Below are 81465 nucleotides of genomic sequence, written 5' to 3' on the forward strand. Positions count from 1 at the left end.
TTGAAACAACCGAAAGCCTTATTAAAGAAGGTAAGACAGTCACAGTTTATACAAGACGGGAACGACTAGATTTAGGCGAAGGTAAAAAGGAAGAAGAGCTAAAACTTTCTGTTCAAATTTCAGATGCAGTTACTAGCATTGTTCAACGTCTAAGTATTCGCCCGAACTTCATAATCGCTAAAGGCGGTATTACTTCGAGTGATATTGGTACAAGAGGTTTAGAAGTAAAAAGAGCTACAGTAGCTGGGCAAATCAAGCCAGGTATTCCAGTGTGGCTCACTGGTGAAGAAAGTAAATTTCCAGGAATAGCTTACGTTATTTTCCCAGGAAATGTGGGAGCGGTAACAACGCTAAAAGAGACAGTAGACATGTTGAATAGATAAGGGGAGATTCTAAAGATGATAGTGGATACAAAAAAAATACTAACGGATGCTCAGCGCAATCAATATGCTGTTGCTGCCTTTAATGTATATAGCTTAGAAACAGTCCAAGCAGCGATCAAGGTAGCAGAACAAGAAAATCAGCCTGTCATCATTGCATTAGGAGAAAGATACTTCCCGACAGTTGATGTAGAGGGATTTGCAGCAATGGTTAAAGCGATGGCTGAAAAAGCAACAGTGCCGGTTGCTTTACATCTAGACCATGCCTATGAAAAAGAATCTATTATCCGCGCTATTAGATGTGGTTTCACTTCAGTAATGTTTGATGGTTCTGCACATCCATTCGAGGAAAATGTCCGCCTGACGAAGGAAATAGTTGAAATTGCGCATATGGCAGGTGTATCTGTAGAGGCAGAAATAGGATCTTTAGCCAAAGGAGAATTTTCTGATGAGGAAGAGGGAACGGGAACTTTAACCGATCCAAAGGCTGCCAAAGCGTTTGTGGAAGCTACCGGAGTAGATTTCCTAGCTGCAGCGATTGGTACGGTGCATGGTATGTATAAGGGAGAGCCAAAGATCGATTTACCCTTACTAAAGAGAATCCAGCAAGCAGTAGATCTTCCTTTAGTATTACATGGGGGCTCTGGTACTCCAGAGGCTGTAGTAAAAGAAGCAGTCCAACTTGGTATATGTAAAGTAAACGTCAATACTGAAGTATCGATGGCTGCCGTTTCATTTATGCAAGACTACTTAGCTCCTAAAAATATGGTTCATCTATCAACTGTTATGTCTGAAATGCAACAAGCAATGGAACCAGTAATGACGAAATTTGTTCGTCTATTTGCAAATAAATAAGTTTGTAAACTTCATAAGTAGTACTTTACCTATTTCTAAAATTTTATCTTAATTAAGTTAACCTGAGTACTTTACTGATAAAAAATGACTATTTAACACATGGTTGATTGTAGCGGCAGGCGGCGACTCCGGCGGGATGAGTGAGACAGATGAGACATCACACCCGACGCGTAAGCGACGGTGATGGCTTATCGCTCACCCCGTGGAAAGCGTCCGCTTAGAGCGAAAATCAATTATACTTTATGATTAAAAAGTATGTATTTCTATTTTATATTTCCGTATTATCTTTTTATATAATTCTGACTTTTAAAATTGATTCAAATAAATAGAATTTAAATAACATTTATAGAAATGAGGATTACAATGCCAATAGTATCTATTTGTATAGGGGTTGCCCTATTACTTTTATTAATGATTGTATTCAAGTTGAACGCTTTTATCTCATTGATTTTAGTTGCTTTAGTCGTTGGGATATTAGAAGGTATGACCCCTTTAGAAGCTATGACATCTGTTCAAGGCGGGCTAGGGGGAACACTCGGAAGTCTGACTATGATTATTGTATTTGGAGCAATACTTGGTAAGCTAATGACGGATTCAGGTGGTGCTCAGAAAATAGCCAATACCCTGATAAACTCTTTTGGTAAAAAGAGAGTCCAGCTAGCTGCGGTACTTACAGCTTCTGTAGTGGGAATTGCGTTGTTTTTTGAAACAGGAGTAGTAGTACTGATTCCTTTAGTATTTACAATTGCAACTGCCGCTGGAGTACCAGTCTTATACATTGGTATGCCGGTTATAGCCGCACTAATTACTATGCATGGCTTCGTACCACCACATCCTGGACCAACTGCTGTGGCAAGTGTGTTTGATGCCAATATAGGTAAAACAATGCTATATGGAATTTTAATTGCGATTCCAGCGATTATTCTAGCAGGTCCTTTATACACAAAGTTATTTAAAAAGGATTTTTTAGAGGTAGAGATTCCAAAGGGTTTATTTAATCCTAAAGAGTTCACGGAAGAAGAGATGCCAGGATTTGTTACAAGTATTATTACTTCTCTTATGCCGGTTATTTTAATAGGCTCTCAGGTAGTGGTTGAAATTATTGCACCTGACTCAGCTGTTATGCCGTTCTTTGATTTTATCGGTAATGCAAACGTGGCATTGCTATTGTCAGTAATTTTTGCATTCTTTACATTTGGTATAAACAGAGGCAAAAAGATGAAGGATATAATGCAATCTGTTTCTGATGCAGTTGGTGGGATTGCTATGATTCTTCTAATTATTGCTGCAGGCGGTGCGTTCAAGCAAGTGCTGATTGATAGTCAAATTGATGTGTATATCTCAGATATAATGGCTGGTTCTACTCTTTCACCATTGTTAATGACGTGGTTAATTGCTGCTATCTTAAGGATTTCAGTTGGATCTGCTACAGTTGCTGGTATGACTGCTGCTGGTATAGCAGCGCCTTTAGTTGGTATTACTGGTGTAAGTCCAGAGCTTATGGTATTAGCAGCAGGTGCTGGTAGTGTAACTTTCTCTCATGTAAATGATGCAGGGTTCTGGATTTATAAAGAATACTTTAACCTGTCTATCGGGAAAACGATTAAAACATGGTCTGTAATGGTAACGATTATCTCCTTAGTTGGATTAGCAGGAGTTTTAATATTAAATATGTTTGTTTAAGCATGTTAAAGGTTCTTAAAAAAGTGAAGACAAGCCGATTTTGGCTTGTCTTCACTTTTCTTATTTTATAACCATGAATCGCATTAATTAATAACAGAAGTAATGATATACCCAGTATGATTGTCTCCAGAAATATTAACTTGATCAGTATTTGGTATGTGAGCAACCTCCATGTTTTCAACATACTGGACATAATAAGTAATACCTTTTATTTGTTTTTTATAATGTCGCTTTTCTTTTAAAAATAACAAATATTCCTCCAACGCAAAATTCTTTTTCTCCATCATGACACTATGAGGCAGACCAACATAGCGGAAATGCCAAGGCTCAAAAGCAATGCCCGTAACGTCTACTTTGTTTTTGGGGTAACGTAATATAAAGCCGTAATCAGCAGCATTCTTTGCCAGCCATTCACCTTCTAGCGTTTTCTCCATCGTACCTTGAGTGGATCCAATATCTAAGGAAAGGCCACTTTGATGTTCGCTATATCCAGTAGGAAGTGCATAACTAGCACCATTTTCCTCATAAAGTTGCTGTTGTAGATTTCCGCTACGGTAGGCACTATTGATTTTAAAGTGATGAATACCATCATTAGCAGCTTGTTCAAACATTTTCTGTAAAGGTTCAATGACTTTCTTTTCAAGCAGGTACTCTGAATCTACGACGACATTACTCGCTAGGTTTGATGGGATAACAGCTAAGTTAGTTGGGTCTTGCTGTAGTTTTGTTTCTTTATTGACTAAGATTAGCTCTCCGTTATGGACAGATTCATTATGTAACGGGATTTCCTGCTCTAGAGCTGGAGAATTCTTTAAAAAGAATGGAAAACCAATAATTATCAATACAATGGCCACTAATATTTTTTTCATGTAAACTCTCTCCTTTTCTAATAGTTCCTAGCTTAAGGAAGAGAGTTTAAATAGAAAGTGGGTAAAAGCTTAAATATTTCTTAAATCGAGAGGAAGCGTTACCTCAAAATGAATTCTCTGCTCTCCATTCCAAACATGGATGGACCCATGATGTTTTTCCACTATTGTTTTGGCTATATACAAACCTAGCCCCGTTTGCTTTTTTTGTAAACTTCTCGATTGATCTACTGTATAAAACATATCAAAAAGGTGAGGTAGGTCATCCTCAGAAATTGGTCTACCGTGGTTACTGAGGCGAATCTCGATTGTCTTGCTAGTTTTTTTGGCTATGATTTGTATAGGCTCTGTCAAGTCACCGTACCGTAGGGCATTACTTAATAAATTTTCAAAAACACGTGCTAGTTCCTTTCCATTCCCCATAGTGAATAGATTCGGTTCAATGCTTTCTTCGATTTTGGCATCCCTCTCATCAATGAGGGGATACATTTCATTAATCAATTGAAGAAGTAATTGTTGTATATTAATAGTCGTTTGTTCCGTTGTGTTTAAAGTTAAAGATAAATCTAATTTAGAAATATCAAATAATGTTTCAATGAGCTCCTCTAAATATTGTGATTTATTATAGGCAATTTTTGTGTATTCTTCTATTTGTGCAGGCGTTAAGTTGAGTTGATTTTGCAATAAGTTTAAATAACCAATGACAGAGGTTAATGGTGTCCGTAAATCATGCGCTAAATTGGCAATCAATGTTTCTTTACTACTCTGAGACAATGCTTGTGATTCAATTGCTTGCTTCAATCGGGTACTTGCCTCATTAATATCTTTCGCAATGTATTGGAATTCATCATTGGAGGAAATTTGTGTTTTGTAGGAAAAGTCACCATCTGCTAAATGACGGATGCCTTCAGAAATCTCCTTAAAATATTTTGTGTACGTTCTTGTTAACAAATAGAAAATGATAATGGCCAACGGTATATAAATGACCATGAATACATAGACATCGCCGATTTGTCGCATCAATTGACGGTAATACATATAGGTGTCACCGTAATAAACATTTTTTCGGTAATAAAGCTGCAATAGCTTATAAATGGAAAATGTAATAAATGCTGCAATGAGTAAGCTTTTTATAAACAAATAAATAATGCGCATGCGGAAGCTGTGTATAAATTTATTCATTGATTTTATAGCCTACTCCCCAAACCGTTTCGATGATTTTTTTAGCTTTGTTCGAATCATTTAATTTTTTTCGTAACGTGCGAATATGAACCATGACGGTATTAGCTCCTTCAAAATATTGCTCCTTCCAAACCTTTTCAAAGATTTGCTCAGAACTAAATACTTGGTTAGGGGAGCTTGCTAACAATAATAAAATATCAAATTCCTTAGGGGTTAAATCAACTTTTTCATCATTTACCGTGATGGTTCTTTCACTTGCTTTGATAATGAGATTTTGAAGTTGAATAATATCCTTCGTGTTTGTCTGTTCCGTTTGACTCCACTGAAAGGCTCTTCTTAATTGTGCTTTAACCCGAGCGACTAACTCTAAAGGATTAAAGGGCTTTGTCATATAATCATCTGCGCCGATGACAAGCCCGCTAATTTTATCGAAGTCTGATTGCTTGGCGCTTAAAAAAATGATTGGTGTTTGATGTGTTTGGCGTATTTGTGTAAGCACCTCATGACCATTTAAATGAGGCATCATAATATCTAAAATGACGAGATCAATAGGATTATTCTTAAATATTTCAAGACCTTCAAGGCCATTATGTGCCTGTAAGGTTTTGAATCCTTCGTTTTGCAAATGAATCGAAACAAGTTGGGCAATTTCTGTTTCGTCATCGATAATTAGTATTGTTCTTGTTTTCAAGGTGAAAATGCCTCCATTTCAATATTAATTGTTATAAATATAGGTCAATCTTAGCAAATATAATTATTATAGACGATAAATCTTAAATTTTTCTGAAGTAAAGAGCTTAACATTTATTAGAAGAATTTGTTGCATCAAGCTGTACAGAGTGAGACAGATGAGCCATCACAACCCCACGGAACGCGTCCGGTTAAAATAGAAATCAACCATTTTTTTGTAAACTATTCCTGCAAGAACTTGACTTGTTTTTTTAAAGTAAAATAGTTATTTATTCGATCCATACGATATACTTACAAGTATGAAATTGGTTAGGTTGGTGAAGAGAATGCAAAGATACATAGGAGAAATATTGTTGATTGTTACCGCTATTATTTGGGGGAGCGGATTTGTAGCAAGTGCGGTATCGTTGGAGCACTATACACCCTATCAAATATTGGCCGTGCGTTTTTTAATGGGCGCATTATTATTAAGCGTTTTGTTTTTTAAAAAGTTCAAAAGACTTACAAAGCGTTCTTTGTTAAGCGGAATAGTGCTGGGGGTATTTTTGTATGTTGCATTTGCTTTACAGACGGTGGGGCTTCAATTTACAACTCCGTCCAAAAATGCATTTTTAACCGCTGTAAATGTTGTAATTGTACCTTTTATCGGTTTTTTAATATACAAGCGGAAAATCGATATGTATGAACTAACAGGGGCAATATTAGCAATAGCTGGTGTTGCAGTTCTATCTTTAAAATTGTCTGCCGAGATTAATGTGGGAGATTTGCTAACGCTAGGCTGTGCAGTTGCCTTTGCATTTCATATTTTTTACACTGCTATCTTCGTTCAGAAAGAGGATCCAGTTGTATTAACGATAGTACAAATGGGTACATCGGCTTTAATTGCTTGGATTATTGTATTCTTTAGGGGAGAGACGACTTTTTCTGTTGAAACAGAGGGAGCTCTTTATTTGTTATACTTAGGTGTTTTTTCAACAACGATTGCTTATTTAATGCAGACGGTTGCTCAAAAGTACATAACAGAAACAAAAGCGGCTATTATATTATCAACGGAATCATTCTGGGGTATGGTATTCTCGGTCATCATATTAAGTGAAATATTAACAGTTAAAATGCTTGTGGGAGCGATACTAATACTATTAGCTATTGTTATTTCAGAAACAAAGTTTAACTTATTGAAAAAAAGGCGAACCTCCATATAAGGAACATTTTCAATCTATCTAATAACAGCAAATCATTAAAGTTTAGTAAGAATTTGTGTTATGATATGGATTGATTTTGTTAGGAGGTATTTTGTTTTATGGATTGGTCTATCTTTATCACGTATATTTTTTGGAAGAACCTTAGTATATCTATTGGTATACTATTAGTATTTCTTATTTTGAGGAAAATTTTCTCGAAATATGTATTTAACCTGTTAATCAGGCTAAGCGATAAAACTCCGACCGATACATTGACTAATCTTTTTCGTTCTTTTGAAAAACCTATTCAGTGGATGTTTATTACAGTCGGTATTTATGTAGCAGCTAGCTTCTTTCCACACTTTGATGAAACTAATAAATTCTTCCTGGTGCTTATAAGAGTTTCCTATATTATTCTTATAAGCTGGGGATTGTATAATATGTCATCTGATTCTTCTACTTTCTTCACTAAAATGAGAAATAGATATAACCTCGATATCGATGATATACTCATTCCTTTTCTTTCAAAGGCTTTACGAGTTATTATTGTTGTCATTAGTTTTAGTGTTGTTGCTGAGGAATTTGGTTATAACGTAAGTGGATTTGTAGCAGGACTAGGTTTAGGAGGAGTAGCTATTGCCTTTGCTGCAAAGGATGCTCTTTCTCATCTATTAGGTGGTTTTGTTATTATCACGGAAAAGCCCTTCAGAATAGGGGATTGGATTTTAACTCCTGATGTTGAGGGAACAGTGGAGGATATAACTTTCCGAAGCACAAGAATACGGACCTTTGCACAAGCAGTAGTCACGTTGCCGAATGCGACTATTGCAAATGGTCCTATTACAAACTGGAGTAAAATGGGTAAAAGACAAATTAATTTTAACCTACGAGTATCTCAAGAGACGCCTAAGGAAAAATTAGAGTTAATAGTAAAAGAAATTGAAAAGCTAGTAAGTAAGCATTCAGGAGTTCACCCAGAAACGATTTTCGTAAAATTTGATGCATTTAAAGAAAATGGGTATGATATTTTCTTATATTTCTTTACTAATACAACTGTTTGGGCTGAGTTTTTAAAGGTAAAAGAAGATATTAACTTTAGTATCATGGAAATTTTAGAACGCGAAGGAGTTTCCATTGCCCTTCAAAGTCGAAAAGTTTATGTGGATTCGGAATTAGTTCAGAATGAAACGATGAAAACAGAGGAATAATACATCCGCCAGAGACTATCTCTTGGCGGTTTTTTCTTTATATAATTTTTAATTTTTTGGAATATAGAATAGGTGCATATCCTACCGTCGATGTGTCAATCAAGGCAATTTCTTTTATAAAACCATAAATGGATGTTTGGTTATATGAGCAATGATGCATGGCCTCTAATAGTTTTTCCTTAGTCAAACGATTAGCAATTGTACAATGGGGAATCCAACGACCTGGATTGTATAACGAGTCTTCTTCTTCTTGAATTTTTTTGAAATGTTCGTGATAGTCCATATGAAAATCCATTAATTCTTTAGTAACTAGGGGAGAATAAAAAAGTGCTCCAGAATTAATAAATGACCCAATCGTTTCAAAAGAAATAGTTAATGAAACCTTCTCTTGCAAATATCGATCCATTTCTTTTATATATTGTTCAACATTTAAATTTTTATAGCTGGCAATAGTTATATGTGGTTTTCGGTCTTTGACTTCAGATGCATAGGAAGAGATGTTTTGATCTTTCAAATCATTCCATACCTCAATAATCTGTTGTTCGGTTTCTTCATCAAATAAAGCAATTATTCCATACATAATACACACACCTTTTTATTAGTTTACGCTCATTTCTTAAACGTTCTACTTCTTTTTCTAAATTGTCCAGTCGTTTATGTATTCTATAAAATATTGGTAAGTATACCAATGCCATTATTACCAACAAGCCCAAACCTGTCACTCCTCTCATATAGAGAATTTATTTGCCCAATTATATCATATAGATACTTACTGAAAATCCAAAAGATGTAAAAATTTTAGAGCCAATGAAAAACATTCAAAATCATAATTTCCCTCGTATTCGATGAATTGTATAAACAGATAGTTATTGCGAAAGATAAGAACGAATCATAGCAATTAATGAGAGGAGTGTTTTTATGGAGAGTATTCGCGAGGGATTAATCCCCACAGTATTAGGGACAGCAGTAACTACAACTGGAGTAGCGTTGAGGAACAATAGAAGCATCTCACCATTAATAACGAGTTCAATTATAGGTTTTGGCCTGGCACATATAGTGTTAGGAGCAATCGATTTATTTGAACACCGTCGCTAAGATTCAAATGGAGGAATTCGTTTTTCCTTTCTTATTACCTAGCTTCACATACACAAAATGAAGGAGGTGTTGGTCCATGTCAGTAATATCCCGAATTGCTTTAGCATTAGTCATTATTGGTGCATTAAACTGGGGTTTAATCGGATTCTTTGAGTTTGATTTAGTAGCATCTATCTTCGGTGGACAAACTTCTGCGTTTGCTCGAGTAGTGTACGCACTTGTTGGCTTGAGCGGAATAGCATGTATACCACTTCTGTTTGCACAAGAGGACGAACAAAAAAGTACGAGTTCTTCTAAAGACGGTAATCGTCAAGCATACAGAAATCTAAGCTATGATACGGAATTTGCAGAAGAAGAGGAAATTATTGTTGCAGCAGATCCACAAACTAAAGCTTCGACTGGTAATTCAACAACAAACCCTCAAACGAATTATTATAAAAAAACTTCTAAGAAAAAGAAGAAATAATTCTGTATGAGAACTAGGAAAACTGACGAACGTTTTAACGTTCGTCAGTTTTTTTATATGCAAACAAAAGGATAATAGGAGCAAATAGCGAATATTAAAAGAAAGTAATTTGGCTTATATGGAGGAAAAAGATGAATATTGAGTCATTGAAGATAAATAAAGAAAGCTGGGAAAAATCAGCAAAACGTTTTTATGGAAGAAACCCTCTTCCAGAGTATGGACCAATGGCCCCGCGTGAGGAGCAAATGAATCTTTTTGGAAAAGTAGCAAATCTCAAAGTATTGGATATTGGCTGTGGAAGTGGCCATTCCTTGCTGTATATGGGAGAGAGAGGCGCTGGAGAGCTTTGGGGTATAGATCTATCGGAAAACCAGATTAACGCTGCAAAAACATTGTTAAAGAAACAAGGATTTTTAGTGAGATTATTCCAGTCACCAATGGAAACGAATCCTGGATTGCCACTAAACTATTTTGATGTAGTATATTCTATTTTTGCAATTGGTTGGACTACAGACTTAGATCAAACGTTAGAGAATGTCCATTCCTATTTAAAACCAGGAGGTATTTTTGTTTTTAGCTGGGAGCATCCTTTACATAGTAGAGTGAAACATGAAGAAGGAAGCTTTATTTTCAACAAATCCTATCAAGAGGAAGGTCCGTATGACCATGAATTTTGGGATACTCAAGCAATCATGCAACAATTTAAAGTTAGTACATATATCAATAAGCTTATAAACGCTGGTTTTAAAATCGAAGAAGTTATAGAAGAGGTGTATTCGGAGGAGGAAGATTTACAACGCCATGTGAATAGATGGTACTCATTTGAAAAAGCACAGCTTATACCGACTACTCTCATTATTAAATGTAGTAAATTACAATTCGATGAAGAACTTGAAAAGTAGTAAGTTTAATATATAGAAAGATAGTCTTTCATTCTCAACCTTCTATTATTTATTAATTGAAGCGACAGGCGACTCCAATGTGATGAGTGAGACAGATAAGACATCACCATACAACGCGTATAGCTCCGGTGATGACTTATCGCTCTTCCAGTGAAAGTGTCCGTATATAGTAGTGGAAATTAAGCATGTCTTGTCCCGTCAATGGGAGCGTGCGCTTTTAACTATTTCCAAATAATTTTATATTTGATTGTCAGAAAGGGAACTGAAAAGATTCGCATCTGATGTCTTGCAGTTAGTAAATCACTCTTTTCTTCTAAAAGAAATTGTTCCTCCAGAGGAAGCTTAAAGACATTATTGCCAAAGGCGAGGTAAATTCCAGCATCAGAGGTTGATGCTCTCTTACTAGTTAACAGCAGCTTCCCGTTCTTTTCATGTAATTCCAATATGCCAATCATAGTCGACCAAGGGAGTGGTAAAGCAATATTCATATAGCTTTTGTCGCCTTTTTGGTGTAAGGAATATAAAGCGACAAAGATGACATCCTGCTCAACTTTGCGAATCCAAGCTCTCGTCTTCATTCGACCATCTTCTATAGCTACAATGTTACCTGTCATTTCCATTTGTTTAGAGGAAATCGGTAGATTCAGCTGTTGCATTTTTTTACTAAAGATTTTGTAAATAACTGCAAAAGGCTTAAACCATGTATGCCAACTGACTTCAGAAAACAAACGATAGCGCTGAGTGTTTTCATAAAAGTCGATAATCCTTGAAGGTAGTGCTTTACTGTCCACATATACATTCATATCATCTACTAGGCCACTATAGCTGGAGTTTCCTTTATGGTTGGATAGTATTTTTTCTCCGACATTCCATTTCCCCCTGATATTGCTTACTGGAAAGCTCCAGCCTAAATATCTGGTAGGAGGAGACCAAATAGACCATCCGACGACTCCAATCGCGGCAAAGACCACACAGTTGAAGAATCCGTGAAACTTCAACATGAAGTCAATCGTGACTCCAAATAACCCAAAGGCATTTCCCATTGTATAGAGAAGAGAAAAAATAATAGTAATTCCTAAAGCTCCGAATGATGTCACGACACAACGTTTCTGTAAGCTATTTTTATATGTTGCCTTTAAGGACAAAATTATGAATCCGTAAATTCCAATGATATAAAGAATGACAGAGACAAATTCTATTAAGGTGGAAAAAGTAATGCCAATCGCCACTACCATCGGTGATATTAAAATAATCGTAGTGAGTAGTTTATAGCCAATTGGTTTATATATTCTTCCTAAAAACCCGATGAAAATTGGCAAAAGAAAGGAGGAATAATGAAAGTGGATGCCTGTCAGCCAAGTCAAAATTGGTGAAAATCCTGTATCTAACTCGACTATAGAGGCAAAAAACCAAAGGCCTCCGATAAATAAATACATGAACCCCATATCAATAGCAAACTCTTCTAAGTGGGAAAATCCTCTTTGAACAAAGCGTTTAAATCCATAGGTAGCTACTACAAGAGTAAAAAGTAAATATATAAATGCTAGTAGAATATCAAACTTTGTTTCACCTGTCATTTGTAACAAAGAAACTGCAATAATAGCAGGTATGACTAAAAAATAAATTCTCTGCTCTGTTCTTAAAACTAATCTCAATACAAGTGGTACAAACAAAATTTGTGCCACGGTCAACATTAGAAAATACCATGGAGTTACACTAAAGGTGGCGACAAATAGGAATAAAAATGTATGTAGAATGGCCATCCATTTATAGGTCATCTGCCTGAAACACTCCTTCATACTCAAACAATGTGCCTAGGATAGGATTGGTAATTAAAACATGGATGGAAAACGCATTTAGTTTTTCTAGATAGTTTTCTATCACAAGAACATTCCCTTTTAATAGTTTAGGTAAAGAGACTTCTAGTTTTCCAATAACCAGGCGCTGTTTCCTAGATTCTATTTGCATACTTCCTTCCTCTGTTACAAGGAAAAAAAGTTCAGAGTAGAACAAGCTAGGCTCGCCTAGATAATCCTTTACAAGTCCATTTGGATCTAGGCTCATCAATGCATTAAAATATCTTGTTTTTTTCGGGAAAAAAAATGTTCTTTCCCAGACGACCTGTTGCTCTCCATTTGGACCAATTTGACCTTTGTTTACAATTCGAAATGGTATGTTTTTTCCTTGCTCGGGAAATAAAAACTTCCAGCGAGTAGCTAAAAGAAAGAAGGGGGATAGCCATCTAGGCCCACCCTTTATCTTCGTCATCACTCCTGTAGCCTTAAAGGTTGTATGGGGTGAAATAGTATATCGACTTTTAAGCATAGGATGGAGTCTATGAAATTGTTCTCCTAGCATTTCTTTGTAGATGGACATATTTAAGCTCCTCATCTTGAACGTTTACAGTTTTTTGCTGTAGGTATATCGTTGCTAACGAACAAACCGATAATCGTTAACGCAAACAATGATAGGTTAAACGTTAATGGGTTAAATGGATCTCCGAAAACTGTAGCGTCTCCTATTATTGTAGTAAGCGTGAGTAAAGGAAAAATGATTAACTGGATTTTTAACAATCTTCTTTTATTTTTATATAGTAACCATAGGAGACCAAATACAATTTCTATTACCCCAGCTGTTGCTACTATATTTTGCGCTTCATTGAAGGTAAAGGGAAGCAAGCCTTGGGTCATCGATACTTCTTCAGGGTGCATTAGGATTAGCTTAGGAATTAGACCATGATATACCCACACAAAAAAGAACAAGATGGTGATAATCCAGTGACTGAAAAATCGTATAAACTGTCCAGATGGTGCATCACCCTTTTCTAGCCACCTCTTTAGTACATCGAAGCTAAGTGCTGTTGCCCATCCCATCATTGGTCGAAAAAGCAGCCGATCGATTACTTTTCCTAGTCCTCCAAACCGCACATCATAATCATATTGAGTCAGAAAGGTAATCCCCTGTTTCTCTGGAATGTACTTCCAATAACCCTTACCCTCGCTAATAGGAGAGATCCATTGATCGGTACCGAAATGGAGGGAGGATGTTCGAGAATAATCATTAGCATGAAAGGTACCCACACTTTTTCCCCAACCGGCAACGGCTAATCCAAATCCAATATTCGTTTTATATTCAAACAATTGTGGTTCATCATCTTCTTTAGGTAAATAAGTGATAGAGGAAAAACGCAAATCCCATTGCTCATGTAGTGAGGGATCTTGAGATGTCTCCCATAATCTGTCCATATCTGTGTAAATTGTAGTCTCTACATAAATTGGTTTATTTTTCATATTACCACCTCTCCTTTAGAATATCATAAAGGACTTTGTACGAGGTATATAGAATAGGGATAATATATGGGCTTTTAAGGGGGATCTAGATGACAATAGTACATGAATGGGTTAAGGATTTAGGAGAGCTGAAGTTAATCGGACTTCGCGTATTGTGTCCGGGAGAAGAATTTGGTAAAGAAATCCCAAAAGCTTCTCTAGAGCTAGACCGAAGAATAGGAGAAATTCGACTGGTTAAGAACCCATCAGTCCAAATAGGGGCATTCATAGTAGATGCTCAATCTGAGGAGGAGGATGGTTATTGGGTATGTGTAGAAGTAACGGATTTTGTGAATGTTCCAGAAGATATGATGGCTTTAACAATTCCTCCTCAAAGATATGGATCATATAGACATAGAGGACCGAATCATGAAATATTTAATTCCTATAACGTACTCCATAATAGAATAGAAGAAACAGAATATGAGAGAGCAAAGGAAAAATGGCATTTAGAGATATTTACTAGCTGGAAGGATAGTCACAACTTAGATGTAGAGCTATTAGATACATTGAAATGGAAATGAGGATAGAGGAATGCAACTAATAAATAACCTAACTAATCAATTCAGTTTAGTAGAGGAGCATGTTCAGCATACATATGAATCGGTTTTTGCATCTGGAGCAGCTGCTATCGTCATTTATAAGGATGAAATTGTATTAGAAAAATATTGGGGTACTCAATCGACTAGAACTAATTCCAGAAATATTCAAGCAGATACACAATTCCATGTAGCTTCTGTTCGAAAGAGCTACATAGGTTTCGCGGTAGCATATGCCGTACATCATGGCTATATCGCTTCGATTGATGACGAAGTGACAAAGTATATTGCAAATCTAGAGGAAGAGATTTTTCGTGGAACGACGATTAGACACCTATTGACACACACGCATGGGTTAACTGAGCAGGACGGGAAAATCGTGCGAGAGTTTTTATCCGGGGAAAGCTGGGCATATCGACAGATTAATATTAAATTACTTGCCGAATTAGTAAAAATAACGACGGGGCAAACAGTAGCTGATCTACTAACGCGGCAGGTATTTCAGCCTTTACAGTTAAACGAGACTGGCTGGTATACGGAAATCGGTCCAAAAATCGCCGAAGTAATTAGTGAAACCGGTCAACCAAAAAAAGTAGCTACAAGCAGTGCAGAAGGTGATCAAATCAATATGTTCATTTCAGCAAGAAACCTAGCTTATTGGGGTTACCTTCATCTAAAGCTAGGATTTATAGACGGTGAGCAGGTTATACCAAAAGAAATTATTCAACTATCCACTTCCCTTATAAGTCCAAGTACAATAGATAAGGATCTGCCTCAGCACGGATTCCTTTGGTTTGTGAAGGATTTATTGGCGAAAAAGACGGAGATTGGGGAAATGGTCCCGTGTGGCTCCTATCAAATTTTAGGGTTTACAGGAGTTGCAGTGCTTGTGATACCCGATCGCGATATAGTGGCAGTCCGAATGGTTAATAGCTACGGTTCTCCAGAAAACCATGATTTTCTAGCGGATATAAGGTCCTTTGGCGATAGTGTGATGAAGAGTTTAAAGGAGTGAACAATAAATGATTATTTTTAAGCAATTTGATCATAGCGTGCATACCGCAGAGGAAATGGCTATGCTTTATCAAGCAATATGGAAAAAAGAAGAGGATGACTTTTTCGAACGTATTCAAAGGCATGCAGATTACGAAGGTTTTTTAGGAATTGTAGCTTACAGTGATACAAACGAGTGTGTGGGATTTGCCTATGGCTACAAGTCGGAGAAGGGGCAGTATTACCGTGAGCTTCTAGAAAAGGAGTTTACTTCTGATGAAATAGAAATGTGGTTAAGTGATTGCTTTGAATTTGTAGAGTTAGCGGTTCATCCCTCTTATCGGAAAAATGGTTTCGGTAGGAAAATGGCCGATAAATTGGTAAACAATTCTCATAGGAAAACGTCTATATTGACTACTCAGGTAAGTAATTTAGCCGCTCAGACATTGTATACAAGCTTAGGCTGGGTAGTGGTAAAAGAAAATTTTATTCCTTCTCCAACTGATGAGCTATATGTCATTATGGGGAAAGTGCTAAAAGGAGATAGTTTTGATGAATAATTGGATATATATTTTGTATTTTATTGTGTTAGGAGTTGTTTCATTTTTTACAGGAGAAATTGTTACATTTGTTATGCTAGGGTTTATAATAATCAGTCTCACTAACATCCACAACACTTTAAAAGAAATTTTACACAAGAAGAAAACGGAAGATTATTAAGGTATGATGTGGCTCCTTATAATCATTCCGTTGCTTGGTGTTTGGTGGTTCTTAAATTTAATAGTGTTACTTGAGAAATTGAAGGTAGGAAAAAACTATCAAAATCAAAAATTGTTGGGAGCAGTATGTACATTCTTTTTGTTGCTGTTCCTTATCTATTTCCTAATGGGGAGTGCTTATGTACAGTTTTGAAGCTTTTAGCACGTTTACATTAATGAGACCTGTCTTTATCACGTTTCTACTTTTGTCTGTGATGTTATTTATAATAGTAGTTCTCCCTGTACAAAGAAAATGGTTAACGAGCTTCACTATTTCTAGCATTTCTATTGTTTCTATAGTTGCGTGTGCCCAAATGCTTTATATAGAAGGAATTATAGTAGATGAGCTTAATTTAGGAGGAGATATAGTTTCAACCTTTATGTTCCTCGCTATAACTTTGTTGAGTTTATTAAACCCTATTATTTATTTTGTAAGACAGGGTAAGAGGGGAGAAAAAAGTGCTTGAGCTATACACTTCAACCAATGACTCAAAATCAGGCAAATGTTATTGCCTATAGCTGGCATTATGAGGAACCATATTCCTTTTATGATATGGAGGCTGATAAAGAAGATTTAGAAGAATTTCTAAATCCGATAAGCCGCGGTGATTCTTATTTTGTCGTTTTGGAGCATGATGAAATCATCGGCTTCTTTAGCTTTACTTCCGTATCCCCTGGGGAAATTGATATTGGACTAGGCATGCGTCCAGATTTAACGGGTAGGGGAAGAGGGTTAGATTTTTTGCAAGCAGGCATGCAGTTTGCACTAAATAGATTTCAACCGACAATCATTACTTTATCTGTCGCTGCCTTTAACAAGCGAGCTATAGGTACCTATAAGAAAATAGGCTTTGAAAAGGTTAGTAATTTTTTACAAGATACTAACGGAGGAAGCTATGAATTTGTCAAAATGATTTATAAAACAGCCAAGGAGTAAATCTCTTTGGCTGTTTTGCTGTGGTTTTTCGTTGAAGTCTCACCAGTTAGCTATTATTCTATTTTGAGCTTAAGAATATATAGACCGCTCCATGCAAAAATAATAGAGGCTAGATAAAAGAGAGTACCGATAGTTAAAAAGTCGACAAGATAGCCGGTGGCAATTACGGCTACTGCTGCAGCGATAGAGGTCCAAATATGGTACGTACCAATTTCTTTTCCAGCAGATTCTTTTTTTACATTCCGAGCAAGTACTGTTTTTTCAGAGTTCTTCTGAACAGCGCCTAATATTCCCATAAAAATTTGAAGCATATATACATGCCATATCTCGTAGGCTAATGGGAAAATTAACAAAATAACAGCCATTCCCCATGAATAGAGAATAAGCAAAAGCTTATCACCAATTTTATCTGCAAGTTTACCGACAAATGGATAGGTTAATGCTGCAGTAAGAGCAAATAATCCATAAGCCCAGCCGAACTGAGAATAGCTTCTTCCAACATTGTTTAATAGAAGAACATAAAAAGGAAAGATCATACTGGATGCCATTCCGATGATGCCTTGGTAGAGGATGAATTTTTTGTATTTCATTGGTGGTACTCCTTATAGAACATATTCATAAATTTATTTTCAGGGTCATATTTTTCTTTCATATAAAAAAACTCTTCTGTTCTCGGATAGGCTTCTATTAGTTGTTCCCTTGTTGGGAAATGATAATAGGGTAAATAATAGCTTCCATCATGAGCTAAAGTAATATCAATAATACTTCGAACGACGCGTGTCGTTTCCTGCATACTTTCCTCGTCTGTTCCCTGATTAACCAACAGGACAAGTGCGAACATATCATCCTTTGAGTAGGACATGACAGCCTCTTCGTTTTTCTTCACGTAACGAATAGTAATATTAAGAAGGTTAAAATCTTGTTCATCCTTTAAAATATCTCTCAAATCTTCGATATAGGTGCTAAACTCATCTATTGGTATAAAATATTCCTGTAATACTTCCGTTTTGCTATGGTTATCATACTCCATAAATGCCGACTCAGAGCGCATAACGTTGTTTCTGGAAATATACGTATCCTCTAATTTTTGGTTATACGATTCTTGAGTATTCCAAAATATATTCTTACCCCAGTCATTTATTCGGGAGAGACCCAGGAAAAACTTAGGGATCGCAATTATTGTTTCTCTTTTTAACTTTGAATGGCTTTCCAGTAATGATTGATTGTCTGCTAAGTAGTAATCAGTTACATACATATCCTCTAAAAAATTATTGGGTGCAACAGAAATTCTGGCTAAATGCATTTTGACACGTTTATCCTGTAAAATTTGTTCACGGAAATAGGAGCTGTATTCATCAAAGGCAAAGGAATTGGTACGTATTTGATACAGCTCATCATCCGTTAAATGCAATGTAACGTCCAAAATGATTCCAAATAATCCGTAACCCCCTATAACCAAAGGAAAAAGTTCAGCGTTTTCTTTTCGGCTAACATGAAGAATTTCCCCATCAGCATTCAGTAGTCGGATAGATTCAACTGTATCGATTAAGGAGGTATACTCAATATTCCTTCCATGAACATTTACGCTCAATGAACCTCCAACAGTAAAAATATTCTGAGACTGGCTGACCTTAAGAGAGAGCCCATAGGGATTGATATAGGATTGAATATCTGCCCATGTTACTCCACTTTGAACTGTTATCATTTTGTTTTTTTCATCTAGCTCTAGTATTTTGTTATACCCCTTCATATCTAGTAAAATCCCATTCGGATATAAGGTTTGTCCCCCTTGGCTATGCTGCATACCTGCAATAGAAATAGTTTCTTTATTGTGGCTCGCTTCTTGCACAATTCTTTGAATATCCTCTACTTTCCTAGTAGATTCAATTGACTTCATTTTGACTGGCAATAAACCCCCAGAATCTTCAACGAGTTGGGTAGCTTGTTTTGTTTGAAAAAGTGTGTAAGATGCGACGAACAAAACTATGTAAATGACACTAAAAAGGATACGAGATTTATTAATGATTTTTCTCCTCCTAATATAGATAAAAAAGAGATAGTGCCATTAAGACAATATCCCTTTTGTTGTATTATTTCCCCTTAAAAACAGGCTTTCTTTTTTCGTTAAATGCATTTAATGCCTCTACACGATCCTCGGTTGGAATAGTGACCTCATAAGCCTTACGTTCAATTTGTAAGCCGGTTTGTAAATCTACGTTCATTCCTTTTTTTACGGCAAATTTCGCTTGCTGAAGTGCTACAGGGCCATTTGCAAGGATAAGGGCTGCGAAGCTCTCGGTTTCCTGCTTTAACGTTTCACGACTAGCAACTTTAGTTAAAAGTCCATATGTGAATGCTTCATGTGCTGTTAATCTCTTAGCTGTTAAGATAAGCTCCAGCGCCTTTGACTCTCCAATTAAACGTGGCAAACGCTGTGTCCCACCAGCCCCAGGAATGATGGCCAAGCTTGTTTCCGTTAGTCCCATTAGAATGTCATCTGCTGCAATCCGGAAATCACATGCAAGTGCCAGCTCAGTACCACCTCCAAAAGCATAACCATTTAACATGGCAATGGTTGGCTGTGGCAGGTTTTCAATCATAGAAAATACTTCACCTATTTTATATATATTTCGCTTTACTCGTTGCTCTGTTAATGTTCGACGCTCTTTTAAGTCAGCCCCAACACTAAAGGACTTTTCGCCAGAGCCTGTAAAGATTACTAGTCTAATGTCAGGATTAATGCGAATGGATTCGGCTATTTCACCAAGCTCGCGTAGCATGTCGTAATTGAATGCATTCAATGCCTCGGGTCTATTTAATGTCACATATCCAATATTACCTTGTTGTTCATAAGCAATGGTTTCCATTATATCTCCCCCTAAAATACGATAAGTTCCTCATATCTTAACATATCATTTTATGATTATTCTGTCACTAAAGGAAAAAATAGGTCGTTTTTCCTTACTTTTTTTGATACAATAGTTATAAATTACATTTCTTAGAACAAGAGGAATTAAAATGGATATCTTTATTGCAAGACAGCCAATTTTTAATATAAACGAATCGTTATTCGGTTTTGAATTGTTATATAGAAACAACGAAGACAATTCTTTCCCAGAAGTGGATGCAGATATGGCTACTATTGATGTACTAACGCATTCATTTCTTACTATAGGTATAAATGAGCTTGCAGGTGATAAGCTATGCTTTATCAACTTTACTGAAAATCTTCTCGATAAGGAAGTTTTAAAAAGATTTCCTTCCAACAGAATTGTGGTGGAGATTTTAGAGGACATTATAATTACGCCAAGTATTATACAAAATATTAGACAGATAAAAGCAATGGGCTTTCTCTTGGCATTAGATGATTTTGTACTAAAAAATAATGTTCTTTACTATGAAGAATTATTTAGTATTGTTAACTTCATCAAAATAGACTTTCTTTCTAGCTCAATAGAGGAGCGAAATGCTGTTGAAAAGATTGTTCAAACTAATTATCCTCATATAGTTTTGCTTGCAGAGAAGATTGAAACCCGTATCGATTTCTATGAGGCAAAGGCAGCAGGCTATAAATTGTTTCAAGGCTACTTTTTTGCCAAACCTGAAATCATTAAGTCCACGGAGATTCCAGGTAATATAATGCAGTATTTGAGACTGATTAGTCTTTTGCGCAATGAGGAAGCCACTTTGGATGAAATAGCTATTGAAATTGAACGTGATGTTTCTTTGACCTTTAAGGTGCTTAAATTGATTAATTCATCAGCTATTAAAACTCGCTCCAAGGTTCGCTCGATCAAGCAGGGTGTATTGATGCTCGGGCTTGAGGAAATCAATCATTGGATTCATGTATTAATGCTACGTGAAGCACATAACACACATAACGGAGACGGACTAGCTATTATAGAGGCATCCTTGTTTAGAGCGAAATTTTGTGAGCTGTTAGCGAAAGAAAAGCGTCTACATAATTCCTCTGAATATTTATTGGTAGGGATGTTCTCCTTAATGGATACATTATTGCATAGAGAAATGGAGCAACTAGTAAGAGAATTACCTCTTTCAGATGAAGTAGCAGCGACTCTGTCTGGTACTAAAACAGACCTGACGGCTTTCTTAGACTTAACAATTGCTTATGACGAGGTACGCTGGACTGATATGTTTGATGGTGCTGAGACAATCGGTATTGATTTCTCCTCACTTAATAACTTTTATAAGGAGGCCCGTCGGTGGGCTTCTGAAATAGTTACTCAATAATACTACTGCCAATTTTCGGATTGGCAGTTTTTTTATTGAATTTCTTTTCTTTCCATTGCATTTTCTTTGATAAGTTGTAATATAATAAGAACAAGTGTTCTTAAAAAGAAAGGTGATTAAGATGCCATTAATACCTGAAGAGGCGATTCCTTATTTTGAAAATATGATTTATCTTCCTATGGTATTTACCATCTTGGAAAAGGATCGGACGATTTTTGAAAAGGCTCCCTTCAAATTAAACAGACCATATATAAACATTGTCGAAGAAGCAGTGAAGCAGGTACAAAAAGAGTTAAAAGACACACATATTTACATGAGGAGGCATAGTATGAAAGTGCTCCGAGGAGAAGGAGATGATATGTTCACAGAATATGTATTTTTTCATGGTGGCTACGAGGAGCATCGACGTTATTTGAATGTCCGTCTTCGTAACCGCGTAGAAGAACTACTTACAATGTACTTAACCATTTCCTAATCGATTGGTAATGTTTTTCGAACTGCATGTCTGGAAGTTATAAAACCGTGGTTTAAAAGATGGCTCATTCTTTTAAGAAAATGGGTACTTAAAATATTGGAATAGGCAATCTGACGGCTGATAGTATTCGTAGAAACAGGAACATCAATTGTGTCACCGTTCGGTAAGACGATAGTAGAGCCTTTTTGAGTAGGGTAGAATGCTTCAATTGCTTGAAAGGAAAACCAGATATTTAAATCAGATTTAGGAGAAAGGATAGGAAGCAAAATACAAGGTGAACCATAGTCATGCGCAAGTACAATTGGAAGCTTAAAGTAGTTACCAATGGTTTCTCGAGACAAATTTACAGCATGTTGAAAGGAAGAACCGTAGAAAGCACAGGAGTAGCGAACAATTTCATATGGCTTTTTACTTACAATGAAAGACTCGCCAGAAAAATTAATAACTTTCGTGTAAACTTTGTTATTTACTACTAAAGGTTGAAGGGACGCTGTTTCAAAGGAAATAAGATGGGATTTATTCTCATATTTTTTTGCCAGAAAATTTCACTCCTTAGTATAATATAATTTAAATTATAGCTAAATTTGGAAATAAATCAAGTTAATATATCTAATTATTAAAATATTTTATGTTTACTATATAATCTAAATTTTCTTAAAATGATTGCAAGTAGCCTTTAGCTTTTATATAATATAAAAAAGGCATCGGGGTGATTATAATGGACAAACAATATTCATATACAGATTTTATGAAAGCAATGGGACAAACAGGAAAAGAAAGCTCCGCAGAAAAATTGTTAAACGAAATTTATCTTGATATGTTTTTAAATGTTGTCCACCGGGAGCAAAGGAGTTATCGATTACTAGAGTTGATAGATGAGGCGTTGGATCGTAAGGACAGAAAAGCATTTAACGAATATACAAATGTTTTGCTCCAACTAAAGAGTTAAACAAAAGCCGCTTATGCAGAGCGGCTTTTTTTTATTTATGTAGTTGAATTTAAAAATGAGTTAATTTCATAAATAGAGCTTTGCCATTTAAAATGAACAAGTTTCACTTAGTTGTTTGGATGATGGTCATCGCGCAGAATGCGGAAATCAATGTAGGCAGTAAGATTCATCGTTTAAAACGATTTCTTCAAATAAATGGATTTCAATTTTTCTAAGATAGTAAGTGCTTCTTATAGACACAAAAATAAAAATTATTCCTTTACTCTTTGCCAAATTAGAATCTAATGTAGCTTTTTCTTGAAAAGAGGGTAGTAATACAAGGAGTAATATTTTATTCAAACGTTGCTACATCAATAGTCCAACATACTCAAAATAAAAAGTTTTAAAACGTATGTTCGTTTTAATAGTGTTAGAAAAATGATTATGTTACACTAAATTTATTAAGCACACGGGAGGCAAACATATGGAACAAATCTTTGATTTACAATCTCCGTATGAGCCGGCAGGGGATCAAGTAGAAGCGATTAAAGAACTAGTTAAAGGAGTAAAGAAAGGTAAAAAGCATCAAACATTACTAGGGGCCACAGGTACCGGTAAGACCTTTACTATTTCTAATGTAATTCAACAAATCAATAAGCCAACCCTTGTAATGGCCCATAACAAAACACTGGCGGGACAACTATATAGTGAGTTCAAGGAATTCTTTCCTAACAATGCAGTAGAATACTTTGTTAGTTATTATGACTACTTTCAACCAGAGGCATACGTACCACAAACAGATACTTATATAGAGAAAGATTCAAGTATAAATGAAGAAATAGATAAATTACGACATTCTGCCACTTCCTCATTATTTGAGCGTAAGGATGTCATTATCATCGCTTCAGTTTCCTGCATATATGGTTTAGGGAATCCCGAAGAATATAGAGAGATGGTTGTGTCTTTAAGAACCGGTATGGAAATCGATAGGAATCAGCTATTAAGAAAGCTTGTAGATGTTCAATATGAACGTAATGATATTAATTTTACTCGTGGAACATTCCGTGTCCGTGGAGATGTAGTGGAGATATTCCCTGCTTCCCGTGATGAGAGATGTCTAAGAGTAGAATTTTTTGGTGATGAAATAGATAGAATTCGTGAAGTAAACGCATTAACAGGAGAAATATTGGGAGAGCGTGACCATGTAGCTATTTTCCCTGCATCCCACTTCGTAACTAGGGAAGAAAAAATGAAAATAGCGATTAACAACATTCGTCAAGAACTAGAAGAACAACTAACCATCCTTCGCAGCGAGGATAAGTTGTTAGAAGCTCAGAGATTGGAGCAACGGACCAATTATGATTTAGAAATGATGGAGGAAATGGGATTCTGCTCTGGAATAGAAAACTATTCTCGTCACTTAACATTAAGGGAAGCAGGAGCGACCCCCTATACATTATTAGATTATTTTCCAGAGGATTTCTTGCTCGTAATAGATGAAAGTCACGTTTCGTTACCTCAGGTTAGAGGAATGTATAATGGGGATCAGGCTCGTAAATCAGTATTAGTGAATTACGGCTTCCGTTTGCCATCAGCTTTAGATAATAGACCTCTAACATTCCAGGAATTTGAGGGACATGTAAAACAAGCAATCTATGTATCAGCAACACCGGGACCATATGAATTGGAGCATACACCAGAAATGGTTGAACAAATTATTCGCCCAACTGGTTTATTGGATCCAGTCATTACCGTAAAACCTATTGAAGGTCAAATAGATGATTTAATCAATGAGATTTATGAAAGAACGGCAAAAAATGAACGAGTACTGATAACTACTTTGACGAAAAAGATGTCCGAGGATTTAACGGATTATTTAAAAGAAATAGGCATTAAGGTGCAATATTTACATTCTGAGGTAAAAACCTTAGAACGAATTGAGATTATTCGAGAGCTTCGATTAGGTACTTATGATGTTTTAATCGGCATTAACCTGTTGAGAGAGGGGTTAGACTTGCCAGAGGTTTCACTAGTTGCTATTTTGGATGCCGATAAGGAAGGATTCCTACGTTCGGAGCGTTCATTGATTCAAACGATTGGTCGAGCAGCCCGAAACTCCAACGGAGAAGTTATTATGTATGCAGATAAAATGACAGATTCCATGAAAAAAGCAATCGATGAAACAAAGCGTCGTCGTACAATTCAAATGGAATATAACGAAAAGCATGGCATTACACCTAAAACAATTGTGAAGAAAATAAGAGAAGTAATTAGAGCCTCTCAAGTGGCTGAAGAAGAGGAAAGCTATGCACAGCAATTAACTAGTGGAAAAGTCTTAACTAAAGAGGAAAAGGGTAAACTACTAGAAAAGCTAGAAAAAGAAATGAAAGATGCTGCAAAGGCGCTTAACTTTGAACGGGCTGCTGAATTACGTGATGCAATTCTGGAGCTCAAGCTGGAAGGATGATGATTGGTGAAAAACCAAGAGATTAATATTCAAGGTGCTCGTACAAATAATTTAAAAGATATAAGTATCAAAATACCAAGAGATAAGCTTGTCGTTATGACAGGTTTATCTGGTTCTGGTAAGTCTTCCTTAGCCTTTGACACTATTTATGCTGAAGGACAACGACGCTATGTAGAATCCTTATCGGCATACGCAAGACAGTTTCTAGGCCAAATGGATAAACCAGACGTTGATTCAATAGAAGGGCTATCACCGGCCATTTCGATTGATCAAAAGACGACAAGTAAAAATCCAAGATCTACAGTAGCAACTGTTACAGAAATTTATGATTATATGCGATTGTTATATGCTCGGGTAGGGAAGCCAATTTGTCCAAACCATGGAATTGAAATATCCTCGCAAACAATTGAGCAAATGGTTGACCGATTAAGCGAGTATCCAGAAAGAACTAAAATGCAGATTCTTGCTCCGATTGTTTCTGGTCGTAAAGGAACTCATGTGAAATTACTAGAGGACATGAAAAAACAAGGATATGTACGCGTTCGCATTAATGGAGATTTAATAGACTTAGATGACGATATAAACTTAGATAAAAATAAAAAACATAATATTGAAGTAGTTATCGACCGAGTTGTATTAAAAGAAGGTATAGCTGCACGATTAAGCGATTCCTTAGAATCTGCGTTGCGACTCGGAGATGGACGAGTTCTAATAGATGTGATGGAACAAGAGGAGCTACTATTTAGCGAGCATCACGCATGTCCAATATGTGGCTTTTCTATTGGCGAGCTAGAGCCGAGAATGTTTTCGTTTAACAGTCCATTTGGTGCGTGTACAGATTGTGATGGGTTAGGCACCAAATTAGAGGTCAATCCAGATTTAGTTGTTCCAGATAAGACATTAACACTGGAAGAGGGAGCCATTGTAGCGTGGCAGCCTACGAGCTCTCAATACTATCCAAAGTTACTAGAGGCAGTGTGTAAGCATTACAAAATAAAAATGAATGTTCCAGTTGAGAAACTACCTATTGATCAGTGGAACAAAATTATGTACGGTTCAGGAAAGGACAAAATTCGTTTCCGTTATCAAAACGAATATGGCCAAGTAAGGGACAATTCGATTCAATTCGAAGGTGTACTTGCAAACATTGAAAGACGTTATAAAGATACGTCCTCTGATTATATTCGAGAGCAAATGGAAAAGTATATGGCAGAGCATGACTGTCCTACTTGTAAGGGTTACCGTTTAAAGGAAGAAACGATGGCAGTGAAAATAGATTCATTGCATATTGGCCAAGTTTCTAGATTTTCGATTGAGGAAGCAAATAAATTTTTCAGTGAACTGAAATTGTCAGAGAAGGACATGCAAATCGCTCGATTAGTTTTAAGAGAAATTGATGAACGACTTAGCTTTCTAGATAATGTGGGACTAAATTATTTGACTCTGAATCGGGCATCTGGGACATTATCTGGAGGAGAGGCTCAACGAATTCGTTTAGCGACTCAAATTGGCTCTCGTCTTACGGGCGTACTTTATATTCTTGATGAACCTTCTATCGGTCTACACCAAAGAGACAATGACCGTTTAGTAGCAACTCTGAAGGATATGCGAGATATAGGAAACACTTTAATCGTTGTAGAACATGATGAAGATACGATGATGGCTGCTGATTATTTGATTGATGTAGGTCCAGGAGCAGGAGTACATGGTGGACAAATAGTAGCTGCCGGAACTCCTGAAGAGGTAATGAAAGATAAAAATTCTCTTACAGGACAATATTTAAGCGGGAAAAAGTTTATCCCTCTTCCTTTAGAAAGAAGAAAACCAGATGGTCGTTTTATTAAGATTAAAGGTGCTAAGGAAAATAACCTGAAAAATGTTAATGTTGATATTCCACTAGGGGTATTTACTGCTGTGACTGGTGTATCTGGCTCTGGGAAAAGTACATTGGTCAACGAAATTCTGTATAAATCATTAGCACACAACATCAACCGAGCTAGATCGTTGCCAGGTGCACATAAAGCAATAGAGGGAATAGAAATGCTAGATAAGGTGATTGATATCGATCAGTCACCAATTGGACGCACACCTCGCTCAAATCCTGCCACTTATACTGGCGTTTTTGATGATATAAGAGATCTATTTGCAACGACTAATGAGGCTAAGATTAGAGGATATAAAAAAGGACGCTTCAGCTTTAATGTAAAAGGTGGACGCTGTGAGGCTTGTCGAGGCGATGGAATTATCAAAATCGAGATGCACTTTTTACCGGATGTTTATGTACCTTGCGAGATATGTCATGGAAAACGCTATAATCGAGAGACACTGGAAGTATTATATAAAGGAAAAAGCATTTCAGACATTTTGAAGATGACAGTAGAAGAAGGGGTTGCTTTCTTTGAAAACCATCCGAAAATCAGTCGTAAAATACAAACCCTTTTTGATGTGGGGCTAGGTTATATGGAACTTGGTCAGCCTGCAACCACTCTTTCTGGTGGAGAAGCGCAACGTGTGAAACTGGCTTCAGAGCTACATAAGCGCTCGAATGGTAAGTCATTTTATATTTTGGATGAGCCAACTACAGGATTACATGTCGATGACATTGCAAGATTACTTATTGTTTTACAGCGCTTAGTTGAAAATGGAGATACTGTTCTAGTCATTGAACATAATTTGGACGTCATTAAAACAGCTGATTACTTAATTGATTTGGGACCAGAGGGTGGCGATAAAGGTGGAACAATCCTAGCATCTGGAACACCAGAAAAAATTGCAGAAGCCAAGAATTCCTATACTGGTAAGTATTTAAAAACTATATTAGAGCGTGATCGTAAAAGAATGGAAGAAGGCATTAACAAAGCAACTACAAAAAGTTAAAAAACTCAAAAAGCTTCAATGAAACTTTTTGACTCATAGAACGTATAACTAATAGGAAGAAATTTGCAATACACTTTTAATTTATGAGGAGGCCTTTCACTATGCAAGAGGAACGTAAACGTATTTTAGATATGGTTGAAAACGGCACGATTACTGCACAGGAAGCACTAGCACTTTTAGAAGAGCTCGGTAAGCAAGCAACAATAGTCACTCCCCAAGTAAATGAACAGAAGTTTGAAGAAAAAGAAAAAGAAAAAACGCATCAAACGAGACAAGGAAATACTGATTTTATCGAAGAACTGAAACGTGATTTTACTATGGTAGGAGATCGCTTCATGCAGTTCATGCAAGGAACTGTAGATAAGATGAAGGATTTCGAGTTTGAAGTTAAATTAAGTGATCCGGTTACGTTTGAAGAAAAATTTGTAAAAGAAGATATACAATTTGAGGATATCGCGATTAATCTTGCAAATGGTAAAGTGGAAATTCATCCATCTGAGGAGCCTTTTACCCACGCAACAGTGAAGGTAAAATCCTTTAAAAATTCTACAGAGGAAGAAGCAAGAACAAGATTCCAAAATGAGTTTATCTTTACTACTGAAGGAAATAAATTACGTGTTTATAGTGATATGAAAACGGTAGCCGTACAAGTAGCACTTTATATACCAGAAAAAGAATATAATCATATTTCTGCGCGTTTGTTTAACGGTGATTTCATTGCGAAAAACCTAGAATCTAAAACCTTTAAGATTAAGACAACAAACGGTAAGGTGGAATTGGAAGATAGTAAGTTCCATAGAGCAGACATAGAAACTGTAAATGGCTCAGTCCAGGTTCAAAATGTTGAAGGTGACACCGTTGAGGTAGAAACGATGAATGGCCGCATTTACGTAGATGGAAAATTGAAGGACATAGAAGGCTCTTCGGTTAGTGGACATGTAATTCTGACAACGAAAGACAAAGAAGCACGTAAAATCGAAGGAACAGCGGTAGCAGGTACTGTTGAAATTTATGTACCTAAAAACGTTTCTTTAAAAGGCGAAACTTCTACACAGTTAGGGCGTATAGATGTGCAGCTTTCTGATGTAACTCAGTTAAACCAATCTGAGCAGCTTCTCAATAAAAAAGTAGGCTTCACAAAAGTAGTAGACTCTGAGGGAGAGCCGTTACGAGTATATGGAGATGCTAAAACAGGATCAGTTTTAGTTAGATATACAACGGAAGCATAATAAACAACTAAGACCAAGTCATTTGTTGACTTGGTCTTTTCTTTATAAAGTCCTTCAAAATTATATAGAGTTGGTTCGCTTAAGAAAGTGCAATAGGTAGGAAAAAGGTAGAAGGGGATGTTCACAAACACCCTTCTACTTTTTTTAGTTTTTATTTTTTACCCAAATCTTTATTCCAGTGGCAATTCCTTGTGCACATTTTAAACGATATTCTTCGGATTGCAGAAGCCTTGCTTCCTCTTTGTTCGTCATAAAACCACATTCCACTAGAACAGCTGGCATGATAGTATCTCGTACAACAGCTAGATCCTTCTGTTTAACCCCCCGATTTTTCCGTTCCACAGAGATACAGAGGGATTCATGAATATGCTTTGCTAGTAAAATAGAATCGGCGGAAGGCTTCAAATACGTGAAGGTTTCTATACCGTTCACTTCATTCCAATTGCTCCCATATGCATTGGCGTGGATGGAAATAAAAGCTTGTACTTTTAATTTGTTCGCAAGGGAAGTTCGCTCTCGTAATGGTACATCGACATCATCAGAATGACTAAAAATAACTACGATTCCGGTGTTATCTAACTCTTTCTTAACTAATCTTGTGACCGCACTGTTAAACTCAAATTCCTTCATCTTACCATCGGGGGTTCTTTTTCCTGCTGTTTCTGGGCCATGACCTGCATCTAATATAATCCTCAATACGCTTCACTCCTTTTAACTAATAAATAGGAAGAGAAAAGATAAATGGATACTAATTCAATGTTTATTCATGCTAAAATAAGAACTAAGTTTATCAGAGGGTAAAAGGAGTGGAAAATGTGTCTCATGTTACGACAAAAGATATACAAGAGAAATTTAATTTGTCCTTAGTTAGCGGACAAGAGGGTATTGGACGACACATTTCTATAAGTGATATTTCAAGACCTGGTATAGAAATGGCTGGTTACTTTATGCACTATCCTTCCGATCGCATTCAGTTAATGGGAAAAACGGAAGTTTCCTTTTTTGAATTACTCAAACCTAAAGAAAGATCTGACCGGATGATGAAGCTTTGTGCACAGGACACACCTGTTATTATTGTTGCTCATGGCATGGAGGTTCCCAGTGAGTTAATTATAGCATCTAACGAGAACTCGGTGCCTGTTCTAACTACTAGCATGCCGACCACTAGATTTTCTAGTATGCTTACGAATTATTTGGAAAGTATGCTAGCACCTACTACTGCTGTTCACGGAGTATTGGTAGATATATATGGTGTAGGTGTATTGATCACTGGAAAAAGCGGTGTAGGTAAAAGTGAGACAGCCCTAGAATTAGTGAAAAGGGGACATCGGTTAGTTGCGGATGATTGCGTGGAAATCAGACAGGAGGGCGAGGACACTTTAGTAGGAAGCGCCCCAAAATTGATTGAGCATCTTTTGGAGATTCGTGGATTAGGTATAATAGATATTATGACACTGTTTGGTGCTAGCGCCATTCGAAGCTATAAACGAATCACTCTTGTAATCGAGCTAGAAATCTGGGATGAAAAGAAAACTTACGACAGACTAGGTCTTGAGGAAGAGAAAATGGAGATTATTAATACTGCAGTGACTAAGCTAACGGTCCCAGTTCGACCAGGTCGAAATTTAGCGGTCATCATAGAAGTTGCTGCCATGAATCACCGATTGAAAAAAATGGGTGTTAATGCAGCAGAGGATTTTGCAAAGCGATTAGACGATGTTATAAACCAAAATGGAGAATTTTAAATAATATATTTGGTTGAGAGGAGCTTTTATGAATATTCTACAGGCAATTGATCCGGTCGCTTTTTCATTAGGACCGCTAGAAGTAAGATGGTACGGTATAATTATTGCATTTGGAATCGTACTTGCATTTATAGTTGGACAGCGTGAAATGGTAAAAAGAGGATTTCATCCGGATTATTTAACCGATTTACTTCTTTGGGCTGTTCCAATCGCTATTATTAGTGCACGTATTTACTACGTAATATTTAAGTGGGATATCTATAGTCAGCACCCAGAGAATATTATTAAAATATGGGAGGGTGGTATAGCGATTCACGGTGCTTTAATAGGATCGTTCTTAACTGCTTACTTCTTTACGAGAAAACGTCGGAGTTCTTTCTGGAAGGTTACAGACATATTGGCACCAAGTATTTTGATTGGTCAGTTAGTTGGCCGTTGGGGTAACTTTATGAACCAGGAAGCACATGGTGGAGAGGTAACGAGAACTTTCTTAGAAAACCTATTCCTTCCAAACTGGATTATAGAGCAAATGTATATTGAGGGAAAATATTATCACCCGACATTCCTTTATGAGTCTATTTGGAACTTGATTGGAGTCATTATTATGCTGTTCCTTCGTAAGGTGAACTTGCGTCGCGGAGAAATGTTCCTCTTCTATTTAACATGGTATTCAGTTGGACGTTTCTTTATCGAGGGAATGCGTACAGATAGTTTATATTTAATAGGTGATTTGCGTACTGCACAGGTTGTATCACTAGTGACTATTGCAGTAGCAATTATTATATTTGTTTATAGAAGAATAATGGTTAAGCCAGTTGTGCGTTATCAAGACAAGTAAGAAAGATGGGATTGGGTATGGAAATGGGGACTCTTAAAAGGGGATTGTCTGCCGGTCTAAAAACAACGTGGACGTTAAGTAAGGTTATCTTTCCAATAACATTAATAGTAGTGATTTTGCAACACACTCCTGTTTTGCCATGGATAATACAATTTATAGAGCCTTTTATGGGGTTAATAGGCTTACGTGGAGAAGCAGCTATTCCACTTGTCCTAGGAAATGCATTAAATCTTTATGCAGGTATAGCAGGAATATTGTCTCTAGAGTTATCCGTGAAGGAAGTATTTATATTAGCAACCATGCTATCGTTCTCCCATAATATCTTTATTGAAACAGGAGTTGCTTTAAAGGTTGGAGTGAAGCTATGGATCGTATTAGTTGTCCGATTCGGACTCGCTATAGTTTCAGCGGTTGTTATTAACCTAGTATGGCAAGGTGGTGGCGAGGTAGCAAAGTATGGGGTAGTTACTGCAACACAAAACATACCGGATGGCTGGTTGGAAATTATTTTACTCGGTCTTCAAAAAGCTACATTTGGTGTTTTGCAGCTTGCTCTAATTGTTATTCCACTTATGGTAATCATCCAATTTTTAAAGGACCGAAATTACTTACAAAAGTTTTCAGATAAACTGGCACCTTTCACCAAAGTAATTGGTGTGCAGCCGAATGCTTCCATGACTCTAGTCGCTGGTCTAGTGATTGGTCTTGCTTATGGAGCAGGAGTAATGATTCAAGCGGTTCAGGAGGACGGAGTAAGTAAGAAGGACGCAACTTTAGCATTCATCTTTTTAGTGGCATGTCACGCCGTTGTAGAGGATACGTTAATTTTTGTTCCATTAGGAATTCCAATTTTACCTCTCTTGCTCATTCGATTGATTACGGCTTTTGTCTTGACGATTATTGTCGCCTATATTTGGCGGAAATCAGAACAGAAAAGAACCAAGGAAGTGCTTACAACATGAACGGAACAACCTATAAAGCGTTGCTTTTTGATCTTGATGGAACGTTGTTAAATACTAATGAGCTCATAATTGAAAGTTTTTTACATATTTTAGGAGATAAATTTCCTGGGAAATATGATAGAGAAAGTGTAATACCTTTTTTAGGGCCATCACTTCGGGAAACCTTTGATGGAATTGATCCAGTGCAAACTGAGTCACTTATTTTGTCATACAGGGCGTGGAATGAGGAACAGCACGATCAAATGGTTACAGCATTCGATGGGGTTGTCGAAACCCTTCAAAAATTAAAGAATCAAGGCTATAAGTTAGCAATCGTTTCTACTAAGAGAAGATCCATGATTGATAGAGGGCTTCGGCTTATTGGATGTCAGTCATTATTTGACACGATCGTGGGATATGAAGACGTATCAAATACTAAGCCTGATCCTGAACCTATTCTGCTTGCCCTAGAACGATTGAATGTTAGTAAGGAAGACGCCCTCATGATTGGTGACAATTTTCATGACATAGTTGGTGGGCAACGAGCTGGGGTAGATACTGCCGCTGTAGCTTGGTCTATAAAGGGTGAGGCATTCTTGGCAACATTTAATCCAACCTATATGCTGCAGCATATCAGTGATTTACTTTCTATAAAAAAAGGACAGCACTTATGAGAAAAACGGAGAGATACCTTGTAAAGGGAGCTAATTCCCTGTGGCATGTGTACGATACGGTACCTTTCTGGAAGGTGATAAAAAATTTTATTTTTATCCAGGCAGCGAGATATTCACCTTTTTTAAGCTGGAAAAACTTTTTTTATCGTACTTTTTTAAGAATGGAAGTTGGAAAGGAAACTTCTTTTGCTTTAATGGTGATGGTAGATGTTATGTTTCCTGAAAGAATTAAAGTAGGAAATAATACGATTATAGGATACAACACAACGATATTGGCACATGAATATTTAATTGATGAATACCGAATTGGCGATGTTATTATCGGAGATCGCGTATTAATAGGCGCTAACTCCACTATTTTACCTGGGATAACAATAGGAAATGACGCTATTATCTCTGCGGCAACACTAGTAAATGCTGACGTGCCAGAGGGCTGCTTCGTAGGAGGCAACCCAATGAGTATTATTTATACGAAGGAACAAATGCTAGAGCGTAATGCAAAGTAAAAAACTATTTAATGTTAGAAAAGAGCTGCACCTCCCCTGTTAGATTTTAACTAACAAGGGGAGGTGTAGTTTTTATATGATAAAAACTACCAACTAATTCTCTCAAGCAAAATACTTGATTAATATTTTTACTGAGATATAATTGACGAGTCAATGATTGATTAGTCAAGAGTTGATTCGTCAAGGGGTAAGGAGGGGAACGATGACTAAATCCTTTAAAGAAATAAAACAAACATTGCTTATGCTTCAAAGTATTGATAGACGAGTAGCGCAAAACTTTGAAAAAAGAACTGGTATTAGTTTCACCAGGTATGAAATGTTACACACATTATTCGAACGAGCACAGCTTTCCCAAATAGAGTTACAGCAAACGTTGAAAATTGATCAAGCAGCAATTACAAGACACTTGAAAATACTGGAAGAGAAGAACTTTGTTGTTCGCAATCGAAATAAGCAAAATAATAGAGAAGTGATTGTAGAGATTACAGATGCCGGTATAAGCACTTTAGAGAACTGTGATTTAGATAAAAATCAATTTATTGATGAATTATTTAATGGATTTACAGATCAAGAGATAAAGCAACTTCAAATATTAGTGAAAAAGTTAATTGATAACACAGAAATGCTAAATAGTTAAAAGGAAAAATACACGACATTCCTTGAAACTTCGAAATAATTCATTTGAAAGGGGTATCTAAGATGCCAAAAACACAAACAACAATCGACCAATTAATCCACGAAAGAAAATCAGTACGTAAATATAAAGAAAATGTCGTTATTCCTCATGAGGAAATACAAACTTTGTTACAAAAAGCGATTACAGCGCCTTCTTCAAGCAATATGCAGCCATGGCGTTTTATAGTAATTGAAGATCAACAGGTAAAAAAAGAGTTACGTGTGATTGCTAATAATCAGGAACAAGTGGAGACTTCATCAGCAATAATAGCTGTACTCGGAGATTTAGAAATGTACAAAAATGCAGAAAAAATATATGACGCTAACTATGAACAAAAATTTATGCCTAGAGAATTAGCTGATTTAATGATAAAAAATTCTCTTGCCTTGTACGGAAACTTACCTCAAGAAACAATGAAAAATATTGTACATTTTGATGCAGGACTTATATCCATGCAAATTATGTTATTAGCTAAAGATATGGGCTACGACACAGTCCCAATGGGTGGCTTTGATAAAGTCAAATTTGCTGAAAAATTTAACTTACTTCCAAATGAAGTACCAATTTTACTTATTGCTATAGGAGAAGCAGCTGCTCCTGCATACGGATCTTCACGCCTTCCTCTTGAACAAATCGTTAGGTATATTTAATAGAAGTATTGGAAAAATAAAATCTAAGAAGTATCTGCTTAATCATTAAGCAGGTACTTTTTTTCTTTTTCAAATATTTGTCGCTGAGTCGAGCAAGCTCTTAGTATCTCTACACTACAAATCAGTCTTCGGAAGTGATTCACAAAGCATTAGTACAAATAATATAAATAGTAGATTGTCCTCCAATCTCAAGCTTTTTATTACTTATTGAATGAAGCTGTAAGCTTGTTCAAAATCCTACTGATTTCGATAACGTTCTGAAGTTGACGAATAGTATGAAATAGTATAAAATTTACTTAATTTATTATATTAGCACTCTAGCATAGTGAAGTATTTAAAATAAGAGGTGAAACCATTGAGTAAAATTCAAATGTTTGAAAAGCCGCTTGGGATGCGAGACTCATTTCCAGAGGTTAATGAGCAAAAAGAATACATAAGATCTATAGCGAGAGAATTTATTCGAAACAAAGGATATGACTTTATCAAAACGCCATCGGTAGAGTATTTTGAAACCATTGGGAAAGCATCTGCAATCGATGAATCCTCATTATTTAAGTTGGTGGACAATCAAGGTGAGATGCTTGTTCTTAGACCTGATATGACAACCCCGATTGCTAGAATTGCAGCATCAAAGCTTTTAAAGGAAAAAAATCCATTACGTTTAGCTTATTATGCTAACGTCTTTCGTGCACAGCAACGTGAAGGCGGAAGACCAGCGGAATTTGAACAGCTGGGCCTAGAGCTGATTGGTGATTTTAGTGCTTATGGAGACAGTGAAATTATCTATACCGCAGTAGAACTCATTAAAGCGTTAGGCGTGGAGAACTTCCAAATTACTATTGGTCATGCTGGAATACTGACAGCAATTCTTTCTAACAATACTAGCAAGCTAGAGCAAGTCGAAACACTTAGACTGCTCCTAGTAGAAAAGAACTTTGTAGGATTTGTACAAATGCTAGATGACTTGAAGCTGACAGACACACAAAAGGAGAATTTGACAAAGCTTGTAGATTATACGCTAGAGTCTAAATCATGGGAAGATTTTAGACAGCTTTTGACAGACGAACAACAGTATTTATTGGATCAGATTGAACAACTAAAGAAGCTTTTAGAAGTACAACTGAGTGATCCTGCTATTTACTCGTTTGATTTTTCATTGGCGAGTCATATGAGCTATTACACAGGTATGTTATTTGAAATTCATGCAGCAGGAAGTGGTTTTCCAATTGGCAATGGGGGAAGATATGACGAGCTATTTAGGCAATTTGAACAAAGCGTGGGAGCTACGGGCTTTGGAATACGGGTTGATCGCTTGTTAGAAGTATTGCCTAAAAAGGCAACTGATGAAAAGCATACGCTTCTTTTATTTGATAAGGGCTCATTCCTGAAGGCTAATGTGCTAGCGGATGCAAGAAGAAATAATGGAGAGCGTGTCACCCTTCAATATAAGGACAGTGTCCATGACATAGAAGCCTATCAAGATAGTTTTCATGAAATAATTAAGGTAGTAGAAGGTGGTTCTGCAAGTGAATGAATTAACGATTGCAATGCCTAAAGGACGTATTTTTGAAGAAGCATATCAATTATTTATCGACGCAGGATTTAACTTACCAGCCGAAATTAGTGATTCTCGTAAGTTGATCGTAGAGGCACCGGATGAGAGGATACAATTTATTCTGGCAAAGCCCATGGATGTTCCAGTTTATGTGGAGCATGGGGTTGCTGACATTGGAATAGCGGGGAAGGACGTTTTGCTAGAGCAGCATCGGGACGTGCATGAACTATTAGATTTGCATATTAGTAACTGCTATATTGCGACAGCAGGCTTGCCGAATACTGTTATGAATGAGATAGCTCCTCGTGTTGCTACTAAATATCCAACGATTGCGACCAATTTTTATAAGGAAAAAGGGGAGCAGGTGGAGATCATTGAACTGAACGGTTCTATTGAGCTAGCTCCAATGATTGGCCTTGCCGATCGTATCGTCGACATTGTATCTACAGGACAAACGTTAAAGGAAAATGGTTTAGTAGAATATGAAAAAATTGTAGATATATCATCTAGGATAATCGTCAATCCGGTAAGCTATCGAGTAAAAAGCGAGCGAATTCGAGCGTTCGTTGCGAAGCTAAATAAAGAACTTCTAAAAAGGTAGGGAATGCCACGATGAAAATAGAAAAGCTTACAGACACCATTTCTTTACAGCGGTCTATGGAACAGGCAAATATCGATCACGTGACAACTGTACATGAGGTGATTTCCGATGTAAAAGAAAACGGAGATCAAGCGTTATTCGCTTATACAGAAAAATGGGATGGGGTAAGGCTTTCAAATTTGAAAGTGTCCGATGAGGAGATGGAAGAGGCATTCCTCAGCTTTGAACCTCAGTTAGTAGAAGATTTAAAGGAAGCGGCAGATAACATTCGGCTGTTTCATGAGAAGCAAATCAGACAAAATATTGACCTTGCTTTAGAAAAAAACTCGTATATTCAATATAGAATTTCACCACTAGATGCTGTTGGATTATACGTTCCTGGAGGAACAGCAGCGTATCCATCCTCTGTTCTCATGAACGCCATTCCAGCACTAGTCGCAGGAGTAAATCGAGTAGTCATCGTATCTCCACCCTCTAAGGACGGGAAGCTACCTGCTTCGGTTTTAGTTGCAGCTAAAATCGCAGGTATTACCGAAATCTATAAGGTAGGAGGAGCCCAAGCGATTGCAGCACTTGCATATGGAACGGAATCCATTAAACCTGTCGATAAAATCACAGGACCTGGTAACAGCTATGTGGCACTTGCGAAAAGAGAAGTGTTTGGCAAGGTAGCTATTGATATGATTGCAGGACCTAGTGAGATTGCTATTATAGCTGATGATACAGCATTTGCCGATGAGGTAGCTGCCGATTTACTAGCACAGGCGGAGCATGATCCATTTGCAAGCTCTGTTTTAATAACCACTAGTGAGCGATTAGCACAAAAGGTTTCAGATGAAGTGGAAAGACAGTTACAACTGCTGCCACGTGAGGAAATTGCTCGAGCATCCATTGAAAACTATGGACGCATCTATTTGGCTGAATCGCTACACCAGGCAGTTAAGGCAACAAATGAATTAGCTCCTGAGCATTTGGAGATTATTACAGAAAATGCAAAAGAGCTAAGCGAGCAAATCAGACATGCTGGGGCTATTTTCATTGGTCGATATAGCAGTGAGCCAGTAGGTGATTATTTTGCAGGAACGAACCACGTACTGCCGACTAATAGTACTGCCCGTTTTTCAAGCGGGTTGAATATAGATGACTTTGTTAAAAAAACAAGCGTAGTTTATTATTCGAAGGAAATGTGGCAGGAGCAATATCCTAAAATCGCTCGCTTGGCTAGACTAGAGCGATTAGAGGGCCATGCACGCTCTGTTGAATCAAGAAGCTGGGAAAAGGGGTTATTAAATGATTAAACAAAGAAACGCTCAAATAGAAAGAATGACAAATGAGACAAAGGTGTATGTAGATATTAACCTAGATGGTGAGGGAAAGGCTGAAATCGAGACAGGCGTTCCTTTTATGGACCATATGCTAGACCTGTTCACTAAACATGGATTGTTTAACGCTACGATAACAGCAAATGGTGACACGCATATTGACGATCACCATACGACAGAGGACATAGGCATTGTTCTCGGCCAAGCAGTAAAAGAGGCATTAGGAGATAAAAAGAGCATCAAACGCTACGGTAATGCATTTGTTCCAATGGATGATGCTTTAGCTCAGGTTGTTATCGATATTTCGAACAGACCTCATTTAGAGTTCAGAGCACAATTTCCGACACAAAAGGTCGGTATGTTTGATACAGAGCTAGTCCATGAGTTTTTATGGAAGTTTGCACTAGAAGCACGTATGAATGTCCATGTAATTGTTCATTACGGGGCAAATACTCACCATATGATTGAAGCAATCTTTAAGGCGCTGGCTCGTGCCATTGACGAAGCTATTACAATAGATGATCGAGTGAAGGGTGTACCTTCCACAAAAGGTCTACTTACATAAAGGAGGTATATCATGAGTTCGATACAAGTGTATCCTGCAATAGATATGAAGGGTGGTAAATGTGTACGCCTTTATCAAGGGGATTATGACCAAGAAACGATTTATGGAGATTCTCCATTTGAGATGGCAAAAAAGTTCGCAAATGAAGGAGCTACATGGATTCATCTGGTTGATTTAGACGGAGCAAAGGATGGAGAAAAGATTCATGCAAATGAGGTCATTCGAATTGCCAATGAACTTCCAGTTAAAGTTCAAATAGGTGGTGGCATACGCTCGAAGGAGGATGTTAGCTACTATTTGGATAACGGTGTAAGCCGTGTCATTATTGGAAGTCTTGCTATTTCACAGCCTGAGCTTGTTGCCGAACTGATCGAGGAGTATGGTGGAGACAGAATTGTCATTGGCTTAGATGCAAAAGATGGTATGGTAGCAACTCATGGTTGGCTAGAAACCTCTGGCAAATCTGCAGTTGAAGTAGGCCAATACTTTGCCTCCAAGGGAGCAAAACATGTCATTTTCACGGATATTGCGACAGATGGAACACTACAGGGCCCAAATTTAAAAGCCAATAAAGAACTTGCCGAAGCTACAGGTTTGTCCATTATTGTTTCAGGTGGCATCAGCTCCTTAGAGGACATTGGAGCAGTTGCCGAGTTGGCTAAAATCTCTAGCGTAAGTGGAGTAATAACAGGAAAAGCGTTATACAATAACCGTTTTACACTATCAGATGCGTTACAAAAAATAAATTAACAAGCAATCCTTGAAGGGGAGTTTTTAACATGGCTACATTGACATTTGATGATAGAGGACTAATACCAGTAATTGTACAGCACGCCATTACAAGAGAGGTTTTAACTCTTGCGTATATGAATGAAGAGGCTTACGAGAAAACGGTTGAGACGAGGGAGGCCTGGTTTTTCAGTCGCAGTAGACAGGAGCTTTGGCACAAGGGAGAAACCTCTGGAAACACACAGCAGGTTGTATCAATTCGAACAGATTGTGATTCAGATGCAATAGTATTAGAGGTGCTACCTAGCGGACCTGCCTGTCATACAGGGGAAGAGACATGCTTTCATATCAGCTTAGAAAAATTCGAAGAACCTTCTGGATATAATGTAGTCACTCATTTGATCAAAACAATAGAAGAGCGTCAACAAACGATGCCAGAGGGAGCCTATACAACTTACCTGTTTGAAAAAGGTGTAGACAAAATATGCAAGAAGGTCGGAGAGGAAGCATCAGAGGTAATTATAGCCTCTAAAAATAACGATGCAGAGGAGCTGAAATGGGAGGCGGCAGACCTCATCTATCACTTGCTTGTTTTATTGCAAAACCAAAATGTAAGCTATTATGATTTATTACAAGTATTGCAAAAAAGACATGAAATGAAATCACATAAAAAATAATACTTTATGATATACTGAGATTATACTGATAAGGGACGTTGTGATAACGTTCCTTATTATTTTTCGGAGGATTATCTTGAATAAAAAAAGAAAAAAGAAAATAGACAAAGAAAATATAATTTCATTCTTGCCGACTGGCGAATATTACTATAAAAAAGCATTAGATGAACTTCAAAAGGATGAGTATCAAAAAGCTCATAAGTATTTAAAAAGAGCATCTGATTTAAGCCCGGATGACCCAATGATTTTACTCCAATACGCCATTTTACAAATGGAATTTGATAAATACGATTATGCTCATGAATTATTAAGAAGTGCCCATGCGCTTGACCCAAACGAAGGAGATATCATATTCTTCTTAGCTGAGGTAAATGCTCATTTGGGAAACTTCATAGAGGCAAATCGCTTTGCCAAAATGTATTTAGAAAAAGAAATAAGCGGAGAATATATGGAGGAAGCGATGGAAATCGTCGACTTTACCGAGCAGGAGGATATCGTATCTCTACAGCTGGATACTCCATCAAGTGAAGCCTTGTTTTTACAGGAAAAGGCGAGACGTTTAATGGAGCAAGGAAAGTTTGAGGAAGCTGTGGAGCTACTTGAATCTATTATTGCTGATCATCCTGATTTCTGGGCTGCCTTTAATAATCTGGCCCTTGCCTATTTTTATATAGGGGAAGAGGAGCAATCGAAGGCTTTACTGCATCAAGTTCTAAGAGAAAACCCAGGGAACATCCATGCGCTATGTAATCTTGCGGTAATTCATTATTATGAAAAAAATACCGAGGAACTAGATGAAATCATCGAATTCCTGTCCAAGATTAATCCATATTTTATCGAGCACCGATACAAATTAGGTGCTACCTTTGCGTTGATTGGTAAATATGAACAAGCCTTCAAATGGCTGAGAAGCTTACAGAGAAAAGGTTTTGAAGCAGACCCTGGATTTTACTTTTGGCTCTCGCACTCTGCATACTTTGCAGGGCATGAGGAAGTTGCCCGCAATGCTTGGAAGGCACTTTTAAAACTTGACCCTGAAAAAGCAGGCTTCGAGCCTTGGCTACCGCAAATGAAGGATTTAGTGGAGCCCGATAGTGATGAACAAAAGAATTTAATATTGGAAAAGCTACAGGATAAACATATTAGTGAACGTATATTTGGATTCTATCTTTTAGGGAAATCTAGACATCGCCAGGAAATTATTGCCCATCCTAAATGGATTGTAGTGGATGAGCTAACTACTATGGAAAAACTGTTTCTGGCAAATTCCTTAGGCCATAAATTTGATGAAAAGTCTCCAGCAGAGAAAGCTTTTTTAAGAGCAATTTCTGCCTCTGACTTACTTTATGACGCTCATAAACCATTAGAACAGTCAGATACCTTCCTGTTCCAAATGTGGTTTGTTTTAGTAGAAAGAGCATTAGAACGTGCTTACGCATTTAAAAATCCACGTGCTTTAGCAGCCGCTACGGAGTATATGTTTGCTTCGTCTCGTATGAAAAACGTGACGAAAAAACAATTTGCCGAGCAATATGGGATTACAACTGCAACACTCACGAAATACGTCAACGAACTCATCCAATTTTTACCTTTTTCTGACTCCTAAGCATATTAGTTGATGAAGGATATAAAATTAGTTAGATTGTTGGTATGTAGTAAGTAGGAGGAATTTAGATGACAACTGAAAAAATATATGACGTAATAATTATAGGTGCCGGTCCAGCAGGCATGACAGCTGCTGTTTACACTTCACGAGCAAACCTTTCCACTTTAATGATTGAGCGTGGAATTCCTGGCGGCCAAATGGCCAACACAGAAGAGGTAGAGAACTACCCAGGGTTTGAAACAATTTTAGGACCTGAGCTTTCCACTAAAATGTTCGACCATGCAAAAAAATTCGGTGCAGAATATGCTTACGGTGACGTGTCCGAGGTAATCGATAATGGAGACTATAAAACAGTTAAAGTAAGCGGAAAAGAATATAAAGCTTTAGCAGTCATCATCTCTTCAGGTGCCGAATACAAAAAAATGGGTATTCCCGGTGAGACAGAGCTTGGTGGTCGTGGCGTCAGCTATTGTGCAGTATGTGATGGTGCATTCTTTAAAGGTAAAAACCTTGTAGTAGTTGGAGGAGGAGATTCTGCTGTAGAAGAAGGAGCCTTCCTAACTAAATTCGCTAACAAAGTAACGATTGTTCACCGCAGAGATAAGCTTCGTGCTCAAAAAATCCTGCAAGATCGTGCCTTTGCAAATGAAAAAATTGATTTCATCTGGAATACAACATTAAAAGAGATTCATGGAACAGATGGTAAGGTTTCTAGTGTTACTCTAGTCTCTACAACGGATGGTTCAGAAAAATCATTTGATACAGACGGCGTCTTCGTATATGTAGGAATGCTTCCATTAACTAAACCATTTACTAATCTTGGTATTTTAAACGAAAATGGTTATATCGTGACAAACGAAAAAATGGAAACAACAATACCTGGAATCTTTGGCGCTGGTGATGTTCGAGACAAAATGCTTCGCCAAATCGTTACAGCAACAGGTGACGGAAGTGTTGCAGCATTATCAGCTCAGCACTATATCGAGCACTTAAAAGATAAAAATACAACAAATGTGTAATTTAATTTTATCTTAATTTAACTGTAACTGTACTGAAATATTAAAGGTGTATATTAAAGTATATAAATTGACCCCCTTTTTATATATGCAAGATTTTGAACAGGCTGTTTTGCGATTTAAGTCGTGAAGCAGTCTCTTTTTGTGTAAGTTCATGTATAATAGAATGTAACTAAAGTGAAAGATGGAGTGACCATACGTGCAAAGAATCGCTAACTTACTTATATGTAAAGACAACAAAGTTCTTTTATTAAAGAAACCACGTAGAAATTGGTACGTAGCGCCAGGTGGCAAGATGGAGGAAGGAGAATCCATTCTAGTTTCTGCGGTACGTGAATTTACGGAAGAAACAAACACAGTGCCTATCAATCCTCATTTAAAAGGTATTTATACTATGGTGATTGAAGAAGACGGTAAGCGTATAGATGAATGGATGTTATTTACCTTTATCGGAACAGATATAGAAGGAACACCATATAAAGAAACTAAAGAAGGTGTGCTTGAATGGCACCCAGTTGAATCCTTACAACATCTTCCGATGGCTGAAGGAGACCGTACTAATCTGTTGTTCGCTGTAAAAGAAAAAGGTATGCAGTATGGTACCTTCGTTTATACTCCAGAATTTTCATTGATAAGTGAAACTATTCAGCAATCAGGGGAGGAAATATAAACAGTGGAAGCACAACCAAAGCAAGAAACAGAAGTCGTTATAATAACGGGTATGTCCGGAGCAGGAAAAACAGTAGCTATACAAAGCTTTGAGGATCTAGGATATTATTGCATCGATAATCTTCCACCCGAACTATTAAGTACATTTATAAAGCTAATGATTGAGTCAAACCAGCAACCTCGAAACATTGCTGCTGTCATGGATATGCGAGGCGGAGAAATGTTTCACTCATTGGTGGATTCAGTTAATCATCTTCAGGAAGCAACTTCTGTAACTCCGAAGGTCCTGTTTTTAGATGCACAAGATGAGGTACTTGTCAGAAGATATAAGGAAACTAGACGTTCCCACCCATTGGCTAATGCTGGATTGCCTTTAGAGGGCATCAAAAAAGAAAGAGAGCTTCTCTCTGATTTAAAAGGCAGAGCTCAATTCATTTATAATACTTCAAAGATGAAGCCTCGAGAGCTACGTGAAAAAATTCAAGAGGAATTTTCTTCGAATGGAAGCAAGGTCTTTACGGTGAATGTCATGTCCTTCGGATTTAAGCACGGAATTCCCATTGATGCTGATTTGGTTTTTGATGTGCGTTTCCTCCCAAATCCTTATTACATAGAGGAGCTTCGTTTGAAATCAGGGTTAAATGAAGAAGTTTCTAGCTACGTTCTAAAATGGGCAGACACGAAGACTTTAATAGAAAAGCTGACTGATCTATTCAACTTTATGATACCGCAGTACAAAAGAGAAGGAAAAACGCAGCTTGTAATTGCCTTTGGTTGTACGGGCGGTCAACATCGTTCTGTTACACTGGCAGAATATTTTGGTAACCTTTTGAAGGCGGATGACGAAACTATAATAACGCATCGAGACGTTACAATTAGGAAGGAATGACTAAATGGGTCGTACAAAACACCGAAAAAAAATAGTCATTTTAGGTGGAGGTACTGGCTTATCAACCTTACTCCGAGGTCTAAAAAAGCTTCCACTAGATATTACAGCTATCGTTACAGTAGCTGATGATGGCGGAAGCTCTGGTAGATTGAGAGATGATTATGATATTCCACCACCAGGTGATATTCGTAACGTTTTAGCAGCATTATCAGAGGTAGAACCGCTAGTAGAGGAAATGTTCCAGTTTCGATTTGCACATTCCAGTGAGCTAGAGGGACACTCCTTAGGGAATCTCATGATAACAGCATTAACCTCTATTACAGGGGATTTTGCTCATGCAATTACTGAAATGAGTAGAGTGCTTAATATCCATGGCAAAGTATTGCCGGCTGCCAATCAGCTAGTGACATTACACGCTGAATTTGAGGATAAAACCATTATTACAGGGGAATCTAAAATACCGGACTATGGGAAAAAAATAGAAAAGGTATTTATTACTCCCGCTGATGTAAAGCCTTTACCAGAGGCTGTAAACCTTATTCGCCAAGCGGATATTATAGCTATTGGACCGGGTAGCCTTTATACTAGTATATTGCCTAATCTATTAGTAGAAGATATTCGAAAGGCTGTCATTCGTTCTAAGGCCAAGAAGGTGTATATTTGTAATCTCATGACGCAGGCTGGAGAAACAAATAACTATACTGCCTATGATCATGTAAAGGCGCTTATTGACCATGTAGGAGAAGACTTTCTAGATACTCTTCTTATAAGTAAGGAAGAGATTCCTGAAAATGTTCAATATTTATATAAGCAAGAGATGGCATCACCAGTTAAAATAGATTTAGATAAGCTAGAGACACTAGACATAGATATCGTGAAGAAAGACATTTCCGTCGTATACAATGGCGCAGTGCGACATGATGCAATCGAAGTAGCGAAATGGCTTTTCGAATATGCAGGACAATGAGAATCTAAGAAGATAGGTTCTGCAAGAAAGGGGGAAACGTTATATGTCGTTTGCTTCTGAAACTAAAAAAGAAATGACGCAGGAGGAATCAAAGCCCTGCTGTTCAAAAGCAGAGCTATCTGCGCTCATCCGAATGAACGGATCTCTGTCATTTAGCAATAAAATGCTAAGTCTGGATGTTCAAACAGAGAATGCGGCAATTGCCAGAAGACTGTATACTCTTATCAAATCAATGTATAAGTTAGATGTGGAATTGCTCGTCCGCAAAAAAATGAGATTAAAAAAGAATAATGTGTATATTTGTCGTGTCAGAGAAGGGGCAAAAAGCTTACTAGAGGATTTAATGATTTTGAAGGAAGGTTTTCAATTCGAATACTCCATCTCCCCAGAGCTTGTCAAAAAGAATTGCTGTAAACGAGCATACTTACGAGGTGCTTTCTTAGCAGGTGGCTCTGTAAATAATCCCGAAACTTCATCTTACCACTTAGAAGTATACTCATTATATAAAACACATAGCGACGCATTAGTCGATTTAATGAATTATTATGAATTAAATGCAAAAACAATTGAACGTAAAAAAGGTTTTGTGGCATATTTAAAGGAAGCAGAAAAAATATCTGACTTTTTAAGCATTGCTGGAGCTCATCGTGCCCTCTTGAAATTTGAGGATGTGCGAATCATCCGAGATATGCGCAACAGTGTCAATCGTTTAGTCAATTGTGAAACTGCCAATTTAAACAAAACCATCAGCGCAGCCATCCGACAAGTGGAGAACATCCGCTTTATCGATAACGCAATCGGCTTAGACCAATTGCCAGAGAAGCTGCGAGAAATAGCTCGTCTGCGAGTGGAGTATCAGGATGTTACATTAAAGGAACTAGGAGACATGGTGTCCACTGGAAATGTAAGTAAATCTGGTGTCAACCATCGTTTGCGCAAATTGGATGAAATAGCAGATGCATTAAGAAGAGGCGAATCAATTTAAAGAAATGGGGCTAAGGATTATGGCGGAACAACAGGTCGAGGTAAAATTACAATCAGGACTTCAAGCAAGACAAGCAGCATTATTTGTACAAGAAGCTAATCGTTATATTGCAGATGTGTTTTTAGAAAAAGATGATAAAAAAGTAAACGCTAAAAGTATCATGGGTATCATGAGCTTAGCGATAAGCAAGGGTGCTACCATCACTTTAAGTGCTGAGGGCTCTGACGAAGCAGAAGCAGTAGAATCACTAGCTAAATTCATTTCTAAAGCAGAATAATTAATCGTAAGGCTGTTGTATGATCCGGTATGGATTGTATGGCAGCTTTTTTAATATTAACCGTATGTATCTTCTTGAAAAGCATGACTAATAATTGGTAGATTTCCGCTCTAGGCGGACGCGTTCCGTGGGGTGAGCGATAAGCCATCACCCGTCGCTTAAGCGCGCGGTTGTGATGGCTTATCTGTCTCACTGATCCCACTGGAGTCGCCGCCTGCCGCTACAATCACAGGTGGTGTAGGAAAGAGAAAGTCGTATGGGATAAACTTACTCAACTATTTATAGTTACTTGAAAAGAATGAAGGAGAGAGGAGAGATTTCCGCTATATGCGGTCGCTTTCCAAGGGGGGTGCGATAAGCCATCACCCGTCGCTTACGCGCGCGGTTGTGATGTCTTATCTGCCTCACTGATCCCACTGGAGTCGCCGCCTGCCGCTGCAATTACAGGTGGAGTAGGAATAGAAAGTCATGTGGAAAAACTACTCAACTATTTATAGTTACTTGAAAAGAATGAAGGAGAGAGGAGAGATTTCCGCTTTAGGCGGGCGCGTTCCGTGGGGTGAGCGATAAGCCATCACCCGTCGCTTACGCGCGTGGTTGTGATGTCTTATCTGCCTCACTGATCCCACTGGAGTCGCCGCCTGACGCTGCAATCATAGGTGGTGTAGGAATAGAAAGTCGTATGGGAAAAATAAGTTATCTAATTTCCGTCATGCTACACTATTCAATTTTAAGAGAAAACAATGTAAACTCTTTTATGAAGTGATTATAATTTTATTTAAAACTTTTAGGCAATAGTCCGGGTTTAAAAAAATAGATTGCTTTATCTATAGAAAAAACGTGTTCGAATAAACGAACACGCTCATACTATGAAGAAAGATTGTTGTGGATGATCTTATCTACGTATTTTTTTGCGGGGACTAGCCCTAAATTTGTTTCATTTCGAACGAATTTGACCATTTCCACTAGGCTACTGCCGTTATTATTCATTTCTAAAATTTGTTTTTCTAAATCCTCGTCACCGATAAAATGAAGGTCCTGCTGTTCTTCTAATTTTCTAATTTTGCTTTGTAGGCTGAAGGTATAGATTACTAAAAATAGAATGATTAATAAAGAAGTTATTTGAAATAGAATAGTTACACAACCTTTCATTACTAAATTGACAGAAAAGCTTTATTAAAAAATCCAAGGGAGCAGGAGCTCGCTTGGATTTTTTTGTGTTATTAGTCTTTTTTCATTTCGCTGCGTGCGATGATATGATCGATTAGACCGTATTCTTTTGCACGTTCTGCTGTCATGAAGTTATCGCGGTCTGTGTCTCTTGAAACTACTTCAAGTGGCTGACCAGTGCGCTCAGACATAATGTGGTTTAATTTATCGCGTAAGAACAAGATGCGTTTTGCAGCGATCTCGATTTCTGTTGCTTGCCCTTGAGCTCCACCAAGTGGTTGGTGAATCATTACCTCTGCGTTTGGAAGTGCATAGCGTTTGCCTTTTGTTCCAGCAGTAAGTAAGAAAGCACCCATTGATGCTGCCATACCGATACAAATAGTTTGTACGTCTGGTTTGATGAATTGCATTGTATCGTAGATAGCCATACCAGCAGTGATACTTCCGCCTGGGCTATTGATGTAGATGGAGATATCCTTTTCTGGATCTTCCGCTTCTAGGAATAAAAGCTGAGCAACGATAGAGTTTGACACGTTGTCATCAATCGCACTACCAAGCATGATGATGCGGTCTTTTAACAATCTTGAATAGATGTCATACGCACGCTCACCGCGATTTGTTTGTTCAATAACTGTAGGAATTAAATTCATCCTGGATTGCCTCCTTCAAAGGTGGTTATATTTTTTATTTTTATTTGTGTACTGAGAAATTCTACCTCAGTTGTAACTTTATCATACATGGAATGGTCAAGGAAGGTCAAATATTAAGCTTAGAAATGTTGACTTGAATTATTCCTATTCCATTTGTATAATAGAAAGGTCGCTTGCCCTCGTAGTTTAATGGATATGACACAAGATTCCGGTTCTTGGGATGGGGGTTCGATTCCCTCCGAGGGCGTCCATAACATTTAGAAACACTCGAATTTGTTCGAGTGTTTTTTTATTTACAAGATATGAAAGTATATGCTTTGTCGAGTTTTAATGCCCTGCATTTTCCTTACTCATTTTTACTTCTCCTTTCATATGATTCAGCATATGCGCCACTACGAAAGTGTAGTATAGGATCATCTGTTAGCTCTATGCCCTCCGGTACAATCGTTGGATCAAAAACAATGTCTTCCTTATGATGTATTTTATTTTTGATTTCCAAACGACCAATATTCACTTTTCTTCTTTCCTCTGGCCACATATCTGTAGCATCGTTTGGATTATCGCCATCCTCCGCTAAGCGGATAACGAGGTCAAACTCGACCGGTGCCTGGTTTAATCTGTTATCTAGCTCCTCGGTCAAATAATTAGCTGAAAGAGATTTACTTGTCAATGCAGGGTCCTTTGTTTCATTAACAGGAACCCATTCATATTTAATCGCCTGGCGAACACCGTCTTTATTGACGAAATAGAAGGCATGTATAGGATAATAATGGAGCTCTGCGTAGCTTATTGGCGGCTGTTTTGCCTGCTCTTTAATGATTTGAATAACGTTTTTGCTATGTGGATATTTTTTAGAGAGCAGCTCTACCATGGCAAGGCCTCTATCAATAGTTTTGATACCTGTTTTTTCATCCGTGAATATTTCGATCATATCTATAAATTCTCTAGGGCTGCTAGTAACAAACATAGGTACAGTGGAGCTCACTATATTGGTGATGCTACCATCTGCTAGCTGAAATTGAACAGCCAGTCCTTTTGCTGGAGTAAGATAATCTATCGAAGCAGGGTTAGGCGGGCTATTGGAAAAACGGACGGTAGCGGAGACAGCTTCTCTATGAAGGTGAGGCGCTACAGTGTAAGGTACGGCGTTGCCATTCGGATGAAATACCGCTTCATACATATCTCCCTTTGCATGGGCTCTTCTTGCTCCAGGGAATTTCCCTTGAATTTGTTCGAGTGCATCCACCGCTTCCTTTGGAGTTAAATCCTCTTTATGTATTTGTTCCATGTTTTTACCTCCTTTTTTATTGCAGTCTATTCATCATTACCACTCTTTTCCTATATTAAACCCACAAAACGGGAAGACATCTCTCTTTGAAAATTAATAAGATAGTTTTCGTATATAATGAATTAGTCTTGAATATTTGGAATAAAGTAAAAATAGAGGCTTTAAATAGATAAAAGGGTGAGAGTTAAATTTGAAGGGAGATAGGTGCTATTGAAAAGAACTATACACTTGCTAGTTAGTATAATATTTGTTTCTTTATTATTTCCGTTAACGACAGGAGCTGCATCTAACATTCCTAATGTTCCGAGAGATTCCTATTTAGTAGATTTAGAAGGTTATCTAGCTGATGAAACTAATCTAGAAATAGAGCAATTAGGAAACAGATTGAAACAAGGAACCACTGCTCAAATGGTTGTCATGATTATCGATAATATAGGTGATCAGTCAGCAGAACAATTCAACATGGAGGTCATACGTGAAAATAAAATAGGAAGTGTTAGAAAGAAAAATGGCATTGTTATTTTGATTGAGACGGATTCTATTAATCTAGGAGGGCCGACAGTTGAAATAACAGTAGATCGCGATTTAGAGGAAGCGATATCGTACGAAAAAGTAGACCGTATAATTGATCAATATACTATGCCTTATTTGAATCAAGGCTTTATCGACGAGGCAGTTCTCTACACATACCAGGCTTTATACAATGAAGTAATACGAGAATATGGTTTGAAAGAGGAGACTATACAGCCACAAGTTTATACTACTAACTATAATAATCGGTTGTCTATTCCTACTGTTGTGGTAATTGCACTAGTAATCTTTCTCCTTTATAGGATGATAAATAGGAACAGGGGTCTCGAGCGCAAATAGTAATCTATACTGCATATTCAAGTTTTTATTATTCTGATAAAATATAAAAAGAGAGGGGATGTAGAAATGAAACTAGTAGAGATAAACGAGGATAACTGGCGTAAAATTGTCTTTCTATCAACTAACGAGGACGGCAAAGCAACTATAGTAGAAAAATTTGTAGCATCCAATGCATTATCCATCGTTCAATCAGTCTATGAAACTGGTTGGATTACAAGAGGGATAGAGGTTGAGGACAAGCTTATTGGCTTTACGATGTACGGGTTAGATGAAGAAACTTCAAACTACTGGCTATGCCGATTTATGATCGATCATCAGAGTCAAGGTAAAGGCTATGGCAGAAAAGCAATTGAGCTAATCTTGAACGAAATAAAGCAGCTTGATGGTTGTGAAAGCATCTATTTATCAACCGAGCCAGATAACGAAGCAGCCATCAAGCTATACGAAAGCCTTGGCTTCCAAAAAACAGGCAAGCTTAATGAGGGCGAAGCGGAGTTTATGCTAAAAGTCTAGGACAAGGGGAGAGCGAGGGCTCTTCTTTTTTTGTTGAGTGGATTGTCGAAAACCACGGGGGCATTGTAGTAAACTAGGCCGTGATTGTCGTAAAAAGTGAAGAGATTGTACTAAAAACGGAGAGAAGACTGATTGAGAAAATGGATTGTAGTAAAACACCAGGAGATTGTAGTAAACTAGGCCGTGATTGTAGTAAAAAGTGAATGGATTGTAGTAAAAACCAAGAGAAGACTGATCGAGAGAATGGATTGTCGTAAAACACGAAGACATTGTAGTAAACTAGGCTGTGATTGTCGTAAAACATCAGGCGATTGTAGTAATCTAGAGCAGCATTGTCGTAAAACAGCTCCCGACAACAAAAAAACCAACAAAGAGTTGGTCTTTTTGTGCAATTTCATTGGACTACTTGTCAGTGTTTACATAGGCATCGAAATTCTCTATTTTATCACGTAAAGGTATGCCATCTACATCGCCTGTGCCGTTGTATCTTCCTATTTTTCCGGGTTCTGTTTTCGAAAAGATAAATTCTTCTTTTAATGTATGAAAGATTTTTTCGCCTTTGCTGTTTGTTAAGGAAATTTCAACGATAGGACGATAAATATTTGGGTGATCCTTATCTTGATTTAATTGAACCCTCTCTATGTGGATGACTATATTTTTTTCAACTAAATAGGGATTATATTTGAACACCATGTTTGTGCTAAGTGCATTTTCCAGCAAATTTTCTGTAAAGTATTTATCAAAGCTCGAATAGTAATAATTCATCATTTCCTTGTATTCTTTTGATACTAATAGCATATCGTATTCTTCTTGGCTCTCCACGCTTGTTTTGCTTTGCAGATCAAACCACTCTTGCCTTAAACGTTCAAACTCCTCATCGGGTCCATTATATTCTTTTTCTAGTACTGCAATCATAACTTCATCATTATTAAAAGGCTGCGTGATTTGCTCTGTTTGCTCTGTTTCGGAGGGCATGAGATACGTAATGATTAGAATGGAGGCTATCGCAACTATTGCTAATGAAATGATGGCTGGAAATACTCTTCGTTTTTTCTTTTCCATTCGTCCCTTCACTGCTAGCCATGTGTTGCGTCTTGCTTCATTAGAACGCTCGACATTCTTCATATCCGCGAAAAGCTCATCAAATTCCTTTGACGGTTCCATCTGCATAACCTCCTTTTTGGTGAAATTCCTTTTTTAATGCCTCAAGTGCACGCATCATTTTCATCTTTACCTTTGCCTCGGTCCATCCAAGTATGAATGCGGTTTCCTGGATCGAGCACTCCTGAACCTTTCGCAGGATGATAACCTCTTGATAGTCTTTTTTTAGCAATCGTAAGGAGTCGTACATTCTCGTAAGCTGTTCTTTTTGTTCAAAGCTACCTTCGGGTGAAAGTGCTTTAGTTTCTAAATCATGCTCTTTTTCAAATGAAAAAAATTGAATCACTCTTTTTCTTCTAAAATAATCATAGGTAACATTGCGAGCTATTTTTAGTATCCATGTAGCAGTAGAAGCCTGCTTATTAAAGGAATCAACTCCTTTAAATGCTTTATAAAAGGTTTCTTGTGTTAGATCCTCCGCACATTCCTTATGGCGGACAAGCAAGTAAATGTAGCCGTAAACCCGGTCGCTGTGGTCTCTATATAGCTGTTCCATTTCCATCTTCTGACCTCCCTTAAAGCAATAGACGAAGGAACCTTTAAAAAGTATCGCTTTTAAATAAAGATAAAGGTAAATGATTCTTCCAAGTAGACTTTTGCGAAGTGATGAATTAATTTGAAGTCAATACATGCAATCTAGTTATTTATTTATTGATTGAAGCGACAGGCGACGACTCAAGCGAGAGCTGGGAGGCAGATAAGACATCACATACGACGCGTTAGCGACGGTGATGGCTTATCGCTCCCCCGCGGAAAAGCGTTCGCCTAAAGCGCAAATCAAGCATATTTTGTGTTGTTTTCTATATCACTATTTTACCTATTAAGGAATAATTTGTACGCATAACTTTACACACGCTTTTGATATCTAAAAGGATTATAATGAGTGAAGGTAAATGTTATTGGAAGGAGGTATAGAAAATGTTAGTCCATTTCTATACAAGACCGGGGTGTCATTTGTGTGATGATGCGAGAATGATGCTGAAGCTAGTCCAAGAGGACGTGCCATTTCAAATAGAAGAGCATAATATAGAAGAGGATGATCAGCTGCATGAAAAGTATATGCTCATGATTCCCGTTGTGGAATATCAAGGGGAAATCATACAGTATGGGAATGTAGACTATGTGACGCTGATGGAAGCATTAGAAAATTGATGCTTCCAAACACAAATATTGCTATTTTGAATATATTAAAGTATTATGATTATAGAAATTAAATTTTTTTTGAGTAGATGGGACATTTTTGGCGTAAGTGGGACAAAAACGTCACCAATAAGGTTGGGATGTGACAAATGGATTCTTTTCTAGGTGCGCAACTAAAGCTTATGCCAGAGATGAGTGACCTGCTTCAGAAGAGGTATCGTATTCTCCAAACAATCCAGCTGACCAAAGGTATTGGCCGAAGAGTTCTAGGTGAACAGCTAAGCTTAACCGAGCGTGAAACTCGTAAGGAATTGGACGCTTTAAGGACTCAAGGCTTGATAGAGGTTTCTCGTGAGGGAGCTTCGATTACAGCTGAGGGCAATGAAGTATTAACAGAGTTAAAAGAAGTAGTTCGTTTGTGGTCGGGTCGATCGCAGATGGAGCTAATGTTAAAAAAATATTTAAATATAAAAGATGTGATTATAGTTCCGGGAAATGTAGATAATGATACAAATACATCTATGCTTTTATCGCAGGAGGCTGCAAAGTATTTAGAAAGTATTTTACTGAATGAACACATTATCGCAGTTACCGGTGGGTCAACGATTGCATCCATCTCCCATGCAATGACGGAGTCGTCCAGATGGAAGGACTTGTTGTTTATTGCAGCTAGAGGAGGGGTAGGGAAGGATGTCCGGCTACAAGCAAATACAATAGCGTCTTTGTTTGCTAGTAAGATGAATGGATCCTACCGCACGTTATATATACCTGACCGCTTAAGTGAGGAAGCATATATGACGATGAAGAAAGAGCCTTTTATTCAAGAAATGATGGACCTTTATGAAAGGACGAACATCATTATTCATGGAATAGGCGATGCTTTAGAAATGGCCAAAAGAAGAAATTCTAGTGACGAGGAGATTGAGCTTCTGAGAAGTAGAGGAGCGGTCAGTGAGTCGTTTGGCTATTATTTCAACAACCAGGGTGAAGCAGTTCACCATATTCGAACAATTGGCGTTCAGTTAAACCAGCTTCAACATATAGAGCATCTACTTGCGGTTGCAGGCGGGGCAAAAAAAGCAAATGCACTTATTTCTTATTTCAAGCAGGCACCATTGCAAACTGTCTTAGTAACAGATGAAGGTGCAGCAAACGAAATGATGAAAGTAATTCCAAAAAACATTTAGGAGGAATTTATAATGACAGTAAAATTAGCTATTAACGGATTTGGACGTATCGGACGTAAGGTTTTCAGAGAAGCTTTAGAGCAAAAGGATTTAGAAGTAGTAGCAATCAATGACTTAACAGATGCAGCGATGCTTGCTCATTTATTGAAATATGATTCTGTACACGGTATCTCTAATGCGGACATCACTTCAGAGGGTGAATACCTAGTAGTTAACGGGAAAAACATTCAAGTATTCGCAGAAAAGGATCCTTCAGTACTTCCTTGGAAAGACCTAGGAGTAGACATCGTAATCGAATCTACTGGCGTATTCAGCACAGTAGAAAAAGCAGGCAAGCATTTAGAAGCAGGAGCTAAAAAAGTTATTCTTTCTGCTCCAGCGAAAGACAATATGCCGACATTCGTTATGGGTGTAAATGAAGAAAAATATAACCCAGAAACAGATCATGTAGTTTCCAACGCTTCTTGTACAACAAACTGCTTGTCACCAGTAGCGAAAGTATTACAAGATAACTTTGGTATCAAACGTGGGATGATGACAACAATTCACTCATTCACAAATGACCAACGTATCTTAGATTTACCACATAGCGACTACCGTCGTGCTCGTGCAGCATCTGAGTCTATGATTCCAACAACAACTGGAGCAGCAGCTGCAGTAGCGAAGGTTCTACCTGAGCTAAAAGGAAAATTAGATGGTATGGCTGTTCGTGTACCGACACCAAACGTATCACTAGTCGACTTTGTAGCAGAGCTAGACAAAGAAGTAACTGTAGAAGAGTTAAACAAAGTGCTTCGTGAAGCTTCTGAAAATGAACTAAAAGGAATTCTGGAATACAACGAGCTTCCATTAGTATCAATCGACTACAATGGTAACACTGCTTCTTCAACTGTAGACGGACAATCTACTATGGTATTAGGTGACAACCTTGTAAAAGTATTAGCATGGTATGACAACGAATCAGGCTACTCTGCACGTTGTATCGACCTTGCATTATTAATGGCAAAAAAAGGGTTATAATTTAAAGCACTAAGCCTTTCAAAAGCCGAGGAACATTAGTTTTTGAATAGCGTTAAAGTATAATAACCTCTATAATAAAAGAGGGTAAAGGAGCAAAGGTTACCCCTTTTGCTCCTTCTTTTTTTAAGTAGGCAATTCAATTACATAAGGAGGCTTATTTTTATGAAGGAAAAACAAACAATGAGCGATGTAACGTTAAAGGGAAAACGCGTCTTTTGTCGAGTAGACTTCAATGTACCAATGGAAGACGGTGCAATTACAGATGATACTCGTATTCGTGCAGCACTACCTACGATCCAACACTTAATCGAGCAAGGAGCAAAAGTGATTCTTGCAAGCCATATGGGTCGCCCAAAAGGGGAAGTAAAGGAAGAGCTACGATTGACAAAGGTTGGCGAGCATTTAGCAAAGCTATTGAATAAGCCTGTCACTAAATTAGATGAATCAATTGGAGAAAAAGTGGAACATACTATCTCTGAAATGAACGAGGGAGACGTTGTTCTTTTAGAAAACGTCCGCTTCCACGCTGGAGAAGAGAAAAACGATCCAGAGTTAGCAAAAGCGTTTGCTTCGTTAGCGGATGTATATGTAAATGACGCATTTGGTGCTGCTCACCGCGCACATGCGACAACAGAAGGTATTGCTAAGCTACTTCCAGCAGTTTCTGGATTGTTGATGCAAAAAGAATTAGATGTATTAGGAAAAGCTTTAACTACACCTGAACGACCTTTCACAGCTATCATTGGTGGAGCGAAGGTAAAGGATAAAATCGGTGTCATCGATCATTTATTGGACAAGGTAGACAACATCCTAATCGGTGGTGGACTGTCTTATACATTTACGAAGGCACAAGGCCATGAGATTGGAACTTCTCTTTTAGAGGAGGACAAAATCGATTTAGCTAAGTCTTTCCTTGAAAAAGCGAAGGAAAAAGGCGTGAACTTCTATTTGCCAATCGATGTGGTTGTTGCAGACGAGTTCTCCAAGGATGCAAATACGAAGGTCGTGTCAATCGACCAAATCCCTTCAGACTGGATGGGCTTAGACATTGGTCCTGAAACCGTAAAGCTTTACGATCAAGTCATTAAAGACAGCAAGCTAATTATTTGGAACGGACCGATGGGTGTGTTTGAAATGGATGCTTTTGCAAACGGAACGAAGGGTGTTGCCAATGCAATGGCGGAAACCTCTGGATATACAATCATTGGCGGAGGAGATTCAGCTGCAGCTGTAGAGAAATTTGATGTAGCAGATAAAATGGACCATATATCAACTGGTGGAGGAGCTTCCTTAGAGTTTATGGAAGGTAAGGACTTACCAGGCGTATCGGCACTAAACGATAAGTAAATGGAGGAGATTTTATATGCGTAAACAAGTAATCGCAGGAAACTGGAAAATGTACAAAACGCTTTCTGAGGCAAAGCAATTTGCTAGCGAATTAAAAGCGAAGCAGCTAGATACGACAAATGTAGAGGCAGTCATCTGTGCACCTGCTCTATTTTTAGAGTCATTAGTTAACGAGACTAAGGGATCTTTTATTTCAATCGGTGCTCAAAACATGCATGAAGAAAAGGAAGGAGCGTTCACTGGTGAAGTGAGCGGTCAACAATTACAAGATTTAGGCGTAAGCTATGTCGTAATTGGTCACTCCGAAAGACGCCAATATTTCAACGAAACCGACGAATCAGTCAATAAAAAAGCAAAGGCTGCATTTGAAAATAACCTAACGCCAATCATTTGTGTTGGAGAATCGTTGGAGCAGCGTGAGAGCAACGAAACAGAAAGCATTGTTTCTGCTCAAACAACAGCAGCGCTAGAAGGTCTTTCAGAAGAACAAGTGAAAAACACAATTATCGCATACGAGCCAATCTGGGCAATCGGAACTGGTAAAACAGCTACGGCTGACGATGCAAACGATGTATGTCGTTCCATCCGTGAAACGATTTTAGATGGTTTTGGAGAAGAAGTTGCAAGTGCGGTCCGTATCCAATACGGCGGCAGCGTGAAGCCTGAAAATATTGAGGAATTGCTTTCTAAGGAAGATATTGATGGTGCATTAGTAGGCGGGGCGAGCTTACAGGTAGATTCGTTTGTGAAACTACTGGAGGCTGGTGCAAATGTCTAAAAGTCCAGTTGCATTAATTATTTTAGACGGTTTCGGACTAAGACCTGAAACTTATGGTAATGCAGTTTTTCATGCGAAAAAACCAAACTTCGATCGATATTGGAACGAATTCCCGAACGCAACCTTAATCGCTTCTGGAGAGGCGGTTGGCTTGCCAGATGGGCAAATGGGTAACTCTGAGGTTGGTCATTTAAATATCGGTGCCGGAAGAATTGTTTATCAAAACCTTACTCGCATTCATAAATCTATTCGTGATGAGGAATTCTTTAAAGAGCAAAAGCTTTTAGCTGCGATTGAGCATGTGAAGCAAACGGGTGGAAAGCTACATCTTATGGGCCTTCTATCTGATGGTGGAGTTCATAGTCATTTTTCACATTTATTTGCTTTATTGAAGCTTGCTAAAGCACAGGGGCTGAACGATGTTTTCGTGCATGGCTTCTTAGATGGACGTGATGTTGGTCCACGCACAGCGGTAGCATACGTAGAGGAAGCAGAAAAACAAATGAAGGATATTGGTATAGGCCAGTTCGCATCTATTAGTGGCCGCTACTATGCAATGGACCGTGATCGTCGTTGGGATCGTGTTGTCCTTGCCTATAAGGCGATGGTAGATGGAGTCGGTAAAACGGCTGAAACAGCAACTCAGGGAGTACTTAACTCTTATGAGGAGGATATTGCAGATGAATTCGTCGTGCCATTTGTCATTGAGAAAAATGGACAGCCGGCTACTACTATAGATACTGGTGATGCAGTCATCTTCTTTAATTTCCGTCCTGACCGTGCAATTCAGTTATCGATGGCGTTAAATACTCCATCGTTCGATAGCTTCCCATTAAGCGAAAAGCATCCGAAGAACCTTAAATTCGTGACATTCACTCATTATAGCGATGAAGTAGTAGCGGATGTAGTATTTGAAAAAGTAAATTTATCTAACACGATCGGTGAGGTTCTTGCAGCTCGCGATAAAAGACAGCTTCGTATAGCCGAAACCGAAAAATATCCGCATGTGACATTTTTTATGAGTGGTGGTCGAGAGGAGCCATTCCCTGGAGAACAACGAATTCTCATTAATTCTCCTAAGGTGGCAACGTATGACCTTAAGCCAGAAATGAGCGCTTATGAAGTAACCGACGCTTTAGTAGGAGAAATTGCATTAGACAAATTTGATGCGATCATCTTAAACTTTGCAAATCCGGATATGGTAGGTCATAGCGGAATGCTAGAGCCAACCGTGAAGGCAATCGAGGCAGTGGATACTTGCCTTGGCAAGGTGGTAGATGCAATTTTAGCAAAAGGCGGCCAGGCAATTATTACCGCTGACCACGGAAATTCCGATGAGGTAGTCACAATCGAGGGTAACCCGATGACAGCTCACACGACCAATCCTGTACCAGTTATTGTGACTGAAAAGGGAGCAACACTTAGAACAGACGGAATTTTAGCCGATTTGGCTCCAACCATGTTACACTTATTAGGTATAGAAGCACCGCCTGAAATGACAGGTAAAACATTAATCGAAACGGAGAGTTGAAAATGCCAATTATTACACAAATTCAAGCTCGTGAGGTATTAGATTCACGCGGAAACCCAACAGTTGAAGTAGAAGTATTCACAGAAAGCGGAGCATATGGCCGCGCAATCGTACCATCTGGTGCATCTACTGGTGAATACGAAGCAGTAGAACTTCGCGATGGCGACAAGTCAAGATACCTTGGAAAAGGTGTATTAAAAGCGGTAGAAAACGTGAACAACGTAATCGCGGCAGAATTAGAAGAAAATTTCTCAGTGTTAGACCAAGTTGAAATCGACCATGCAATGATCGAGCTAGACGGTACTGAAAACAAAGGTAACCTAGGAGCTAACGCAATTCTAGGAGTTTCTATCGCAGTAGCACACGCTGCAGCTGACTATTTAGATGTACCTTTATATCAATACCTAGGCGGGTTTAACGCAAAACAACTTCCAGTTCCGATGATGAATATCGTAAACGGCGGCGAGCATGCTGACAACAACGTAGACATCCAAGAATTCATGATCATGCCAGTAGGAGCAGAATCATTCCGTCATGCTTTACGCATGGGCGCAGAAATCTTCCATAGCCTAAAATCAGTATTAAAAGATGCTGGCTTAAACACAGCTGTTGGTGATGAAGGCGGATTCGCACCAAACTTAAAATCAAACGAAGAAGCACTTTCTACAATCATGACCGCAATTGAAAAAGCTGGCTACAAACCAGGTGAAGAAATCCTTCTGGCAATGGACGTAGCATCTTCTGAGCTATTCAACAAAGAAGACGGCAAATACCACCTAACTGGTGAAGGCGTAGTCAAAACTTCAGAGGAAATGGTTGATTGGTACGAAGAGCTTTGCAATAAATACCCAATCATCTCAATCGAAGACGGATTAGACGAAAACGACTGGGCTGGCCACAAGCTTCTAACAGAAAGACTTGGCAAAAAAGTTCAGCTAGTTGGAGACGATCTATTCGTAACTAACACGAAAAAACTAGCACAAGGAATTGAGCAAGGCGTAGGCAACTCAATCCTAGTAAAAGTTAACCAAATCGGTACACTTACAGAAACATTTGACGCAATCGAAATGGCAAAACGCGCTGGCTACACAGCAGTCATCTCCCACCGCTCTGGTGAATCCGAGGACGTAACAATCGCTGACCTAGCAGTAGCAACAAACGCAGGCCAAATCAAAACAGGAGCACCATCCCGCTCCGACCGCGTAGCAAAATACAACCAACTACTACGTATCGAGGACCAACTATACAACACAGCTCAATACCTAGGCAAAAAAACATTCTACAACCTGAAATAAATAATGGTAGATAACTACTTAACACTTTTGTGTTAAGTAGTTTTTTTGTGGGGAGATTTGTGTGGAGCGTGGGAAGTGTTGCGGAGATAGGGAGAAGTGTTGCGGGAAATAGAGAAAGTGTTGCGGAGATAGGGAGAAGTGTTGCGAGAAAGAGAGGAAGCATTGCGGGAAATAAAAGAGTTGCGGGAAATAAGGAAAGTGTTGCAGAGATGAGTCGAAGTGTTGCAGAGAAGGAGCAAAGTGTTGCGCGAAAGAGAGGGAGCATTGCGGGAAATAAAAGAGTTGTGGGAAATAAGGAAAGTGTTGCGGAGATAGGGAGAAGTGTTGCAGAAAATGGGCAAAGTGTTGCGCGAAAGAGAGGAACCATTGCGGGAAATAAAAGAGTTGCGGGAAATAAGGAAAGTGTTGCAGAGAAGAGTCGAAGTGTTGCAGAGAAGGAGGAAAGTGTTGTGCGAAAGAGAGGAAGCATTGCGGGAAATATAAGAGTTGCGGGAAATAGGGCAAGTGTTGCAGAAATAGGGAGAAGTGTTGCGCAAAAGGATAGAAGTGTTGCAGAGATGAAGCAAGGTGTTGCACAAAAGGTGGTGAACATCAGGGAAATGCGGAACGTTGGAGAGACGGAGCGGAACCTTGCACAGATTGCGTGCAACATTGCGGAGATAGAATAAAACCTTGCACAGATGGAGTGAAACCTTGCGGAGACGAGCATAAACATTGCAGAAATCACGAAACTCTTGCAGGCCCATCATAATTTGCTAACGAGTCTCAAAAAAAGAGAGCAGGTACATCGCCTGCTCTCTTTTCTATTAAAATATATACGGGCCAACCAAGAAAAACAGGACGGCTAAATTCATAAAGGTCGCATATAAAATCATATACGTGTAATCTTCCTCTTCTGGGTTATAGCGGGCAAGGAATAATGGAACGACCGATATAACAGCTCCTACGACTAATAAACCAACAAAATGCCAGCTTTCCGTAATGAATGGAACATTTGCAATGATCGTTTCTACCTTCGTAAAGCGATATAAGAAAAAGATTTGCAACGCTAATAGCGAGATGACATGGATAACAAATCCTAAAAGGTAGGTTTTTTCATATTTAAATCGGTTTAAAATAACTGTGCTCAAATAGGAAATCCCAAATGCAAGGATGATCCATGCAAAGGCAAACAGTACTAGCATTAAGCCGTTAAAGGATTTACTAAACTGGGTGTAGGCTGCTTGCTTGTAGTCCTCCTTGGAAATTTGTTTGCTCTCTTCTATTTGGATTGGGTCAGAGGAGGTGTAAACTAATTCCCTTTGAGAACCATTCATCTCTAAAAAGGCAACGGTCTGCTTGTCTAATATGACAGGGCGCTCGTATCTGATACCTGATTTGGACAACAATGTAGCCTGAATCGTGCCATTAGTTAGCGGCCCCATGAACACTTGGTTTTTATTGCCGGCATAGGTTGCGGTAAAGGCTATTAACGTTTGTCCGTCCTGCTGAAGTACAGTTGGCTGGGTAATGTCATCTAATGTGCGACCGTCCTCTTCATGCTCAAATTTTAGCTTCGTCAGCTGAATGGTTTGATTTGGCGAAAGATTAAAAGATGCCTGTTGGATCACCTTCGATTTTGCACCGCCAGAAACAATGGTTGCATCCATTAGCAGCAAGTACTCCTCTTTTGACTGCTCAATAATATTTAAGGAGGATACTAAGCTTGCTGTACTAGTGAACTTGAATAATTGGTTAGGCTCGTTCGTTAGAGTGTATACGCTAAAGCGGTCTCCCTGAGTATCCTTTGTTATAGCAAAGATGTTATTATCAAAAATTTTAACATCATAGATAGGCTCATCCATCCCATAAGCTTGCTCTTGACCATCCTTCAAAACTGTCAATTGACGGTCCTTCGTCCAGTAGACTAACGTATCGTCCGATTTTACGAAATCCTCGACGTTTTGGGCAATTTCCTGGATGTCGTTCTTTGTGTTGAAATGAAGTAAGGAATAATTTTTAATATAATAAGAGTCCGTTTCATCACTCCAGGCGTTAGTGCTTGTACTAGTTAAGGCCAGGCTGCGAGCTTCCTTACAGCTTAAGTCCAAATCACAGGAGACGATGGTTTGCTGCTTGAAATTTCTAAGAGCAAGTATGTAGCTATTCTCCTTATCTAATACTTGAAAATTCGAATAATTAGAAGCAGGGATATCGACCGAAAAAGTTCTGCTCCAATTATCTGATGGTAGTTTCGTTTCTTCCTTTAATGTAAACCAATAGACGGTAGCGATTAACGCTAAAAGAATGATGCTGGTCATTGCAAATAATTTTTTGTTCACAATCAATCTTTCCTATTCATTATGTATTTTTACAAAATAAACCATTAAATCTTTCCTATTTCATTTTACCGCTAGATTATGAGAAAATATATGATATTATTTAGATAACTACTTTAAAGTTTATAGACTGTTGTCAGTTCTATTTAAATTTGGTAAAATTATAAGTGTTGTGAAGTTCTAATCAGGAGGTGTAACAATGAATACATTATTAATGACATTATTAATCATCGTCTCACTTGCTTTGATTGTAGTAGTATTATTGCAGTCAGGTAAAAGTGCTGGACTTTCAGGAGCCATCTCCGGAGGAGCTGAACAACTCTTTGGAAAACAGAAAGCTCGTGGTATGGATTTAATCTTACATAGAGCGACTGTCGTACTTGCAGTATTATTCTTCATTTTGACGATAGCTGTTACTAAATTTTAAAAAACGAATGTATACGCCTAACCATACTTTCATTTGGTTAGGCGTTTTCTTTTATATTTGGGCATACATAAGATAAAATTAATAATGGTAAGATATATATATAGTAGAAAAGAAATGCTGTTTTTGGATATAGGAGGTTTTATTGGAATGCGCATCACTACACCAAAGCCGTTTTTTTTTGAGGCAGGAAAACGAGCAGTATTATTATTACATGGTTTTACCGGCAATTCGTCCGACGTCCGGATGCTTGGTCGGTTTTTAGAAAAAAATGGCTACACTTCCTTGGCTCCACATTATAAGGGACATGGTGTACCACCGGAGGAGCTGCTAGAAACTGGCCCAAAGGACTGGTGGAAGGATGTTATGAAGGCATACGACCGGTTAAAGGCAGCTGGCTATGACGAAATTGCTGTTGCTGGATTGTCGCTCGGAGGCGTATTTTCGTTGAAATTGGGGTATACAGTACCTGTAAAGGGAATAGTAACTATGTGCTCTCCAATGACGATGAAAACGACCGACGTCATGTTTGAGGGCGTCGTAAAATACGCGAAGGAATATAAGAAATATGAAGGTAAAAGCGAGGAGCAAATAGAAGAAGAAGTAGAGGAGATTCGCAAAAATCCGATGCAAACACTGGGTGAGCTGCGAGAATTCGTCTATGAGGTCCGCGATCACGTTGATCATATCTATGCGCCACTTTTCGTCACACAGGGGAAGCTTGATACAGTCATTGACATAAATTCTGCAAACTATATTTATGAGCAGGCTGAATCGATTGAAAAAAAGATAAACTGGTACGAGGAATCTGGTCATGTCATTACGCTTGGACCAGAAAAGGAAACGTTACATGAAGATATATTAAACTTTTTAGAATCGCTGGATTGGAATGTGTAAAACAGACCAATTCCGCACAATCTGAAAAGGGAGGGATGTTTAGATGGAGAATATGAAAGAACAATTACTGGAGTTAATGAACTCAGAAGAATATAAACCGATGACCACCAAGGAATTAGAGGACCATTTTGGACTGACCGAGGCTGATGACTTCAAGGAGCTAGTAAAAACACTAGTTTCTATGGAGGACAGCGGAGCGGTTGTACGCTCAAGATCTAATCGTTATGGTGTCCCATCTCGCATGAATTTAATCGTCGGGAGCTTCATCGGTCATGCAAAGGGCTTTGGTTTCGTCACACCAGAAGAATCTGGGATGGATGATATCTTTATTCCCCCTACGGAAATTAACGGGGCAGTAAACGGTGACAAGGTACTAGTTCGCGTATCGAAGGAATCATCAGGAGACCGCAGAGAAGGTACAATTATTAAAATTACTCAGCGAGGCATCTCACAGGTTGTCGGTACGTTCCAGGACAATAAAGGCTTTGGATTCGTTATACCAGATGACAAAAAAGTGCCGATGGACGTATTTGTCGCTAAAGGCGACACACTAGGAGCAGTAGATGGACATAAGGTAGTTGTAGAGATTACCGATTGGCCGAATGAAAGAAAGTCTGCAACAGGTATTGTCACGAAAATCCTTGGACATAAAAATGATCCAGGTGTTGATATTCTATCAATCATCTACAAGCATGGGATTACGATTGACTTCCCACAAGAGGTAATCGATCAAGCAGAGGCTGTTCCAGATCAAATCGCAGAAGGTGACCTAGAAGGACGCAGAGATCTTCGTGATGAGGTTATCGTCACAATTGACGGAGCAGACGCAAAGGACTTGGATGATGCAGTAACAGTAACAAAATTGCCTGAAGGTACATATAAGCTTGGCGTACATATCGCAGACGTAAGCCACTATGTAACAGAGGGATCAGCTCTTGACCGCGAGGCATATGACCGTGGAACAAGCGTGTACTTAACCGATCGTGTTATTCCAATGATTCCGCACCGTCTATCGAATGGTATTTGTTCACTTAACCCACAGGTGGATCGTTTAACGCTTTCCTGTGAAATGATCATCAACGGCTCTGGTATGGTGACATCCCATGAGATTTTCCAAAGTGTGATCCGCACAACAGAGCGAATGACTTACTCAGATGTATATAAAATTCTAGAAGAAAAAGACGAAGCATTAATCGAGCGCTACAAAGATCTAGTGCCAATGTTCGAGAATATGGCTGAGCTTGCAGCAGTGCTAAGAAAGAAACGTGAGGAACGCGGAGCAATCGACTTCGATTTCCCGGAAGCTAAAATTCTAGTAGACGAGGACGGCTGGCCAACAGACGTAGCTATTCGCGAGCGTACGGTGGCTGAGAAGCTGATCGAGGAATTCATGCTAGCTGCCAATGAAACCGTTGCAGAGCACTTTAAATGGATGGATGTGCCGTTCATTTACCGTATCCATGAAGATCCTAAGCCAGAAAAGCTTCAACGCTTCTTCGGCTTCCTAACGAACTTCGGTTTAGTAGTAAAAGGTACGGGCAATGACATTCACCCGAAAGCACTTCAAGAAATCATTGAAAGTATCGAAGGAATGCCAGAGGAGCCAGTTATCTCAACAATGCTTCTTCGTTCCCTACAGCAGGCAAAATATTACGGAGAATGCCTAGGACACTTTGGTTTATCAACTGAGTTCTATACGCATTTCACATCTCCGATCCGTCGTTACCCTGACTTAATCGTACATCGTCTGATCCGTACGTATTTAGTGAATGGGGATGTTTCATCCGCAACTATCAACCATTGGGGTGCAATCATCGACGATATCGCAGAGCATACATCGAAACGTGAACGCCGTGCAGTAGATGCAGAGCGTGACACGGATGCACTGAAAAAAGCACAATACATGGCAGATAAAATCGGTGAGGAATTCGAGGGTATCGTTAGCTCGGTTACGAACTTCGGTATGTTCATCGAGCTGCCAAACACAATCGAGGGTCTTGTCCATGTGACGAACATGACAGACGACTACTACCGCTTTGACGACCGTCAAATGATGATGATCGGTGAGCGCTCTGGCAAACAGTTCCGTATCGGGGACGAGGTAACGGTTCGCGTTTCAGCTGTAAAACCAGAGGAAGCCGCTGTAGACTTCGAGGTTGTAGGCATGAAAAAATCCTTTGGCCGCAGCACACGTAAGGAAAGTCCTAAGGTCATCCATGCATCTAAAAAAGGCACTGGCAAGGATAGAAAAGACAAATCACAGCCAGGACCGAAAAAAGGAACGAATCAGAAAAAGAAATTCTATGAGTCCGTTGCGAAGAAATCCCAAAAACGCAAGCGACCAAAGAAAAAATAAAGAGGGAGCGGCCTAGGTCGCTCCACCTAGCTTTAGACAGGGGTGAATAGAATGGCAAAAAAGCATGACGACAAGCCACTAGCACAAAACAAGAAGGCCAATCATGACTATTTTATCGAGGAAACAATCGAGGCAGGTATCGTCCTACAAGGAACCGAAATCAAATCGATTCGTAACGGGAAGGTGCAGCTAAAGGATGCATTCGTGCGCATTCGTAACAACGAGGCATGGATATCCAACATGCACATCAGTCCGTACGAGCAGGGTAACCGCTTCAACCACGATCCGCTGCGTTCTCGTAAGCTATTGCTACACAAGAAGCAAATCAGCTCGCTAATCGGCGAAACAAAGCGTGAGGGCTTCACAATCGTACCGCTCAAAATGTACTTAAAGAACGGCTACGCCAAGGTCCTAATCGGCATCGGTAAAGGGAAAAAGGATTACGACAAGCGCGACACACTAAAGAAAAAAGAAGCAAAACGCGACATCGAGCGAGCATTCAAGGATGCCCAACGATAATAGCCGCTTCCTAGTTATCCTGATAGTGGAAGTATGTATCACTTGAATTTTGACCTAATTTGATGTATAGTTATAACTGTAACTTCTTACTGAGATGCAAACCTTTTATCTAAGTGACACCTTCAGACTGACTTGAAAACGCTTGTCAGTTGAGGCGCGCAGCACGAGGCGGAAGCGAATTGAACTTAGGTTCATGAGCTGACAACGAAGTGCAAGCAACGAAGAATGAAAGCGTTTGTCAACAGTCTGAAAAGCTTACATTATTCCATAAACGGGGACGTTATGGATTCGACAGGGATAGTCTAAGCTTGAGTTGCGCGTCAGAGGCTCGGCTCTGTAAAAACGGAACTTATAATAACAGGCAAAACAAACAACAACTTAGCATTCGCAGCGTAAGCTCGGATCTGCTTTATCTATCCATCGCCCATGTGGCTAGGTAGAGCTCACTCTTAGTGGGATACGGTTGGCAGTGCCACTTGAGCTGTCAGCAAGAGATTTCCAAGTTAGCGTACAGGACGCCCGCTTATCGGCATAATGCTACGCGAAACTTCAAATAGGTAAGATACACGCGTAGAAGCTTAAGTGTTAGAGTTTCTGGACGCGGGTTCAAATCCCGCCGTCTCCATATATCGAAATCATATGATTTCATACAGTGTCAAAACCCTTGGTATTCAAGGGTTTTTTCTTTTTGTCTATATCATCTAGTTTCAATGAGTATCAATCGAACGTAGTCAAAAACGTAGTCAAAACCTAGTCACTAATTACATTTCAATGTAGCTTGCGAACTTCAATATTGCTTCTTCTTTTGCTTTCTTTGTAACATGGGCATAAATGTTCATAGTCGTTTTTACATCACTATGACCTAAACGATCTTGGACTTCTTTCAAACTAGCTCCCGCTTCGAATAACAATGAACAATGGGTATGACGTAAACCATGTGTTGTGATTTTACCTAGCTTGTATTTATTCTGTACCTGCACAATCCACTTGCGAACTTTTGTAAGTTGCATGTGTTTATTTTGTTCATTACTAAATACAAGTTGCTTTGGTTGCATTGTATTAAAGCCCAGCACTAAATAATCTAGCTTTTGTTTTTTCTTCCACTCTTTTAAAACATCCATTGTTTTATCATCCATCTTAATTGTGCGAGGTAAATCTGTTTTAGGAAGCTTAACATATTGTCGGTTATCTTTACCAAGTGAAAGAGCCTTGTTGATGCGTAGTTCGTTTGTTGTGAAGTTTAGGTCATTCCATGTAAGGGCTAAAGCTTCCCCCCTACGCATTCCACTGAAAGCGAGTAAGCGGAATAAAACATACGCTTTGTGGTTACTTTCACGTTCTAAACATGATAGGAACTCAATAAGCTGCTCCCGTGTATAGAAGTTCTCCACTTTATCTTCATCTGCTCTTTTAGCCTTCTTAGAAGTGTTAGTGGGTAAATCTACATGTGCAAACGGATTTGTTAGTATATAGCTACGCTTAATTGCAAAATCTAGCACCTTAGCAGCGTAAGCTTTTACCATGCGGTAGTTCTTTAACTTCGCCGCCCATTCATCCACGTGCTGTTGACATACATCAACATGTATCTTTTCAATTTTATAAGTACCCATCGCAGGCAAAATATGATTTTTAAAGAGGCCTGTAGTTTTTACATATGTGCTTTCTTCCACAGTCTTCTCATATTGCTTAACCCATAGGTCGTAAACTTCTTGGTACGTTTCAGCACGTTCTTGTTGGTACGTACCGTTCGCAACATCTAGCTTAATACGAGCTAATGCTAATTCCGCTTCCTTATGTGTTTTAAAGCCACGCTTCAGTGTACGCTTCTGTTTACCAGTTAGTGGATCAACACCTAAATAAGCTGGGAACTCGTATCGTGTCTCACCACTTTTCAGCTTATAGCTTTTGATTGGTGATACTTTTTTCTTTACCATGATAATTCCTCCTGAATCAGTTGCGGGGGCAAATGATTAAAGAGAGGATTTACCTCTAGTGATATTATAATCGAACCTAAAGGAAAATCCTCATAAATTATTATTAAAAACTGTGATCTTCTAAAAAACGATCAATCTCTTTACGTGACACACGTTTTATTCCTTCTATTTCACACACTTGTAAACCCAAAAAAATGCATTCCAAAAACCTTCCTAATTATTAATGGAAGGTTTTGTTTTGTATAATTTCGATACTGTATATAATTTAAAACGCTAGTAATATCATTTTTACTCCACCTCTTCTTCCGTTTTCAAGATTCCTTCATCTATGATATCTACTAAATCTTGTATACTGTACATATATAGAACAACTTCTTTAAACTCTGTATCCTCAGTCGTAGGTATTTTTAGAAAAGTGCATATCCCTACAGGAATGGGGTTCTTATCTTATAGGAAAGGGAAGGTATTTTAATAATGGCGATTCCATCTAACATTTCAAAAGACCATGTGCTTAAAGCAATCTATAAGATCAATCAAATAGGGATATCATCTTTAAGAACGTCAACAAAGTTTGAATTATTTTATAAAGAGAAAAGGTACCCACCTAAAGAAGTAATCAGATTTGCGAATGAAGTTGCAAATGGTTATGAGCTTGTCCATTTTGGAGGTGGAGATGAATCCAATAATTTTTTAATTAAACTTGGTTTTACGGTGGTGTTGAAGGATACAGATGAAATCATCGGATTGGATTATACTAAGAAGAAAAAGCAAGGGATTAAGGTTATAACTGGTGCAATAAATCAAAAGGAAATTCCAAAAATTAATCAAGAAGACGTAGAGAAGGACATATTAACTAATACTGAAAAAGAACACTTGGCTAAAGTGCGAATTGGCCATTCCGATTTTAAAAGGAAGTTGATAGATAAAGAGTGTAAATGTAAGATATGTGGTGTTACTGACAAAAGTTTCTTGATTGCCAGCCATATTAAACCGTGGTACCAGTCCAGTAATGAAGAAAGATTAGATTTAGATAATGGATTTTTATTCTGTCCGAATCATGATGCTTTATTTGATAAAGGATTTATTACATTTGATGATAATGGTAAAATCGTTATTTCAAATTTATTAAATGAGGAGACGAGGATTTTCCTGAATGTTACTAACACTATGAAGATAGAGGTAAACGAGGGCAATCGGTATTACTTAGAATGGCATCGTTTGCACGTTTTTAAAAACGAATAAATTTACTAAGTTAAAAATAAGTTAAATAAGGTTTTAAAAAAGCATTAAGGAGGATCATCCTAGTCGAACCGCTCATAACATTGATTAATCGATTATGTGCGGTGATGTACTTTATATAATAAAATATTAATTGTTGAAAATAGCGTACAAACTCTAGGGTTTGTACTTTTTATTTTAGTTAAGATTAATGAAGCAGTTTGCTGTTAGAATTGTTATATTTGTGAGTTTACCCATTATAGTAGGTAATTTATAGGGGTTCATATGTTATGATAAAAGAGATTATTTAATAACATACTTAATTAAAGAGAGATTAACGATTCTTTTGATGAAGGTAAATTTTGGAGGTTTAAATATGGCAACAGCAAACTTGGGCTTTGAACAAAAACTATGGGAAATGGCTGATCAATTACGTGGATCAATGGATTCAGGTGAATATAAAAATGTAGTGTTAGGTTTACTATTTTTAAAATACGTATCTGATGCGTTTGAAGAGCTTTATGAACAATTAAAAGCAGATGAATGGGCAGATGAGGAAGACCGTGATGAATATGCTGCTGAAAATGTATTCTTTGTACCACGAGAAGCTAGATGGTCTTATATTAAAGACAATGCGAAAAAACCAGAAATCGGCCAATTAATCGACAAGGCAATGATTGCGATTGAAAAGGAAAACTCTTCGCTAACAGGTGTTTTACCAAAAAACTATGCACGTCCAGAGCTTGATAAGACACGTTTAGGGGAAACTATTGACTTATTCTCTTTCAAAATAGGGGATAAAGAAAGTCGCTCAAAAGATGTATTAGGTCGAGTTTATGAATACTTCTTGACACAATTTGCTGCATCGGAAGGTAAAAACGGTGGGGAGTTCTATACACCATCTTCAGTTGTACGCTTAATCGTTGAGATGCTACAGCCATATAAAGGGCGTATTTATGACCCTGCGTGTGGTTCCGGTGGAATGTTTGTACAAAGTGAGAAGTTTGTAGAAGGACATCAAGGTCGATTAGGAGATATATCTGTATATGGGCAAGAGTCAAACCCTACAACATGGAAGCTTTGTAAAATGAACTTAGCAATTCGTGGTATTGATAATAATATTGGTCCACATAATGCTGATACATTTCATAACGACTTACATAAAGGTTTAAAAGCTGATTATATTATGGCAAATCCACCATTTAACATCAAAAAATGGGGAGGGGATAGGCTAAAAGATGATGTCCGTTGGCAATATGGCATTCCCTCAGAAGGTAACGCTAACTATGCTTGGATTCAGCATATGATTTCAAAGTTAGCTCCAGCAGGGACAGCAGGCTTCGTATTAGCGAATGGTTCAATGTCTTCTAATACAAATAACGAAGGTGAAATTCGTAAAAACTTAATTGAAGCTGATTTAGTGGAATGTATCGTAACTCTACCAGGACAATTTTTCTACTCAACACAGATTCCAGTATGTATTTGGTTCATGTCAAAAGATAAAGCGAAAACAGGTAAGCGTGATCGTAAAAATGAAATATTATTTATTGATGCACGTAAATTAGGATTCATGGCGGACCGAACACATAAAGAGTTTGCAGATGCAGATATTCAAAAGATTACTCAAGCATTCCATACTTGGCGTGGCACTGCAGTAGGTGATCACGAGGATGTTCGAGGCTTCTGTAAAGCTGTAACATTAGAAGAGGTTCGTAACAACAACTTCATTTTAACACCAGGCCGCTATGTTGGCTCAGAAGAATTAGAAGATGATGGTGAACCATTTGAAGAGAAAATGACACGTTTAACATTCGAATTAGCAGAGCAATTTGAAAAATCAAAAGAACTAGAAGACCAAATTCGCCATGCACTCGGAGGAATTGGGTATGAGTTTTAATCTTACTGAGTATGAATTAAATGAATTAGTTGAAATTAAATATGGTAAAAACCAAAAGAAAGTTGAATCTGGATTAGGCTCGTATCCCATATTAGGTACAGGTGGTGTAATGGGATATGCTACCGAATACTTGTATGATAAACCATCTGTACTGATCGGACGGAAAGGTAGTATTAGTAAAGTTAAGTATATCAATGAACCATTCTGGACAGTTGATACTCTGTTTTATACAAAAGTTAATGAAAATGTTGTAATACCTAAGTATCTCTATTACGTTTTATCACAAATTGATTTTAACTATTATAATGAAGGAACTACTATTCCCAGTTTACGGACAGAAACTTTAAAAAAAATTAAGTTACAATTACCATCTCTCAACTTACAACAAAAAATAGTATTTTTTCTTGATAGATTTGAAGAGAAAATTAAATTGAATAATTCACTAATAAAAAAACTAGAGATAGTTTCAAGTTATCTTTTTAAAAGCTGGTTCATTGATTTTGAATTTCCAAATAAACAGGGTCTACCCTATCGTTCAAGTGGTGGAAAAATGAAGGTAAGTGAGTTAGGTGAGATACCAGTAGAATGGAATATTGTCGAGTTAAAAACACTAACAACATTGCTCAAGAAGACATTTAATCCTCAAAAAACAGAGTTAGAAGAAGTGGTACATTTTAGCTTACCTGCATTTGATGCTAAGAACTACCCAGTGATTGATAAAGTGGTAGACATTAAGAGTAATAAATGGATAGTAGAAGAGAATTGTTTACTGTTTTCTAAAATGAACCCAATTACTCCAAGAATTTGGGTCCCGAAAGTAAATGAAGAATATTTGAATGTAGCTTCAAGTGAATTTGTTGTATTACGAAATGAAAATTTTAAAGAAACAGCATTAATTTATACTTTATGCAAATCGGAACCTTTTATTGAGTATTTAAGAGCAAATGCTACTGGCTCTACAAATAGTAGACAAAGGATTACACCTGATAACGCCATGTTATATAAGCTTCCAATAGATTTAGTGGTAGTTAATGACTTCTCAGTAATAGTTTCTCCATTGATTGAACAGATACAAGAACTATATGAGGAAATTAACAAACTAGAATTATTAAGGGCCACCCTTCTCCCTAAACTTCTTTCAGGAGAAATTGAAATCCCAGATGAAAGTGTGGTTGATTAGTACGTGAGTGAATTTAAATATTTAGAGTCAGATCTAGAAGAAGCTACACTCGAATGGCTAGCGGAGATGGATTATTCCATCTTGGCTGGACCTGATATTGCGCATGATGGGGAGTATTCTGAACGTGATAGCTATCATGATGTCGTATTGACAGAGCGTTTACGTGAAGCGCTTGTTCGTATTAATAAAGATGTACCTCGTGAAGCGATTAATTTAGCTGTACAGCGTATCGAAGCTAATGAATCGCCAGAGCTAATTATAAACAATCAGAAGTTTCATAAAATGGTAACTGATGGTGTGGACATTCAACTGCAAGGTGAAAATGGCTACAATCCTACCGTTAAAGTATGGCTTTTTGATTTTGAAAATTACAAAAACAATGATTTCGTGGCTGTAAATCAGTTTACAGTTATCGAAGGAAACCAAAATAAACGCCCTGATGTGCTTGTCTTTGTCAATGGCTTACCGTTAGTAGTCATTGAATTAAAAAATGCTACAAACGAAGCAACAGGCATATCAGAAGGTTATAATCAGTTACAAACGTACAAGCAGATGATTCCTACATTATTCCGGTATAACGCCTTCCTAGTAACGAGTGATGGTGTGAATGCACGTGTTGGTTCATTAACAGCTAATGAAGAACGATTTATGAAATGGCGAACTATTGACGGCATAGAGTTAGCCCCAACGTCCTTGTCTCAGTTAGACGTACTTTTAAAAGGTATGTTAGAACCGTGCAGATTACTAGATATTTTAAGTAACTTCATTTTGTTTCAAACAGATGGTGAGAACACTTACAAGATATTGGCTGCTTATCATCAATACCATGCGGTGAATAAAGCTGTTGAGAAAGCGCAAATTGCTGTAAATGGTGATCATCGTATCGGTGTAGTTTGGCATACACAAGGGTCAGGTAAAAGTCTATCGATGGTATTCTACGCTGCAAAACTGATTCAAGCGATGAATAACCCAACAATTGTTGTATTAACAGACCGTAATGATTTAGATGACCAGCTCTATACAACATTCTCAATGTCACGAGATATTTTACGCCAAACACCTTCACAAGCTGATGATCGTGACGACTTACGCCGATTACTTTCTGTTGAGGCAGGGGGCGTTATTTTTACTACGCTACAAAAGTTCTCACCAGATGAAGATACAGGCATTATGCCATGCCTAACAGAGCGAACAAATGTCATCGTAATGGTAGATGAGGCACACCGTTCGCAATACGGTTTCGATGCCAAAGTACGCAAAAAGGATGCAGAGACAAAATACGGATTTGCAAAGTATGTTCGTGATGCTTTACCAAATGCTTCATTCATTGGTTTTACAGGTACACCAGTAGAAGCATCTGATAAAAATACACCAGCTGTATTTGGTGACTACATTGATGTATATGACATGACACAGGCTGTTGAAGACGGTGCAACGGTAAAAATTTTCTATGAGAGTCGTATTATACCGTTAGATTTACCTGAAGATATAGCGATTGATGATGAATACGAAGAAATTACAGAAGACCAAGAGCAATCAGTAAAAGAAAGCTTGAAGTCGAAATGGTCACGCTTAGAAGCTGTAGCAGGTGCTCAATCACGAGTACAACGATTAGCAAAAGATATTGTAAAGCACTATGAGGACCGTCAGGAAGCGATGTTTGGTAAGTCTATGGCCGTTGTGATGTCCCGCCGTATTGCAATTAATTTATATAAAGAAATTGTATCTTTAAGACCTGATTGGCATTCAGATAATGACGATAAAGGTGTTATTAAAATCGTCATGACAGGATCCTCAAGTGACCCAGCAGATTGGCAGCCATTTATCGGAAATAAACGTCGTCGTGAGTATTTAGCAAAACGTATGAAAGACAATGATGACCCACTAAAAATCGTTATTGTACGTGATATGTGGCTAACAGGCTTTGATGTACCAGCAATGAATACGATGTACATTGATAAACCGATGAAAGGTCATAACTTAATGCAAGCCATTGCACGAGTAAACCGAGTATTCAAGGACAAACCTGGTGGCTTAATTGTAGATTATATTGGCATTGCTGAAAGCTTAAAAGAAGCATTACATCAATACACAGAGAGCGATAAGCGAACAGCTGGAGTGGATACAAACGTTGCCGTAAACATCATGTTGGAAAAGCATGAAATTATTACAGAAATGCTTTATGAACATGATTACAGCAAGTTTGAGTCTGAAAAATCGACAGAACGCATGACAGCGATCATTGCGACAATGGATTATATTTTAGGTCTGGGTGATGATGAGAAACGCCGCTTCTTAAATACAGTAACTGAACTAGCTAAGGCATATGCTCTATGTGCAACGACAGAGGAAGCACTAGAACTAAATGCGGAAATTGGATTCTTTAAAGCGGTAAAAGCAAGCTTAATGAAAAGTATTACTGATGGCAGCGGAAAAAAGACAACTGCTCAAATGGAAGCTCGTATAAATCAGTTAATTTCAAAATCGGTTATTTCAGAAGAAGTCGTAGATATTTATGAAACACTGGGTATAGAGAATCCAGACATATCCATTCTATCTGATAAGTTCTTAGAAGATGTAAAAGCAATGCCTCATAAAAACTTAGCAGTAGAGCTATTAAATCGCTTATTAAATGGTAAGGTAAAGGCTGTCCAACGAACAAACTTAATTCAAGCTCGCAAGTTTTCGGATATGCTTGAAAATGCACTTAATAAATATAATAAGCGTGCGATTGAAACATCGAAAGTAATTGAAGAATTAATTCAATTAGCAAAAGACATGGACGCTGCACACAAACATGGTGAAGCGGTGGGTTTAATTAAAGAAGAAGTAGCTTTTTACGATGCACTAGCTTCACATGAAACAGCTGAGCAAGTATTAGGTGATGATACCTTAAAACTAATCGCTCACGAACTTACAAAGTCTATTAAATCGAATATGAGTATTGACTGGAACTTACGTGAATCCGCACGAGCTAAAATGCGTATTACCGTTAAGCGATTGTTAAAACGTTACGGTTATCCGCCTGATTTACAGAAAGATGCTGTGGATACAGTTATTAAGCAGGCAGAGTTGATGGCACAGTTAGAGTTTGAATTATTTTAGAAATTGAGAGGGATATTAATGGAAAGCGTAATGGAAGTTAGTGATAATTATGGGCACAAGTATGCTGTTGTAAAGAAAATAGGTAGTGGAGGGTTTGGACAAGTTTTCCGAATCCAAAGACAAGATGATGGGACTTACTGGGCGATGAAGACTTTGCCTACACATGTTTCTAGTGAGGATCTTAAAAGTTTCAAAAATGAGGTTAGTATGGCTATGCAAATTTCGCATGCTAACGCTATTCAATATATCTATGTACACGATGGCAGCGAACAGCCTGGATTACCTCCGTATATAATAATGCCTTTAGCTAATAATGGGAGTTTACAAGACTTAATTGAGAAGTTAAAGAAAGAAGAAAAAGATTTAAATGAGGCAGAATTGGTTACATTATTTCATCAGCTAATTGATGGAATGGAAGCAGTCAATTTAAAAATTATTCATAGAGATATAAAGCCTGCTAATATTTTGGTGAATGATAATAAGCTATTGATATCGGATTTTGGTTTGGCGAAATTAGTAAATTCAGTCACGAGAAATATTGCTTATACATTTAAAGGATATGGAACATTAGAATATGTAGCTCCAGAGGGATGGATAAGCGAAAAAAATACTATTGCTATGGATATTTATGCTATGGGTATCACATTTTATCAGTTAGCAACCAAGACGTACCCTTTTAAAGATATAAGTAATAACTCCTTAGAAGCATGGAAGTTACGTCATTTAACAGAAGTACCCATATCTTTAATTGAAAGAAGAATTGATTTACCGGTTACTTTGTCACAGATTCTTATGAAGATGATTGAAAAAAAAGTACAGAATAGATATAAAAATTGGAATGAAATCAGACAAGATTTATTAAAGATTTCTACACAAAACTATGAAAAAGATAATCAAATTGAAAATCTACTTAGAAAGAGAATGGATATTCAATTATCAGAGACAGCTAAAGAATTAGAAGAAAGCCAAAAAATAAATAAAAGACAGCAACATATTCAAATGGTATATTCTCAATTTCAAATGGACATTATTCAGCCATTAAAAGAGTTCGTTGATAAATTTAACATCGCAAGTATTGAAGAAAAAATGATTTTTCATAATCCCGTATTACATTCGAATGAAATGAGTTTTAAAATAAAGTTAGCTTCTAGCGATACTTTAGAAGTAAAAATGCAAGTTTTATTTGACGAGGATTTTTTTAGAGAAGCCAAAAAAGGATACTATCGTGATGAAGGATTTTATAATTCATTACATCAAAGAGTAGTTCGTCCTAAATACAAAAATAATCTGGAAATATTAGCTTGGGGACTAATAAAGATAGCCAATGGAGTTGGATATAATATTTTATTGTTAGAAAATAAAGAAGAAATATACGGTGATTTTGTTTTCTTACTTAATAGTCAAAATCCAATTGTAAGACATAGAACATCTAGACAGCAACCAATTGCATTTGACTATAATGAATTAGAAGAACATGTTCCTCTTATTAACACATTAAGTCATTATAATACTGAAGTCTTGGAGTATTCTGACGAGATATTGACGCAATTCCTAGTAAATTATGGGTAAGATGCTCATTCAGGCATACATTTTAAACATCTAACACTTTTTCTAAAGTTTAGATAAATAGATAAAAAGATTTAAGGTATCAATGAAAAGAGGGTATTTTTTTATTGACGTCTTGAAAAAAAAAATATATAATTAGATTAACCGTTGGGAGGCATGGGTAATGCCCTAATCCAAATATTCCATTTGCGGGATTAAGAATGGTATACCATTCTTTTTTTTTGCTCTAAAGGAGGTAAATTATGTCAAACACTGATACTCCATTAAGTTTAGAGGATCAAATATTACTAATGAAAAATTATGTGGTATTTAGACAAAAAAGTAAGGCGAGGACATTACTGAGAAAAGAAGGTTATTTTAGGGTAAGTAGGTATGGTAAATACCTTTTGTCCTTTACTAATGTTCTACGCTCCAAACCAGATCAAACTTTACTTTACGATCTATATATTTTTGATGAGGCGTTAAGAGAAATCTTTTTCAGATATACACAAAAGGCAGAATTGCAATTTAAAAATCATTTGTCTAATTCAGTTAGTTTAAAATTAAATAATCCTACATTTTATTTAGATAGTAGTAGTTATACGCCCTCTCGAGGAGAGAGTGATAAAATAAAAAGAACTCGTTATCAGAAAAAATTCACAGGATTTTCTACAGACTTAAAGAAAAGCGAAAATAAATTAATATCAAAACCGCATATGTATCCAGAATTAAAAGCTTATCGTAAAGGTGGACCTCGATATAGAAAGAGAATCCCTGCTTGGACTGCTTTTATGTATTTTGATTTTGGAACAATTGAACATATCTATGCTTATTTAAGATTAGATTTACGAAAAGAAGTTTTAGTATCTGGTTATCCAGAAAGTATAAGAAAAGTTAGTAAAATTGATACTAAAAATATGGATACTTGGATTGCTGCAATTCGAAATTTAAGAAATACTTGCTCTCATCACAATATGTTAGTTGGTAAAACCTCTTCTATTGTACACCTTGATAACTTAGATTCTGCAGTAGTTTTGCCAAGCAATACAGATTTATTTTCTAGAATGTATGCCCTAAAAAAAGTATTAGATTTAAAGGATAGTGAAAGTCTAAAAAATGATGTGATTAAATTAATAAAAAAGACTAAATTTAATATACATCAATTTAATATTTTACCTTTGAATTGGGAAACTTTGTTTGATCAAATACATAAGTTTTAGTTTAGCACATACAATAAGATTAACCGTTGGAAGGCGTGGGTAATGCCCTAATCCAAATATTCCATTTGCGGGGAGCAAGGTTATAAATAACTTTGCTCTTTTTTCATGTTTTTAACTAATTAAAAAATGCAGCAAATAGTAGTAATATTTAGTTGCCCCCGCAACGTTTTTTAGTTAAACGTAGTCAAATACGTAGTCGAACAATTTTGACCGTAGCTATAAAACCCTATAAACACTGGTATTACAGTATTTTCAAGAGATGGTGGTTCGACTCCCGCCGTCTCCTTATCACGAACTCATATGATTTCATAAAGTGTCATGTGACATAAAGCATGAATTTTCCTTTTGGAAAGTTTATGCTTTATTTTATTTTAGGAAATTTTGTGCTTGAATAAATTGTTTATTTGAATTGCTTTAAAGTTATTCCTGTTAATCAATACTTGGAGGACCATGAAATTTTATATATTTTGCTTAATCCGATTATTTCTTATCAGGCGAAGAGATCTAGTTTAAGGAAGGTAAAAACAGACGCAATTGATGCGTACCAGTTGTGTGTGCTTTATTACAAAGAAGATTTTGAGCCTCATAAAAACAGAGGAATTCAACTATTAAATCTTGGAAATCTTTCCAGACAACAGGAGATTGTAACGAATATGTATGTGGAGGCTAAGCTACAGTTTCACACTATTTTAGATCAAGTGTTTCCTGAATACCGCAAGGTTTTTGGTGATCTTTATTCGAAGGTTTCTTTACTTATGCTAAAGAAATACCCTACTTCAGAAGCTGTACTAGCTGTTGGAGAAAGTAAGCTAGCTAGCGGAGTGTGTGATGGAGTTTTGTCCAAGACGATCTAGTCAATGGGCATTGGATAAGGCCAAAAAATTAATGGATTCCGCATCTCGAAATCCATTTCAAAAAGTGGTGTATGACAGTCACTTAATCAATCTTCAAATGTATATTGAGTTACTTTTTCAGTACCAGTCACACCTTTCTGAGCTAGAAAATCGTATTGTGACGATGGCAAATGAATTAGAAGATTACAAGGTTGTCCAATCGATTCCAGGAATCGGGGAAAAAATCGCTGCCACGATCATCTCTGAGATTGGTGAAATCGATCGGTTTAGCCATCCTAAAAAATTGGTTGCCTTTGCAGGAGTAGACCCCAGTGTTCACTCATCAGGAAAGTTCATTGCCACAACCAATCGGATTACTAAACGAGGTTCAAGTAGATTACGCCATGCTTTGTATCTTGCCGTATTGTGCGGTATCAGAAGCTCAAGAAACAAAAAGTTGAAAGAATTCTATGACAAGAAGAAATCAGAAGGAAAGCCTTCCAAAGTGGCAATAGTAGCCTGCATAAACAAACTGCTTCATTGGGTTTATGCTTTATTAAATAGAGAAGAATCTTTCCAAGATATAGCGTAATTACTGGTTACAAGTAATTAAGAGAAAACCTTCCAGAAGGTTTTTGGAGGTCTATTTGTCATGCACAAAATAGTATATCATAAGATTAATAGTAATTTTAAAGAAAAATATTGACATCCTATTAGCTGGTTTAGTTAATTAAGACCATCCTTTCGATGGTCTATTTTTATGTCCAAAATATCAAGTAATTCTCAGAAGTCCATTGTGAAATGTTGCACTTAAACTCCCATGAAAATTAAAATCTTCGATTTAGAGAAAAAGGCAATACTAAATCAGACGCAGCTCATTTATTTTTTAA

The 81465-nt window shown here is 37.7% G+C and carries 79 protein-coding genes, 1 tRNA gene, 1 other RNA gene and 1 pseudogene (1 of these 82 cut by a window edge); 63 read left to right on the top strand and 19 right to left on the bottom strand.

Annotation, left to right across the window (positions count from 1 at the left end; all coding sequences use genetic code 11):
* The 3 genes from H9650_RS15995 to H9650_RS16005 all read left to right on the top strand — a co-directional run.
* A protein-coding gene (locus tag H9650_RS15995; RefSeq protein ID WP_191697624.1) for a four-carbon acid sugar kinase family protein crosses the window boundary here: on the top strand, positions 1-383 show its 3' portion. Its footprint begins 1057 nt before the window's first position; 383 of the gene's 1440 nt are visible here — the last part of the coding sequence; its start codon lies off the left edge, out of view; it ends in the stop codon at positions 381-383.
* Between the two features lie 15 nt (positions 384-398).
* Entirely contained in the window at positions 399-1235 is an 837-nt protein-coding gene (locus tag H9650_RS16000; RefSeq protein WP_144539047.1) for a class II fructose-bisphosphate aldolase, read from the top strand.
* Positions 1236-1598: 363 nt separating this feature from the next.
* Positions 1599-2918 carry a gluconate:H+ symporter gene (locus H9650_RS16005; RefSeq protein WP_144539045.1) on the top strand — a complete coding sequence of 440 codons (1320 nt, stop codon included), beginning with the start codon at positions 1599-1601 and terminating at the stop codon, positions 2916-2918.
* 83 nt (positions 2919-3001) lie between these two features.
* Here the strand turns inward: H9650_RS16005 and H9650_RS16010 are convergent, their stop codons facing one another.
* From H9650_RS16010 to H9650_RS16020, 3 genes are all read right to left on the bottom strand, one after another.
* Positions 3002-3787, bottom strand: coding sequence for a M15 family metallopeptidase (locus H9650_RS16010; protein ID WP_144539043.1), 786 nt, complete (start codon positions 3785-3787; stop codon positions 3002-3004).
* 69 nt (positions 3788-3856) lie between these two features.
* Positions 3857-4966, bottom strand: coding sequence for a HAMP domain-containing sensor histidine kinase (locus H9650_RS16015; protein ID WP_144539041.1), 1110 nt, complete (start codon positions 4964-4966; stop codon positions 3857-3859).
* Positions 4959-5657 (bottom strand): response regulator transcription factor, encoded by a 699-nt coding sequence (locus H9650_RS16020; RefSeq protein ID WP_144539039.1) that lies wholly within the window; start codon positions 5655-5657, stop codon positions 4959-4961. The genes H9650_RS16015 and H9650_RS16020 overlap by 8 nt, the downstream gene beginning before the upstream one ends.
* Before the next feature lie 325 nt (positions 5658-5982).
* On the opposite strand from H9650_RS16020, the gene H9650_RS16025 reads away from it, so the two are divergent.
* Together H9650_RS16025 and H9650_RS16030 are read left to right on the top strand one after the other, a co-directional pair.
* Positions 5983-6858 (top strand): DMT family transporter, encoded by an 876-nt coding sequence (locus H9650_RS16025; protein WP_144539181.1) that lies wholly within the window; start codon positions 5983-5985, stop codon positions 6856-6858.
* A 98-nt stretch (positions 6859-6956) separates the two neighbouring features.
* Positions 6957-8045, top strand: a complete 1089-nt coding sequence (locus tag H9650_RS16030; protein ID WP_144539037.1) for a mechanosensitive ion channel family protein — start codon at positions 6957-6959, stop codon at positions 8043-8045.
* Positions 8046-8082: 37 nt separating this feature from the next.
* Here the strand turns inward: H9650_RS16030 and H9650_RS16035 are convergent, their stop codons facing one another.
* On the bottom strand, positions 8083-8625 hold the full coding sequence (locus H9650_RS16035; RefSeq protein ID WP_144539035.1) for a 2'-5' RNA ligase family protein: 543 nt from the start codon (positions 8623-8625) through the stop codon (positions 8083-8085).
* 338 nt (positions 8626-8963) lie between these two features.
* On the opposite strand from H9650_RS16035, the gene H9650_RS16040 reads away from it, so the two are divergent.
* The 3 genes from H9650_RS16040 (at position 8964) to H9650_RS16050 (ending at position 10508) form a co-directional block, all read left to right on the top strand.
* Positions 8964-9140 carry an asparagine synthase gene (locus H9650_RS16040; protein WP_191697625.1) on the top strand — a complete coding sequence of 59 codons (177 nt, stop codon included), beginning with the start codon at positions 8964-8966 and terminating at the stop codon, positions 9138-9140.
* Positions 9141-9216: 76 nt separating this feature from the next.
* Positions 9217-9606: a DUF378 domain-containing protein gene (locus tag H9650_RS16045; RefSeq protein WP_144539031.1), complete on the top strand. Its 390-nt coding sequence runs from the start codon at positions 9217-9219 to the stop codon at positions 9604-9606.
* A gap of 131 nt (positions 9607-9737) precedes the next feature.
* On the top strand, positions 9738-10508 hold the full coding sequence (locus H9650_RS16050) for a class I SAM-dependent methyltransferase (RefSeq protein ID WP_191697626.1): 771 nt from the start codon (positions 9738-9740) through the stop codon (positions 10506-10508).
* 221 nt (positions 10509-10729) lie between these two features.
* Here the strand turns inward: H9650_RS16050 and H9650_RS16055 are convergent, their stop codons facing one another.
* The 3 genes from H9650_RS16055 to H9650_RS16065 are packed head-to-tail and all read right to left on the bottom strand — an operon-like array spanning position 10730 to position 13798.
* The gene (locus H9650_RS16055) at positions 10730-12286 is read right to left on the bottom strand and encodes a YndJ family protein (protein ID WP_186318192.1); all 1557 of its coding nucleotides are present in this window, start codon (positions 12284-12286) and stop codon (positions 10730-10732) included.
* The gene (locus H9650_RS16060; protein WP_144539025.1) at positions 12276-12884 is read right to left on the bottom strand and encodes a DUF4166 domain-containing protein; all 609 of its coding nucleotides are present in this window, start codon (positions 12882-12884) and stop codon (positions 12276-12278) included. Before H9650_RS16060 ends, H9650_RS16055 begins: the two co-directional genes overlap by 11 nt.
* An 11-nt stretch (positions 12885-12895) precedes the next feature.
* Positions 12896-13798 (bottom strand): DoxX-like family protein, encoded by a 903-nt coding sequence (locus H9650_RS16065; protein ID WP_144539023.1) that lies wholly within the window; start codon positions 13796-13798, stop codon positions 12896-12898.
* An 89-nt stretch (positions 13799-13887) separates the two neighbouring features.
* Here H9650_RS16065 and H9650_RS16070 point away from each other — a divergent pair, with 89 nt between their 5' ends.
* The 6 genes from H9650_RS16070 (at position 13888) to H9650_RS16095 (ending at position 17064) form a co-directional block, all read left to right on the top strand.
* The gene (locus H9650_RS16070) at positions 13888-14361 is read left to right on the top strand and encodes a GyrI-like domain-containing protein (protein WP_144539022.1); all 474 of its coding nucleotides are present in this window, start codon (positions 13888-13890) and stop codon (positions 14359-14361) included.
* A 10-nt stretch (positions 14362-14371) separates the two neighbouring features.
* Positions 14372-15391: a serine hydrolase domain-containing protein gene (locus tag H9650_RS16075; protein WP_144539021.1), complete on the top strand. Its 1020-nt coding sequence runs from the start codon at positions 14372-14374 to the stop codon at positions 15389-15391.
* A 7-nt stretch (positions 15392-15398) separates the two neighbouring features.
* Positions 15399-15929 carry a GNAT family N-acetyltransferase gene (locus H9650_RS16080; protein ID WP_225216124.1) on the top strand — a complete coding sequence of 177 codons (531 nt, stop codon included), beginning with the start codon at positions 15399-15401 and terminating at the stop codon, positions 15927-15929.
* A complete protein-coding gene (locus H9650_RS16085) occupies positions 15922-16089 on the top strand; it encodes a hypothetical protein (RefSeq protein ID WP_191697627.1) in 168 nt (55 codons plus the stop codon). Before H9650_RS16080 ends, H9650_RS16085 begins: the two co-directional genes overlap by 8 nt.
* A gap of 178 nt (positions 16090-16267) precedes the next feature.
* Positions 16268-16594 (top strand): hypothetical protein, encoded by a 327-nt coding sequence (locus H9650_RS16090; protein ID WP_154310093.1) that lies wholly within the window; start codon positions 16268-16270, stop codon positions 16592-16594.
* Positions 16591-17064 carry a GNAT family N-acetyltransferase gene (locus H9650_RS16095; protein WP_154310094.1) on the top strand — a complete coding sequence of 158 codons (474 nt, stop codon included), beginning with the start codon at positions 16591-16593 and terminating at the stop codon, positions 17062-17064. Before H9650_RS16090 ends, H9650_RS16095 begins: the two co-directional genes overlap by 4 nt.
* Before the next feature lie 53 nt (positions 17065-17117).
* Here the strand turns inward: H9650_RS16095 and H9650_RS16100 are convergent, their stop codons facing one another.
* From H9650_RS16100 to H9650_RS16110, 3 genes are all read right to left on the bottom strand, one after another.
* On the bottom strand, positions 17118-17654 hold the full coding sequence (locus H9650_RS16100) for an MFS transporter (protein ID WP_154310095.1): 537 nt from the start codon (positions 17652-17654) through the stop codon (positions 17118-17120).
* Positions 17651-19087, bottom strand: coding sequence for an FAD-binding oxidoreductase (locus H9650_RS16105; protein WP_404814913.1), 1437 nt, complete (start codon positions 19085-19087; stop codon positions 17651-17653). Before H9650_RS16105 ends, H9650_RS16100 begins: the two co-directional genes overlap by 4 nt.
* A 67-nt stretch (positions 19088-19154) precedes the next feature.
* Entirely contained in the window at positions 19155-19931 is a 777-nt protein-coding gene (locus tag H9650_RS16110; RefSeq protein ID WP_144539011.1) for an enoyl-CoA hydratase-related protein, read from the bottom strand.
* 151 nt (positions 19932-20082) lie between these two features.
* Between H9650_RS16110 and H9650_RS16115 the strand changes: the two genes are divergently transcribed.
* The gene (locus H9650_RS16115; RefSeq protein ID WP_191697628.1) at positions 20083-21315 is read left to right on the top strand and encodes an EAL and HDOD domain-containing protein; all 1233 of its coding nucleotides are present in this window, start codon (positions 20083-20085) and stop codon (positions 21313-21315) included.
* Between the two features lie 121 nt (positions 21316-21436).
* Positions 21437-21790 (top strand): hypothetical protein, encoded by a 354-nt coding sequence (locus H9650_RS16120; RefSeq protein WP_144539007.1) that lies wholly within the window; start codon positions 21437-21439, stop codon positions 21788-21790.
* Here H9650_RS16120 and H9650_RS16125 read toward each other — a convergent pair.
* Positions 21787-22329, bottom strand: coding sequence for a competence protein ComK (locus H9650_RS16125; RefSeq protein ID WP_144539005.1), 543 nt, complete (start codon positions 22327-22329; stop codon positions 21787-21789). The genes H9650_RS16120 and H9650_RS16125 overlap by 4 nt on opposite strands.
* Before the next feature lie 179 nt (positions 22330-22508).
* Here H9650_RS16125 and H9650_RS16130 point away from each other — a divergent pair, with 179 nt between their 5' ends.
* The 4 genes from H9650_RS16130 (at position 22509) to H9650_RS16145 (ending at position 29291) form a co-directional block, all read left to right on the top strand.
* Positions 22509-22739 (top strand): IDEAL domain-containing protein, encoded by a 231-nt coding sequence (locus tag H9650_RS16130; protein ID WP_144539003.1) that lies wholly within the window; start codon positions 22509-22511, stop codon positions 22737-22739.
* A gap of 463 nt (positions 22740-23202) precedes the next feature.
* A complete protein-coding gene (gene uvrB, locus H9650_RS16135; RefSeq protein WP_191697629.1) occupies positions 23203-25185 on the top strand; it encodes an excinuclease ABC subunit UvrB in 1983 nt (660 codons plus the stop codon).
* Between the two features lie 6 nt (positions 25186-25191).
* Positions 25192-28062: an excinuclease ABC subunit UvrA gene (gene uvrA / locus H9650_RS16140; RefSeq protein ID WP_191697630.1), complete on the top strand. Its 2871-nt coding sequence runs from the start codon at positions 25192-25194 to the stop codon at positions 28060-28062.
* 101 nt (positions 28063-28163) lie between these two features.
* The gene (locus H9650_RS16145) at positions 28164-29291 is read left to right on the top strand and encodes a DUF4097 family beta strand repeat-containing protein (RefSeq protein WP_144538997.1); all 1128 of its coding nucleotides are present in this window, start codon (positions 28164-28166) and stop codon (positions 29289-29291) included.
* A 144-nt stretch (positions 29292-29435) separates the two neighbouring features.
* On the opposite strand, the gene H9650_RS16150 is transcribed toward H9650_RS16145, so the two are convergent.
* Positions 29436-29987 (bottom strand): N-acetylmuramoyl-L-alanine amidase family protein, encoded by a 552-nt coding sequence (locus H9650_RS16150; protein WP_191697631.1) that lies wholly within the window; start codon positions 29985-29987, stop codon positions 29436-29438.
* 119 nt (positions 29988-30106) lie between these two features.
* On the opposite strand from H9650_RS16150, the gene hprK reads away from it, so the two are divergent.
* The 20 genes from hprK to H9650_RS16250 all read left to right on the top strand — a co-directional run bounded on the left by hprK (position 30107) and on the right by H9650_RS16250 (position 47179).
* Positions 30107-31036: an HPr(Ser) kinase/phosphatase gene (gene hprK / locus H9650_RS16155; RefSeq protein WP_144538993.1), complete on the top strand. Its 930-nt coding sequence runs from the start codon at positions 30107-30109 to the stop codon at positions 31034-31036.
* Between the two features lie 28 nt (positions 31037-31064).
* Entirely contained in the window at positions 31065-31874 is an 810-nt protein-coding gene (gene lgt, locus H9650_RS16160; RefSeq protein WP_144538991.1) for a prolipoprotein diacylglyceryl transferase, read from the top strand.
* Positions 31875-31897: 23 nt separating this feature from the next.
* Positions 31898-32836, top strand: a complete 939-nt coding sequence (locus H9650_RS16165) for a nucleoside recognition domain-containing protein (RefSeq protein WP_191697665.1) — start codon at positions 31898-31900, stop codon at positions 32834-32836.
* The gene (ppaX, locus tag H9650_RS16170) at positions 32833-33489 is read left to right on the top strand and encodes a pyrophosphatase PpaX (RefSeq protein WP_191697632.1); all 657 of its coding nucleotides are present in this window, start codon (positions 32833-32835) and stop codon (positions 33487-33489) included. The genes H9650_RS16165 and ppaX overlap by 4 nt, the downstream gene beginning before the upstream one ends.
* Positions 33486-33995: an acyltransferase gene (locus H9650_RS16175; RefSeq protein WP_191697633.1), complete on the top strand. Its 510-nt coding sequence runs from the start codon at positions 33486-33488 to the stop codon at positions 33993-33995. Before ppaX ends, H9650_RS16175 begins: the two co-directional genes overlap by 4 nt.
* A gap of 202 nt (positions 33996-34197) precedes the next feature.
* Complete coding sequence (locus H9650_RS16180; RefSeq protein ID WP_151113113.1) at positions 34198-34632, top strand: MarR family winged helix-turn-helix transcriptional regulator; 435 nt, start codon at positions 34198-34200, stop codon at positions 34630-34632.
* 62 nt (positions 34633-34694) lie between these two features.
* Positions 34695-35321 (top strand): nitroreductase family protein, encoded by a 627-nt coding sequence (locus H9650_RS16185; RefSeq protein WP_144538983.1) that lies wholly within the window; start codon positions 34695-34697, stop codon positions 35319-35321.
* 346 nt (positions 35322-35667) lie between these two features.
* The gene (locus H9650_RS16190; protein WP_318245418.1) at positions 35668-36855 is read left to right on the top strand and encodes an ATP phosphoribosyltransferase regulatory subunit; all 1188 of its coding nucleotides are present in this window, start codon (positions 35668-35670) and stop codon (positions 36853-36855) included.
* Positions 36848-37477, top strand: coding sequence for an ATP phosphoribosyltransferase (hisG, locus tag H9650_RS16195; protein WP_144538979.1), 630 nt, complete (start codon positions 36848-36850; stop codon positions 37475-37477). Before H9650_RS16190 ends, hisG begins: the two co-directional genes overlap by 8 nt.
* 11 nt (positions 37478-37488) lie before the next feature.
* On the top strand, positions 37489-38775 hold the full coding sequence (hisD, locus tag H9650_RS16200) for a histidinol dehydrogenase (protein WP_191697635.1): 1287 nt from the start codon (positions 37489-37491) through the stop codon (positions 38773-38775).
* Entirely contained in the window at positions 38768-39364 is a 597-nt protein-coding gene (hisB, locus tag H9650_RS16205) for an imidazoleglycerol-phosphate dehydratase HisB (protein WP_191697636.1), read from the top strand. Before hisD ends, hisB begins: the two co-directional genes overlap by 8 nt.
* A 12-nt stretch (positions 39365-39376) precedes the next feature.
* On the top strand, positions 39377-40114 hold the full coding sequence (hisA, locus tag H9650_RS16210) for a 1-(5-phosphoribosyl)-5-[(5-phosphoribosylamino)methylideneamino]imidazole-4-carboxamide isomerase (protein WP_191697637.1): 738 nt from the start codon (positions 39377-39379) through the stop codon (positions 40112-40114).
* Positions 40115-40143: 29 nt separating this feature from the next.
* Complete coding sequence (hisIE, locus tag H9650_RS16215; RefSeq protein WP_191697638.1) at positions 40144-40770, top strand: bifunctional phosphoribosyl-AMP cyclohydrolase/phosphoribosyl-ATP diphosphatase HisIE; 627 nt, start codon at positions 40144-40146, stop codon at positions 40768-40770.
* Positions 40771-40846: 76 nt separating this feature from the next.
* Positions 40847-42376, top strand: coding sequence for a tetratricopeptide repeat protein (locus tag H9650_RS16220; protein ID WP_151113128.1), 1530 nt, complete (start codon positions 40847-40849; stop codon positions 42374-42376).
* 68 nt (positions 42377-42444) lie between these two features.
* Entirely contained in the window at positions 42445-43395 is a 951-nt protein-coding gene (trxB, locus tag H9650_RS16225) for a thioredoxin-disulfide reductase (RefSeq protein WP_191697639.1), read from the top strand.
* A 196-nt stretch (positions 43396-43591) separates the two neighbouring features.
* The gene (locus H9650_RS16230; protein ID WP_144538967.1) at positions 43592-44062 is read left to right on the top strand and encodes an NUDIX domain-containing protein; all 471 of its coding nucleotides are present in this window, start codon (positions 43592-43594) and stop codon (positions 44060-44062) included.
* Between the two features lie 3 nt (positions 44063-44065).
* A complete protein-coding gene (gene rapZ / locus H9650_RS16235; protein ID WP_144538965.1) occupies positions 44066-44950 on the top strand; it encodes an RNase adapter RapZ in 885 nt (294 codons plus the stop codon).
* Positions 44951-44954: 4 nt separating this feature from the next.
* Positions 44955-45917, top strand: coding sequence for a gluconeogenesis factor YvcK family protein (locus H9650_RS16240; protein ID WP_151113130.1), 963 nt, complete (start codon positions 44955-44957; stop codon positions 45915-45917).
* A gap of 43 nt (positions 45918-45960) precedes the next feature.
* Positions 45961-46902 (top strand): DNA-binding protein WhiA, encoded by a 942-nt coding sequence (gene whiA, locus H9650_RS16245; RefSeq protein WP_144538961.1) that lies wholly within the window; start codon positions 45961-45963, stop codon positions 46900-46902.
* Between the two features lie 19 nt (positions 46903-46921).
* On the top strand, positions 46922-47179 hold the full coding sequence (locus H9650_RS16250; protein WP_144538959.1) for an HPr family phosphocarrier protein: 258 nt from the start codon (positions 46922-46924) through the stop codon (positions 47177-47179).
* A gap of 867 nt (positions 47180-48046) precedes the next feature.
* Here the strand turns inward: H9650_RS16250 and H9650_RS16255 are convergent.
* Positions 48047-48331 carry a hypothetical protein gene (locus tag H9650_RS16255; RefSeq protein WP_191697640.1) on the bottom strand — a complete coding sequence of 95 codons (285 nt, stop codon included), beginning with the start codon at positions 48329-48331 and terminating at the stop codon, positions 48047-48049.
* Positions 48332-48402: 71 nt separating this feature from the next.
* Positions 48403-48999, bottom strand: a complete 597-nt coding sequence (gene clpP / locus H9650_RS16260) for an ATP-dependent Clp endopeptidase proteolytic subunit ClpP (protein WP_144538955.1) — start codon at positions 48997-48999, stop codon at positions 48403-48405.
* Positions 49000-49174: 175 nt separating this feature from the next.
* Here clpP and H9650_RS16265 point away from each other — a divergent pair.
* Positions 49175-49246: transfer RNA gene (locus tag H9650_RS16265), tRNA-Arg, on the top strand.
* A 99-nt stretch (positions 49247-49345) separates the two neighbouring features.
* On the opposite strand, the gene H9650_RS16270 is transcribed toward H9650_RS16265, so the two are convergent.
* Positions 49346-50287 carry a catalase family peroxidase gene (locus H9650_RS16270; protein WP_191697641.1) on the bottom strand — a complete coding sequence of 314 codons (942 nt, stop codon included), beginning with the start codon at positions 50285-50287 and terminating at the stop codon, positions 49346-49348.
* 210 nt (positions 50288-50497) lie between these two features.
* On the opposite strand from H9650_RS16270, the gene H9650_RS16275 reads away from it, so the two are divergent.
* Positions 50498-51157 carry a TPM domain-containing protein gene (locus H9650_RS16275; protein WP_191697642.1) on the top strand — a complete coding sequence of 220 codons (660 nt, stop codon included), beginning with the start codon at positions 50498-50500 and terminating at the stop codon, positions 51155-51157.
* Between the two features lie 66 nt (positions 51158-51223).
* Positions 51224-51670, top strand: coding sequence for a GNAT family N-acetyltransferase (locus H9650_RS16280; RefSeq protein WP_191697643.1), 447 nt, complete (start codon positions 51224-51226; stop codon positions 51668-51670).
* Positions 51671-52072: 402 nt separating this feature from the next.
* Here the strand turns inward: H9650_RS16280 and H9650_RS16285 are convergent, their stop codons facing one another.
* On the bottom strand, positions 52073-52834 hold the full coding sequence (locus tag H9650_RS16285; protein WP_191697644.1) for a hypothetical protein: 762 nt from the start codon (positions 52832-52834) through the stop codon (positions 52073-52075).
* Positions 52812-53333, bottom strand: a complete 522-nt coding sequence (locus H9650_RS16290; protein WP_144538800.1) for an RNA polymerase sigma factor — start codon at positions 53331-53333, stop codon at positions 52812-52814. The genes H9650_RS16285 and H9650_RS16290 overlap by 23 nt, the downstream gene beginning before the upstream one ends.
* A 416-nt stretch (positions 53334-53749) precedes the next feature.
* On the opposite strand from H9650_RS16290, the gene H9650_RS16295 reads away from it, so the two are divergent.
* The 8 genes from H9650_RS16295 to H9650_RS16330 all read left to right on the top strand — a co-directional run bounded on the left by H9650_RS16295 (position 53750) and on the right by H9650_RS16330 (position 61797).
* Positions 53750-53983: a glutaredoxin family protein gene (locus H9650_RS16295; protein WP_151113144.1), complete on the top strand. Its 234-nt coding sequence runs from the start codon at positions 53750-53752 to the stop codon at positions 53981-53983.
* 137 nt (positions 53984-54120) lie between these two features.
* A complete protein-coding gene (locus H9650_RS16300) occupies positions 54121-55158 on the top strand; it encodes a sugar-binding transcriptional regulator (RefSeq protein ID WP_144538796.1) in 1038 nt (345 codons plus the stop codon).
* Between the two features lie 12 nt (positions 55159-55170).
* Positions 55171-56178: a type I glyceraldehyde-3-phosphate dehydrogenase gene (gap, locus tag H9650_RS16305; protein WP_144538794.1), complete on the top strand. Its 1008-nt coding sequence runs from the start codon at positions 55171-55173 to the stop codon at positions 56176-56178.
* Between the two features lie 180 nt (positions 56179-56358).
* A complete protein-coding gene (locus H9650_RS16310; protein ID WP_404814914.1) occupies positions 56359-57525 on the top strand; it encodes a phosphoglycerate kinase in 1167 nt (388 codons plus the stop codon).
* Positions 57526-57541: 16 nt separating this feature from the next.
* Entirely contained in the window at positions 57542-58303 is a 762-nt protein-coding gene (tpiA, locus tag H9650_RS16315; protein ID WP_191697646.1) for a triose-phosphate isomerase, read from the top strand.
* A complete protein-coding gene (gene gpmI / locus H9650_RS16320; protein WP_191697647.1) occupies positions 58296-59834 on the top strand; it encodes a 2,3-bisphosphoglycerate-independent phosphoglycerate mutase in 1539 nt (512 codons plus the stop codon). Before tpiA ends, gpmI begins: the two co-directional genes overlap by 8 nt.
* Positions 59835-59836: 2 nt before the next feature.
* Positions 59837-61129, top strand: a complete 1293-nt coding sequence (gene eno / locus H9650_RS16325) for a phosphopyruvate hydratase (RefSeq protein ID WP_144538786.1) — start codon at positions 59837-59839, stop codon at positions 61127-61129.
* Positions 61130-61197: 68 nt separating this feature from the next.
* Positions 61198-61797 (top strand): hypothetical protein, encoded by a 600-nt coding sequence (locus H9650_RS16330; RefSeq protein WP_191697648.1) that lies wholly within the window; start codon positions 61198-61200, stop codon positions 61795-61797.
* Positions 61798-61935: 138 nt separating this feature from the next.
* Here H9650_RS16330 and H9650_RS16335 read toward each other — a convergent pair whose 3' ends face one another.
* Complete coding sequence (locus H9650_RS16335; RefSeq protein ID WP_191697649.1) at positions 61936-63450, bottom strand: hypothetical protein; 1515 nt, start codon at positions 63448-63450, stop codon at positions 61936-61938.
* A gap of 196 nt (positions 63451-63646) precedes the next feature.
* Between H9650_RS16335 and secG the strand changes: the two genes are divergently transcribed.
* The 5 genes from secG to ssrA all read left to right on the top strand — a co-directional run bounded on the left by secG (position 63647) and on the right by ssrA (position 68271).
* Entirely contained in the window at positions 63647-63874 is a 228-nt protein-coding gene (gene secG, locus H9650_RS16340) for a preprotein translocase subunit SecG (protein ID WP_144538782.1), read from the top strand.
* Positions 63875-64021: 147 nt separating this feature from the next.
* Positions 64022-64768, top strand: coding sequence for an alpha/beta hydrolase (locus tag H9650_RS16345; RefSeq protein ID WP_154310116.1), 747 nt, complete (start codon positions 64022-64024; stop codon positions 64766-64768).
* A 43-nt stretch (positions 64769-64811) separates the two neighbouring features.
* Positions 64812-67124, top strand: coding sequence for a ribonuclease R (gene rnr, locus H9650_RS16350; protein WP_191697650.1), 2313 nt, complete (start codon positions 64812-64814; stop codon positions 67122-67124).
* Positions 67125-67175: 51 nt separating this feature from the next.
* Positions 67176-67643: an SsrA-binding protein SmpB gene (gene smpB / locus H9650_RS16355; protein WP_169359955.1), complete on the top strand. Its 468-nt coding sequence runs from the start codon at positions 67176-67178 to the stop codon at positions 67641-67643.
* A gap of 273 nt (positions 67644-67916) precedes the next feature.
* Positions 67917-68271, top strand: a transfer-messenger RNA (tmRNA) gene (gene ssrA / locus H9650_RS16360).
* A gap of 133 nt (positions 68272-68404) precedes the next feature.
* Here the strand turns inward: ssrA and H9650_RS16365 are convergent.
* Positions 68405-69577 (bottom strand): site-specific integrase, encoded by a 1173-nt coding sequence (locus H9650_RS16365; protein WP_191697651.1) that lies wholly within the window; start codon positions 69575-69577, stop codon positions 68405-68407.
* 474 nt (positions 69578-70051) lie between these two features.
* Between H9650_RS16365 and H9650_RS16370 the strand changes: the two genes are divergently transcribed.
* The 7 genes and pseudogenes from H9650_RS16370 to H9650_RS16400 form a co-directional block, all read left to right on the top strand.
* The gene (locus tag H9650_RS16370) at positions 70052-70819 is read left to right on the top strand and encodes an HNH endonuclease (RefSeq protein WP_191697652.1); all 768 of its coding nucleotides are present in this window, start codon (positions 70052-70054) and stop codon (positions 70817-70819) included.
* A gap of 352 nt (positions 70820-71171) precedes the next feature.
* A complete protein-coding gene (locus H9650_RS16375) occupies positions 71172-72692 on the top strand; it encodes a class I SAM-dependent DNA methyltransferase (RefSeq protein ID WP_191697653.1) in 1521 nt (506 codons plus the stop codon).
* Complete coding sequence (locus H9650_RS16380; protein WP_191697654.1) at positions 72682-73872, top strand: restriction endonuclease subunit S; 1191 nt, start codon at positions 72682-72684, stop codon at positions 73870-73872. Before H9650_RS16375 ends, H9650_RS16380 begins: the two co-directional genes overlap by 11 nt.
* A gap of 3 nt (positions 73873-73875) precedes the next feature.
* Positions 73876-76977, top strand: coding sequence for a type I restriction endonuclease subunit R (locus H9650_RS16385; RefSeq protein ID WP_191697655.1), 3102 nt, complete (start codon positions 73876-73878; stop codon positions 76975-76977).
* Positions 76978-76995: 18 nt separating this feature from the next.
* Positions 76996-78546: a serine/threonine-protein kinase gene (locus H9650_RS16390; RefSeq protein ID WP_191697656.1), complete on the top strand. Its 1551-nt coding sequence runs from the start codon at positions 76996-76998 to the stop codon at positions 78544-78546.
* A gap of 239 nt (positions 78547-78785) precedes the next feature.
* Positions 78786-79742 carry an Abi family protein gene (locus H9650_RS16395; RefSeq protein WP_191697657.1) on the top strand — a complete coding sequence of 319 codons (957 nt, stop codon included), beginning with the start codon at positions 78786-78788 and terminating at the stop codon, positions 79740-79742.
* A 425-nt stretch (positions 79743-80167) separates the two neighbouring features.
* Positions 80168-81167 (top strand): annotated as a pseudogene (locus H9650_RS16400) (IS110 family transposase); the annotation flags it as partial.
* Between the last annotated feature and the right edge of the window lie 298 nt (positions 81168-81465).

It is taken from the genome of Psychrobacillus faecigallinarum (assembly GCF_014836595.1).
Taxonomy (GTDB): domain Bacteria; phylum Bacillota; class Bacilli; order Bacillales_A; family Planococcaceae; genus Psychrobacillus; species Psychrobacillus faecigallinarum.

Bases quoted from the DNA above. Each gene is read 5' to 3' on its own strand.
- H9650_RS16000 (WP_144539047.1), top strand. From the start codon at position 399: ATGATAGTGGATACAAAAAAAATACTAACGGATGCTCAGCGCAATCAA.
- H9650_RS16005 (WP_144539045.1), top strand. From the start codon at position 1,599: ATGCCAATAGTATCTATTTGTATAGGGGTTGCCCTATTACTTTTATTA.
- H9650_RS16010 (WP_144539043.1), bottom strand. From the start codon at position 3,787: ATGAAAAAAATATTAGTGGCCATTGTATTGATAATTATTGGTTTTCCA.
- H9650_RS16015 (WP_144539041.1), bottom strand. From the start codon at position 4,966: ATGAATAAATTTATACACAGCTTCCGCATGCGCATTATTTATTTGTTT.
- H9650_RS16025 (WP_144539181.1), top strand. From the start codon at position 5,983: ATGCAAAGATACATAGGAGAAATATTGTTGATTGTTACCGCTATTATT.
- H9650_RS16030 (WP_144539037.1), top strand. From the start codon at position 6,957: ATGGATTGGTCTATCTTTATCACGTATATTTTTTGGAAGAACCTTAGT.
- H9650_RS16035 (WP_144539035.1), bottom strand. From the start codon at position 8,625: ATGTATGGAATAATTGCTTTATTTGATGAAGAAACCGAACAACAGATT.
- H9650_RS16040 (WP_191697625.1), top strand. From the start codon at position 8,964: ATGGAGAGTATTCGCGAGGGATTAATCCCCACAGTATTAGGGACAGCA.
- H9650_RS16045 (WP_144539031.1), top strand. From the start codon at position 9,217: ATGTCAGTAATATCCCGAATTGCTTTAGCATTAGTCATTATTGGTGCA.
- H9650_RS16050 (WP_191697626.1), top strand. From the start codon at position 9,738: ATGAATATTGAGTCATTGAAGATAAATAAAGAAAGCTGGGAAAAATCA.
- H9650_RS16055 (WP_186318192.1), bottom strand. From the start codon at position 12,286: ATGACCTATAAATGGATGGCCATTCTACATACATTTTTATTCCTATTT.
- H9650_RS16060 (WP_144539025.1), bottom strand. From the start codon at position 12,884: ATGTCCATCTACAAAGAAATGCTAGGAGAACAATTTCATAGACTCCAT.
- H9650_RS16065 (WP_144539023.1), bottom strand. From the start codon at position 13,798: ATGAAAAATAAACCAATTTATGTAGAGACTACAATTTACACAGATATG.
- H9650_RS16070 (WP_144539022.1), top strand. From the start codon at position 13,888: ATGACAATAGTACATGAATGGGTTAAGGATTTAGGAGAGCTGAAGTTA.
- H9650_RS16075 (WP_144539021.1), top strand. From the start codon at position 14,372: ATGCAACTAATAAATAACCTAACTAATCAATTCAGTTTAGTAGAGGAG.
- H9650_RS16080 (WP_225216124.1), top strand. From the start codon at position 15,399: ATGATTATTTTTAAGCAATTTGATCATAGCGTGCATACCGCAGAGGAA.
- H9650_RS16085 (WP_191697627.1), top strand. From the start codon at position 15,922: ATGAATAATTGGATATATATTTTGTATTTTATTGTGTTAGGAGTTGTT.
- H9650_RS16090 (WP_154310093.1), top strand. From the start codon at position 16,268: ATGTACAGTTTTGAAGCTTTTAGCACGTTTACATTAATGAGACCTGTC.
- H9650_RS16100 (WP_154310095.1), bottom strand. From the start codon at position 17,654: ATGAAATACAAAAAATTCATCCTCTACCAAGGCATCATCGGAATGGCA.
- H9650_RS16110 (WP_144539011.1), bottom strand. From the start codon at position 19,931: ATGGAAACCATTGCTTATGAACAACAAGGTAATATTGGATATGTGACA.
- H9650_RS16115 (WP_191697628.1), top strand. From the start codon at position 20,083: ATGGATATCTTTATTGCAAGACAGCCAATTTTTAATATAAACGAATCG.
- H9650_RS16120 (WP_144539007.1), top strand. From the start codon at position 21,437: ATGCCATTAATACCTGAAGAGGCGATTCCTTATTTTGAAAATATGATT.
- H9650_RS16130 (WP_144539003.1), top strand. From the start codon at position 22,509: ATGGACAAACAATATTCATATACAGATTTTATGAAAGCAATGGGACAA.
- uvrB (WP_191697629.1), top strand. From the start codon at position 23,203: ATGGAACAAATCTTTGATTTACAATCTCCGTATGAGCCGGCAGGGGAT.
- H9650_RS16145 (WP_144538997.1), top strand. From the start codon at position 28,164: ATGCAAGAGGAACGTAAACGTATTTTAGATATGGTTGAAAACGGCACG.
- lgt (WP_144538991.1), top strand. From the start codon at position 31,065: ATGAATATTCTACAGGCAATTGATCCGGTCGCTTTTTCATTAGGACCG.
- H9650_RS16165 (WP_191697665.1), top strand. From the start codon at position 31,898: ATGGGGACTCTTAAAAGGGGATTGTCTGCCGGTCTAAAAACAACGTGG.
- ppaX (WP_191697632.1), top strand. From the start codon at position 32,833: ATGAACGGAACAACCTATAAAGCGTTGCTTTTTGATCTTGATGGAACG.
- H9650_RS16175 (WP_191697633.1), top strand. From the start codon at position 33,486: ATGAGAAAAACGGAGAGATACCTTGTAAAGGGAGCTAATTCCCTGTGG.
- H9650_RS16180 (WP_151113113.1), top strand. From the start codon at position 34,198: ATGACTAAATCCTTTAAAGAAATAAAACAAACATTGCTTATGCTTCAA.
- H9650_RS16185 (WP_144538983.1), top strand. From the start codon at position 34,695: ATGCCAAAAACACAAACAACAATCGACCAATTAATCCACGAAAGAAAA.
- hisD (WP_191697635.1), top strand. From the start codon at position 37,489: ATGAAAATAGAAAAGCTTACAGACACCATTTCTTTACAGCGGTCTATG.
- hisB (WP_191697636.1), top strand. From the start codon at position 38,768: ATGATTAAACAAAGAAACGCTCAAATAGAAAGAATGACAAATGAGACA.
- hisA (WP_191697637.1), top strand. From the start codon at position 39,377: ATGAGTTCGATACAAGTGTATCCTGCAATAGATATGAAGGGTGGTAAA.
- hisIE (WP_191697638.1), top strand. From the start codon at position 40,144: ATGGCTACATTGACATTTGATGATAGAGGACTAATACCAGTAATTGTA.
- trxB (WP_191697639.1), top strand. From the start codon at position 42,445: ATGACAACTGAAAAAATATATGACGTAATAATTATAGGTGCCGGTCCA.
- H9650_RS16240 (WP_151113130.1), top strand. From the start codon at position 44,955: ATGGGTCGTACAAAACACCGAAAAAAAATAGTCATTTTAGGTGGAGGT.
- whiA (WP_144538961.1), top strand. From the start codon at position 45,961: ATGTCGTTTGCTTCTGAAACTAAAAAAGAAATGACGCAGGAGGAATCA.
- H9650_RS16250 (WP_144538959.1), top strand. From the start codon at position 46,922: ATGGCGGAACAACAGGTCGAGGTAAAATTACAATCAGGACTTCAAGCA.
- H9650_RS16255 (WP_191697640.1), bottom strand. From the start codon at position 48,331: ATGAAAGGTTGTGTAACTATTCTATTTCAAATAACTTCTTTATTAATC.
- clpP (WP_144538955.1), bottom strand. From the start codon at position 48,999: ATGAATTTAATTCCTACAGTTATTGAACAAACAAATCGCGGTGAGCGT.
- H9650_RS16270 (WP_191697641.1), bottom strand. From the start codon at position 50,287: ATGGAACAAATACATAAAGAGGATTTAACTCCAAAGGAAGCGGTGGAT.
- H9650_RS16280 (WP_191697643.1), top strand. From the start codon at position 51,224: ATGAAACTAGTAGAGATAAACGAGGATAACTGGCGTAAAATTGTCTTT.
- H9650_RS16285 (WP_191697644.1), bottom strand. From the start codon at position 52,834: ATGGAACCGTCAAAGGAATTTGATGAGCTTTTCGCGGATATGAAGAAT.
- H9650_RS16290 (WP_144538800.1), bottom strand. From the start codon at position 53,333: ATGGAAATGGAACAGCTATATAGAGACCACAGCGACCGGGTTTACGGC.
- H9650_RS16295 (WP_151113144.1), top strand. From the start codon at position 53,750: ATGTTAGTCCATTTCTATACAAGACCGGGGTGTCATTTGTGTGATGAT.
- H9650_RS16300 (WP_144538796.1), top strand. From the start codon at position 54,121: ATGGATTCTTTTCTAGGTGCGCAACTAAAGCTTATGCCAGAGATGAGT.
- gap (WP_144538794.1), top strand. From the start codon at position 55,171: ATGACAGTAAAATTAGCTATTAACGGATTTGGACGTATCGGACGTAAG.
- H9650_RS16310 (WP_404814914.1), top strand. From the start codon at position 56,359: ATGAGCGATGTAACGTTAAAGGGAAAACGCGTCTTTTGTCGAGTAGAC.
- tpiA (WP_191697646.1), top strand. From the start codon at position 57,542: ATGCGTAAACAAGTAATCGCAGGAAACTGGAAAATGTACAAAACGCTT.
- gpmI (WP_191697647.1), top strand. From the start codon at position 58,296: ATGTCTAAAAGTCCAGTTGCATTAATTATTTTAGACGGTTTCGGACTA.
- eno (WP_144538786.1), top strand. From the start codon at position 59,837: ATGCCAATTATTACACAAATTCAAGCTCGTGAGGTATTAGATTCACGC.
- secG (WP_144538782.1), top strand. From the start codon at position 63,647: ATGAATACATTATTAATGACATTATTAATCATCGTCTCACTTGCTTTG.
- H9650_RS16345 (WP_154310116.1), top strand. From the start codon at position 64,022: ATGCGCATCACTACACCAAAGCCGTTTTTTTTTGAGGCAGGAAAACGA.
- rnr (WP_191697650.1), top strand. From the start codon at position 64,812: ATGGAGAATATGAAAGAACAATTACTGGAGTTAATGAACTCAGAAGAA.
- smpB (WP_169359955.1), top strand. From the start codon at position 67,176: ATGGCAAAAAAGCATGACGACAAGCCACTAGCACAAAACAAGAAGGCC.
- H9650_RS16365 (WP_191697651.1), bottom strand. From the start codon at position 69,577: ATGGTAAAGAAAAAAGTATCACCAATCAAAAGCTATAAGCTGAAAAGT.
- H9650_RS16370 (WP_191697652.1), top strand. From the start codon at position 70,052: ATGGCGATTCCATCTAACATTTCAAAAGACCATGTGCTTAAAGCAATC.
- H9650_RS16375 (WP_191697653.1), top strand. From the start codon at position 71,172: ATGGCAACAGCAAACTTGGGCTTTGAACAAAAACTATGGGAAATGGCT.
- H9650_RS16380 (WP_191697654.1), top strand. From the start codon at position 72,682: ATGAGTTTTAATCTTACTGAGTATGAATTAAATGAATTAGTTGAAATT.
- H9650_RS16390 (WP_191697656.1), top strand. From the start codon at position 76,996: ATGGAAAGCGTAATGGAAGTTAGTGATAATTATGGGCACAAGTATGCT.
- H9650_RS16395 (WP_191697657.1), top strand. From the start codon at position 78,786: ATGTCAAACACTGATACTCCATTAAGTTTAGAGGATCAAATATTACTA.